Origin of the sequence: Bradyrhizobium sp. CB1717 (genome assembly GCF_029714325.1) — a bacterium.
Classification (GTDB): Bacteria; Pseudomonadota; Alphaproteobacteria; order Rhizobiales; family Xanthobacteraceae; genus Bradyrhizobium.
Genome location: NZ_CP121666.1, coordinates 4867577 through 4979325, shown reverse-complemented (window position 1 = coordinate 4979325; position 111749 = coordinate 4867577). Strand labels below are relative to the sequence as shown.

The 111749-nt window shown below is 65.1% G+C and carries 115 protein-coding genes and 1 tRNA gene (2 of these 116 running past the window's edge); 55 read left to right on the top strand and 61 right to left on the bottom strand.

The genetic code is table 11. The features are described 5' to 3' along the window. Both QA649_RS23765 and QA649_RS23760 read left to right on the top strand, forming a co-directional pair. Positions 1-113: the 3' portion of a TOMM precursor leader peptide-binding protein gene (locus tag QA649_RS23765; RefSeq protein ID WP_283019318.1), read on the top strand. The gene continues 2134 nt to the left of window position 1, outside the view; the window shows 113 of its 2247 coding nt (coding positions 2135-2247); its start codon lies off the left edge, out of view; its stop codon occupies positions 111-113. 94 nt (positions 114-207) lie between these two features. Then, positions 208-1578, top strand: a complete 1371-nt coding sequence (locus QA649_RS23760) for a SagB family peptide dehydrogenase (RefSeq protein ID WP_283026080.1) — start codon at positions 208-210, stop codon at positions 1576-1578. A 25-nt stretch (positions 1579-1603) separates the two neighbouring features. Here the strand turns inward: QA649_RS23760 and QA649_RS23755 are convergent, their stop codons facing one another. From QA649_RS23755 to pncA, 10 genes are all read right to left on the bottom strand, one after another. Further along, positions 1604-2464: an ABC transporter permease gene (locus QA649_RS23755; RefSeq protein WP_283019317.1), complete on the bottom strand. Its 861-nt coding sequence runs from the start codon at positions 2462-2464 to the stop codon at positions 1604-1606. Beyond that, positions 2461-3390 carry an ABC transporter permease gene (locus tag QA649_RS23750; protein ID WP_018642013.1) on the bottom strand — a complete coding sequence of 310 codons (930 nt, stop codon included), beginning with the start codon at positions 3388-3390 and terminating at the stop codon, positions 2461-2463. Before QA649_RS23750 ends, QA649_RS23755 begins: the two co-directional genes overlap by 4 nt. Beyond that, complete coding sequence (locus tag QA649_RS23745) at positions 3390-4376, bottom strand: ABC transporter ATP-binding protein (protein WP_283019316.1); 987 nt, start codon at positions 4374-4376, stop codon at positions 3390-3392. Before QA649_RS23745 ends, QA649_RS23750 begins: the two co-directional genes overlap by 1 nt. Next, positions 4373-5356 (bottom strand): ABC transporter ATP-binding protein, encoded by a 984-nt coding sequence (locus QA649_RS23740; protein WP_283019315.1) that lies wholly within the window; start codon positions 5354-5356, stop codon positions 4373-4375. Before QA649_RS23740 ends, QA649_RS23745 begins: the two co-directional genes overlap by 4 nt. A gap of 2 nt (positions 5357-5358) precedes the next feature. Beyond that, positions 5359-6996, bottom strand: a complete 1638-nt coding sequence (locus QA649_RS23735) for an ABC transporter substrate-binding protein (protein WP_283019314.1) — start codon at positions 6994-6996, stop codon at positions 5359-5361. 30 nt (positions 6997-7026) lie between these two features. After that, positions 7027-7842 carry a sugar phosphate isomerase/epimerase family protein gene (locus tag QA649_RS23730; RefSeq protein WP_283019313.1) on the bottom strand — a complete coding sequence of 272 codons (816 nt, stop codon included), beginning with the start codon at positions 7840-7842 and terminating at the stop codon, positions 7027-7029. A gap of 459 nt (positions 7843-8301) precedes the next feature. Then, complete coding sequence (locus QA649_RS23725; protein WP_283019312.1) at positions 8302-8685, bottom strand: GrlR family regulatory protein; 384 nt, start codon at positions 8683-8685, stop codon at positions 8302-8304. A gap of 36 nt (positions 8686-8721) precedes the next feature. Next, positions 8722-10755, bottom strand: a complete 2034-nt coding sequence (locus QA649_RS23720) for an NAD(+) synthase (RefSeq protein ID WP_283019311.1) — start codon at positions 10753-10755, stop codon at positions 8722-8724. Between the two features lie 140 nt (positions 10756-10895). Beyond that, a complete protein-coding gene (locus tag QA649_RS23715) occupies positions 10896-12011 on the bottom strand; it encodes an alpha/beta fold hydrolase (RefSeq protein ID WP_283019310.1) in 1116 nt (371 codons plus the stop codon). Positions 12012-12027: 16 nt separating this feature from the next. After that, the gene (pncA, locus tag QA649_RS23710; RefSeq protein WP_283019309.1) at positions 12028-12654 is read right to left on the bottom strand and encodes a bifunctional nicotinamidase/pyrazinamidase; all 627 of its coding nucleotides are present in this window, start codon (positions 12652-12654) and stop codon (positions 12028-12030) included. A gap of 268 nt (positions 12655-12922) precedes the next feature. Between pncA and glk the strand changes: the two genes are divergently transcribed. From glk to QA649_RS23695, 3 genes are all read left to right on the top strand, one after another. Continuing rightward, on the top strand, positions 12923-13900 hold the full coding sequence (glk, locus tag QA649_RS23705; protein WP_283019308.1) for a glucokinase: 978 nt from the start codon (positions 12923-12925) through the stop codon (positions 13898-13900). 149 nt (positions 13901-14049) lie between these two features. Further along, the gene (locus tag QA649_RS23700) at positions 14050-14253 is read left to right on the top strand and encodes a hypothetical protein (RefSeq protein ID WP_260424061.1); all 204 of its coding nucleotides are present in this window, start codon (positions 14050-14052) and stop codon (positions 14251-14253) included. A 144-nt stretch (positions 14254-14397) separates the two neighbouring features. Then, the gene (locus QA649_RS23695) at positions 14398-14553 is read left to right on the top strand and encodes a hypothetical protein (RefSeq protein WP_283019307.1); all 156 of its coding nucleotides are present in this window, start codon (positions 14398-14400) and stop codon (positions 14551-14553) included. Between the two features lie 133 nt (positions 14554-14686). Here QA649_RS23695 and QA649_RS23690 read toward each other — a convergent pair whose 3' ends face one another. Further along, the gene (locus QA649_RS23690) at positions 14687-15058 is read right to left on the bottom strand and encodes a response regulator (RefSeq protein ID WP_283019306.1); all 372 of its coding nucleotides are present in this window, start codon (positions 15056-15058) and stop codon (positions 14687-14689) included. Between the two features lie 112 nt (positions 15059-15170). Next, complete coding sequence (locus tag QA649_RS23685) at positions 15171-15986, bottom strand: Spy/CpxP family protein refolding chaperone (RefSeq protein WP_283019305.1); 816 nt, start codon at positions 15984-15986, stop codon at positions 15171-15173. Between the two features lie 505 nt (positions 15987-16491). Between QA649_RS23685 and QA649_RS23680 the strand changes: the two genes are divergently transcribed. From QA649_RS23680 to QA649_RS23655, 6 genes are all read left to right on the top strand, one after another. Then, positions 16492-17832 carry an extracellular solute-binding protein gene (locus QA649_RS23680; protein ID WP_260424065.1) on the top strand — a complete coding sequence of 447 codons (1341 nt, stop codon included), beginning with the start codon at positions 16492-16494 and terminating at the stop codon, positions 17830-17832. A gap of 142 nt (positions 17833-17974) precedes the next feature. Further along, on the top strand, positions 17975-18913 hold the full coding sequence (locus QA649_RS23675) for a sugar ABC transporter permease (protein WP_283019304.1): 939 nt from the start codon (positions 17975-17977) through the stop codon (positions 18911-18913). After that, complete coding sequence (locus QA649_RS23670) at positions 18913-19824, top strand: carbohydrate ABC transporter permease (RefSeq protein ID WP_283019303.1); 912 nt, start codon at positions 18913-18915, stop codon at positions 19822-19824. Before QA649_RS23675 ends, QA649_RS23670 begins: the two co-directional genes overlap by 1 nt. A gap of 6 nt (positions 19825-19830) precedes the next feature. After that, complete coding sequence (ugpC, locus tag QA649_RS23665) at positions 19831-20931, top strand: sn-glycerol-3-phosphate ABC transporter ATP-binding protein UgpC (protein WP_283019302.1); 1101 nt, start codon at positions 19831-19833, stop codon at positions 20929-20931. 35 nt (positions 20932-20966) lie between these two features. Next, complete coding sequence (locus QA649_RS23660) at positions 20967-21956, top strand: hydroxyacid dehydrogenase (RefSeq protein ID WP_283019301.1); 990 nt, start codon at positions 20967-20969, stop codon at positions 21954-21956. 169 nt (positions 21957-22125) lie between these two features. After that, the gene (locus tag QA649_RS23655; RefSeq protein WP_283019300.1) at positions 22126-22617 is read left to right on the top strand and encodes a hypothetical protein; all 492 of its coding nucleotides are present in this window, start codon (positions 22126-22128) and stop codon (positions 22615-22617) included. Positions 22618-22674: 57 nt separating this feature from the next. Here the strand turns inward: QA649_RS23655 and QA649_RS23650 are convergent, their stop codons facing one another. After that, on the bottom strand, positions 22675-23172 hold the full coding sequence (locus tag QA649_RS23650; protein WP_283026079.1) for a DUF1993 domain-containing protein: 498 nt from the start codon (positions 23170-23172) through the stop codon (positions 22675-22677). Between the two features lie 114 nt (positions 23173-23286). Between QA649_RS23650 and QA649_RS23645 the strand changes: the two genes are divergently transcribed. The 4 genes from QA649_RS23645 to QA649_RS23630 all read left to right on the top strand — a co-directional run bounded on the left by QA649_RS23645 (position 23287) and on the right by QA649_RS23630 (position 26227). Next, a complete protein-coding gene (locus QA649_RS23645) occupies positions 23287-24081 on the top strand; it encodes a transporter substrate-binding domain-containing protein (protein ID WP_283019299.1) in 795 nt (264 codons plus the stop codon). 1 nt (position 24082) lies between these two features. After that, positions 24083-24583, top strand: a complete 501-nt coding sequence (locus tag QA649_RS23640; protein WP_283019298.1) for a hypothetical protein — start codon at positions 24083-24085, stop codon at positions 24581-24583. Between the two features lie 200 nt (positions 24584-24783). Beyond that, on the top strand, positions 24784-25692 hold the full coding sequence (locus QA649_RS23635; protein WP_283019297.1) for a DUF2147 domain-containing protein: 909 nt from the start codon (positions 24784-24786) through the stop codon (positions 25690-25692). 178 nt (positions 25693-25870) lie between these two features. Beyond that, the gene (locus QA649_RS23630) at positions 25871-26227 is read left to right on the top strand and encodes a hypothetical protein (protein ID WP_283019296.1); all 357 of its coding nucleotides are present in this window, start codon (positions 25871-25873) and stop codon (positions 26225-26227) included. A gap of 144 nt (positions 26228-26371) precedes the next feature. Here QA649_RS23630 and QA649_RS23625 read toward each other — a convergent pair whose 3' ends face one another. Both QA649_RS23625 and QA649_RS23620 read right to left on the bottom strand, forming a co-directional pair. Beyond that, complete coding sequence (locus tag QA649_RS23625; RefSeq protein ID WP_027573427.1) at positions 26372-26776, bottom strand: cupin domain-containing protein; 405 nt, start codon at positions 26774-26776, stop codon at positions 26372-26374. Positions 26777-26793: 17 nt separating this feature from the next. After that, entirely contained in the window at positions 26794-27492 is a 699-nt protein-coding gene (locus QA649_RS23620) for a ribonuclease activity regulator RraA (RefSeq protein WP_247557931.1), read from the bottom strand. A 259-nt stretch (positions 27493-27751) separates the two neighbouring features. Here QA649_RS23620 and pxpB point away from each other — a divergent pair, with 259 nt between their 5' ends. The 3 genes from pxpB to QA649_RS23605 are packed head-to-tail and all read left to right on the top strand — an operon-like array spanning position 27752 to position 30318. Further along, entirely contained in the window at positions 27752-28483 is a 732-nt protein-coding gene (pxpB, locus tag QA649_RS23615; RefSeq protein WP_283019295.1) for a 5-oxoprolinase subunit PxpB, read from the top strand. Further along, positions 28480-29517, top strand: a complete 1038-nt coding sequence (locus QA649_RS23610; RefSeq protein WP_283019294.1) for a biotin-dependent carboxyltransferase family protein — start codon at positions 28480-28482, stop codon at positions 29515-29517. The genes pxpB and QA649_RS23610 overlap by 4 nt, the downstream gene beginning before the upstream one ends. A 30-nt stretch (positions 29518-29547) precedes the next feature. Beyond that, positions 29548-30318, top strand: a complete 771-nt coding sequence (locus QA649_RS23605) for a 5-oxoprolinase subunit PxpA (protein WP_283019293.1) — start codon at positions 29548-29550, stop codon at positions 30316-30318. Positions 30319-30470: 152 nt separating this feature from the next. Here QA649_RS23605 and QA649_RS23600 read toward each other — a convergent pair whose 3' ends face one another. The 6 genes from QA649_RS23600 to QA649_RS23575 all read right to left on the bottom strand — a co-directional run bounded on the left by QA649_RS23600 (position 30471) and on the right by QA649_RS23575 (position 37264). After that, the gene (locus tag QA649_RS23600; protein WP_035666020.1) at positions 30471-30623 is read right to left on the bottom strand and encodes a hypothetical protein; all 153 of its coding nucleotides are present in this window, start codon (positions 30621-30623) and stop codon (positions 30471-30473) included. A 369-nt stretch (positions 30624-30992) separates the two neighbouring features. Next, positions 30993-32600 (bottom strand): sulfite reductase subunit alpha, encoded by a 1608-nt coding sequence (locus QA649_RS23595; RefSeq protein ID WP_283019292.1) that lies wholly within the window; start codon positions 32598-32600, stop codon positions 30993-30995. Next, entirely contained in the window at positions 32597-34378 is a 1782-nt protein-coding gene (locus QA649_RS23590) for a NirA family protein (RefSeq protein ID WP_283019291.1), read from the bottom strand. The genes QA649_RS23595 and QA649_RS23590 overlap by 4 nt, the downstream gene beginning before the upstream one ends. Positions 34379-34716: 338 nt before the next feature. Then, on the bottom strand, positions 34717-35880 hold the full coding sequence (locus QA649_RS23585) for a CmpA/NrtA family ABC transporter substrate-binding protein (protein ID WP_283019290.1): 1164 nt from the start codon (positions 35878-35880) through the stop codon (positions 34717-34719). Beyond that, positions 35877-36467, bottom strand: a complete 591-nt coding sequence (locus QA649_RS23580; RefSeq protein WP_008564898.1) for an ANTAR domain-containing protein — start codon at positions 36465-36467, stop codon at positions 35877-35879. The genes QA649_RS23585 and QA649_RS23580 overlap by 4 nt, the downstream gene beginning before the upstream one ends. Positions 36468-36700: 233 nt before the next feature. After that, positions 36701-37264 (bottom strand): hypothetical protein, encoded by a 564-nt coding sequence (locus QA649_RS23575; RefSeq protein ID WP_283019289.1) that lies wholly within the window; start codon positions 37262-37264, stop codon positions 36701-36703. A gap of 191 nt (positions 37265-37455) precedes the next feature. Between QA649_RS23575 and rimO the strand changes: the two genes are divergently transcribed. Further along, a complete protein-coding gene (gene rimO, locus QA649_RS23570) occupies positions 37456-38775 on the top strand; it encodes a 30S ribosomal protein S12 methylthiotransferase RimO (protein WP_283019288.1) in 1320 nt (439 codons plus the stop codon). Between the two features lie 129 nt (positions 38776-38904). Here the strand turns inward: rimO and QA649_RS23565 are convergent, their stop codons facing one another. From QA649_RS23565 to QA649_RS23555, 3 genes are all read right to left on the bottom strand, one after another. After that, complete coding sequence (locus tag QA649_RS23565; protein WP_283026078.1) at positions 38905-39324, bottom strand: carboxymuconolactone decarboxylase family protein; 420 nt, start codon at positions 39322-39324, stop codon at positions 38905-38907. Then, positions 39257-39688 (bottom strand): MerR family transcriptional regulator, encoded by a 432-nt coding sequence (locus tag QA649_RS23560; RefSeq protein ID WP_212336369.1) that lies wholly within the window; start codon positions 39686-39688, stop codon positions 39257-39259. The genes QA649_RS23565 and QA649_RS23560 overlap by 68 nt, the downstream gene beginning before the upstream one ends. Before the next feature lie 157 nt (positions 39689-39845). Beyond that, positions 39846-40793: a hypothetical protein gene (locus QA649_RS23555; RefSeq protein WP_283019287.1), complete on the bottom strand. Its 948-nt coding sequence runs from the start codon at positions 40791-40793 to the stop codon at positions 39846-39848. A 124-nt stretch (positions 40794-40917) separates the two neighbouring features. Between QA649_RS23555 and QA649_RS23550 the strand changes: the two genes are divergently transcribed. Together QA649_RS23550 and QA649_RS23545 are read left to right on the top strand one after the other, a co-directional pair. Further along, positions 40918-42066, top strand: coding sequence for a tetratricopeptide repeat protein (locus QA649_RS23550; RefSeq protein WP_283019286.1), 1149 nt, complete (start codon positions 40918-40920; stop codon positions 42064-42066). 282 nt (positions 42067-42348) lie between these two features. Beyond that, positions 42349-43545 carry an acetylornithine transaminase gene (locus tag QA649_RS23545; protein WP_283019285.1) on the top strand — a complete coding sequence of 399 codons (1197 nt, stop codon included), beginning with the start codon at positions 42349-42351 and terminating at the stop codon, positions 43543-43545. Between the two features lie 106 nt (positions 43546-43651). Here the strand turns inward: QA649_RS23545 and QA649_RS23540 are convergent, their stop codons facing one another. The 3 genes from QA649_RS23540 to pcsA all read right to left on the bottom strand — a co-directional run bounded on the left by QA649_RS23540 (position 43652) and on the right by pcsA (position 46201). Continuing rightward, entirely contained in the window at positions 43652-44626 is a 975-nt protein-coding gene (locus QA649_RS23540) for a quinone oxidoreductase (protein WP_283019284.1), read from the bottom strand. 76 nt (positions 44627-44702) lie between these two features. Next, positions 44703-45437, bottom strand: coding sequence for a TerC family protein (locus QA649_RS23535; RefSeq protein WP_283019283.1), 735 nt, complete (start codon positions 45435-45437; stop codon positions 44703-44705). Further along, positions 45434-46201 carry a phosphatidylcholine synthase gene (gene pcsA, locus QA649_RS23530; RefSeq protein WP_283019282.1) on the bottom strand — a complete coding sequence of 256 codons (768 nt, stop codon included), beginning with the start codon at positions 46199-46201 and terminating at the stop codon, positions 45434-45436. Before pcsA ends, QA649_RS23535 begins: the two co-directional genes overlap by 4 nt. Positions 46202-46288: 87 nt before the next feature. Here pcsA and QA649_RS23525 point away from each other — a divergent pair, with 87 nt between their 5' ends. Continuing rightward, positions 46289-47473 carry a UbiH/UbiF family hydroxylase gene (locus tag QA649_RS23525; RefSeq protein ID WP_283019281.1) on the top strand — a complete coding sequence of 395 codons (1185 nt, stop codon included), beginning with the start codon at positions 46289-46291 and terminating at the stop codon, positions 47471-47473. Between the two features lie 142 nt (positions 47474-47615). Here the strand turns inward: QA649_RS23525 and QA649_RS23520 are convergent, their stop codons facing one another. Continuing rightward, the gene (locus tag QA649_RS23520; RefSeq protein WP_260424089.1) at positions 47616-48569 is read right to left on the bottom strand and encodes an AEC family transporter; all 954 of its coding nucleotides are present in this window, start codon (positions 48567-48569) and stop codon (positions 47616-47618) included. 106 nt (positions 48570-48675) lie between these two features. On the opposite strand from QA649_RS23520, the gene hspQ reads away from it, so the two are divergent. Next, positions 48676-49008, top strand: coding sequence for a heat shock protein HspQ (gene hspQ / locus QA649_RS23515; RefSeq protein ID WP_018642057.1), 333 nt, complete (start codon positions 48676-48678; stop codon positions 49006-49008). Between the two features lie 77 nt (positions 49009-49085). Here hspQ and QA649_RS23510 read toward each other — a convergent pair whose 3' ends face one another. Continuing rightward, entirely contained in the window at positions 49086-49910 is an 825-nt protein-coding gene (locus QA649_RS23510; RefSeq protein WP_283019280.1) for an invasion associated locus B family protein, read from the bottom strand. Positions 49911-50170: 260 nt separating this feature from the next. Between QA649_RS23510 and QA649_RS23505 the strand changes: the two genes are divergently transcribed. From QA649_RS23505 to QA649_RS23495, 3 genes are all read left to right on the top strand, one after another. Further along, positions 50171-52027 carry an extracellular solute-binding protein gene (locus tag QA649_RS23505; RefSeq protein WP_283026077.1) on the top strand — a complete coding sequence of 619 codons (1857 nt, stop codon included), beginning with the start codon at positions 50171-50173 and terminating at the stop codon, positions 52025-52027. Positions 52028-52031: 4 nt separating this feature from the next. Further along, entirely contained in the window at positions 52032-53534 is a 1503-nt protein-coding gene (locus tag QA649_RS23500) for a class I adenylate-forming enzyme family protein (RefSeq protein ID WP_283019279.1), read from the top strand. Between the two features lie 85 nt (positions 53535-53619). Further along, a complete protein-coding gene (locus QA649_RS23495) occupies positions 53620-54843 on the top strand; it encodes a GGDEF domain-containing protein (RefSeq protein WP_283019278.1) in 1224 nt (407 codons plus the stop codon). A 131-nt stretch (positions 54844-54974) separates the two neighbouring features. Here QA649_RS23495 and mfd read toward each other — a convergent pair whose 3' ends face one another. Continuing rightward, on the bottom strand, positions 54975-58493 hold the full coding sequence (gene mfd / locus QA649_RS23490; protein WP_283019277.1) for a transcription-repair coupling factor: 3519 nt from the start codon (positions 58491-58493) through the stop codon (positions 54975-54977). After that, complete coding sequence (locus QA649_RS23485; RefSeq protein WP_283019276.1) at positions 58490-58780, bottom strand: succinate dehydrogenase assembly factor 2; 291 nt, start codon at positions 58778-58780, stop codon at positions 58490-58492. The genes mfd and QA649_RS23485 overlap by 4 nt, the downstream gene beginning before the upstream one ends. Positions 58781-58977: 197 nt before the next feature. Between QA649_RS23485 and recG the strand changes: the two genes are divergently transcribed. Then, on the top strand, positions 58978-61086 hold the full coding sequence (gene recG / locus QA649_RS23480) for an ATP-dependent DNA helicase RecG (protein WP_283019275.1): 2109 nt from the start codon (positions 58978-58980) through the stop codon (positions 61084-61086). Here recG and panE read toward each other — a convergent pair. The 3 genes from panE to QA649_RS23465 form a co-directional block, all read right to left on the bottom strand. After that, positions 61083-62012 carry a 2-dehydropantoate 2-reductase gene (gene panE, locus QA649_RS23475; RefSeq protein ID WP_283019274.1) on the bottom strand — a complete coding sequence of 310 codons (930 nt, stop codon included), beginning with the start codon at positions 62010-62012 and terminating at the stop codon, positions 61083-61085. The genes recG and panE overlap by 4 nt on opposite strands. A gap of 197 nt (positions 62013-62209) precedes the next feature. Then, positions 62210-63040, bottom strand: coding sequence for a helix-turn-helix transcriptional regulator (locus QA649_RS23470; protein WP_283019273.1), 831 nt, complete (start codon positions 63038-63040; stop codon positions 62210-62212). Positions 63041-63137: 97 nt separating this feature from the next. Further along, positions 63138-63527: a nuclear transport factor 2 family protein gene (locus QA649_RS23465; RefSeq protein WP_283019272.1), complete on the bottom strand. Its 390-nt coding sequence runs from the start codon at positions 63525-63527 to the stop codon at positions 63138-63140. A gap of 135 nt (positions 63528-63662) precedes the next feature. Here QA649_RS23465 and QA649_RS23460 point away from each other — a divergent pair, with 135 nt between their 5' ends. After that, positions 63663-63965 (top strand): hypothetical protein, encoded by a 303-nt coding sequence (locus QA649_RS23460; protein WP_283019271.1) that lies wholly within the window; start codon positions 63663-63665, stop codon positions 63963-63965. A 72-nt stretch (positions 63966-64037) separates the two neighbouring features. Here QA649_RS23460 and QA649_RS23455 read toward each other — a convergent pair whose 3' ends face one another. The 3 genes from QA649_RS23455 to glmS form a co-directional block, all read right to left on the bottom strand. After that, the gene (locus tag QA649_RS23455; protein ID WP_283019270.1) at positions 64038-64895 is read right to left on the bottom strand and encodes an NAD(P)-dependent oxidoreductase; all 858 of its coding nucleotides are present in this window, start codon (positions 64893-64895) and stop codon (positions 64038-64040) included. A gap of 104 nt (positions 64896-64999) precedes the next feature. After that, positions 65000-65770, bottom strand: coding sequence for a DUF502 domain-containing protein (locus tag QA649_RS23450; protein WP_018642068.1), 771 nt, complete (start codon positions 65768-65770; stop codon positions 65000-65002). A 79-nt stretch (positions 65771-65849) separates the two neighbouring features. After that, positions 65850-67676, bottom strand: a complete 1827-nt coding sequence (glmS, locus tag QA649_RS23445) for a glutamine--fructose-6-phosphate transaminase (isomerizing) (protein ID WP_283019269.1) — start codon at positions 67674-67676, stop codon at positions 65850-65852. A gap of 219 nt (positions 67677-67895) precedes the next feature. Here glmS and QA649_RS23440 point away from each other — a divergent pair, with 219 nt between their 5' ends. Then, positions 67896-68114 carry a hypothetical protein gene (locus QA649_RS23440; protein ID WP_260424098.1) on the top strand — a complete coding sequence of 73 codons (219 nt, stop codon included), beginning with the start codon at positions 67896-67898 and terminating at the stop codon, positions 68112-68114. 6 nt (positions 68115-68120) lie between these two features. Here the strand turns inward: QA649_RS23440 and glmU are convergent, their stop codons facing one another. Next, positions 68121-69488: a bifunctional UDP-N-acetylglucosamine diphosphorylase/glucosamine-1-phosphate N-acetyltransferase GlmU gene (gene glmU, locus QA649_RS23435; protein ID WP_283019268.1), complete on the bottom strand. Its 1368-nt coding sequence runs from the start codon at positions 69486-69488 to the stop codon at positions 68121-68123. Between the two features lie 169 nt (positions 69489-69657). Here glmU and QA649_RS23430 point away from each other — a divergent pair, with 169 nt between their 5' ends. Together QA649_RS23430 and QA649_RS23425 are read left to right on the top strand one after the other, a co-directional pair. Further along, a complete protein-coding gene (locus QA649_RS23430; protein WP_283019267.1) occupies positions 69658-71013 on the top strand; it encodes a hypothetical protein in 1356 nt (451 codons plus the stop codon). A 154-nt stretch (positions 71014-71167) separates the two neighbouring features. Then, positions 71168-71548, top strand: coding sequence for a hypothetical protein (locus tag QA649_RS23425; RefSeq protein ID WP_283019266.1), 381 nt, complete (start codon positions 71168-71170; stop codon positions 71546-71548). Here QA649_RS23425 and QA649_RS23420 read toward each other — a convergent pair. Beyond that, positions 71508-73163 (bottom strand): beta-(1-6) glucans synthase, encoded by a 1656-nt coding sequence (locus QA649_RS23420; protein WP_283019265.1) that lies wholly within the window; start codon positions 73161-73163, stop codon positions 71508-71510. The genes QA649_RS23425 and QA649_RS23420 overlap by 41 nt on opposite strands. A gap of 230 nt (positions 73164-73393) precedes the next feature. Here QA649_RS23420 and QA649_RS23415 point away from each other — a divergent pair, with 230 nt between their 5' ends. The 3 genes from QA649_RS23415 (at position 73394) to QA649_RS23405 (ending at position 77275) form a co-directional block, all read left to right on the top strand. Then, the gene (locus tag QA649_RS23415; RefSeq protein WP_260424105.1) at positions 73394-73987 is read left to right on the top strand and encodes a beta-1-3, beta-1-6-glucan biosynthesis protein; all 594 of its coding nucleotides are present in this window, start codon (positions 73394-73396) and stop codon (positions 73985-73987) included. 216 nt (positions 73988-74203) lie between these two features. Continuing rightward, on the top strand, positions 74204-76873 hold the full coding sequence (locus QA649_RS23410) for a glycosyltransferase (RefSeq protein ID WP_283019264.1): 2670 nt from the start codon (positions 74204-74206) through the stop codon (positions 76871-76873). A gap of 326 nt (positions 76874-77199) precedes the next feature. Next, a tRNA-Lys gene (locus tag QA649_RS23405) sits at positions 77200-77275 on the top strand. Between the two features lie 7 nt (positions 77276-77282). Here QA649_RS23405 and QA649_RS23400 read toward each other — a convergent pair. Next, positions 77283-77504: a hypothetical protein gene (locus QA649_RS23400; RefSeq protein WP_283019263.1), complete on the bottom strand. Its 222-nt coding sequence runs from the start codon at positions 77502-77504 to the stop codon at positions 77283-77285. 25 nt (positions 77505-77529) lie between these two features. After that, positions 77530-78402 (bottom strand): KilA-N domain-containing protein, encoded by an 873-nt coding sequence (locus tag QA649_RS23395; protein ID WP_283019262.1) that lies wholly within the window; start codon positions 78400-78402, stop codon positions 77530-77532. 455 nt (positions 78403-78857) lie between these two features. Between QA649_RS23395 and QA649_RS23390 the strand changes: the two genes are divergently transcribed. Further along, positions 78858-79145 carry a hypothetical protein gene (locus QA649_RS23390; RefSeq protein ID WP_283019261.1) on the top strand — a complete coding sequence of 96 codons (288 nt, stop codon included), beginning with the start codon at positions 78858-78860 and terminating at the stop codon, positions 79143-79145. Between the two features lie 627 nt (positions 79146-79772). On the opposite strand, the gene QA649_RS23385 is transcribed toward QA649_RS23390, so the two are convergent. Together QA649_RS23385 and QA649_RS23380 are read right to left on the bottom strand one after the other, a co-directional pair. After that, positions 79773-80003, bottom strand: coding sequence for a hypothetical protein (locus tag QA649_RS23385; RefSeq protein ID WP_283019260.1), 231 nt, complete (start codon positions 80001-80003; stop codon positions 79773-79775). 85 nt (positions 80004-80088) lie between these two features. Then, on the bottom strand, positions 80089-80229 hold the full coding sequence (locus QA649_RS23380; protein ID WP_283019259.1) for a hypothetical protein: 141 nt from the start codon (positions 80227-80229) through the stop codon (positions 80089-80091). Positions 80230-81080: 851 nt separating this feature from the next. Here QA649_RS23380 and QA649_RS23375 point away from each other — a divergent pair. Together QA649_RS23375 and QA649_RS23370 are read left to right on the top strand one after the other, a co-directional pair. Continuing rightward, on the top strand, positions 81081-81239 hold the full coding sequence (locus QA649_RS23375; protein WP_018642108.1) for a hypothetical protein: 159 nt from the start codon (positions 81081-81083) through the stop codon (positions 81237-81239). Positions 81240-81336: 97 nt separating this feature from the next. Next, positions 81337-81495: a hypothetical protein gene (locus QA649_RS23370; RefSeq protein WP_158646941.1), complete on the top strand. Its 159-nt coding sequence runs from the start codon at positions 81337-81339 to the stop codon at positions 81493-81495. 44 nt (positions 81496-81539) lie between these two features. Here the strand turns inward: QA649_RS23370 and QA649_RS23365 are convergent, their stop codons facing one another. After that, positions 81540-81725: a hypothetical protein gene (locus QA649_RS23365; RefSeq protein ID WP_283019258.1), complete on the bottom strand. Its 186-nt coding sequence runs from the start codon at positions 81723-81725 to the stop codon at positions 81540-81542. A gap of 145 nt (positions 81726-81870) precedes the next feature. Here QA649_RS23365 and QA649_RS23360 point away from each other — a divergent pair, with 145 nt between their 5' ends. Next, positions 81871-82041: a hypothetical protein gene (locus QA649_RS23360; RefSeq protein WP_200493921.1), complete on the top strand. Its 171-nt coding sequence runs from the start codon at positions 81871-81873 to the stop codon at positions 82039-82041. A gap of 519 nt (positions 82042-82560) precedes the next feature. Continuing rightward, complete coding sequence (locus QA649_RS23355; protein WP_283019257.1) at positions 82561-82803, top strand: hypothetical protein; 243 nt, start codon at positions 82561-82563, stop codon at positions 82801-82803. A 44-nt stretch (positions 82804-82847) separates the two neighbouring features. Here QA649_RS23355 and QA649_RS23350 read toward each other — a convergent pair whose 3' ends face one another. Continuing rightward, positions 82848-83516 (bottom strand): hypothetical protein, encoded by a 669-nt coding sequence (locus tag QA649_RS23350; protein ID WP_283019256.1) that lies wholly within the window; start codon positions 83514-83516, stop codon positions 82848-82850. Between the two features lie 467 nt (positions 83517-83983). Continuing rightward, complete coding sequence (locus QA649_RS23345; protein WP_283026076.1) at positions 83984-87088, bottom strand: DEAD/DEAH box helicase; 3105 nt, start codon at positions 87086-87088, stop codon at positions 83984-83986. Between the two features lie 645 nt (positions 87089-87733). On the opposite strand from QA649_RS23345, the gene QA649_RS23340 reads away from it, so the two are divergent. Both QA649_RS23340 and QA649_RS23335 read left to right on the top strand, forming a co-directional pair. Then, entirely contained in the window at positions 87734-87973 is a 240-nt protein-coding gene (locus tag QA649_RS23340) for a hypothetical protein (RefSeq protein WP_283019255.1), read from the top strand. A gap of 184 nt (positions 87974-88157) precedes the next feature. After that, positions 88158-88433, top strand: a complete 276-nt coding sequence (locus tag QA649_RS23335) for a hypothetical protein (protein WP_283019254.1) — start codon at positions 88158-88160, stop codon at positions 88431-88433. Between the two features lies 1 nt (position 88434). Here QA649_RS23335 and QA649_RS23330 read toward each other — a convergent pair whose 3' ends face one another. Both QA649_RS23330 and QA649_RS23325 read right to left on the bottom strand, forming a co-directional pair. After that, on the bottom strand, positions 88435-88827 hold the full coding sequence (locus QA649_RS23330) for an NUDIX hydrolase (protein WP_283019253.1): 393 nt from the start codon (positions 88825-88827) through the stop codon (positions 88435-88437). 92 nt (positions 88828-88919) lie between these two features. After that, positions 88920-90017, bottom strand: a complete 1098-nt coding sequence (locus tag QA649_RS23325) for an AI-2E family transporter (protein WP_283019252.1) — start codon at positions 90015-90017, stop codon at positions 88920-88922. Positions 90018-90319: 302 nt separating this feature from the next. Here QA649_RS23325 and QA649_RS23320 point away from each other — a divergent pair, with 302 nt between their 5' ends. Both QA649_RS23320 and QA649_RS23315 read left to right on the top strand, forming a co-directional pair. Then, a complete protein-coding gene (locus QA649_RS23320) occupies positions 90320-90547 on the top strand; it encodes a hypothetical protein (RefSeq protein ID WP_283019251.1) in 228 nt (75 codons plus the stop codon). A 95-nt stretch (positions 90548-90642) separates the two neighbouring features. Continuing rightward, positions 90643-92691 carry an acetoacetate--CoA ligase gene (locus QA649_RS23315; RefSeq protein ID WP_283019250.1) on the top strand — a complete coding sequence of 683 codons (2049 nt, stop codon included), beginning with the start codon at positions 90643-90645 and terminating at the stop codon, positions 92689-92691. A gap of 6 nt (positions 92692-92697) precedes the next feature. Here the strand turns inward: QA649_RS23315 and QA649_RS23310 are convergent, their stop codons facing one another. Next, positions 92698-92910 (bottom strand): hypothetical protein, encoded by a 213-nt coding sequence (locus QA649_RS23310; protein ID WP_283019249.1) that lies wholly within the window; start codon positions 92908-92910, stop codon positions 92698-92700. A gap of 199 nt (positions 92911-93109) precedes the next feature. Between QA649_RS23310 and QA649_RS23305 the strand changes: the two genes are divergently transcribed. Beyond that, positions 93110-93409: a hypothetical protein gene (locus QA649_RS23305; RefSeq protein ID WP_018642123.1), complete on the top strand. Its 300-nt coding sequence runs from the start codon at positions 93110-93112 to the stop codon at positions 93407-93409. Here the strand turns inward: QA649_RS23305 and QA649_RS23300 are convergent. From QA649_RS23300 to QA649_RS23290, 3 genes are all read right to left on the bottom strand, one after another. Further along, positions 93406-93813 (bottom strand): hypothetical protein, encoded by a 408-nt coding sequence (locus tag QA649_RS23300; protein ID WP_283019248.1) that lies wholly within the window; start codon positions 93811-93813, stop codon positions 93406-93408. The two genes, QA649_RS23305 and QA649_RS23300, sit on opposite strands and share 4 nt — an antisense overlap. A 163-nt stretch (positions 93814-93976) precedes the next feature. Next, entirely contained in the window at positions 93977-94195 is a 219-nt protein-coding gene (locus QA649_RS23295) for a hypothetical protein (protein WP_211411191.1), read from the bottom strand. Between the two features lie 335 nt (positions 94196-94530). After that, entirely contained in the window at positions 94531-94815 is a 285-nt protein-coding gene (locus QA649_RS23290) for a hypothetical protein (protein WP_283019247.1), read from the bottom strand. A gap of 190 nt (positions 94816-95005) precedes the next feature. Here QA649_RS23290 and QA649_RS23285 point away from each other — a divergent pair, with 190 nt between their 5' ends. From QA649_RS23285 to QA649_RS23275, 3 genes are all read left to right on the top strand, one after another. Next, positions 95006-95593, top strand: coding sequence for a formyltransferase family protein (locus QA649_RS23285; protein WP_283019246.1), 588 nt, complete (start codon positions 95006-95008; stop codon positions 95591-95593). A 183-nt stretch (positions 95594-95776) separates the two neighbouring features. Continuing rightward, positions 95777-96127, top strand: a complete 351-nt coding sequence (locus tag QA649_RS23280) for a hypothetical protein (RefSeq protein ID WP_232957180.1) — start codon at positions 95777-95779, stop codon at positions 96125-96127. Continuing rightward, positions 96072-96617, top strand: coding sequence for a hypothetical protein (locus QA649_RS23275; protein WP_283019245.1), 546 nt, complete (start codon positions 96072-96074; stop codon positions 96615-96617). The genes QA649_RS23280 and QA649_RS23275 overlap by 56 nt, the downstream gene beginning before the upstream one ends. A gap of 50 nt (positions 96618-96667) precedes the next feature. On the opposite strand, the gene QA649_RS23270 is transcribed toward QA649_RS23275, so the two are convergent. Next, the gene (locus tag QA649_RS23270) at positions 96668-97066 is read right to left on the bottom strand and encodes a RidA family protein (protein WP_283019244.1); all 399 of its coding nucleotides are present in this window, start codon (positions 97064-97066) and stop codon (positions 96668-96670) included. A 150-nt stretch (positions 97067-97216) separates the two neighbouring features. Between QA649_RS23270 and QA649_RS23265 the strand changes: the two genes are divergently transcribed. Both QA649_RS23265 and QA649_RS23260 read left to right on the top strand, forming a co-directional pair. Continuing rightward, a complete protein-coding gene (locus tag QA649_RS23265) occupies positions 97217-98089 on the top strand; it encodes a DMT family transporter (RefSeq protein ID WP_283019243.1) in 873 nt (290 codons plus the stop codon). Between the two features lie 201 nt (positions 98090-98290). Beyond that, a complete protein-coding gene (locus QA649_RS23260) occupies positions 98291-99730 on the top strand; it encodes a caspase family protein (RefSeq protein WP_283019242.1) in 1440 nt (479 codons plus the stop codon). A 223-nt stretch (positions 99731-99953) separates the two neighbouring features. Here QA649_RS23260 and QA649_RS23255 read toward each other — a convergent pair whose 3' ends face one another. Together QA649_RS23255 and cysK are read right to left on the bottom strand one after the other, a co-directional pair. Further along, positions 99954-100193: a BrnA antitoxin family protein gene (locus QA649_RS23255; RefSeq protein ID WP_283019241.1), complete on the bottom strand. Its 240-nt coding sequence runs from the start codon at positions 100191-100193 to the stop codon at positions 99954-99956. A 3-nt stretch (positions 100194-100196) separates the two neighbouring features. Continuing rightward, the gene (cysK, locus tag QA649_RS23250; RefSeq protein ID WP_283019240.1) at positions 100197-101174 is read right to left on the bottom strand and encodes a cysteine synthase A; all 978 of its coding nucleotides are present in this window, start codon (positions 101172-101174) and stop codon (positions 100197-100199) included. 283 nt (positions 101175-101457) lie between these two features. On the opposite strand from cysK, the gene QA649_RS23245 reads away from it, so the two are divergent. Together QA649_RS23245 and QA649_RS23240 are read left to right on the top strand one after the other, a co-directional pair. Beyond that, a complete protein-coding gene (locus QA649_RS23245; RefSeq protein WP_283019239.1) occupies positions 101458-102564 on the top strand; it encodes an acyltransferase in 1107 nt (368 codons plus the stop codon). Between the two features lie 191 nt (positions 102565-102755). Continuing rightward, positions 102756-102974, top strand: coding sequence for a hypothetical protein (locus QA649_RS23240; protein ID WP_018642135.1), 219 nt, complete (start codon positions 102756-102758; stop codon positions 102972-102974). A gap of 6 nt (positions 102975-102980) precedes the next feature. On the opposite strand, the gene tgt is transcribed toward QA649_RS23240, so the two are convergent. After that, positions 102981-104129 (bottom strand): tRNA guanosine(34) transglycosylase Tgt, encoded by a 1149-nt coding sequence (gene tgt / locus QA649_RS23235; protein WP_283019238.1) that lies wholly within the window; start codon positions 104127-104129, stop codon positions 102981-102983. Between the two features lie 231 nt (positions 104130-104360). On the opposite strand from tgt, the gene QA649_RS23230 reads away from it, so the two are divergent. The 4 genes from QA649_RS23230 to QA649_RS23215 all read left to right on the top strand — a co-directional run bounded on the left by QA649_RS23230 (position 104361) and on the right by QA649_RS23215 (position 108514). Then, positions 104361-105518: a patatin-like phospholipase family protein gene (locus QA649_RS23230; protein WP_283019237.1), complete on the top strand. Its 1158-nt coding sequence runs from the start codon at positions 104361-104363 to the stop codon at positions 105516-105518. A 130-nt stretch (positions 105519-105648) separates the two neighbouring features. Continuing rightward, positions 105649-106395, top strand: a complete 747-nt coding sequence (locus QA649_RS23225; RefSeq protein ID WP_283019236.1) for a TetR/AcrR family transcriptional regulator — start codon at positions 105649-105651, stop codon at positions 106393-106395. A 253-nt stretch (positions 106396-106648) separates the two neighbouring features. Beyond that, complete coding sequence (locus QA649_RS23220) at positions 106649-107251, top strand: PepSY domain-containing protein (protein WP_283019235.1); 603 nt, start codon at positions 106649-106651, stop codon at positions 107249-107251. A gap of 225 nt (positions 107252-107476) precedes the next feature. Next, complete coding sequence (locus tag QA649_RS23215; RefSeq protein WP_283019234.1) at positions 107477-108514, top strand: aspartate-semialdehyde dehydrogenase; 1038 nt, start codon at positions 107477-107479, stop codon at positions 108512-108514. 67 nt (positions 108515-108581) lie between these two features. Here QA649_RS23215 and queA read toward each other — a convergent pair whose 3' ends face one another. From queA to coaD, 5 genes are all read right to left on the bottom strand, one after another. Then, positions 108582-109655 carry a tRNA preQ1(34) S-adenosylmethionine ribosyltransferase-isomerase QueA gene (gene queA / locus QA649_RS23210; protein WP_283019233.1) on the bottom strand — a complete coding sequence of 358 codons (1074 nt, stop codon included), beginning with the start codon at positions 109653-109655 and terminating at the stop codon, positions 108582-108584. 115 nt (positions 109656-109770) lie between these two features. Continuing rightward, entirely contained in the window at positions 109771-110235 is a 465-nt protein-coding gene (locus QA649_RS23205) for a peptidylprolyl isomerase (protein WP_018642141.1), read from the bottom strand. Then, positions 110232-110642, bottom strand: a complete 411-nt coding sequence (locus tag QA649_RS23200; RefSeq protein ID WP_283019232.1) for a hypothetical protein — start codon at positions 110640-110642, stop codon at positions 110232-110234. Before QA649_RS23200 ends, QA649_RS23205 begins: the two co-directional genes overlap by 4 nt. An 8-nt stretch (positions 110643-110650) precedes the next feature. Next, on the bottom strand, positions 110651-111226 hold the full coding sequence (locus tag QA649_RS23195) for a peptidylprolyl isomerase (RefSeq protein WP_283019231.1): 576 nt from the start codon (positions 111224-111226) through the stop codon (positions 110651-110653). Between the two features lie 37 nt (positions 111227-111263). Continuing rightward, positions 111264-111749: the 3' portion of a pantetheine-phosphate adenylyltransferase gene (gene coaD, locus QA649_RS23190; RefSeq protein WP_283019230.1), read on the bottom strand. The gene runs 12 nt beyond the window's last position; the window shows 486 of its 498 coding nt (coding positions 13-498); its start codon lies off the right edge, out of view; it ends in the stop codon at positions 111264-111266.

Sequence of the window (111749 nt, the reverse complement as noted above, 5' to 3'; positions counted from 1 at the left end):
ATTTTTATCGCCGCTTCGCACCGGGCCGCCTATACGACGTGCCGGTGAGGCTCGGATTGTTGGACCGGCCGCGGCTGGAAAGCGATCTGACTTCATTCCTTCCACACACCTGAAGGCCTGCTCGTCGTGCGTGCTCCCCGGAAAAAGCCGACCAGGAAGATCGCGCCGGAGATTGCCGCCCGATTGAGCCATCGCTTTTCCCTCCAGATGCAGCCGGACGGAAACATCGCCGCCTCTCTCGGCGACTATTCCGTCAACCTCGGACAATTCAGCGCGGCCGCGATGGACTGCGCACGACATCTGAGCACCGGTCTTCCGCTCGCTTCGTTTGCAGGCAAGAGCATCCTCGCCAGGGAAATCGACGCACTGGTGCATCGCCTGGCCCGGCAAGGGCTTCTGGAATACCGCCTCTCCTCTTCGCGTAGCACGCAGGACTTCGTGGTCGTCGAGCCCCAGGTCCCCGACTACTGGCCGCGGCGCGCGAAGCTGGGCAGTCGTGACACCGTTGTGCTATCGCGCTTTGCCTTTCTGCGCCGGCGCGGCAACGAGTTGGTGCTGGAATCGCCACGCGCCGCCGCGCTGTTCCGGATTGGCGATCCCGCCATCGCCGCCACCCTTGCTGCGCTGTCGCAGCCTCAGAAGATCGGCAAGCTCGACCCGAAGTCACTCAACCTCCTTTTGCTCGAGCTGCTGCTGGACAGCCAGATCCTGCTCAAGCTCGATGCGAAAGGCGGCGACGGCCTGCGAGTGAATGAAGGCGACGGCAATCTCGTTCTCTGGGATTTCCATGATCTGGTGTTTCACACGCGAAGCACGGAGGGTCGGCAAGCCAACCCGGTCGGCGCCGCCTTCACCTATGCCGGCGTCGTTCCGCCGTCGCCGGCGGTACGTCCGCCCTGGGCCGGCAGCAAGATTGACCTGCGCAAATTCTCCTCCGCGGAGCCAAACTCCCACTTCCCGAAGCTGTTGCGCGAACGCCATTCAACACGGGATTTCGACGACAAGCATCCGGTCACGCTCGGCGAACTCGCACAGTTTCTCGACACCACCGCGCGCGTCGTGTCCGAATGGAAGAGCGAGCCGTATTTCGAGGGCGGTCCCGACGTCAGCTACAGCACAAGGCCTTATCCGTCGGCGGGCAGCGCGTACGAGCTGGAATTGTACCTTACCGTCGCGAACTGCGACGGGCTTGCGCGCGGACTCTACCACTATGATGCAGGGAGCCACGCGCTAGTCGCGATCGGCGCCTCCCCCCAACAACTCCAGGCGCATTTGGCGGCTGCCCAGTTCGCCATGGACGCGCCGGGTCAACCACAAATCCTCATCACGATCGCGGCGCGTTTTGGGCGGGTCTCCTGGAAATACAGCTCAATCGCATATTCGTTGATCCTGAAGGATGTCGGCAGCCTGATTCAGACGCTTTACCTGGCGGCGACCGATATGGGCCTCGGCGGCTGCGCCATTGGCAGCACCAACATCGATCTGTTCGCGAAAATGACGGAGTTGGAATTCCATATCGAGGGCCCGGTCGGTCAATTCGCGCTCGGACGCGGCAGGAAGCCGGAGGTCCAAGGCTAGACCAAGGCCGGAAGCGGCAGTCGCGCTATTGCAGCGTCGGATCCAGCCGGTCGCGCAGCCAGTCGCCGATGACCGAGACCGCGAGCGTGGTCACGACGATGGTGGTCGCCGGTGCCAGCATGATCCAGGGTGCCCGGGTCAGGTACTCGCGGCCATAGCCGACCATGTTGCCGAGGCTGGTCATCGGCGGCTGTACGCCGAGGCCGAGGAAGGACAGGCCCGACTCCATCAGGATCACCTCGGGGAAGACCAGCGTGGTCGAGACGATCAGCGTCGAGGCGATGTTGGGCAGGATATGCCGCAGGTAAATCCGCGACGGCGTTGCGCCTAACTGGCGGACCGCGGCGGCGTAGCCCTGCGCATTGGCGGAGATGGCAAGGCCGCGCGCGATGCGGGCATAGCGCTCCCAGCCGAACAGGCCCATCAACCCGACCAGCAGCGGCAGCGAATTGCCGAAGAAGGCGAGCACGGCGAGTGCCATGATCAGGAAGGGCATGCTGGCCTGGAAGTCGGTCAGCATCAGCACGAGCTGCTCGACAGCCCCCCGGAAATGCGCGGCCAGGAAGCCGAGCGTGGTGCCGACGATGGCCGAGATTGCGGTGGCGCCGAAGGCGATCAGCAGCGAGATGCGGATCGACACGAGCAGCCGCGACAGCACATCGCGGCCGAGCTCGTCCGTGCCGAGCCAGTGCGCGACATTGCCGGGTGCCGCGAGGCGGTTGCGCAAATCGAGCTGGGTGAAACCGTAAGGGGCGATCTTCTCGGCGAAGGCTGCGATCACCAGCATCGCGACGATCCAGCCGATCGCCAGCGCCACCGAGACCGGGATCGCCGGCAGGCTGATGCGACGGCGGACGCCCGTATCCTTCAACGTGGCGTCGGTCATGCATGGGCTCCTTTCGCGCGCAGCCGCGGATCGAGGAAGCCGTACAGGAAGTCGACGACCAAATTGGACGTGACCATGGTCATCGCGACCAGCAGCAGGATGCATTGCACGACCGCGAGATCGCGATTGGCAACCGCAACGACAAGAAGCCGCCCTACTCCCGGCCAGGCAAACACGCTCTCGACCACGACCGCGCCGGCGATCAGCGTGCCCACCATGAAGCCGAGAATGGTCACGGTCGGGATCGCCGCGTTCGGCAGCGCATGCGATGTCACCACCTTGCGCCACGGCACGCCCTTGGCGGAGGCCGTGCGGATATAGGGCTGGCCGAGCACCTCCAGCATCGCGCTGCGGGTGAAGCGCGCCAGCACCGCGGCGCCGCCGAGGCTGAGCGTTGTGATCGGCAGAATGGCGTGGCGCCAGCTGTCCTGTCCGCCCGACGGCAGCCAGCCGAGCTGCACGGCGAAGACGAGTACGAGCAGCAGCGCCAGCACGAAGCTCGGCACGGTGAAGCCGGCGACCGCCGTCATCATCACCGCGCGATCGATTCCCGAGCCCCGATGCAGCGCCGCGTAGATGCCGGCGGGAACGCCGAGCGCGACCTTGAAGAAGAAGGCCGGTAGCGTCAGCGCCAGCGTCGCCGGGATCCGCTCCAGCACCAGCTCGATCGCGGGCCGCCCGTCGCGCATGGAGCGGCCGAGCTCGCCTTTGGCGATGGCGCTGAAGTAATCGAGGTACTGGAACCAGATGGGATCATCGAGGCCCCAGGCTTTTCGGAAGGCGGCGATCACCTCGGGCGGTGCTTCCGGTCCCAAAATCATCAGGGCAGGATCGCCCGACAGCCGCAGCACGACGAAGGCAAAGGTGACGACGAGCACGATCGTCAGAGCTGCGCGCCCGATGCGAATGGCGAAATAGCGTCCCATCACGCCGCGTCCCGCGTTTGAGCGCCGGTGACGAGATGGCAGGCGACCTGTCTGTCACTGCCGACGGCCGAGAGCGCCGGCACCTCGCTCGCACAGCGCGCGACGGCGTGTGGGCAGCGCGGATGGAAGGCGCAGCCTTGCGGACGCGCCGCCGGGTTCGGCGGATCGCCCGACAGCACGATGCGGCCGGCGCTGCGGCGGCCGGGCGCAGGCGACGCCGAGACCAGCGCCTGTGTGTAGGGATGCTCCGGTCGCGCGAACAGGTCGTCGGCGCTACCGACCTCGACGATGCGGCCGAGATACATCACCGCGACAACGTTACTGATCTGCCGGACAACGCGCAGATCGTGGCTGATGAACAGCAAAGTCAGCGACAACTGCGCCTGGAGATCGCAAAGCAGGTTCACCACCTGCGCCTGGATCGAGACGTCGAGCGCGCTGACCGGCTCGTCGCAGACCAGGAAATCCGGCTTCGTCGCCAGCGCCCGTGCCAGCACGATGCGCTGGCGCTGTCCGCCCGAGAGCGCGCCCGGATAGCGGGTGCCGTGCGCCGGCATCAGCTCGACTGCGCGCAGCAATTCGCGCACACGCTCCTCGCGCTCGGCGGGCGTGCCGAGGCCGTGGATGTCGAGCGGCTCGCGGATCTGTGTGGCGACCGGAAGGCGCCGGTCCAGCGCCCCCAGCGGATCCTGGAAGATCATCTGCATCCGTGCCCGCTGCGCGCGCCACACAGCCGTTCCCGGCGCGGCCATCGGCTTGCCGCCGAACCGCACCTCGCCGCGATCCGGGGGCTCGAGGCCGAGCACGATGCGGCCGGTGGTGGATTTGCCCGAACCGGACTCGCCGACGAGGCCCAGCGTCTCACCTTTGGGAATCGTGAGCGACACGCCGTCGACGGCATGCACGGCCGTGGCTCGGCCGAACATTCCGGAGCGCATGCTGTAGCTGCGGGAGATCGCGCGGACCTCGACGAGCGGCGCGCTCATTCGGCGGCGATCCCGAGCAGTGCGCGGCGCGAGGCCTCGGCGCGGATGCAGGCGACGGTGCGGTCATTGGCAATGGGTGCGAGGGTTGGTGCCGCAAGACCGCACGGATGGGTCGCCAGCGTACAGCGCGGCGCAAAGGCACAACCGGTCGGCATGTGCGCGGGATCGGGCACGGTGCCGGGAATGGCGGTGAGACGGCGGCGCGGTCCGTCGAGCGGCGGCAGCGCGCCGATCAGGCCCTGCGCGTAAGGGTGGACGGGATCGGCGAAGAGCTGGTTGCTGGGCGCCTGCTCGACGATGCGGCCGGCATACATCACCGCGACGCGGTCGCAATTCTCGGCGACGACGCCGAGATCGTGGCTGATCAGCACCATCGCCATGCTCATCTCGCGGCGGATGCTGGAGAGCAGCTCCAAGATCTGCGCCTGGATGGTGGCATCGAGCGCGGTGGTCGGCTCGTCCGCGATCAGGAGGTCCGGATTTCCCGCAAGCGCCATCGCGATCATGATGCGCTGGACCTGGCCGCCGGAGAATTCGTGCGGATAGGCCGACAGCCGCCGCGCCGCATCGGGGATGCCGACGAGATCGAGCAGCCGCTTCGCTTCGGCCTTCACGGTCCCGCCCTGGAGATCGCGATGCAGTGCCAGCGCCTCGCAGAGCTGCTTGCGGATGGTCAGCACCGGGTTGAGCGCGCTCGCCGGATCCTGGAAGATCATGGCAACCCGCCCGCCCCTGACGCGGTCGAGCTCGGCGGCCGGCGCGCCCAGCAGTTCACGTCCGTCGAGCTGCACTGAGCCCGAAATCTTCGCGTGCCGCGGCAGCAGGCCGAGTGCGGCGAGCCAGGTCACCGACTTGCCGGAGCCGGACTCGCCGACGAGGCCGAGGGCCTCGCCCTTGCCGAGAGCGAGATCGACGCCGCGCAGCACCGGCACGCCGTTGAAAGCGACGTTCAAGCCTGCGATGCTGACCAGCGGCGACACCTTCAGGCCTCGAAATTGCCGGCGCGGAAATCCATCGCGAAGGCGGGCGAGGCTTTCCACTTGATCGATTTCGGCTTGGCCGTGAAGGTCGCGTTCTGGTGCAGCACCGTATAGGCGGGATCCTCGCGCTCGGCGATCTCCAGCATGCGGCGGAACGCCTTCTTGCGCGCGGCGCGATCGGTCGACGTCTCCAGGAATTCCGAGAGCGTGTTCAGCTCGGCATTGGTCCACTCGCCGATCTGCTGCTGCTGGCCGTTCGGCCCGTGCTGGGCGACCAGCGAGGAGACCGGATCGTTGAAGGCGGCCGAGTTCGACCAGTCGCGGACCGCACGGGTCGGCGCCCGCTCCATGATCTGCGACCAGTTCTCCTTGGTCTCGATCTGCACGTTGAGGCCGACCGACTTCCACATCTCGACCAGGATTTGCGCGGTTGCGACCTGGTTGGTGTAGTAGTTGTTGAGCAGCCGGTACGGGATCGGATCGCCCTTGTAATTGGCCTGCTTGAGCAGATCCTGCGCGAGCTTCGGATCGTAAGCCGGCACGCTCCAGTCGGCGTTGAACATGTCGCCGTAGAACTCCCACTGCAGGCCCTTCGGCACGCGGGTGCGGCCGGCCCACAGGCTGTCGACGATCGCCTGGCGGTCGATCGCATGGGTGAAGGCGCGGCGCACCAGCGGATTGGCGAGCACGGCGTGGTTCTTGTCGAACACGGTCAGGCGGTGATTGAGGATGGTGCCGCCCTGCACTTCGAACGCGGCATTCTTCTCGATGCCGGCGATCTGGTCCGGCGGGATGTCGCAGGCGAACTGGTATTCGCCCGAGAGCAGCCCGTTGATGCGGCTCGCGACTTCAGGGACTTCGAGGAAGCGGATGCGCTTGAGCGGCGGGCGGCCGCCCCAATATTCGTCGTGTGCTTCCAGCGTCAGCGACACGTCGGGCTTGAGCTCGACCACCTTGTAGGGTCCGGTCGTGATCGGCTTGCGCGCCCAGTCGAGATAGCTCGCAGACTCTTCCCAGGCCCGGCGGTTTGCAATGTCGGAGCCGTAGCGCGACAGCCGGCCTTCGATGGTGACATCAGGCGTCGCGTTGTAGAAGCGCACCGTGTACTTGTCGACCGCATCGACGCGCACGAGGTCCGGCCAGATGCGGCGCGCGACGGCCGGCACGTCCGGCGGCAACTCCTTGCCCGGCCGTGGCGTCGGGATCTTCTCGAAGGCCTGGATGGTGGAGCGGCTCTTGGCCTCGGTCTCGCCGAACATGCGCTGGCGGCTGAAGGTGAAGACGACGTCTTCCGCCGTCAGCTCGTCGCCGTTGTGGAACTTGACGCCCTGGCGCAGCTTCACCTCGACGGTCTGGTCGTCGATGCGGCGCCACTCGGTGGCGAGGCCCGGCACGGCCTCTAGGCTGCCGCGCCAGTTCTTGGAGATCAGGCCCTCCCAGATCGAGGAGAAGAACACGCGCTCGCCGACATTGGACTGCTCGCGCAGCACGTCGAGCACGTTCGAATTGGTCACCTTCTGCACGGCGATCGTCACCGACGGACGGTTGTCGGCCTGACCGATCGCAAAGCGCGGCAGGAGAAGCGTGCTCGCGGCAGCGCCGCCGGACTTCAGGATGGTGCGACGGGTGAACTTGCTCATGAGGATAACCCCTGCCCTCTGTGATGTCGGTTATTCGGCGAGACCGAGCGCGGCGAGATGCGCAGCGCCCTTGCGGACGTCGTCGTGGTTGCGGAGCTCGAGAATCAGCCGCGGGTTGGAGGTCAGCCGGCCCAGCGCGCGGAACACGGCGACCCACGGAATATTGCCTTCGCCCGGCGCCCAGTGCCGGTCGGCAAAGCCGTCGGTATCCTGGAGATGCACATGCGCCAGCATGTCGCCGGCGGTCTCGACGTAATAGTCGACCGGCGGCGCGCCGGTGGAGATGTGGGCATAGTTGGCGTGACCGGTATCGAGCGAGACGCGGACCTTGTTGCTTTCGAGCGCCTTGGCGAGGCGCACGCGGTCGCGCGGGTCCTTGTCCTCGATGTTCTCGATCACGATCTCACAGCCGATCGTCTCGGCGCGCGCGATCACTTCGGCGAGCGTCGCCTTGACGCGTTCGACGATATTGGCGCGGTTATCCGGATAGAGATCGAGATTGTTGTGGTCCCAGGTCGTGAACGGCGAATGGATCACCATCTGCGTCGCGCCGAGGAACTCGGCGGCTTCCAGCCCCTGCAGCAGGCGCTTGGTCACGGCCTGGCGGATCATCGGGTCGTGGCTGTCGATCTTGAAGCCCCAGAACGGCCCGTGAATGCCGAGCCGGCCGGTGTGACCGGCAAGCATCTGCTTGATCTCGCCGGCCGAGCTACGCCAGTCGCCGTCGAGCAGATCGGCGCGGAAAAAATCCTGGATCTCGAGATCGCGCTGCCGCTCGAGGAGCCAGTCGCGATGCGCGGGGATCGATCTGATGGACAATGCGGCGCCCAACACCGGCTTCGACATGGCTTGCTCCTTCGGTCGTCAGCGATGACGGGGAGCAGCGCTAGACCAGTTCAATGACAGGCCCGTGAAACCGAGATTCGGCCGCGTCGAGCAGATGTGGACATCCTGCGCATCGCCAGCATCGATCTCGTGCAGCCGTGCTGCCGTCGATGCAGGCACGTGCAGTTTGCCGCAGAAGCAAGCTCAATCGTGTCCGTAGTGATCCGGAATGGAATCCTATTTCGATCTCGCGTACATCGCGCGACATCGATCGGCGGCCAGTTCCAAGGGCATCACCCTCTGATCGCGCACCAAGGGGTTGGGGGACCACATGGGGCGGGGGATCGAAGGCTGGGGCAAGGTTGCGAGGTCCGGACTCCTAGGCACTCCGGACCTCGCGCTTTCCATCAGCGCGAGCGCGCCAGCATATCCCTGAATCCACATATGCTTGCCGCGACGAAGCTCGCGGTGAGCGTCAGCTCACATCGCATCCTTCAGCGTCAGCCGCGCCGTGAACGTCACGCTGGTCTTGCCGACCAGCGCCATTCCCTCGACTTCGGCGCCGCCGGGGAAATAGTCGCCGGAAAAGCCGCAGGTGACCTCCCGGCCTCCGAAGGCGAGCGTCCGGCCGACCGCCTCGGTGTGCTGATTGACGATCATGTCACCGCGCCACTTGCCGTTCCGGAAGGTGTAGCTGCCGGTGTAATAGAAATAGCTGTCGCCGCCCATGATGCGGCCGTCGCAGAGCACGACCACGCCTCTCGCCTGCCCGCGCTTGCCGTCGCGCATTTCGATGTCGAAGACGTAGAGGCCGTTGACGACGCTGGCCCCTTCACCCGCTTCCGAGCCTTCACCGGCCGACATCAGATCGCTCCCAGCAATATCGATCCGCCGCGCCAATCAGTTCGGCACGTTGCGCTCGAGATCCTCGAGCCAGGCCGCGGCGCTCGAATCGGACGGCGCGCGCCAGTCGCCGCGCGGCGACAATGAGCCGCCGGCCGACACTTTCGGGCCGTTCGGCATGGCCGAGCGCTTGAACTGGCTGAAGGCGAAGAAGCGGCGCAGGAATACCTCGAGCCAGCGCCGGATCTCGGGAAGATCGTAGGCCCTGCGCTTGTCGTTCGGGAACGCCGGTGGCCATTCGCCCTTGCCGACATCCCTCCACGCCTGGAGCGCCATGAAGGCGATCTTGGACGGCCGCATGCCGAAGCGGAGCGTGTAGAACAGGTTGAAATCCTGCAGCTCGTAGGGGCCGACGGAGGCTTCCGTGCTTTGCGGCTTCTCGCCGGGCTGCACGGGCACCAGCTCTGGCGAGATTTCCGCGGCAAGGATCGAGCCCAATGTCCGGTTCACGTCGCCGCTGAACTGCTTCGAGGCGATCACCCAGCGGATCAGATGCTGGATCAGCGTCTTCGGCACGCCGGCATTGACGTTGTAATGCGCCATCTGGTCGCCGACCCCATAGGTGCACCAGCCGAGCGCGAGCTCGGAGAGATCGCCGGTTCCGATGACGATGCCGCCGTGATGGTTGGCGAGGCGGAACAGATAATCCGTACGTAGGCCCGCCTGCACGTTCTCGAAGGTGACGTCATAGACCTTCTCGCCCTTGCCGAAGGGATGGCCGATGTCCTTCAGCATCTGCGTCGCCGTGGTGCGGATGTCGAGCTCCTGACCCGTCGTCTGCAACGCCTTCATCAGCGCCAGCGCATTGGTCTTGCTCTCGCTGCCGGTGGCAAAGCCGGGCATGGTGTAGGCGAGAATGTTTTCACGCGGCAGGCCGAGCAGGTCGACCGCCTTGGCAGCGACGATCAGCGCATGCGTGGAGTCGAGGCCGCCGGAGACGCCGATCACGACGCGCTTGGTGCCGGTCGCGCGCATGCGCTGCACGAGGCCGGCGACCTGGATGTTGTAGGCCTCGTAGCAATCCTGCTCGAGCAGGCTCTCGTCGCTCGGCACGAACGGAAAACGCTCGACCTTGCGCAGGAATCCGATATCGGCGGCCGGCGGCTTCAGGGCGAAGGTGACCTTGCGGAAGAACGCCTCGCGCTGTCGGCGGTTGTCGTCGAACGTGCCCATCAGCGCGCGCTCCTGCCGGAGCAGATCGAGGTCGACATCGGCATAGGTGATCTGGCCGCCCTGGCGGAATCGCTCGCCTTCGGCCAGCAGCACGCCGTTCTCGTAGATCGAGGTCTGGCCGTCCCAGGCGAGATCCGTGGTCGATTCCCCCGCCCCCGCGGCGGAATAGACATAGGCCGCGAGACAGCGCGCCGAAGTCGATTGGCACAGCAGCGCGCGCGAACGGGCCCGGCCGATCGTGATCGGGCTACCCGAGAGATTGATCAGCACGCTGGCGCCCGCCAGCGCGAGCTCCGAGGCCGGCGTCACCGGGATCCACATGTCCTCGCAGATCTCGACGCCGATGGTCAGGCCGGGGACGTCCTCGGCCGCGAACAGCAGGTCGACGCCGAATGGCGCGTGCAGACCGCCAAAGGCAATGGCCTCGCCGGCGATGCCGGCGCCGGAGGCGAAATGGCGCCCCTCGTAGAACTCGCGGTAGGTCGGCAGGTAAGATTTCGGCACGACGCCAAGGACGTTGCCGCGATGGATGACGACGGCGCAATTGTAGATGCGGTGACCAAAGCGCAGCGGCGCACCGACAATCAGCACGGTCATCAGAGCGGCGGAGGCCTCGACGATGGTGGCAAGCCCGCGCTCGACCGCATCGAGCAGCGGGTCCTGCTTCACGAGGTCCTCGATCGCATAGCCGGACAAGCAAAGCTCGGGAAACACGGCCACTGCCACCGACTGCTCGTGGCAGGCATGAGCGGCGGTCAGGACGGCCTTCGCGTTGGCCGCGGGATCGGCGACATGGGAGGTGGTCACGCAGGCTGCCACGCGCGCAAATCCATGAGCGTAGATCGAGTGGAAAGTCATCGAGTACCCTTAATCTCTTCCCGGCCGGCCGCAGCCGTCAGCTCCGGATCCATATGTAACCCATGGACCCCGCCCCGTGCAGGCCATCGGCCATCATGCATAACGGAATTGCGCGTCGGTCTGCCCGGCGCCTGGCGAGGTCAGGCGCTGCGGGCGAGCACGCCGGACAGATCGTTCCGCAGCCACTCCGCGATCCGGGGCCAGGCATGCGCGTGGGTCCGCGCACCCATGAACAGGCCGAGATGGTTGCTCGGCTCGGACGCCGCCGCGATGAAGGCGGGCGGCGTACCGACAAGCTGGGCCGTGGCGAGCGCCTGCGTCGCCGGCACCACCTCGTCGTCGAGCCCGGCCAGCAGGAAGATCGGCGCCTTGACGTCCTTGAGACGAACCTTTCGGCCAAGCGCGACGAAGTCGCCGCCGGCGATGCGGTTCTCCCGGAAGATCCAGTTGACGATCTCCAGATAATAAGTACCGGGCAGATCGAGAGGCTCCACATTCCATTGGTCGAAGCGCGCGAGCAGTGCCGCGCCTTCCTCGTCCGAGAGCTCCCTCTGCAAAGCGGTTGCGATATCCTCGCGACTTGGCGTTTTCGACCAGAAGCGCAGCATCTCCTCGCCGCTGACATTGCCACCGCCACGCGCGACGAGCTGGTCGTAGACCATACCGGGCGCGTTGCGGGCGAGCCGCGACATTGCCGAGTCGATCGACAGGTCGACCGGGGCGCCCGCCAGGACCAGCCGCCGCACCTTGGCGGGAAAGCGCGCCGCATAGAGCAGCGACAGCCAGCCACCCTGGCACAGCCCGACGAGATCGACCGGCGCACCGATCTCGTCGATGGCGACGTTGAGATCCGAAAGATAGCTGTCGATCGAGAGATAGCGCATATCTGACGTCGCCGACCGCCAGTCGGTGAGATAGACCCGATCGATGCCGCCATTTTGCAGCGACTGCACCACGCTGTGCCCGGGCGCGAAGTCCGCAATCAGGGCGCGATGCAAGGCATAGGGCGCGCAGACCAGCGCCGACTGGCCGGACCGGTCCGTCGTGCAATCGCGCAGGCGCATGGTCGCAAGCTCCAGCGCGACCCTGCTCGGCGTCGTCCACGGCAGGCTGGTGTCGGCCGGCTCGGCCGGCCCGCGCTCCATCCACCAGAAGCAGGCATCCATAGCGAGCCGCGCCGCTGCAAACGGCCACAGCAGCGGGTCGTCGGGGATGTGATCCGGTCCTCCCGGCTGTTTGCCTGTCTTCTGCGCCACGTCTATCTCGCACTCCTCACAGGAACGCCTCGAAGCTGATGACGGAAATGCCGAGCTCGCCAAAACTCCGATGGGCCGCCGCCACGGAGCCGTCGAGGTCGATGCCGCGGCAGGCATCCTCGATCACCGCGACCTCGAACCCGGCCTTGCGGGCATCCTCCGCCGAAAAACGGACACAGAAATCCAGGGCTAAACCCGCAACGAAAACGGTCTTCAGCTCGCGCTCGCGCAAATAGCCGAGCAGGCCCGTCGGCGTCCTGTGGTCGTTCTCGAACAGCGCCGAATAGGAATCGATACTGCGGCGAAAGCCCTTGCGCACCACCAGGCTCGCTCTGGTGACATCCAGCTCGCGGTGGAATTCGGCGCCGGCGGTGCCCTGCACGCAATGCGACGGCCAGAGCACCTGGGTGCCATAGTCCAGCTCGATGGTCTGGAACGGCTGCCTGCCCGCGTGGTTTGGCGCGAAGGAGACGTGATCAGCCGGATGCCAGTCCTGGGTCAGCACCACATTGGTGAATTTTTGGGCGATGCGATTGACGGCGGGCACGACTTTCTCGCCGCCGGGCACGGCCAGCGCCCCGCCGGTGCAGAAGTCGTTCTGCACGTCGATCACCAGCAGCACGTCGCGGTCAGAAATCTTCATCGCGAGGTCCCATTCCACCCACCCGTCGCCGAGCGCCGAATGCTGCGTCCAATGTCGACCTTCCGGCGCAACTTCGCAACCACCGACCGCGTGGGCGATAGCGCGCTGACGACCAGGGGGCATGCCAGGATGCAACGCTTTAGCCTTGTCCGTGTTGACTAGGCACAACCAAGCGAGGATTCTCGGGCCGTCCGCGCAGTTGCGGATCGGATCAGGAACGGAGGCAGGGGTTCCCGAGGGCCGGCAAGGCCGCGGCAGCCACAGAGCCATGGGCATCGGCAAGACAGGACAAATTCTTCTCGCCGATATCGGCGGCACCAATGCGCGCTTTGCGCTGAGCCAGCGCGATGGCGACGAGAGCGGGCCGATCGACTATGTGAAGGTCGCCGACTTCCCGACCGTCCGGGAAGCCATCGTCGATGTGCTGGCACGCAAGTCTGGCGGCGAGCCGCCGCGACGGGCCGTGCTGGCCGTGGCGGGCCCGGTCACCAACAACCGCTGCGTCATGACCAACAGCCCCTGGGTCATCGACGGCAACGAGCTCCAGCCGGCGCTCGGCTTCGACAGCGTCCACGTGCTCAACGATTTCGAGGTTGTGGCCTGGTCCCTGCCCGCCCTGCAGCCGGCCGATCTGATCCCGCTCGGCGGACAGGACGGCTTGCCTGGAGAGCCGCTGCTGGTGGTCGGGCCAGGAACCGGATTTGGCGTCTCCTGCCTGGTCGAACGCCATGGAGCGCGCCTGGCCGTCGTCACCGAAGCCGGACATGCGACGCTGCCGGCAGAGAACGAGCGCGAGGAACGCGTGATCGCGTGCTTGCGTCGGCGCCTCGGCCATGTCTCGATCGAGCGCGGCGCGCTGTCCGGCTCGGGCTTGCAAAGCCTTTACGAAGCTCTCGCGGAGGTCGACGGCGCCCAGGTGCCGCAGCGCGATGCCGCTGCCATCACCAAGGCGGCCCTGGACGGCAGTTGTGCACACAGCCGCGCGACGCTGGAGATGTTTTGCGCCACCCTCGGCTCGGTCGCCGGCAATCTCGCGGTGACCTTCGGCGCCCGCGGCGGCGTCTATATCGCCGGCGGGATCGCCCCGCGCTTTCCCGAGTTCCTAGCCGCCTCGGCGTTCCGTGCGCGTTTCGAGGCCAAGGGACGCTTCCAGGATTACTTGCGCAACATTCCGACCCGGCTGGTCACCAGACCCGATGCGAGCTTCCTCGGCCTGAAGATGTTCGCCGACCACAATCCGGATTGAAGCGCAGCCGGCAGAGACCGTCCGGTGCGTTAACTAATTCACAGCTGATTGCATCCAAAGCCAGGTTCCACGCAGGATCGTGCTTGCCCGATTGTTTCCCATGGGAAACAATCCGCCGAGTGTGTGGCGTTGGTTGCGGGGGGCGTGACATGCGTAAGCAGGACGTTGGATTCGACTATCACCGCTATCACCGCCTGCTGACCGAGGCGGACGACGAGGACAAGCGGCTCGCCCTGATCGAGCTCCTGATCGAGGAGAAGGCGCGAGACCGGCTCGCCGCCCAGCGCGCCTCGGATCGCGCCGCCATGACCGCCCAGACCATCGCTACCGTCCTGAGGAACGGCCGCAGCTGAGACTTGCGATCCGGGGACGGCACGCGCGCTGATGCGTGCCGGTTGCGATTCCGTTAAGGATCCCTCGCAAGCTCACGTCAAACTTTTTGCTCTAAGAGTCCCCTCACCTGATGCAATTCAGGATCAACAAAGGGGGGAATGAACATGAGCATGATTTCGCTCGCCGCGATGCCGGCCGTCGCCGAAACGCGTTTCGCCAGTTCGTCGTTCAAGACCATCTTGCTGTTCTGCTGCGTGGGCCTTCTCGCCTCGTTCGGCCTGATGGCGCGCGGCATCGATCTCAGTGCCGGCCTGATCTGAGCCGCGACGGATTTCTATCGTGAAATGGCCGCCCCACGGGCGGTCATTTTCGTTGGCGATCCCGGCGCGGCGTCTTCGCCGTCGCCCGGGGCGGCGCCTTCGCCGTCGTTCGGCGCGGCGCCTCCGTCGTTGTTCAGGCCGGTGTTGTGGCTTCCGGAAACAACGAATCGATCATCGCCTTGAGCTGATCGATGGAAATCGGCTTGCGCAGGATCGGCCTGCGCCGGAGCAAGGACGGCAGCAATTCGGGCCCGTAGCCGGTGGCGAACAGGAACGGCTTGCCGCGGCGCTCGATCAGGTCGGCGACGGGATCGACGTAAAGACCTTTGAGATTGATGTCGAGGATGGCGAAATCGTATTGCGCGGTCATCGCAAAGGCGCTCGCGTCGCGGACATTGTCCGCTTCCGCGACGACGTGGTGGCCGAGCTCAACCACCATGTCCGCCATCATCATCCGGATCAACGCCTCGTCTTCGACCAGGAAAACGGAGAGTCCGTCCGCCATATCAACCCCGCAGTCCGCCTCGCGAAGCTAATCATACCCGAATTGCGGAGAGGATTCACGAATTCGTGGCGGGCGCCGTTAATTCAGGCGCCCGCAATCCGATCCAACTTGATCAATCCAGTCCGCGCTCGTGGCTGAGGCGCACCATCTCCTGGATGAAAACCTGCTTCTGCTTGTCATCGAGGCTCGAATAGAGCGGCTCGGCGGCGTCGGCGACGTTGCGTTGATCGGCGGCCCGGTCGATCAGGAATTGCGCCTCGTTGCGCATCTGCTCGATGATGTCGTCGGGCGGATCGCGCTTGGCGCGCGCAACCCGCAGGTTGAGCCGCTCTGCACCATTATGCCCCAAGTAGTGCATTGCGCTCGAGAAGCCGTACCAGTGCTTCTCCTGGTCAGGCGTGAGGTTCAGCTCGGTCTTGATCCGCTCGATATAGGAATCGCTGTTGGCCACGATCTGCTCGGCGGTCTGTTGCGGCGCGCCGGGCTGGGTGAGGACGGTGACGTCCTTATTGTCCTTGTCCTGCGGCGCGCTCGGCGCGTTCTTGGCTTCCTTGCTGGCCTTGGCGCCCTTGCCCGCCTTGGCGTTCTCCTTGGCGCTCTTGGCATCCTTGTCCTTGCCGGCGCCCTGCTGCTTGGCGTCCTTGCCCGCATCCTTGCTGGCATCTTTGGCGGCCGGCGCCGGACTGGCATTGTTGTTGCCGACGCCGAGCACGCCGGTGAACACGCCGACCACGCCGCCGATCGCACCGCCGAGCACGCCACCGACCGGGCCCGCCGCCTTGTTCCCGGCCGCGGCCCCCTCCTGCACGCCTTTGACCAATCCTTGAGCGTTCGCGACTGCGGCGGCACCGAGCAGCAGCGCGAGCACTGACCCCAGCGCGAGCGATCGTCGCAAGTAATGTCGCGCTGGCGGCGCCGGGTGGATCATTCTCGTCTCCATCGTCGAACTGACTGGCTTGTCGGGGTGGGAGCTACCCCGCTGGTTGCAACTCTATCGTTTTCGCCGCTTAAAGGTCCAGACGCACCCGATTGCTGTCCACGCCCGAAAAGTGTTTCGCGCGAAGCGGTTATGGAGGCTTATGCGGAACTGCGGCGTAATTGCGCACGGATCGTTCCCGAGCGGCTCACGCGATGTGTGCGTCGCAAAAAACGAGGGAGCGCGATTCACCTCCGGCGCGCGATGCAAGCGGCACTGCCGCGCATTCGGGCACAACGTTAGTTCTAGACCAAGCGCCTTCGGCTTTCTCGACAGACGCGGTCAATCATGATCTGATCGCGCTACCAATTTGCTGCGCGGCGCGCGATCCAGATCGACGCCGACGGTACTCGCAAGCAACGACCAACAAGAAACGCCAACAAGAAAATCAAAAGCAAAACTCGGAAGAGTTCAGAGGAAACACCAGAACAATAAAACACCCAAGCGAGGAAACGAGATGTCACGAAAGACACTGACGCGACGTCAATTTGTGGCTGCCACTGCAATGTCCTCCGCGGCGCTGATCACGGCGCCCTATGTCCGGGGCGCCTACGCTGCCGGCAAACTCTCGATCGGCTTCTGGGACCACTGGGTGCCCGGCGCCAACAAGGCCTCGACCGATCTCGTCAATGAATGGGCTGCGAAAGAGAAGGTCGAAGTCTCCATCGACTACATCACCAGCAACAACAAGAAGATCGAGCTGACCGCCGCCGCCGAGGCCCAGGCCAAGTCCGGCCATGACATTCTGCAGATGCCGAGCTGGTGGCCGCAGGCCTATGCCGAGAATCTCGAGCCGCTCAACGACATCATGGAGCCGCTGCTCAAGCAGAACGGCGAGGTGAACGGCACCGTCAAATATCTCGGACAGTCGGGCGGCAAATGGCTCGCGACGCCCGCGACACCCGGCAGCCAGATCAAGGGCCCCTGCTCCCGTATCGATCTGATGAAGAAGCATGCCGGCATCGACGTGCAGGAGATGTATCCGGCCGGCGGCCCGCCCAAGGTCGAGAACTGGACCATGGAGACCTTCCTGAAGGCGGCCGAGGCTTGCCACAAGGCGGGCTTCGCGTTCGGCATCGGTCTCGGCGAGACCACCGACAGCGTGGACACCGCCGGCGCGATCTTCCAGTCGTTCGGCGCCGAGCTCGTCAACGCCAAGGGCGACATCACGGTGAAGACCGACCAGGTTCGCCAGGCCATGGAGTTCTACAAGAAGCTGATCGCCTTCCTGCCGCCGGATGCACCGTCCTGGGACGACGCCTCCAACAACAAATGGCTGATCTCCGGCCGCGGCGCGATGATCCTCAATCCGCCGAGCGCCTGGGCCGTTGCCAAGCGCGACGCGCCGCAGGTCGCCGAGCAGTGCTGGACGCACGGCTTCCCGTCCGGTCCGAAGGGACGGTTCGCACCGTACCTGCCCTACTTCTGGGGCGTCTGGAGCTTCGGCAAGAACAAGGAGGCGGCCAAGAGCCTGCTGGTTCACCTGTCCTCGCCATCGTCGATCGAGAAGTTCGTTGCGGTGAGCGGCGGCTATGACCTGCCGGCCTACGCGAACATGTCCAAGTTCCCGACCTGGGCGGAAGAAGGGCCGCCGAAGGGAACGCTCTTCCACTATCCGGACCCCTACAAGCACCAGACGCTGTCGATCGCGGCGTCGCCCGCGCCGCCCAAGATCGCGCAGCAGATCTACTTCCAGGCGACGCTGACCAAGATGGCGCTGCGTTTCGCGCGCGGCGAGACGATGGAGCAGGCGCTCGCCTGGGCGGAAGGCGAGTGCGAAGGCTTCATGCGGAGCTAGACCAGGATGTGCCAGGGCGGTTCACGCTGTGTGCGTGGGCCGCCCGCATCCCCGTCATTCGATCCGCATGATCGCGAAGCCGACCCACCGGCCGGCCTCGCGGTCAGAATGTCTGCAAGAATGCTGACTTGAGGAAGCTGACATGGCTGATGTCGTCGTTGAGCGAGGTCGCGTCGCCCGTGCGACGGGCGCGCGCAAGGGAAAGAGCCTGCGCAACGCGCTCGGGCGAAAATCGACGGTTGCGTTCTTCCTGACGCTGCCGCTGATCCTCCTGATCGCGCTGCTGGTGCTCTATCCCGCCTTCTATTCGCTCTATCTGGCGACGCTGAACAAGGCGATGACGAAATTCGTCGGCCTCAGCAACTTCACCTTCCTGTTCAAGCGCGAAACGTTCTGGATGGTGGTGCAGCAGTCCTGCATCTTTGCGATCACCGCCGTGATCTTCAAGGCGCTGATCGGCTTCATCGTCGCGCATTTCGTCCACAACATTCCCGGCAAGAAGCAGCGCAAATGGCGCGGCATGCTGCTGGTGCCCTGGGTGATTCCGCCGGCGATGAGCACGCTGGCCTGGCTGTGGCTGTTCGATCCGTCCTACAGCGCCTTCAACTACACGCTCTCCTTCTTCGGTGTCGGTCCGATTCCATGGCTGGGCGACACCTTCTGGGCGCGCTTCTCCGTCATCCTCGTCAACGTCTGGTACGGCGCGCCGTTCTTCCTGATCATGTATCTCGCCGCGCTGAAGTCGGTCCCCGATCAGCTCTATGAGGCCGCCGCGATCGACGGCGCCAATTGGTGGCAGAAGATCTGGCATATCACCTTGCCGATGATGCGCAATATCATCGCGATCACCACCTTGTTCTCGCTGATCGTCACCTTCGCCAATTTCGACATCGTGCGCATCCTGACCTCGGGCGGTCCGCTGGATACCACGCATCTGTTCGCCACCTGGGCGTTCCAGGTCGGCATCCAGAGCAGCGACATTCCGCTCGGCGCCTGCGTGTCGCTGTTCATGGTGCCCATCCTCGCCGTCGCAGCGATCTTCATCCTGCGCGACGTCAACAAACGCGGGAACGAAGCCTGATGAGTACGCTCACAATCGACAAGGCCGGCCCCTCCCGCAAGGTCAAGTACGGCAGCATGAGCCGGGACCGCACCTGGGCGCTGCGCTGGTCCTATTTCTTCCTGGTGCTGTTCGCGATCTTCTTCCTGACGCCGCCGATCTACATGCTGATCACCTCGCTCAAGAGCAGCGCGGAGATATCGGCCGCGACCAATCCCTGGTGGGTGTTCCACCCGACGCTGGCGAACTATGTCGAGCTCCTCACCTCGAACCAGTTCCTGCGGTTCTTCTGGAATTCGTCGATGATCTCGATCATCGTCGTGATCGTGACCATGCTGATCAGCATCCCCGCGGCGTTCGCGCTGGCTCGGATGAAGTTCTGGGGCTCGGCGACCTTGGCCACCGGCGTCTTCCTGACCTACCTGATCCCGGACAGCCTTCTGTTCATCCCGCTGTTCAAGATGCTCGGCGTGGTCCAGGATTACACCGGCATCACGCTGCTGAACCGATGGTACGTGCTGCTGTTCATCTATCCGACGCTGACCGTGCCGTTCTGCACCTGGATCATGATCGGCTATTTCGCCTCGATCCCGAAAGAGCTCGATGAGGCCGCCCTCATCGACGGCGCCTCCTGGCTGCAGACCTTGACGCGGATCTTCATCCCGGTCGCACTGCCCGGGCTGATCGCCGCGACCATCTTCGCGTTCACGGTGTCCTGGGCGCAGTTCCTTTATCCCCTGGTGTTCACGACGTCGGTGGATCAGCTCGTGCTGCCGGTCGGCATCACCACCACGCTGATCAAGGGCGACGTGTTCAACTGGGGGCAGATCATGACCGGCGCGCTGCTCGGCGCCGCGCCGCCTCTGATCATCTACGCGTTCCTGATGGACTACTACATTGCCGGCCTGACCGCCGGTGCGACAAAGGGTTGATGACTCATGGCTGACGTTGCTTTGCGGAAGGTAGTCAAGCGTTACGATGACGTCGAAGCCGTGCGCGGCATCGACCTCGACATTGCCGATCATGAGTTCATCGTGCTGGTCGGCCCCTCCGGCTGCGGCAAGTCGACGACGCTGCGCATGATCGCCGGGCTCGAGGACATCAGCGACGGCGACATCATGATCGGCGGCGACGTCGTCAACGACGTGCCGCCGAAGGACCGTGACATCGCGATGGTGTTCCAGAACTACGCGCTCTACCCGCACATGACGGTCGCCGAGAACATGTCGTTCGGGCTGCGCCTGAAGCATTATCCCAAGGCCGAGATCAAGGCGCGCGTCACGGAAGCCGCCCGGCTCCTGGACATCACCGACCTGATCGATCGCAAGCCGAAGCAGCTCTCCGGCGGCCAGCGCCAGCGTGTCGCGATGGGACGTGCCATCGTGCGCAATCCCAAGGTATTCTTGTTCGACGAGCCGCTGTCCAATCTCGACGCCAAGCTGCGCGTCCAGATGCGGATCGAGATCAAGAAGGTGCACCAGAAGGTGCGCACCACCACGGTCTACGTCACCCACGACCAGGTCGAGGCGATGACGCTGGCCGATCGCGTCGTGGTGATGAACAAGGGCCGCATCGAGCAGATCGGCACGCCGAACGAGCTCTACCACAAGCCGGCGACGCGCTTCGTGGCGGGCTTCATCGGCTCGCCCGCGATGAACTTCATCCCGTGCCGGCTCGAGGATGTCGGCGGCACGCTTCAGCTTCGCCTCACCGATCGTATCGCTTTCCCGCTGCCGCCGGCCCGCGCCGCGCGCTACAACGCGCTGCCGCGCACCGACAAGCTGCTGCTCGGCATCCGGCCCGAGCATCTCACCGAGTCGCATGCGCATCTTGCGCCGGGGGTCGAGACCTTCGACACCGTGCTCGACGTCACCGAGCCGATGGGCATGGAGACCCTGGTCTATTTCGGGCTTGACGGCACGCCGGTCTGCGGCCGTGTCGATCCCAATGCCGGCGCTACGGACGGGGCTCCCATGCGTTTGGCGATGGACCTCAACAACATGCACCTGCTAAACGAAGAAACCGGCGTCGTGTTGTGACGCCGGCTTAAGAAACGCGAGCAGGCAGGGGAGCGATGGCGACCAACAAGAAGAAGATTTTCGTTACACAAACTTTGTCGCAAGGGGCACGCGCCCTCCTCACCCAGCGGGACGATATCGAGCTCGTCGAGTTTTCCAACCTGATCTCCGCCAAGGATTTCGAGGCGCTGCTGAAGAGCCATGCGCCGGTCCATGGCGTGGCGCTGGGCGCCACCGCCTTCGGCGAGACCGAGCTCGAGGCATCAAGAGACATGAAGGTGGTGACCCGCATCGGCGTCGGCTATGACGCCGTCGACGTGCCTGCCCTCTCCCGCCGCAAGGTGCCGCTGATGGTGGCGGGCAGCGCCAACTCGCCCTCGGTCGCGGAAGCGGCGCTGTTCATGATGCTGACGCTGGCCAAGCGCGCGCAGGAGCTGCATTCCTGCGTCAAGGAAGGCACATGGGCCGACCGGCTCGGCATTCTGCCGTTCGACCTCTACGGCAAGACCGCGCTGGTCATCGGCTTCGGCCGCATCGGCAGCCGTACCGCCAAGCGCTGCCTGGCGTTCGAGATGAAGGTCCAGGTCTACGATCCCTACAAGTCCGCTGCCGACATCAGGGCGGCCGGCTGCGAGCCGGTCAATGACCTCGACGCCGCGCTGCCTCACGCCGACTTCGTCACCATCCACTGCCCGAAGACGCCGGAGACCGTCGGCCTGTTCGACGCAGCCCGGATCGGCCGCATGAAGCCGAGATCCTATCTCATCAACACTGCGCGCGGCGGTATCGTGAAGGAAGCGGCGCTGTATGACGCGCTGGTATCCGGAAAGCTCGCCGGCGCCGGCATCGACGTCTTCGAGGTGGAGCCGCCGCCGGTGGGCAACGCGCTGTTCGCGCTGCCCAACGTCATCATGGCCCCGCACGTCGCCGGCGTCACGGTCGAGGCGGTCCAGCGCATGAGCGAGCAGACCGCGCGCAACATCCTGAGCGTCCTGGACGGCGATCCCATCCGCCAGAACATCATTAATCAGGACGTGCTGGGCTGAGTCCAACCGAAGGCGGGCCACCCATCCGCCCGCCTTCGGGACGCCAGAAAGCGTCCCATTTTGGTGCAGATCGGGCCCCAACTCAGCCTTAATCAAACGCGCCTAATGTTCCCGGCCGCGGCGGCAGTGGGACAGACTTGCCGGCCGCGTCGAGCTGGAGGATGGACCCTTGTCAGAGATCGACCCGACCGACCATGCGCTGGCGACCATCGCCAGCATCCTGGAGCACCCCGAACCGGCCCTCGTCGTCCGCGAAACCGAGATCATCCGCGAGACCGAATTCGTCGTCGTCGGTGAGCAGCCGGCCGCCGAAGAACACGCCGAGGAACATCATGCGGTTGATGACCATCCGGTGGTCGACGAGCAGCCCTTGGTGCCTGATCACACCGACGCCGACGGCTACAGCAAGGTCGGTCCCGGACCGATGGTGGCGATCCGCCTCAAATGGACGGTGCATCGCGGCGATGACGGCCAGTACTACGTCCACGAGACCATCGGCGAGCAGTCGGCGCCCGTGGTCAGCGGCCCCATGACGAGCGAGGCCGCCGTGCGTTTCGTCGATATGCATGAGGAAGAGGCGAACAAGCGCTTCGAGCTGCTCCGCAGCGAGATCGCCGGCCGCAGCTCGCTCGCCGATTACGAGCGCAAGGGCGAAGCCTGAAGCCTGCTCCGGATATCGTTGACCTCTCCCCGCTGGCGAGAGGTCAACGCGAAGCCCCTACTTCCTTCCGAGATAATCCTTCTTCACGAGCTCGACGCCGGCGTGCCGCAACAGGTCGTAGGCGGTGGTGACGTGAAAGAAGAACTGCGGGACGCTGAACGTCAGCAGCAGCGTCCGCCCGGTGAACGGCAGCTCGGTGCCGTTCTTCAGCCTGAAGAAGACGTTCTGCTCCGTCGCGGCATCGATCGCCGCGCGCGGCAGGCTCTCGATGAACTCGATGGACGTCGCGATACGGGCCTGCAGCCCGGCCATGTCGTGCTCCAGCACCGGCAGCACCACCGGATCGCGCTGCGCCAGCAGGGCCGGCGCAACCGTGGCGTGGCGGCAGGCCTCGCCGACCTGCTGCGCCAGATCGTACATGTTCGGCGCGAGGCGCATGCCGAGCAAAACTGCCGGATTGAACTTGCGGGCCTCGGCATAGGCCACGCCCTTGTCGAGCAGGACGGACAGGTTGCGCAGATTAGGTACGAAGAGGCCAACCGAGGCCTCGTACATCGAAATCGTCACCCCAAGCTTCCTTTCAATTCTGCCTCGCCAGCGACGGGCATCTGGTCTAAATCCAGGTCGGAGGAGCTGTACAATGACAGCTCGGGCATGGGTGGAAAAGAGATGACCGTTCGAATATCCGTTCGAGTTTTGGCGGCTTTGGCCGTGGCGCTGCTGATGAACCTTTCGGCCCACGCCCAGCAGGCGGCGCCCTCGCGCCTCGACGAGATCATGAAGCGCGGCACATTGCGCGTCGGCATGACCGGCGACTACAAGCCCTTCACTTATCTCGACAAGACCACGCAGCAGTTCTCTGGCTTCGACGTCGACATGGCGGAGGCGCTCGGCAAGGCGCTCGGCGTCAAGGTCGAGTACGTAGCCACGGCCTGGCCGAAGCTGATGAAGGATTTCGAGGCCGATCAGTTCGACATCGCCATGGGCGGCGTGTCGGTGACGCTCGACCGGCAGAAGAAAGGCTTCTTCTCGACGCCGATCATGCGCGAGGGCAAGACGCCGATCACGCGCTGCGCCGACGTCGGCAAGTACCAGACGCTCCCCGACATCGACAAGAAGGGCACCCGCGTCATCGTCAATCCCGGCGGCACCAACGAGCGCTTCGCGCGCGCCAACATCAAGGACGCCGAGATCACGGTCTTCCCCGACAACACCGTGATCTTCGACGAGATCGCCAAGGGCAACGCCGATCTGATGATGACCGACGCCTCCGAGACACGCTACCAGCAAAAGCAACATCAAGGCGTGCTCTGCGCGGTGCATCCCGAGAAACCGTTCGACTTCTCCGAGAAGGCCTATTGGCTCCAGCGCGACATGGCGCTGAAGCACTTCGTCGACCAGTGGCTGCACATTTCCATGGAAGACGGCAGCTACAAGAAGATCTACGCCGCCTGGTTCGACTGACATGCTGAGGGAACTAGCGGTCGCAATTGTGCTCGGGATCAGCGGGGTCCACGGTGCGCTGGCGCAGACGAAGTTCACACCCGCGACCGGGTCGGCATGCAAGGACGAGTCGACAGACGAGCTCGGTCTGTGGACGTGCCCGGGTCCGGCCGGTTACGTGGTGCGCTTTGCCGACGAGGGCAACATCGTATCGGTCACGATTGCGCCTCGGCGCGGAATTGAGAAGGTGTCCGGGCCGACCGCGCAATGGCGCGGCGCCGGCAAGTCGTTCGGCGAAAAGGTGCAGTGGATCATGCGTGCCGGCGTACCAAGAGCCGCGGTGATCCGCACCTGGCGACGGGTCGATGAGGACGAGAAGGAGCTCCAGGAGCTCTCCGTGTTCGCGATCAGTGGCGCAAATGCCTGCCTCGTTGGTTCGGTCGATGTCCATGCCGATAAGGCCAACGACGCAGCGCTTGCCCGCGCCCAACAGGCGGCCAATGCGGGGTGTCCGCAGAAGTAGACGCGGCGCGCTGATCATTCGCCGGTCAGGCGCGCCATTGGGCCCGGCGCCGCCCCGCCCCATTCCGGGGCGGAGTTCCGCACCATTGAACCAAGATCGGTGAGAGGACGACTCATAGCTTGAAAGTGATCTAGATCACGCTACGCGACGGGGCCGGAGCGTAAGCGTCGACGCGGGGACCACCTGCTCAGGAGACGGACATGAAGAAGCTGTTGGCCGCGGCCGCATTCCTTTTGGCGAGCACCGCTGCGCAAGCGCAGTACACCTTCGAATATGGCGGGCGCACCATCCGCATCGATCCGGACCGCGGCACGGTGCAGATTCCCGGCGTGTACGACAACACCGGGCAAGGCAAGGCCAAGAAGGCGAAGAAGAACGAGACGAGCCCGGGCCAGCAGGCGCCTCAGGAGGCCAAGACCGATCCGCAGTCGCCGGCCGCACCGGCGCCTCCACCTGCGGCCGCAGCAGCGCCTCCCGCAGCTACCCAGGCTCCCGCGCCCGTCGTGGCCGCACCGCCTCCCGCGCCAGCTGCTCCGCCGCCGGCGACGGCCACTGCTGCGCCGGCCGCTACGGCTGTCGCGCCTCCTCCCGCACCGCCTCCGGCTCCGGCTCCCGTGGAGCAGCAGGCAGCTCCCGCGGCACCACCGCCGGCTGCTGTGGCTGTTGCGCCTCCCGCGCCCCCGGCGCCACCGCCAGCCCCGGCCGCGGCTGCGGCACCTCCGGCGCCGCCACCGCCACCTGCGGCCGCGCCGGTCCAGTCCGCCGCCGTCGCTCCCCCGGCTCCGGCAGCCGCGGCCACGCGCGATCTCAATTCGCCGCTCGGCATCTGGCTCACCGAGGAGAAGGAAGGCAAGGTCCGCATCGAGCAGTGCGGCACCAATCTCTGCGGCTATTCGGTCGACAGCAAGTCGAACCAGAATGGCGAGCAGGTTCTGATCAACATGAAGCCCGGCAAGGACCAGAAATGGTCAGGCCGCATTCTCGATCCCAACTCCGGCTCGACCTACGATTCGACGATCGCGATGAAAGGCACCGACCGGCTGCGCGTGCAGGGCTGCGCCTTCGGCGGCATGTTCTGCGGCGGCCAGACCTGGACGCGAGTGAACTGAGTTCGGCTTCGACGCTCTGACCATCACGAGGGGCCCGTGATCCGGGCCCCTTTGCTTTATCCGCGCTGTCAGGATGTGCCCCACGTCACAGAGCCTGCCGCCGGCGTGACGCCTCTCACATCGCCGGTTCCGCGCACCGTGCCACGTTCCTCTGCATGGTCAACCACAGAGGCGTGCCATGAACGGCATTCGCAAAGGACTCTTCGCTGCCCTCGTCGCCATCATCTTCCCGCTGACGCAGGCCGGTGCTGCGACAAGCACTTTCGACGGCACATGGAATGTCCGCATCTCGTCATCGAGCGAGACCTGCGGCAACGGCGCAACCGTCGCGATCGGCATCAACAACGGTCAGATCGCATCAAGCAGCGCCACGGTGAACGCCTCCGGTCGCGTGGCGGATGCCGGCAACATCAACGTCACCTTGAGTACCGGCATCAAGCGCGCGGTCGGCTTCGGTCACCTCAGCGGCACCTCGGGCTCCGGCACCTGGCGCGGTGCCATGTGCACGGGCACGTGGACCGCGGAGAGGATGTGATGCTGCCGTGCCCCGGACGCGGCGCGGCATGAAATGACGCGATGCTGAGCCGGGACCCAGGCGGTGGTAATCGCTCGGAAGATTCTGGGCCCCGGATCGGCGACGCATCGCTAAAGGCGATGCGTCTTGTCCGGGGCACACGCATCAGCCAACCGCGGCGCCGTACTCCGCGTCAGTCACCGGCTCCAGCCAGGTCGAATAGACTCCGTCGAGCGCTTCCTGCATGGCGATGTGGCACATGCCGTTGGTCGGCGAAGCGCCGTGCCAGTGCAATTCACCCGGCGGAATCCACACGGTGTCGCCAGGACGGATCTCGCGGATCGGTCCGCCCTTGGACTGGACGCGGCCGACGCCAGAGATGACGTAGAGCGTCTGCCCGAGCGGATGGTGATGCCAGTTGGTGCGCGCACCGGGCTCGAACGCGACGCGCGAGCAGTTCAGCCGTGCCGGCGCGGGCGCCATGATGACGGGGTCCTGCCACACGGTGCCGGTGAAGTTTTCCTTGGGCGCGCGGCGGGTCGGCCGCGTGCCTGCGACGGTGATCTCCATGGGGGTCCTCGCTTCCGTTACTTCTTGCTGGCGGCGTAGCGCGCCTTGGTCTCGGCGTTCATGGGATAGAGGCCCGGCAGCACCGCGCCGTTGTTCACCTCGTTGACGATCCAGGCTTCCATGCGCTCCTGCTCGACGCCCTCATGGAGCACGTGGTCGAGCATCGCCTGCGGGATCAGCACGCAGCCGTCCTGGTCGGCGACCACGATGTCGTTCGGGAAAACGGCAACGCCGCCGCAGCCGATCGGCTCGCCCCAGCCGACGAAGGTCAGGCCCGCGACCGACGGCGGCGCGGCGTAGCCGTCGCACCACACCGGCAGGTTGGTGCCGAGCACACCCTCGACGTCACGCACCACGCCGTCGGTGACGAGCGCAGTGACGCCGCGCTTCATCATGCGGGCGCAGAGGATATCGCCGAAGATGCCGGCGTCGGTGATGCCCATGGCATCGACCACGGCGATGCAGCCCTCCGGCATCGCCTCGATCGCGGTGCGGGTCGAGATCGGCGACGACCAGGATTCCGGCGTCGCCAGATCCTCGCGCGCCGGCACGAAGCGCAGCGTGAAGGCAGGTCCCACCAGGCGCGGCAGGCCCGGGCGCAGCGGACGCGCGCCGCGCATCCACACGTTGCGCAGGCCCTTTTTCAGCAGGACCGTGGTGATGGTGGCAGTGGTGATGCCGGCGAGGGTCTTGCGGGCTTCGGGGGACAGCGACATGGACGAGAACGAGCTCCGGATAGGCGGGAAAACAACGCGCGCATCTTGCGAGCGGAGCGGTTTCCGTCAAGGGCCAAAAGACCCCCAAGAATGCAGGGCCGCAAGGCCGTTATGCGACGCGATAACAAGGGTTTATCGTTTGCCCCTGCATTAATTTATTGGACTTGCGGGCGCATTTACGCGAAGCAGGGACGCGCGGAACTCAACGCTGAGCCCGCGTTTCCTGAGAAGCCCGATTTCGACAGCTCTTCGACAGCTCATGGCCGCGACGCTTCCCCCGCCCCGCCTCCTGCCCAGTGGCGACAGTGCCGTCACGGTCGAGTTCAGCCGCACCATCGATGACGACGCCAACCAGCGCGTACTGGCGCTCGACAAGGCGCTCGCTGCGAGCCCCATCGACGGCATCACCGAGACCGTGCCGACCTATCGCTCGCTGCTGGTGCATTACGACCCCGGCAGGATCGACTTCGACGCGCTCGGCGAAAAGATCCTCCCGATCGCGACCCGGCCGCTGCCGCCGGCCACCAAGGCACGCCGCTGGCGCATTCCCGTGGCCTATGGCGGCGAGCACGGCATCGACCTCGAGGACGTCGCCAAGGCGCTGAACACGACGCCCGATGACATCATCGCCCGGCACGCGGGCGGTGACTACAAGGTCGCCATGATCGGCTTCACGCCGGGCTGGTCCTATCTCAGCGGCCTCGACAAATCCCTGCACATGTCGCGGCGGCAGTCGCCGCGGCTGCTGACGCCGGCCGGCACGATCTCGATCGGCGGCATCCAGGCCGGCATCCAGTGCCTGGCCGCCCCGAGCGGCTGGCACCTCCTCGGCCGCACGCCCGTCAGAACCTATCAGCTCCACCGCAATCCGACCTTCCTCACCGAACCCGGTGACCGCGTGACGTTTTTCGCCATCGACCACAAGACGTTCGAGGACATGGACCGCGCCGCCGAGGCCGGCGAGATCGTCGCCGAGCAGGTGACAGCATGAGCCGGCTCGTCGTCGCCAGCATCGGCCCTGCGAGCTCCGTCCAGGACGGGGGCCGCCACGGGGCGCAGCGCTACGGCCTGACGGTCAGCGGCGCGATGGACCGGCTGTCGCTGGCGGCGGCGAACACGCTGGTCGGCAATGAGCCGCTCGCGGCGACCGTCGAGATCGGCCCGTTCGGCGCGACCTTCACAGCCCGTGATGGCGTCGTGCGCGTCGCCATTGCCGGCGCACCGCGCAACGCCGACGTCGCCGGGCGGCCGGTCGCGATGGACACATCGGTGACGCTGAAGGACGGCGAGACCCTGACGCTCGGCTTTGCCCGCGGCGGCGCATTCACTTATCTGGCGATCGAAGGCGGCATCAAAGGCGAGCTCGTGTTCGGCAGCCTCGCGGTGAACGCCCGCGCCGGTCTCGGCAGCCCCTACCCGCGCCCGCTCCAGGCCGGCGACGAATTCACTGTCGATGCTGCAAGCGGCGCGCCGGAGCTGCGGATCGAACTGCCGAAGCCTGCGACAGGTCCGATCCGCGTGCTGCTGGGGCCGCAGGACGACGAGTTCGACGACGCCAACAAGGCGCTGTTCTTAGGTAGCGAGTGGAAGATATCGGCGACGTCGGACCGCATGGGCTACCGGCTCGAAGGTCCCGCGATCAAGCACCTTCACGGCCACAACATCGTCTCCGACGGCACCGTCAACGGCAGCATCCAGGTGCCCGGCAACGGCTCGCCGATCGCGCTGATGATGGACCGCGGCACCTCCGGCGGCTATCCCAAGATCGCAACCGTGATCACGGCCGATGTCGGCCGCCTCGCGCAGACCTCGGCGGGAACCGCGTTCCGCTTCAAGCAGGTCAGCATGGCGGAGGCGCAAGACGAGGCCCGCAAGTTCGCGCAACTGATCCGCAGCCTGCCCGACCGGCTGCGCTCCTCCGACACCGTCGAGCTCAACATCGAGGCCCTCAGCGATGCTAACGTTGCCGGCTACGCGGTGAGCGCGGTCGACGCCGGAACCTGGCAGGTGACGGCGGAACCGTAAGCGGCACAAGACCAGAGGCGGAGAGCACCCATGAAGACGATCGACCTCAATTGCGACCTCGGCGAAGGGTTTGGCGCGTGGGAGATGGGCAACGACGCCGCGATGATCGAGCTGGCGAGCTCGGTCAACGTCGCCTGCGGCTTCCACGCCGGCGATCCCGACATCATGCGCCGGACGGTCGAACTGGCGAAAGCGCGCGGCGTCTCGGTCGGCGCGCATCCCGGATACCGCGACCTGCACGGCTTCGGCCGGCATCCGATCGCAGGCCTGAAAGCGTCCGAGATCGAGAACCTCGTCGCCTACCAGATCGGCGCGCTGCAGGCGATCGCGACCGCGGCCGGCCACAAGGTCACGCATGTGAAGGCGCACGGCGCGCTCTCCAACGTCGCCTGCGAGGACGACATGACGGCGAAGGCTATCGCCGCCGGCATCAGGGCCGTCGATCCCAGCCTGATCTTCGTCGTGCTCGCCAATTCGAAGCTGGTGAAGGCCGGCGAAGCGGCCAATCTGCCGATGGTGCACGAGGTGTTCGCCGACCGCGCCTATGAGGACGACGGCAACCTCGTCTCGCGCAAGAAGCCCGGCGCGGTGCTGCATGATGCCAAGATGATCGCCGACCGCGTGGTGCGCATGGTGCAGGACGGCGCGGTGGTGTCGGTCACCGGCAAGGTCATCAAGATGCGCACGGATACGGTCTGCATTCACGGCGACACGCACGGAGCGGTCGAGATCGCGCGCACTTTGCGTCAGGCGCTGAAGGGAGCCGGGATCGAGGTGGCGCCGTTCAAGCGCGGGGCGTGAGGCACATCAGGTGCCGTAGGGTGGGCAAAGCGACTTGTCCGCCGTAGCTCGAAGAGCGAAGGCGGAAGCGTGCCCACCACGTCGATCTTAGACGTTGAGAGATGGTGGGCACGGCGCGCGAAGAGCGCGCCTTTGCCCACCCTACGAGAGCTTCAAAATGGGTGCACCGACAGCGTGCCGAACACGATCGCCGCGATCACGGCGAACGCGCTGTAGAGCGCCAGATGATGGGCGCTCGCCCCGGTCCGACGCGAGAGCGAGCGCGCGTAGAAATGCAGTCTGGCTTCCGCCGATAGTTCGCGCATGGTCGATCTCCAACGCCCCATTTGCGGGAGTATGAATGATCAACCCTGGCGGGAGGCAAGACGGTGGCGGAAATAGCGATGAGAGTTCTCTGAAAGGGCCTCGTGGCAGGCGCAAATTCTTTCCAGGCGCGGGTTCCGAGAATCTTATTCGTTAAGATTCAAACGAGCTGGAACCGGAACGATGACGGCTGGAAGACAGCTCTCGTAGGGTGGGCAAAGGCGCGCCTTTCGCGCGCCGTGCCCACGAGATCGACGTGGTGGGCACGCTTCCGCCTTCGCTCTTCGAGCTACGGCGGACAAGTCGCTTTGCCCACCCTACGGCACCGAGCAAAGAGGCAACCGCTTTGCTGACCCTGGCCCCGCTGAAGCCTAGTAGACGTCAGCCTGGAAGCGGCCGGTCTTCTTGAGCTCGGCGACGAAACTGACGGCCTCATCGGTCGAACGCGCGCCGAACTGGGCGACGATGTCGACCAGCGCGCGCTCGACGTCCTTGGCCATGCGCTTGGCATCGCCGCAGATGTAGAGATGGGCGCCCTCGGCAAGCCAGGTCCACAATTCGCGGCCGACCTCGCGCATGCGGTCCTGCACATAAAACTTCTTCTCGCCGTCGCGTGACCAGGCCAGCGACAACCGGGTCAACTGGCCCGAGGTCTTCATCGCATTGAGCTCTTCCTGGTAGAAGAAATCGCAATCGCTGCGCTGATGGCCGAAGAACAGCCAGTTCTTGCCGGCCGCGCCGGTCGCCTTGCGATCGAGCAGGAAGGCGCGGAACGGCGCGATGCCGGTGCCGGGGCCGATCATGATGATGGGCGTCTTCGGATCCTGCGGCAGACCGAAATTGTGCGCCTTCTGCACGTAGACCTTGAGCTTCTCGCCATCGGCGATGCGCTCGCCGAGGAAGGTCGAGGCGACGCCGACGCGCTTGCGCTTGCCGATCACGTAGCGCACGGAATCGACCGTCAGCGACAGTTTTCCCGGCGTCGCATTGTGCGAGGACGAGATCGAATAGAGCCGCGGCTGCAGCGGCTCCAGCGCCTCGACGAAGGCTTCCGGATGCGGACGCGTGCCGGAAAACTTCTGCAGCGCGGCCATCACGTCAAGGGTCGCGGCATCGCCATCGGGATCCTCGCCCTGCGCCAGCGCCCGCGCCTTCTCGCGCTGCGCGCCGCCGGTGATGAAGGAGATCAGCTCGAACAGCGAATCCGGCGCCGGCGACAGCGAGACGTCGTCGATCAGCACCTCGCGCAGCGTCTTGCCGTTGACCTTGGTGGTGTGGGAGGCACCGAGCAGCGCGATGATCTGGTCGACGAGGCCCACGTCGTTGCGCGCGAACACGCCGAAGGAGTCACCCACCACGTAGTCGAGCTTGCTCGCGGAGAGATCGAACTCGACGTGATAGGTCTCCTTCTCCGACTTGCCCTTGTTGAGGAGACGGCGCGACAGGAAGGTCGCTTCGGTCGGATTGTCGCGCGAACGGCCCGGCTCGGCGATGGTCACGGTCACGGCGGGCGCGGCCACCGCGTCCGTCTTCTCAGGCGCTTTCGCCGCGGGCGCCTTGTCGAGCTCCTCGTAGAGCGACTTCAGCATCCGCGCGGTTTCCTTGCCGCCGGGAACGCACAGATTGAGCCGCGCCTCGCTGCGGCCCGCGATCGCCTCCGAATAATCGTGGCAATTGTAGCCGCACTGGCCGCAATCCTGCTGCGCCATCGCCGCCATCATCTTGCGGCGCAGGGGACGGCCCTCGGCGAGCTTCATCCGGTCGGCGATCGGCATGGTCTGGTCGTGCCATGGCGCTTCGCCGTCGTCGCCGTCGCCGTCCTGCATGACGGCGGCGCCCTGCTCCGCCGACAAGGGCGTTGCGACGTCAGGCGACAAAAGCCCGGCAAAGAAGCCGTTCAGCCAGGACCGCTGCGCGTCGGAGAACGGCGCGCTGGCGGGAATGATGTCGAGCTTCGGCGGAGGGGTGATCTGGTTCATGCGGACACCTGTGCATCGGCAAGCTTGCGCAGCGTTTCGCCGTCGTGGCGGCGCGCAAAGGAGAGGAAGGTTTCATCGGGCGATGAGCGATGGGCGAGATAGGCCTTGAGCAGCGCCTCGACCGTTTTCGGCGCATCCTCGGCCTTGAGGTCGTGATAGACCTCCTGCCCGACATCGGCCTCGGGACCGAACCCGCCGCCGGTGAAGAGGTGATAGCCCTCGACCGTGTCCTCCTCGTTCACGGGCACGCGCGCGCCGATCAAGCCGATGTCGCTGATGTAGTGCTGCGCGCAGGAATGGTGGCAGCCGGTCAGATGGATGTTGACCGGCTTGTCCATGGCGACGCGCGGCTCGCACCAATCGCCGATCTCGGCGGCATTGCGCTTGGTGTTGGAGGCCGCGAAACGGCAGCCGGCATTGCCGGTGCAGGCGATCAGGCCGGCGCGAATGTGCGAGGCCTCGACCGCGAGCCCGATCTGCTTGATCGCGGCAATCGCGAGCTCGACGTTTTCGTCGCGCAGGCCCGAGATCAACAGGTTCTGCCAGACCGTCAGGCGGATCTCGCCGTCGCCGAGGTCACGCGAAACCTTGGCAAGGCCGCGCATCTGATCGCAGCTGAGCTTGCCGAGCGTCAGTGACACGCCGATCCAGTTGAGACCGTCCTGCTTCTGCTTGTGCACACCGATATGGGCCATGCGATCCGCGGCGGGCCGCGGGAGAAACGCCTCTTCCGGCACGCGCGTGAACGGCGTCTTCAGCCGTTCCTCGACCAGCTTGAGGAAGCCGTCATGGCCCATCGCATCGAGCACGTATTTCAGCCGCGCCTTGTTGCGGTTGGTGCGATCACCGTGCTCGATGAAGACGCGCACGATGGCGTCGGCGACAGCGGTCGCCTGCTCCGGCTTGACGATGATGCCGGAATATTTCGCAAAATCCTTGTGGCCGGTGATGCCGCCGAGACCGAGCCGGAACCAGACGCCGGGCTCGACCCCGAAACCGTCCTTCACTTCATACGCCGTGAAGGCGATGTCGTTGGTCTCTTCCAGCACCGCAATCTTGCCGGCGCCGTCGAAGGCGACGTTGAACTTGCGCGGCAGGCCGTAGAGCGAGCGGTCGTTGAGGATGTGGTAGTGCCACTCGCGCGCATAGGGCCGCGTGTCGATGATTTCCTGCGGATCGATGCCGGCGGTCGGCGTACCCGTGACGTTGCGGATGTTGTCGGCGCCGGAGCCGCGCGAGCACAGGCCGAGATCCTGGATGCCCTCGATCATTCTGATCGCGTGCTTCGGCGGGATCTCGCGCAGCTGGAGATTGGCGCGGGTCGTGACATGGCTATAGGGACCGCAGAGCTCGTCGGCGAGATCGGCAAGGCCCGACAGCTGCCAGTGCTTCATGATGCCGTTCGGGATGCGCAGGCGGCACATGTAGGAGTCCTGCGTCGGCGCGACGTAGAAGATGCCGTAATAGCGCCAGCGGAAATTGTCCGCCGGGATCGGCGGGGTGTTGTCGAGCGCCTGCTGGCGAAGGCGCGGATAGGCATCGAAGGGATGCTCGTCGCGCTTGAACTTCTCCTGGTCGGCGAGCTTCTTGCCTGCCGCGATGACCTTGTCCTGCGCCTTGAGGTGCACGGCATCAGGGCCGGTCGGCTCGGCGTTCGCCTTGCCGCCACCGCCACCAAGGCCGCGACCGACGCGGCTGATCTGCAGGCCGGTCGTGAAGCCTTCGAGATAGCGTTTCTGCTCGTCGGTAAAGTCGACTGAGACCGTATCGATTTTCATGGTCGGTAACGAAGCTCCTGCGGCCACCTCGGTGGTATCGACGGACAATTGCGCGACCCGCGGGGAACTCGGCTGGCGGCTTGAGCCAGCTTCGCAACCCGACGGTCCAATCAGCTTCGTTGCTGTGGGACTTGGCTCAGCAGGCACCAATGACAAGCTGGCCGCAGTGCAACATACAAGTTGCGTGCCAGCTTTCTTGAAAGAGAAACTGTCGATATTTCAATGTGATACGGGCGACCCCGGAAAATGCCGGTCCTGGAACTCACACGAAATTCGAGCACTCGGCCTAAAATTTAGCCGCCGCCACCCGATGCTCAAAAACGATGCAGAGGAACGAATCAGGCCTTCCAGCGGCCGACCTCGAAGGCCTCGAGGTGGCCCCGGATGTTGTCGGGATCGAAGGCGGGTCCGGCGAACGCGCCGAAGGCCGCGGGCGCCTCAGCGGGCGCCTGGCGGCCAACGGCGGCGTCGTAGAGATCCGGCCTGAACACGGCCATGGCCGTCTTGACGCCGTCAGGCGTCAGTGCCGTCTGCCCCCAGCGCACCATCTGGGCGTAGAGCCAGGCGGCCTGGACCGGCTCGGGGCGCCCTGCCCCTTCGCGTCCGACCAGCAGGTAGCGGCCGCTTTCGCGGAATGTGCCGTCCGGCGAGATCTTCAGGCGTCCCGTGAGGGTGCGCTGGATGACCTCCGCATCGACACCGATCCGCTCCGGCTGCGCCAGGATCTGCGCCGCCTCAGCGAGGTTCGCCGGCTGCTCGATGAACTCGGCGCCCTTCACGGCCGCACGCACCAGGGCTGCGACCACATCCGGATTCTTGTCGGCCCAGACCTGACGGACCGCAAGCACCTTCTCGGCGGCGCGCACGAGGATGTCGGAGACGAAATGCAGGATATGACCGATGCCGAGATCGACCGCGACCGAGTTCCAGGGCGCACCGACACAGAAGGCATCGACGTGACCACTCTTGAGGCTCTCGACCATATAGGGCGGCGGCAGCACGACGAGGCGCACGTCCTCGTCCGGATCGACGCCGGCCGCCGCCATCCAGAACCGCAGCTGGTAATTGTGGGTCGAGAACGGGAAGGTCATGCCGAAGGTCAGCGGATCGGCACCTAGCTTGCGCCGCGTGGCGACCACCTTCGCCAGCGCCTTCGCGGTGACAAGCGGATCGAAGCGGTCGCCGTCGATCTCCTCCATCAGCGCCGCATGCAGCGTCGGCGACACCGTGATCGCATTGCCGTTGATGCCGAGATTGAAGGGCGCGGCGATCGGTACCTTGACATGACCGAGCCCGAGCGAGGACGCGATCGCGACGGGCGCGAGCAGATGCGCGGCATCGAACAGGCCGATATTGAGCTTGTCGCGCACGTTGGACCAGGACACCTCGCGCACCAGCTCGACATCGAGCCCTTCAGCGGCGGCAAAACCCTTGTCGACGGCGACGATCAGGGCTGCAGCATCGACCAGCGGGATGAACCCGATGCGGAGCGGTCCAGTCATTTCAGCATCTCCGATGCGGTGATGATCGACTGGGCGATCTCGCCGATTTTCTTCTTCTCGCGCATCGCAGTCGAGCGCAGCAGCACATAGGCCTCGTCCTCGGTGAGGCCCTTCACCTTCATCAGGATGCCCTTGGCGCGCTCGATGATCTTGCGGTCCTCGAGCTGCGACTTGGTGCGCTCGAGCTCCTCTTGGAGTTTCGCGAAGGCGTTGAAACGGGACACGCAGAGGTCGAGGATCGGCTTGATGCGCTCCTTCTTCAGCCCGTCGACGATGTAGGCCGACACCCCCGCCTCGACCGAGGCCTGAATCGAGGCTGAATCGCTCTGGTCGACGAACATCGCGATCGGCCGCTTCACGGCGCGGCTGACCTGGAACATCGCCTCCAGCACGTCGCGGCTGGGGTTTTCCAGATCGATCAGGATGATGTCGGGATCCACCGCATAGATGCGGGCGAGCAGGCTCTGCATCTCGCGGATATGGACGACCTGGGTGAATCCGGCCTCCCGCAACCCCTCCTCCAGGATCGCAGCCCGGATCGGGCTCTCGTCGACAATCACGATTTTGGGCGACTGTTCGGCGCTCATGGCTCACTCACGGCAGGTGATTCATCCATAGCACGCCGGAGGGCGATGCAAAGGGTTGTAATTATGGGCAATTGGGACTAGCTCAGGCCGGTCAATCAGGCAGATCAGATATGGATCAGACGGCTGCGCCCAAGGTCAGCTTCGTGTCGCTCGGGTGACCCTGAGACAACGAATGTAAACTTTCAAAGCCGCCCACTCCCGCACGACCGCGGCTGCCATCTCGGCTTACGCTCTTACGGACTCTTCGCACCAGCTATCATCCTGTCGAGAAGTGGCACGGCGGCCAGCACCGCCCTCTCGTTCTTGCCGGAGACCGCCAGGCGCACGACGTAGGAATTGCCGTCTTTGTCGACATCAACGTAATGCGCGATCACTTCGAACGGCTGATCCTTCAGGGACGGATTGTCGTACCGGTTGATGATGACACCGGGGCTGGCCGAGGGAAGCGAGGTGATCTTGGCATTCTTGCCGGACGTCGCCGCCCAATCCTGATCGCTGGTTGCGACCCATTGAACCAGTTCGGTCCGATCCTTGTTGTAGCGGCCGTCGGCATAGATGATCACTTCGGCTTTGCCGAAACTCTTCCCGTTAGGCACGAACATGGAGGCGCCGTATTTGAGGCTTGCGGCCTCGTCTCTCGTCCACCCGTCGGGCGCCTTCACGCGCGGCCTGAATTCCGGGCAGAGGCCTTTTTGCCCGTCGCAAACACGTAATATCTTGTCGACTTCAGCCCGCGCTGGAAACATCGCGCTCCAGGAAATGACAGCGAAAACCATGCTGAAGATGAAGCGGCGCATCGCAGTTTAGCTCCGTGGAAATACGCAAGAACAGAACAACAACGAAAACGTGCACGCTGGAGCAATCCATCTCGGCTCCTCCGCTCACACGATCGGAACCGGCCCATAGGTTAGTTATTGAATTTCGCCATCGGTTCAATTACTTGGATCGCTAAATCCGGACAATTCAGATCTAGGCTCCAGGCGATACGATGGACAGAGCGCCCCGCATTTCATTCACGTCACTCGGGTGTCCCAAGGCATTGGTGGATTCCGAGCGCATCATCACGCGCCTGCGCGCGGAGGGCTACGAGCTCGCCCGCAGGCATGATGGCGCCGACATCGTCATCGTCAATACCTGCGGCTTTCTCGACAGCGCCAAGCAGGAGTCGCTGTCGGCGATCGGCGACGCCATGGCCGAGAACGGCAAGGTGATCGTGACAGGCTGCATGGGCGCGGAACCCGAGCAGATCGAGCAGGCCTATCCGGGCGTGCTCTCCATCACCGGCCCGCAGCAATATGAGAGCGTGCTCGACGCCGTGCACCGCGCGCTGCCGCCGGCGCACAATCCGCATCTCGACCTGGTGCCGCCGCAGGGCATCAAGCTGACGCCGCGCCACTACGCCTATTTGAAGATCTCCGAGGGCTGCAACAACCGCTGCACCTTCTGCATCATCCCCAAGCTTCGCGGCGACCTGGTCTCGCGTCCGGCCGATGACGTGCTGCGCGAGGCCGAGCGCCTCGTCGGCGCCGGCGTCAAGGAGCTGCTGGTGATCTCGCAGGACACCTCGGCTTACGGCGTCGACCTCAAATACGCCGAGAGCCCGTGGAAGGACCGTCAGGTCCGCGCCAAATTCCTCGACCTCGCGCGCGAGCTCGGCGAACTCGGCGCCTGGGTCCGCCTGCAATATGTCTACCCCTACCCGCATGTCGACGAGGTCATCGCGCTGATGAATGAGGGCAAGGTGCTGCCCTATCTCGACATCCCGTTCCAGCACGCGAGCCCCGAGGTGCTGAAGGCGATGAAGCGTCCGGCGGCGCAGGACAAGACGCTGGCGCGCATCAAGCGCTGGCGCGAAGAGTGCCCCGATCTCGCTTTGCGCTCCACCTTCATCGTCGGCTTCCCCGGCGAGACCGATGCCGATTTCGCCTATCTGCTCGACTGGCTGGACGAAGCCGAGATCGACCGCGTCGGCTGCTTCAAGTACGAGCCGGTCGCCGGCGCGACGTCGAACGCGATTGAGAACCCGGTGCCGGAAGAGGTCAAGCAGGAGCGCTACAACGCGCTGATGGCCCGCCAGCAGAAGATCTCCGCGCGCCGGCTGAAGCGCAAGGTCGGCACGCGCCAGCAGATCATCATCGACGAGGTCGGGCCGACCGTCGCCAAGGGCCGCTCCAAGGCCGATGCGCCGGAGATCGACGGCGCGGTTTACCTGTCGAGCCGCCGCCCCCTGCGTGTCGGCGAGATCGTCACCGCAAAGATCGAGCGCGCCGACCAGTACGACCTGCACGGCAGCGTCGCGGGGTTCTGAGGTTCACGACGCCGCCCGCCACCACGCCAGCCCCGTTGTTGATTGCAAGGAGTGCATCGGGGCCGTCTGCTACGATGCCTAAGCCGGGCCGATTGAAGCTCTCGCCAAGCTCTTGCGTCTTGCCATCCATCATGTCGCTTCTTCCGGCGCCTGCCGTCCGTCATGCGCGGAAAACACCTCCTTGGCTGCGAACAGCCCGTTCACCGCCGCCGGGAAGCCCGCATAGACGGCCATCTGCATGATGATCTCCACGATCTCGTCGCGAGACAGCCCGACGTTCAGACCCGCCTCGATATGCACTTTGAGCTGAGGCGCAGCATTTCCGAGCGCCGTCAGCGCGGCGATCGTCGCAATCTCTCGATCGCGCAGGCCGAGGTCCGGGCGGCTGTAAATGTCGCCGAAAGGAAACTCGATCACGTATCGCGCGAAATCCGGAGCGATGTCGGCGAGTGAGGCGACGACCTTTTCGCCAGCTCTGCCGTCAATGCGTGACAGGGCCCGCTGGCCGCGATCGAAGCGGCTTTCGGCTTGTGTTTGGGCGTGCGTCATTTTCCTTCGTCCTCTGTTCGTCGCCCGCATAGCCGGCGATCTTGGTATCAAGGACGAGCAGGCATTCCTGAAGTTCGGCAATCTGCGTGCGAACCTGTTCCCGGTGGATTTCCAGCATCTGCCGCCGGGCTGGCCCGGTGGCTTCGCCTTCATCACGAAGCGCCGCATAACGCAACATGTCCCGGATCGGCATTCCCGTGGTCTTGAGCCGACCGATGAATGTGATCCATGTGAGGATCGATGCGTCAAAGTCACGCTGGCCGGAACGATCCCGGTCTGCGTATGGCAGCAGCCCGATGCGCTCGTAATAACGCAACGTGTGAGTCGACAAGCCGGTTCGTTTTGCGAGGTCGCCGATCTTCATGGGTGCCTGTTCTCGTACTGACGCACGTACAGATACCCCTTCGAGCGCGCTCTAAGTCAAGGGGGATCGAAGGTGCCGTTCCCGCGAGGTCAAGTCGGCACGACAGCAGAAGATTTCGGCGCGCCGGGCGGGCGGCAGCATCACGGGATTCCGAGCTTCAGGATGCCGCCAGCCATTTCGGCACCCAGCGCTCCGGGCGTGGGGCGCGGGCGAGATCGGCTTTCGCCTCAGACAGCTTCGCCGGTTCGCCGTCGATGGTCGGGCGCAAATCGTATTCGAAGCTCGGCATGATGCGGCCATCGGCATAGAGCCCGAAATTCATCACGTACCACAGGCCGAGCTCGGGCTGCGCGCGGCGCATCCCCTCGCGCAGATCGCGCAGCAGGGATTCGATCGAGCCTGCTTCTTCGAACGGCTGCGGTCCCCGCGTCAGCACGCGCGCCTGATATTGGCTACCTACGATCGCGATCTCGAAACGCGTCTTGTCCCAGGGATTCTTGCCCTTGGGCAGATGGGCGGCAAGCCGCCAGCCAAGCTCGGCCATCAGCCGGTGGTTGGCCCAATAGTCCTCGCGATCCCGGCTCCATTTTTCCACGAAGCCGCGGAAGTCGGGCAGCTCAGAGGCGCCGTCGTCCGGAGCAGCCGGCTCGCCGGCCGGCCGTCCGGCGAGCCATCGCGCGAGCTCGACCGTCTGGCACTCGACCTCCTCATGCGGTTTGAGATCGCTCCAGGCCCTGTCGAAGGCTTGCGACGTCAGTTTGGCGAGCAGCCCATCGAGGCTCGGTGCGAGCAGCTCGTAATCGCCCTCCGACCCCAGTCCGACGATCGGCGGGTTGTCGCGATCGAGACCGGCGCCATACCAGCCGCCGACAGCCGAGCCGTCGGGCAAGCGCATGAAAAGCGAGAACCTGTCGCGCAATGGACTGCCATCGACGATCGGTGCGGAATCGGAGAACTGGCCCTGCAGGGAGAAGCAGCCGACGCTGCCCCAGGGGCGCCCCTTGAGCCAGGTGGCAAAGTCGACCAGCAGCGTCGGCGCTTCGATTCCCGGCGGGAACGCGCCGCGAATGCTGTCGAGGTCAATCGGGTAAGTGGTATCGGACAAGGCTGAAAACTGTCTGGTTGGTCCCGTCTCCCTTGGTCTGAACCGAGTCACGTTCGGTTCGAACCAATTGGCGTCCGTTGATCACAAACGCGCTAGAGGCTCAATGGTTTCTATGCGGTGATCGATGAAATACAATCACAAGGTTGGTATCCGGAGCGGGCTGTACGCGATTGGCACAGCGTTGATCCTGCTCGCGCTTCCCGCCGCTGCCCAGTCCCCGTCACCCACCCAGGCGCGGCAATGGTGCTTTGCCACCGACAAGATCAGCGACGAGCAGCGCCTCGCCGGCTGCTCGGCGGTGCTGAGAGCCAACCCATCCCATGCGCGCGCGCTTGCCAACCGCGGCGAAATCTTCCGGCGCAAGGGGGACAGGGAGCGCGCCCTGGCCGACCTCAACCGCGCCATCGATCTCGATCCCAAGGACGCCATCACCTGGTATAATCGCGGCATTGTCTATGACGAACTCGGCGATCGCGACCATGCCATCGCGGACTATACGAGCGCGATCCGGCTCGAGCCCGGTGATCCCCTCTATTACAACAACCGCGGCAATTCCTACATCGGCAAGGACGACTACGAGCGCGCGATGGCCGATTACAGCCAGGCGATCAAGCTCGATCCGAAATTCGCGCTCGCCTATTACAACCGCGGCACCGCCTATCGCGAGCGTACCGACGCCGATCGCGCGCTGGACGACTTCGACATGTCGATCAAGCTCGATCCCGATTACGGGCCGGCCTACGGCAATCGCGCGCGGATCTATCGCGACAAGGGCGACCGGGCGCGGGCGCTGGCCGATTTCGGCAAGTCGATCGCACTCAATCCGAACAACGACACCGATCTCAGCGGCCGCGCGGACATGTATTTCGACCAGCACGATTATGCGCTGGCGCTGGAGGATTACGATCGCGCGATCAAGGCCAATCCGCGCTATGCCGGCGTGTTCAATTCGCGCTGCATGACGCGCGCGATCCTCGGGCGCTTCCAGGAGGCGCTGGCCGATTGCGAGCAGTCGCTGCGGATGCAGCCCAACGACCCCGATACGCTCGACAGCCGCGCCTTCACTTATCTCAAGCTCGGCAATCTCGACGCGGCGATTGCCGACTATGACGCAGCGCTGGGCACCAGGCCGAAGTTCGACAGCTCACTTTACGGCCGCGGGCTTGCGAAGCGGAAGAAGGGCGACAACGAGGGCGCCGAGCGCGACATCGCAGCGGCGAAAGCGATCAACGCCGGCATCGCCGAAGTGTTCGCCCGATACGGCGTAGAGTGAAGAACTCGTCATCGCCGATGCACGGCCGGCAGGAATCTTGCAAAACGCCCCGCTTGACAAGTCCTGGCATTCGGCTGTACGGACGCGCCCCATGATCAACTCTCGGACCCACCGCCGCGCAGCTTTCCGTCGTCGCACCCGCGACGATGATGGGTTGCGCCATGTCCGACGACGCCGCTGAAGCACTCAAATTCAGCATAGTTTTCGAGAAGGCCGCACCCGCAAAGTGCGGCCTTCTTGCTTTTTGCGCCCCGATTCCACCCGCCTCCAGAGGAGTTCGACATGACCACCGCCACCCATCCGTATGACGCGCTGATGGACATCACCGCACGGCCCAAGGCCGTGTTCGTCCGCGGCGCCGGCTCCTACCTCTGGGACGACGGCCGCAAGCGCTATCTCGATTTCGTGCAGGGCTGGGCCGTCAACTGCCTCGGTCACTCCCCGCCGGCGATCGCGGACGCGCTCGCAGCTCAAGCCAAGCGGCTGCTGACGCCGAGTCCGGCGTTCTACAACGAGCCGAGCCTGAAGCTGGCGCAGGCGCTGGTCGAGAACAGCGCGTTCGACCAGGTGTTCTTCGCCAATTCGGGGGCGGAAGCCAATGAGGGCGCGATCAAGCTCGCGCGCAAATACGGCAGCCTGCACAAAGGCGGCGCGTTCGAGATCATCAGCTTCGAGGGCGGCTTCCACGGAAGGACACTGGCGACGATGTCGGCCTCGGGCAAGAAGGCGTTCGAGCCGCTGTTCGAGCCGAAAGTATCAGGCTTCAAGAAGGCGAAGCTGAACGACATCGCCTCGGTCGAACAGCTGATCAACGCCAACACGGTGGCTGTGATGCTCGAGCCGATCCAGGGTGAATCCGGCGTGTGGCCGGCGACCGATGCCTTCCTGAGGGAGCTGCGCGCGCTGACCGAGGCGCACGGCCTGCTGCTCATTTTCGACGAGATCCAGACCGGCATGGGCCGGACCGGAAAGCTCTTCCACTATGAGCACGCCGGGATTTCGCCCGACATCATGACGCTCGGCAAGGGCATCGGCGGCGGCGTGCCGCTCGCAGCCCTGCTTGCGACCGAAAGCGCCTCCTGCTTCGAGCACGGCGACCAGGGCGGCACGTTCAACGGCAACCCGATCATGTGCGCCGCGGGCCTTGCGGTGCTGGAGGAGGTCAAAAGGCCCGACTTCCTGAAGTCGGTCGCCGAGACCGGCCTCTTGCTCGAAAGCGAGTTGCAGAAGGTCTCGGCCCGGCACGGCCTCGGCGGCGTCCGCGGACGCGGCCTGCTGCTGGCGCTCGACCTCAAGCTGCCGATCGCGCCTGGCATCGTCGCCCAGGCGTTCGAGGCCGGCGTGCTGCTCAACGCGCCGCAGGTCGACACCCTGCGCTTCATGCCGGCGCTCAACGTCACCAAGGGAGAGATCGCCGAGATGGTCGATTGTCTCGACGGGATCTTGACGAAAGCTGGGGCCGCGCGGCGCGTCGCGTAGGGTGGGCAAAGCGAAGCGTGCCCACCATTTCTCACCGCAATGAAGAATGGTGGGCACGGCGCTCCGCGCCTTTGCCCACACTACGAAACCGTCGATGCCGAAAGAGCTACGGCTTCAAGATCGACGCGCCGGTCGTCTTGCGGCTTTCGAGGTCGACATGCGCCTTCGCGGCGTCCTTCAGCGCGTAGGCATGGTTGATCGGCACGTGCAGCTTGCCGTTGATGACGGCGGCGAACAGCGTGTCGGCGCCTTCCAGCAGCTCCTTGCGGGTGCCGATATAGTCGTTGAGCTTCGGCCGCGTCGCGAACAGCGAGCCGTGATTGTTGAGCTCGGAGATCGAGAACGGCGGCACGGGGCCTGAGGCATTGCCGAAGGAGACGAACATGCCGCGCGGCTTCAGGCAGGACAGCGAGCCCGGGAAGGTCGCCTTGCCGACGCCGTCATAGACGACGTCGCAGCCCTCGTTGCGGCTGATCTGCTTCACGCGGGCGACGAAGTCCTCCTCGTTGTAGAGGATGACGTGGTCGCAGCCATTGGCTTCCGCGAGCTCGGCCTTCTCGCGCGAGCCGACCGTGCCGATGACATGGGCGCCGAGCGCGCTCGCCCACTGGCAGGCGAGCAGGCCGACACCGCCGGCGGCGGCGTGGATCAGCACGCGGTGGTGCGGCTCGACCTTGAAGGTCTTGTGCAGGAGATACCAGACCGTCAGCCCCTTCAGCATCAGCACGGCGCCCTGCTCGTGGGTGATGTGGTCGGGCAGCTTGACCAGCTTCTCCCAGGGGAGGTTGCGCTCGCCGGTATAGGCACCCAGGTTGTGGTAATAGGCGACGCGGTCGCCGGGATGGAAATGCGTGACGCCCGGCCCGACCGCAACCACCTCGCCCGAGGCCTCGTTGCCGGCGATGAAGGGCAGCCCCGGCGCCTTGTAGAGGCCGGTGCGGTAGTAGACGTCGATGAAGTTGAGGCCCACCGCGTGCTGGCGGATGCGCACCTCGCCGGGGCCGGGCGCCGGTACGTCGACGCTCTCATAGACCAGGGCTTCGGGGCCCCCGACCTTGTGCACCCGGACGGCTTTGGTCATCGTCTGACCTCCTCTTCTCCAAGGCTGAGCGAAAGGCATCGCGCCCGCCTTGTCAACTCAACGCCCACGGGAACGGCTAGACCGCCGGCTTGCTCGCCCTCTTGCGATTGCGCTTGGCCAGCACGTTGAAGAATTCGACCGCCGCCGAGAACGCAATTGCGAAATAGATGTAGCCACGCGGGATGTGGAATTTGAATCCGTCCGCGACCAGCGCGACGCCGATCAGCACCAGGAAGGCCAGCGCCAGCATCTTCGTGGTCGGATGCTCCGCGACGAATCGCGACACCGGCCCGGACGAAATGTACATGATCAGGCAGGCGATCACGACAGCCGCGATCATGATCTCGATGTCCTGTGCCATGCCGATCGCGGTGATGATCGAGTCCAGCGAGAACACGATGTCGATGACGATGATCTGGACGATCACCCAGAAGAAGGCGCTGCCGCCGGATTGCTCATCGCCTTCGTCGTCATCGGCCTCGACCTCGGCGTGAATCTCGTGCGTTGCCTTCGCGATCAGGAACAGGCCGCCGCCGATCAGGATCAGGTCGCGCCAGGAGAAGTCGTTAGCTGCAAACGAGAACACCGGCGCGGTCAGGCCGATCAGCCAGACCAGCACGCTGAGCAGGATGATGCGGAAGATCAGCGCCAGCGCGAGCCCGATCTGGCGGGCGCGGTTCGCCTGCTGCTCGGGGATGCGCGAGACGATCACCGACAGGAAGATGACGTTGTCGATGCCGAGCACGATCTCGAGCGAGGTCAGTGTGAGCAGCGCGGCCCACGCCTCGGGGCTGGTGATCAGATGCATCATGCGAAGGATCTTGCGAAGCGGATCAACGCGTCGCTGAAGCTGATCCAGAGCGCGATCGCGCACAGCGCGGCGGTCACCCCGATACCGACGTGAAAGTCCATCTCCAGCGCGTAGAGGGACAGCACCGCCCAGAGCCCGATCAGCGACATCGTCAGCCAGCGCAGCCGCACGACGCGGACCGGATGCAGCACGTGGAACGGCACGAAGGTCAGCACCACCAGGGCCGTGACCAGCAGCGTGGACCACAGCGGCGACCAGTGCAGCAGGAACAGATAGAACGCTGCCGCATTCCACAGCGCCGGGAAACCGCGGAAGTGATTGTCGTCGGCCTTCATGCGCAGATCGGCGAAATACAATGCGCTGGTGACGATGATGGCGACGCCGAGCAAGGGCGCCGCCACCGGCAGCAACAGCCCGCTCGCCACGATCGCATAGGCCGGCACGAACACATAGGTGACGAAGTCGACCACGAGATCGAGCACGTCGCCCGACCAGTTCGGCTGCACGTTCTTGACGTCGAGCCGGCGCGCGATCGGACCGTCGATCGCGTCGATGATCAGCGCGACGCCGAGCCATTGAAACATCGCCGCCCAGTGCTCACGCACGGCCTCCAGCATCGCGAGCAGCGCGAGCGCCGCGCCGAAGGCGGTGAAGATGTGCACCGAGAACGCCGCGGCGCGGATCGCGGGTGTCGGCTTCAGGGAATCCTCTCGGCTGTCCATGGCTTCTGCTATCAGAATGAGACCGATTTGCACATAAGCCATTGCGGTGCCCGGTTGCACAATTCGCCATAAAACCTAGGAAAAATAGGTGGGCTTGAATTTGCCGCGGGGCGTGTCATTTGTCGTTCCATGACAGACGCATCGACACTTTTTGACGCAGCCGTGATCGGCGGCGGACCGGCCGGCCTTAGCGCGGCCATTGCGCTGGCGCAGGCCGGAGCACGGACCGCGCTGGTGGCACGGCGCCTGCCCTATGCCGACAATCGCACCACCGCGCTGCTGGGGGCCTCCGTCGATCTCCTGGAGAGCCTCGACGTCTGGCAGCGCTGCAGGGACAAGGCGGCCGCGCTCGAGGTCATGCGGCTCGTCGACGACACCGGCCGGCTGTTCCGCGCGCCGGAGGTCCGTTTCTCCTGTCACGAAATCGGGCTCGACGCCTTCGGCTACAACATCGACAATCGTTCGCTGATGCTGGCGCTGGAAGAGCGCGCGGCCGAGCTGCCCGGGATCGTCCGTTTCGACGACGAGGCCGAGAGCGTCGTCATCGAAGCCGATGATGTCGCAATCCGCACGGCCTCCGCGCAATTCCTCTCGGCCCGGCTCGTGGTCGGCGCCGACGGCCGGCATTCGCTCTGCCGGGAGGCTGCCGGCGTCGCCGTGACGCGGCGCGAGCTGACGCAGACCGCGCTGACCTTCAACGTCGGCCACACGCGGCCGCATCGCAACGTCTCGACCGAGTTCCACACGCCGCACGGTCCCTGCGTGTTCGTGCCCCTGCCCGGCGACCGCTCCAGCATCGTCTGGGTCTCGGCGCCCGCGGATGCCGAGCGGTTGCGCGGCCTGAGCGACGAGGAGCTGTCCGCCGCGATCGAGAAGCAGTCGCATTCGATCCTGGGACGCATGACGGTCGAGCCCGGGCGCAACCTGTTTCCGCTGGCGATCGAGCGTCCAAGATCCTTCGGCCGCGACCGCATCGCGCTGGTCGGGGAAGCCGCCCATGTGGTCCCGCCGATCGGCGCCCAAGGCCTCAATCTCGGCCTGCGCGATGCCGCCGACATTGCGCGGCTTGCGGGCGAAGCGCTCGCGGCGGGCCAGGATCCCGGCGCGGACGACGTGCTCAAGCGCTACGATCGCGCCCGGCGGCCCGACATCCTGAGCCGGACCTTTGCGATCGACATCGCCAACCGTTCCCTGCTCAACGATTTCCTGCCGCTCCAGCCGGTCCGCGCCATCGGCATGCACCTGCTCGGCGCCATCGGCCCGCTACGGCGTTTCGCCATGCGCGAGGGTCTGACGCCGACCTGGCGAAGGTAGCTCTACGAAGCCAAATTTTTGGATTGAGGGATTGGCCGCAGCGGAGACAACCCCTCCCCAGCCCTCCCCCGCAAGCGGGAGAGGGAGCGCACCTGCCGAGCGGCAAGCGACGAACCTCAATCCCATCGCGCTGCGAACGCCCTCACGGAAACGCCAGCCGTCCGGTCTGGATCGCCCACATCACGCTGGTCAGCGTGACCACCGACGCGAACGTCCCGAGCAGCACGGCGACGGAGGCGGATTCGATCCAGGCATCGTTCTGCCGTGCAATCACGAACACGTTCAGCGCGGGCGGCAGCGAGGCCATCAGCACGGCGGTCGCGGCCCATGGCTGCGCGAACGGGCCGAATGCCAGCATCAGGCCGAACGCTGCGAGCGGATGAATCAGGAGCTTCACCGCAATCACGCCGGGCACCTCCCACGGCACGCGGTCGAACGGACGGAGCGCCACGGTCACGCCGAGCACGAACAGCGCGGTCGGCGCGGCCGCGTTCTGGAGGAAGGTGATGGTGCGGTCGAGCGCCACCGGCAGCTCGATGTGGAGTGCGGCCACCGCCGCACCAAAGCAGGCCGACATGATCAGCGGGTTGAGCACGATCTGCTTCAGCACGACGCCGAAGGCATGCACGATGGAGGGATGGTCGCGGTCGGAGAGCTCGATGAGGAGCGGCACGATCGTGAACAGGAAGATGCTGTCGCAGCAGAAGATCAGCGCGGTCGGCGCCGCGGCCTTTGTCCCGAGCACCGCGAGCGCCAACCCCGGTCCCATGTAGCCAATGTTGCCGTAGCCGCCGGAGAGACCGGCGAGCGTCGCCTCGCGCAATGTCAGACGTCCCAGCACCTTGCCGACGACCAGCGCGAGCGTGAATGCGGCCACTGTCGACAGCGTGGTCGCGATCAGGAACGGCGGGTTGTTCAGCTCGGCAAACGGCGTCTTCGACATGATCGCGAACAGCAGCGCCGGCAGCGACACGTAGAGCAGGAAGAAGTTCATCCAGGCGAGGCCCGATTCCGGCAAGGCCTTGACCTTGCCGCAGGCGAAACCAACGAAGATCAGGCCGAAATAAGGTAGAGCCAGATTGAGGATATCGACCATTGATGAAGTGTTTTCTGAGGACTTGGGGGCTATCCGCCCCTTACGCGAAGGTTAATTCCCGCTAAGGCCACTAGCATCGGCCACAATCCTGGTCTATCGACGGGGAATGATTAAAGCGAGGACCGCCAAATTCCAGATCGGACAGGTCGTCCGCCACCGGATCTTCTCGTTCCGGGGCGTGATCTTCGACATCGATCCGGAATTCAACAACACCGAGGAGTGGTGGCTGTCGATTCCCGAGGAGGTGCGGCCCCACAAGGACCAGCCGTTCTACCACCTGCTCGCGGAGAACGCGGAGTCGGAATACGTCGCCTATGTCTCCGAGCAGAACCTGCTGCCGGACGATTCCGGCGAGCCGGTCCGGCATTCCCAGGTCGCCGAGATCTTCATCAAGGACAAGACCGGCGGCTATCGCCCGCGCAATCCGTCGCTGAACTGATCTTCGCCCGGACACGGCGGGTCAGCAAAAAAGGCGCTCGAATGAGCGCCTTTTTCATGTCCGGGATCTGGTCCCAATTACTTCTGGGCGGTCGGAGGAGCGCCGGGCGCGCCACCCTGCTGCTCGAGCTTCTTGCGCTGCTCGTCAGCCTTCTTCTGAAGCTCTTCCTGGAGCTTCTTCTGGGTTTCCTCGAACACCTTCGGATCGGTCGGCGGACCGTCATAGGCCTTCTGGAATTCGCCGGCGAGCGGCAGCGGCAGGGTCAGCGGCGCGCCGTTGGCGTTGATCGCCTGGACAACGAGATTCTGGCCCTTCTTCATGCTGTTGATGAGCTCGGGCGTGGCCTCGTAATCGGACATGCAGCCGTTCTGGAAGCAGATCACATAGGGCTGCTGCAGCGGTGCGTTGCTGTCCACGATGATCCGGGTGCCGTGGACCAGCTGCATGCCAAGCGGCAGCGTCACGCGCAGGATCTTCTTGGGCTCGCCTTCCGGCTCGATGATCACGGCGGCGATGACCGGCTGGCCCGATTCGATGCGGCCGTCCTTGCCGGTGAAGCAGACCTGCTTGGCGTTGGCGTCCTGGCCCTTGAGGCAGAACTTGGTCCAGGGGGCGTAGATCAGCTGGATCTGCTGGTCGGCGGGCTGGGCCGCGCCCTGCTGCGCCGGAGCGCCTGCGGGAGCCTGCGGGGCCGGCTGCGCCTGGGCGGGTGCCGGAGCCTTGGGGGCAGCCTTCGGAGCCGCCTTCGGGGCCGGAGCCGCCTTGGGTGCGGCGGGCGCACCGGGAGCCGGCGCCGGGGTCTGGGCTTCGGCGGCAAACGGGACGACCAATGCCGTCGCCGTCAACAAGGCGAGAAGTCGCCCGCGCGGCCGGACGGACGCGGCCAAATAACAGAAATTCATTGCAGAAAACCCTTTCTGAACGGGAAGTGCCCGAACCGCTCCGAAGCACCGAACCAAGCCGCCTTGGGCGCGGCTCTCTCCCCGTCAATTGAGGCGGATAAGTGACGGGCTCGGCGCTCTTACGCGATTGGGTGCCTTCTTAGCGTGGCCGACGAAAAGATCAATGCCGACAAGCGTCTTTGACCACATCCGCAGCTGCGCCCAGTGAAATTCCCTGTGATAGGATTCAGGCCCGCCGGTCCTCGAATCAACGTGTGCCGATGTTCATGTTCCAGCGCCTCTTCGAGGGCCCCGGTCTCCGCCTCTGCATGCTTGCCCTTGCGCTCGCTTGTGCGCTCACTTGGGGCCTGTCGGCGGGCGCCGTACGGGCCGAGGAGGCCCATGCCATCGCCATGCACGGCAAGCCGGCGATGCCCGCCGATTTCACCCATATGCCCTACGCCAATCCCGATGCCCGTAAGGGCGGTCGGCTGACTTGGGGCATTCTCGGAACCTTCGACAGTCTCAATCCCTTCATCGTGAAGGGATTGCCCGTGCATCAGATGCGCAGCTACGTCGTCGAGAGCCTGCTTGCGCGCGGCCAGGACGAGCCGTTCACGCTCTACGGCCTGCTCGCCAGGTCCGTCGAGACCGACGACGACCGGACCTTCGTGACGTTCCGCCTCGATCCCCGCGCCCGCTTCTCCGACGGCAAGCCGGTAACGGCCGAGGACGTGCTGTTCTCCTGGCAGATGCTGCGCGACCGCGGCCGCCCGAACCTGCGGCAATACTATGCCAAGGCCACCAAGGCTGAGGCAACCGATCCCCTCACCGTCCGCTTCGATCTCACCGGGGCCAATGACCGGGAGCTGCCGCTGATCCTCGGCCTGATGCCGATCCTGCCGAAGCATGCGGTCGATGTCGCGACCTTCGAGGAGACGACGCTAACGGGGCCGGTTGGCTCCGGCCCCTACCGCGTCACGGCGGTGAAACCCGGCGCCAGCGTGACGCTCACGCGCAATCCGGATTATTGGGGCCGCGACCTCGCCATCAATCGCGGGCTCTACAATTTCGACGAGATCAGGCTCGATTATTTCCGCGAGGCCAACGGACAGTTCGAGGCTTTCAAGCGCGGCCTCTACGATTTCCGCGTCGAGAACGAGCCGCTGCGCTGGCACGACGGCTACGACTTTCCGGCCGCCAGAAGCGGCGAGGTGATCCGCGACACCGTCAAGCCCGGCGTGCCGCAGCCTTCCGAATTCCTGGTCTTCAACAGCCGCCGTCCGATCTTTGCCGACATCCGCGTGCGCCGGGCCCTGACGCTGCTGTTCGATTTCGAGCTGGTCAACCGCAACTACTTCTTTGGCCTCTACTCGCGCGTCGCCGGCTATTTCGCCGGCTCGGAGCTCTCGGCCTATGGCAGGCCTGCGGATGCGCGCGAGCGCGAGCTGCTCAAGCCGTTCGCCGCGCAGATCCCGCCCGAGATCATGGACGGCAGCTACCGCCTGCCCGTGACCGATGGTTCGGGCCGCGACCGCACCACGCTGCGGGCCGCGCTGAAACTGTTGTCGGAAGCCGGCTACGATCTCGACGGCACCGTGCTGCGCAACCGCGCGACCAGGGCGCCCTTCACGTTCGAGATCATGGTCACGACCCGCGACCAGGAGCGCATCGCGCTCGCCTTCCAGCGCGACCTCAGGCGCGCCGGCATCGAGGCCGGCGTGCGCGCGGTCGATCCCGTGCAATTCGACCAGCGCCGGCTCGCTTACGAGTTCGACATGATCCAGAACCGCTGGGACCAGTCGCTGTCGCCCGGCAACGAGCAGTATTTCTATTGGGGCAGCGCTGCGGCCGACAATCCGGGGACCCGCAACTACATGGGCGCCAGGGATCCCGCCATCGACGCCATGATCGGCGCCCTGCTGGAGGCCCGTGAACATACGGAATTCGTCTCGGCGGTGCGCGCGCTCGACCGCGCCCTGATCGCGGGCTGCTACACAATCCCGCTGTTTAACGTATCCGAGCAATGGATCGCGCGCTGGAATCGGATAGAACGGCCAAGGGCTACCGCGCTGTCCGGCTACCTGCCGGAGACCTGGTGGTCCAAGGGTGAGCCTCAAGCGACGCAAACGAAGTGACGCCGTGAACCAGCCAGCCGTATCGCCGACGCTCGACACGTTGTTTCAGCGCACGCTGATGCGGCAGCCGCATGCGACCGCTCTGCTCGATCCTCTCAACAAGCCGCGCGTGACCGGGCACCAGCCGCGGCGGATGAGCTATGCCGAGGCCGACACCGCCATCGAGGCGCTGTCGGCCCATTTCGTCGAATCGGGCCTGCCGGCCAATTCCGTCATCGCGATCCAGTTGCCCAACACGGTCGAGTTCGTGCTGACCGTGCTTGCCGCCCATCGCGCCGGCCTCGTCGTCGCCGTGCTGCCGCTGCTGTGGCGGCACGCCGAGCTGACCGCGGCGCTCAACCGCACCGCGGCGCGCGCCATCGTCACCATGAGCACGGTCGACGGCGTCAGCTATGCCGACCTCTCGATGCACGCCGCCGCCGAGGCGTTCTCGATCCGTCATGTCTACGGCTTCGGACGCGACCTGCCCGAAGGCATGGCCTCGCTCGACGACGTCCTGGCCCGACCGCCCGGCACGACGCGCGCCGTGATCCAGGACGGCCGCAAGGCGGCGATAATCTCCTTCGACGTCACCGCAGAGGGCTTTCGCCCGGTGCCGCGGCCGCATTTCAGCCTGATCGCCGGCGGCCTTGCGATGTCGCTCGAAGCCGACGTCAAGCAGGGCGCAACGGTGATGGCGGCGTTCACGCCGATGTCGTTCGCGGGCCTCGCCTCTTCGCTGGCGGTGTGGCTGCTGTCGGGCGGCACGCTGGCGCTGCATCATCCGTTCGAGAACGACGTGCTGGAGCAGCAGATCAACGAGCACGAATGCGAGGTGCTGATCGCGCCGGCGCAGCTCGCGCTGCGGCTGGGCGATGCCGACCTCGCGGCGCGGACGCCGACGTTACGCAACGTCGTCGGCCTGTGGCGCGCGCCGGAGCAGGTGGCGGCGAGCGATGCCTGGATCGCGCCGCATGCGCCACTCACCGACGTCTATCTGTTCGGCGAGGCCGGACTGTTCGGCGCCCGCCGTGGCGAGGACGGCATGCCGGTGCCGGTGATGCCGGGACCGCACGGCGCGCCGCGCGAACAGGCCGGCTCCTCCATCGCCGGCGAGATCCTGCTGACGCCGAAGGGCACGCTCGGCCTGCGTGGGGCGATGGTGCCGATCGCGGCCTATGCCCCGCCGCAACCGGTCGGCGAGACGCTGATCGCGCAGCCGCCGCGCGATTATGTCGATACCGGCTACGCGGCGCGGCTCGACCGGGCGAGCGGCGCGATCTGTATCACTGCACCACCCTCCGGCATCATGGCTGTCGGCGGGTACCGTTTCCTCTCCAACGACCTGCAGGAATGGGCGCGCCGTCTCGGCCAGGGCGCCCTGCTCACCGCGCTGCCCGACCGCCTCTCCGGCCACCGGCTGGCAGGGCGGGCCCTGGACAATGCCCGCGCCCGCGAGGCGCTCAGCGAGCTCGGGCTTAACCCCCTGATGGTCGAGGCATTTCGTGACCGCTCCGGGCCGGGCTGAGCACAGTTTCGGTGCTTCCGTTGACGCCGCATTAAGGCGGCCAAACTAGATTGCGCGGCACCTGTTGCGTGATCAGAGCTTTTCGATGTCCCAGGCGGGCCCGATCCTGTTTGTGTCCAATGCCGAGCGCCCCGCCTTCGTTGCGGCGCTGGACGAGGCCCGGCTCTTCCCCGTGGTCGATACCGACTGGGCCAGCGCGACGCGCGCGGTCGAGCAGGTGCAGCCGGCCGCGGTGCTCGCCGCGATGCACAGCGGACATGAGCCGCATCTGGCGCTGCTCGCCAGGAAGATCGCCGACCAATCGCCCTACCTTCCCTTCGTGGCCCTCGATGCGGCGGGCACACTGCCGCACAACGCCCTGCCCTTTGCTTCGCGCGCCGGCCATCCCGATCGCCTGAGCGCGCGCTTACGCGCTGCGCTGCGCGTCCGCACGTTGCATTCGACCGTGCTGCGCCGGCTGCCCGAGGCAAGGGTTGCGCTGCCCGCGGGCGATCCGTCGCGCGATGCCACCGTGCTGCTGATCGGCCGCGGCGCGGCCTATCCCGCGCTCTCCGTCGCGCTCGGTGAGCGCGTCGGCGTGGTCGGCGCGCTCTCGATCGAGGCGGCGGCGAAACATCTCAACACCCGCGACATCGACGGCGTCGTGCTCGCCGAAGGATTTACCGCGCGCGTGACCGACGCCTTCCTCACCGTGCTCGCCGAGGACACCCGCTTCCGCACCCTGCCCGTGGTCGTCACCGCGCACCAGCTCGCGCAAAGCTACGACCTGCCCAATCTCGAACTGATCGCCGGCGAGCCGGCGAAGGTCGCCGCCAACGCGCTGCCGCTGATCCGCCAGCACGCGATGGAGGCGCAGCTGAGCCGCACGCTGCGCTCGATCGACGCCGGCGGCTGGCTCGACCCGCGCAGCGGCCTGCTCACGACGGAAGCCTTCGCCCGCGACTTTGCCAAGGCGGTCGAGCAGGCGCTGGCACGCGGCGGCGGCCTGTCGGTGGCGCGATTCGCCTTCGATCCCAACAATCCCCGCGCCCAGCTCGATGCCGCGCGCATCCTCAGCCGCCTGATGCGGCAGATGGATTTCGGTGCGGCCCAGAAGGACGGCTCGGTCATCGTCGTGTTCGCCGAGACCGACTTCCGCACGGCGCATATGATCGCGCGCCGCCTCTCGGCGGTGATGCGGCATACGTCCAACGGCAAGCACGAGATGCGCAGCGATCCCGTGGTCAGCGTGGACTCGCTGTCGCCGTCGGATACGGCAAGGTCGCTGCTGGCGCGGCTGTCGGCCGATGCGTCGCGGGCGGCGTCGTAGTTTTCTGGCGCGCTGCCGCGACAAACACGGTCATTGCGAGCGCAGCGAAGCAATCCAGACTATCTCCGCGGAAAGATTCTGGATTGCTTCGTCGCAAGGGCTCCTCGCAATGACGTGGTGAGGCTGGTGCCCTACGCCGCCTTCTTGCTCGCGGCGAGCTGGGCCAGCTGGCGCATGATCTCCGTCGTGCCGGCGAGACGGTCTTCCGGCGTCTCCCAGTCCTGCAGGAACACCACCTTCATGTCGGGCCGCACCTTGGCGGCCTGGCCGTAGCTGCGGATGAAGGTCACGAGGCGATCGGGATAGGCGAAGGAATTGTCACGGAAGACGATGACGGCGCCCTTCGGGCCGGCATCGATCTTCTCGACATTAGCCCTGCGGCAGAACGCCTTGATCGCGGCGACCTTGAACAGATAGCGCACCTCGTCCGGCAGCACGCCGAAGCGGTCGCGCATCTCGGCGCCAAAGTTCTCGATCTCTTCCTCGGTGTCGAGATCGGCGAGGCGCCGGTACAGCGACAGCCGCACCGAGAGGTCGCTGACGTAATCCTCCGGGATCAGCACCGGCATGCCGATGGTGATCGACGGCGACCAGCGGTCGGCGGCGGGCTCGGAGACGCCGGCCTTGAGGTTGACGATCGCCTCCTCCAGCATCGATTGGTAGAGCTCGAAGCCGACCTCCTTGATGTGGCCGGACTGCTCTTCGCCGAGCAAATTGCCGGCGCCGCGGATGTCGAGGTCGTGGGACGCGAGCTGGAAGCCCGCACCCAGCGTCTCCAGCGATTGCAGCACGGTGAGCCGGCGCTCGGCCTGCGCCGTGATCTTCTGCTGCGCCGGCAGCGTGAACAGCGCGTACGCCCGCAGCTTGGAGCGGCCGACGCGGCCGCGGAGCTGGTAGAGCTGGGCGAGGCCGAACATGTCGGCGCGGTGCACGATCAGCGTGTTGGCGTTGGGGATGTCGAGGCCGGACTCAACGATGGTGGTCGACAAGAGAATGTCGAACTTGCCGTCGTAGAACGCGGTCATGATGTCCTCGATCACGGCGGGCGGCATCTGGCCGTGCGCGACCGCGACCTTCATCTCCGGCACGTTCTTGTCGAGGAAGTCCTTGACCTCGGCGAGGTCGTCGATGCGCGGTACCACGTAGAACGCCTGGCCGCCGCGATAGCGCTCGCGCAAGAGCGCCTCGCGGATCATCAGCGGATCATGCGGGGCGACAAAGGTGCGGACCGCGAGGCGATCGACTGGCGGCGAGGCAATGATCGAGAGCTCGCGGACGCCGGTCAGCGCAAGCTGAAGTGTGCGCGGGATCGGCGTCGCCGATAGGGTCAGCACGTGCACCTCGGAGCGAAGCGCCTTCAGCCGCTCCTTGTGGGTGACGCCGAAGTGCTGCTCCTCGTCGACGATGACAAGACCGAGATCGCGGAATTTGATGGCCTTGCCGAGCAGCGCGTGGGTGCCGACGACGATGTCGACGGAGCCGTCGGCGATGCCCTTCTTGACCTGGTTCAGCTCCTTGGTCGCGACCAGGCGCGAGGCCTGCGCCACGTTCACCGGAAAGCCCTTGAAGCGCTCGGTGAAGGTTTTGGCGTGCTGACGTGCCAGCAGCGTGGTCGGCACCACGACGGCGACCTGCTTGCCTTCGAGCGCAACGGCAAACGCCGCGCGAAGCGCAACCTCGGTCTTGCCGAAGCCGACGTCGCCGCAGATCAGCCGGTCCATCGGACGGCCGAGCTCGAGGTCCTTCAGGGTGGATTCGATGGCGCCTAACTGGTCATCGGTCTCGTCATAGGGGAAGCGCGCGCAGAACTCGTCATAGAGGCCCTGCTGCACCGGCAGCCTGGGCGCCTCGTGCAGATGACGCGCGGCGGCGATCTTGATCAGCTCGCCCGCGATCTCGCGGATACGGTTCTTGAGTTTTGCCTTGCGTGTCTGCCAGCCGGAGCCGCCGAGACGATCGAGCTCGACCGTCGTCTGGTCGGAGCCGTAGCGCGACAAGAGCTCGATGTTCTCGACGGGCAGAAACAGCTTGGTCTCCGCCGCATAATGCAGCTCGAGGCAGTCATGCGGCGCGCCGGCAACATCCAGGGTCTGCAGGCCGATGAAGCGGCCGATGCCATGCTCGACATGGACGACGATGTCGCCGGCGGCAAGGCTCGTCACCTCCGAGATGAAATTGTCGAGCTTGCGGCTGGCCTTGCGCGGCCGCACCAGGCGGTCGCCAAGAATGTCCTGCTCGCTGATGATGGCGATCTCGTCGGTCTCGAAACCGCTTTCGAGGCCAAGCACGGCGAGCATGGTCTCGTTGCGCGGGGTCGCCTGCACCGTGCGCCAGGCGTTGACGCTGGTGGTATGGGCGAGCTTGTGGTCGCGCAGCATCGAGGTCATGCGATCGCGGGAGCCTTCGGTCCAGAGCGCGATCACGACCTTCTTGCGCTCCGCCTGCAGCGCCATGACGTGGCTGACGACGGACTCGAACACGTTGACGGTGGTGTCGTTGCGCTCCGGCGCGAAATCGCGGCCCTTGCGCGCGCCGGCATCGACGACACTGGTGCCGTCGGTCGGGACCGAAAATGCCGTCAGCCGCGCCAGCGGGATCTCGCCAAGGCGCTTGGCCCATTCCTCGTCGGTCAGATAGAGCCGGTCGGGTGGCAGCGGCTTGTAGATGGCGCCGCCGCCGGGATGCTCCATCGCATCGCGGCGGGCTTCGTAATAGTCCTGGATTTGCTTGAAGCGCTCGCGAACGGCGTCCTCGGCCTGCGGCTCGATCGCAACGGTCGCGCCCTGCAGATAGTCGAACAGCGTGTCCATCCGGTCCTGGAACAGCGGCAGCCAGTGCTCCATGCCGGGATGGCGGCGGCCTTCGCTGACGGCTTCGTACAGCGCATCGTCGCGCTCGGGCGCGCCGAACTCGGCGACGTAGCCCATGCGGAAACGGCGGATGGTGTCGGTGACGAGCTGGAATTCGGAGACCGGCACGAGATCGAGCGAGCGCATGTCGAGCAGCGTGCGCTGGGTCTCGGCATCGAAGGAGCGGATCGATTCCAGGCTGTCGCCGAAGAAGTCGAAACGAACCGGCTGTTCGAGGCCGGCCGGAAACAGGTCCAGGATGCCGCCGCGCACGGCATATTCGCCGGGCTCGCGCACGGTCGAGGAGCGGTTGTAGCCGTTGTGCTCGAGCCAGGCGACGACGGTGTCCATCGGCACGACATTGCCGGGCGCGACCGACAGCGCCTGCGCCGCGACGAGCTCGCGCGCGGGCACGCGCTGCACCACGGCGTTCACCGTGGTCAGCACGATCAGCGGCTTGTCGCTGCCGGTGAGCGAGGCCAGCCGCGCCAGCGTGGTCAGGCGCTGGGCGAGAATGCCGCCATGCGGCGACACGCGGTCATAGGGCTGGCAGTCCCATGCCGGGAAGGTCAGCACCGGCAGGTCGGGCGCAAAGAACCGCAGCGCGCGTTCGAGCTGCTGCATGCGCCCGCCGTCGCGGCAGACCACGGCAAGGCTGACCGCCGGCTTCTTCGGCCGCGCCGCGATCGCGCGGGCGAGATCGGAGACGACGAGCCCTTCCGCGCCCTCCGCGACATTGGCGAGCGTCAGCGCGCGGCCGGGCGTGAGCAGCTCGGCCGGCGATTTCATCCCCTGCTTCATGCGTTGCCGTCCGCGATCGGGAACGCCTTGATCCGGGCAAACAGCGCGCCGGTGACGTCGGCCGGCAGCACCTTGTCGCCGGTGACGGCGGCATAGAGATCGGGATCGTTGACCTCGAGCAGGGCCTCGAGCTGATCAAGCTCGGCGTCGGACAGGTTGGCGATCTCGGCATCGGCGAAGCGGCCGAGGATCAGGTCCATCTCGCGCGTGCCGCGGTGCCAGCAGCGGAACAGAAGCCGCTTGCGGCGCTCGTCCAGCCCGCTGCTCGATCGTGTCGTTCCCGTCATGTCTCAAATCCAGTCAAACGCAGAAAGCCCGGACGTGCCGGGCGGGGGTGATATAGCCACTCGGACCGCCGGTGTCAGCCCTCGATTTGGCCCCTGATTTGTTTTGGCCCGCCGCCCGCTTCGGGACACGAAAAAAGCCGTGGATGCCCGGCATAAAGCCGGGCATGACGGGCCGAAACGATCCTAGATTCGCATCCATGCGCCCCAGCCTGCTCAATCCGCTGTTTGCTCCCGTGACCAGCCTGCCCGGCGTCGGTCCGAAGCAGGACAAGCTGCTGCAGTATCTGCTCGGCCGCAACGAGACGCCGCGGCTGGTCGACCTGCTGCTGCATCTGCCGAGCCAGGTCATCGACCGCCGGGCGCGGCCAAAAATCCGGGACGCCGCCGTTGGAACCATGGTGACGCTGGAGGTCACCGTCGACCGGCACCGCCCGCCCCCGCCGCGCAATTCGCGCGCGCCGTATCAGGTCTATGCCAGCGACGACACCGGCGATGTCGTGCTGACCTTCTTCCGCGCCAAGCCCGGCTATGTCGAGAAGCTGCTGCCAATGGGCGAGAAGCGCTACGTCTCCGGCACGCTGCAGATGTATGACGGCACCCCGCAGATCGTGCATCCCGACCGTGTGCTCGACGAGGAGGCGATTTCAAAACTCTCGGGGATAGATCCGGTCTATCCGTTGACTGAGGGCCTCGCGCTCGGCTCGCTCCGCCGCGCGATCGCGCAGGCACTGCAGAAGCTCCCCGCCCTGCCCGAATGGATCAGCCCCGAGGTGCTGCGCCGCTGCCACTTCCCGCCAATCGCGGAAGCGCTCACGCGGGTGCACCAGCCGGTCGAGCTCACGGACATCCTGCCCGACCAGCCGTTCTGGTCGCGCCTCGCCTTCGATGAGCTCCTGGCCGGCCAGCTCGCCCTCGCACTGATCCGCGCACAGCTGCGCCGCCCCGCCGGCGTGCGCAATGCCGGCGACGGGCACCTGCGCAACAAGATCATCGACGCCCTTCCTTACGCGCTCACACCCTCCCAGCGCAGCGCCGCCGCCGCGATCGCCGAGGACCTGAAGCAGCCGGTGCGCATGCTGCGCCTGCTCCAGGGCGACGTCGGCTCGGGCAAAACAGTCGTGGCGCTGCTGGCGGCCGCGGCCGTTGCCGAGGTCGGCAAGCAGGCCGCGCTGATGGCGCCGACGGAAATCCTGGCGCGCCAACACATCAAGACCATTGCCCCGCTCGCCGAGCGGGCGGGGATGCGCGTCGCGATCCTCACCGGCCGCGAAAAGGGCAAGGAGCGGCGCGAGATCATCGCCCAGCTCGCCGAGGGCGAGATCGACCTGCTCGTCGGCACCCATGCGCTGATCCAGGACGACGTGCTCTTCAAGGACCTCGCGCTCGCCATCGTCGACGAGCAGCACCGCTTTGGCGTGCGCGAGCGCCTTGCGCTGACCTCCAAGGGCGAAGCCGTGGATGTGCTGGTGCTGAGCGCGACGCCGATTCCGCGCACGTTGGTGCTGACCTATTTCGGCGACATGGACATCTCCGAGCTGCGTGAAAAGCCCGCCGGCCGCCAGCCGATCGACACCCGCGCGGTGCCGATGAGCCGGATCAGCGAGGTCATGGAGGGCGTCGGCCGCGCGCTCGAGTCCGGCAAGCTGGTCTACTGGATCTGCCCGCTGGTCGAGGAATCCGAGGCCGAGGGCACCGAGCACCTCACCAACGCGACCAAGCGTTTCGAGAGCCTGCAGAAGCGGTTCGGCGAGCGTGTCGGCCTCGTCCACGGTCAGATGAAGGGCACCGAGAAGGACCGGGTGATGGCCCAGTTCGCGGCCCACGAGATCGGGCTGCTGGTAGCGACCACCGTGGTCGAGGTCGGTGTCGACGTGCCCGCCGCCACCATCATGGTGATCGAGAATGCCGAACGCTTCGGCCTTGCCCAGCTGCACCAATTGCGCGGCCGCATCGGCCGCGGCTCGGAAGCCTCGACCTGCATCTTGCTCTATGGCGAGCCGCTCGGCGAGATGTCGAAGGCACGGCTGAAAGTGATCCGCGAGACCACCGACGGCTTCCGCATTGCCGAGGAGGATCTGAAGCTGCGCGGCGAAGGCGACGTGCTAGGGGTGCGCCAGAGCGGCCTGCCCGGCTACCGCATCGCGCGCTCGGAGGTCCACGGCCAGCTCATCACCCAGGCTAGAGACGAAGCGCTGCGCATCCTCAAGGACGATCCGAAGCTCAAGGGCGAGCGCGGCGAGGCGCTGCGGTGCCTGCTGTATCTGTACGAGCGCGACGAGGCGATCCCGCTGATCGGCGCGGGCTAGCTCCCTGCCCTTCGCCGCCCGATCTCGTAGGCCGCCACATGCGCGCGGGCGAGGTCCAGCAGCGGGGTGTCGATGCCGAGCGTATGGGCCCGATTGGCCATATCGCCCAAAATATGTTCCGCTTCGGTGATCGAGCCGCGCTCGATGTCGCGCAGCATCGAGGCCTTCAGCGGCGAATCCAGCGTGGTGAACAGTTTTCGGTCGAACTCGATGAACGGCGCGCGCGGCTCGAAACCTGAAGCCGTCGCAACAGTGCAGCATTCCGCAAACAGGCGGAAGATGGACTGCTCACCGTTGGGCACGGCAAGGATGTCACCGATGCTTGCGCGCATCAGGCAGGTGATGCCGGCGAGCGTCGAGAGCTGGACGAACTTCTCCCACATGTCCTGCATGATCGCTTCGCTGGCGCGCACGTCGATGCCGGGGACCTGGAGCAGCTTTTCCAGGGCAAGCGCACGTTCGCTCAACGCGCCTTCGATCTCGCCGAAGACAATGGTCTGATTGGCCATGAACTGGACGACACGACCATCCGCATCGAGCCCGGCGCTGACGTTCGCGAGCCCGCCGAGGACGCGTGCGGCGCCGAATCGCGCGGTCAGGGCGTCGAGATGTTTCAACCCGTTGAGGATCGGCAAAATCGTCGTGCTGGGGCCGATGGCGGGCGCGAACTGGCTCATGGCGTCGTCGAGCGAGTAGGCCTTCACGCCGACGAGCACGACGTCGAACGGCTCCTTAATATCGCCAGCCGCAAGAAGCTTCGGCTGCACGGCGAAGTCGCCATGCGGGCTCGCGACCTGCAGCCCGTTCCGCCGCAATTGCTCGGCACGCGCAGATCGCACCAGAAAGGTCACGTCGCCGCCCGCTCGGACCAGGCAGGCTCCGTAATAGCCGCCAAGCGCGCCCGCGCCGATGACAAGCACTCTCATTCGAACTCCTGCATGTGTCAGCTATCAGCAAGATAGTAGCAGATGGAGTTTGCGACGTCTCCTCCTCGTCATTGCGAGCGCAGCGAAGCAATCCAGAATCTCTCCGCGGAAAGACTCTGGATTGCTTCGCTGCGCTCGCAAAGACGCTGCGGGTGGAGCTCGGCACACGTTGAACGGGCCGGCGCGCGGCGCGTCCCCTACCCGGCATGTGCGCGCAAGAACCTGCCGTGCTCGGCTTCGGTCGCATCGTTGGCGGGGAACATGCACTCGAGCCGCAGCTCTTCGGCCGTCACGGTCTGCGGCGTTCCGACGGTCGTGATCAGGGAGAAATAGTCGAGCGTCACGCCGTCCTTGACAAAGCCGAGCGGAAGCATCGGCATCGCATCGGAGGCCGAGGGCGCGCGCCATTCCGGCTTCACACCCGGGTATCGCGACAGTTCCTCCAGCAGCGCCCTGGTCCTGACGTCGACGACATGCCCGACCGCCTCGCGATGCACGCGGGCCAGCAGGCCGCGCGCGGTCTGCGCCCAGTTTGCGATGAAGGGGCGCATGCCGTCGGGATCGAACATGAGATGCAGCAGGTTCCGCGGGGCCGGGCGTGCCGACAGGTCGATGAAGCAGTTGAACAGACGCGGCGCGGCCTCGTTGGTCATCAGCACGTTCCAGTACCGGTCCATGACGATGGCCGGAAACGGCTCGTGCTGACGCAGCATGCGGCCCAGCGCGCGGTTGATGCTGGTCATGGCGGGCGCCTCGAGCGCGGGATCGCGATAGGATGGCGCGTAGCCTGCGGCCAGCAGCAGCTCGTTCCTCTCCCGCAGCGGGACGTCGAGGGCCTGGGCGAGATCGAGCAGCATCTGCCGGCTCGGGACGCTGCGGCCGCTCTCGACGAAGCTGATATGCTTCTGCGAGACGCCGGCATCGAAAGACAGGTCAAGCTGCGTCTTGCCGCGAATGTCCCGCCATTGACGCAGCAGCGCGCCCGCGGATGTCGCGCGGGCCTTGAGGGCGGCCGCAGTCGCTTTCATTATCAATAGATCCTTTCGGTGGTGCCGGATCGCCAACGCGCGAGCCATGGCGCCCCGGATCACCCGAGGCACCATGTGGGTCGCCGATGGCGGACAATCAACCGAACGCGACGGGCCCCACGGCACCCACCCAGTGGCGCACCTTGGTCTCGTCCCGCTCGTCCATGTAGAAGAAGTGCGTCATCGTCGGATGCACCGCCTTCATCGAGCGATCGTCGGGTGTCATGTCCACGACACCGCGAAACACCTTCAGCGAGCCGGCGTCCCAATATTCGGTGACGTGATGCAGCGCCGTGAAGCCGGTGTCGATGAAGGCCCTCAAATTGGCGCGGATCGCTTCGCGACCCCTCCAGTCGGCGACGCCGAGATTGCAGACAGCATCGTCCGCGAAGCAGTCGAAACCTCGTCCAAACGTCTTGTCGTCGATCTCCTTCCACATGTCGAGCAACCATTGCGGCGGCTCCTTCTTCGTGAACACGACTTGCATGTCTCTCTCCTCATGCGATGACGATGGTCGAAAGACTAGTCGGGCCGCGAACTGGCTCAATTACATGCGAGGTAATAAACTGGGCCTGGCCGGCGCCGTCTTTTCCCAAAGCCGATTTCGTGAAACCCTGCCTGAATGCGTGGGATCATCGTCGTTGGCTCACAGGGAAGCGGAAAGACGAGCCTCGCCCTGAAGCTCGGGCGAAAGCTTGGGCTGCCCGTGGTGCATCTCGATGTGCTCTACTGGCGGCCGGGCTGGAAGACGTCCGACGCGGCAAGCTTTCGAACGCGCGTCGCGGAAGCGATCGCGGGCGATGCGTGGGTCGTCGACGGCAGCTTCTCGGGGCTGGCCTTCGACCTCACGCTCGCGCGGAGCGCGTACCCGTCATCGAGGCCGAGCGGATGCAGTATGGCCCCGATGTCCCAGTCGTGCGCTTGAGGCGCGACCGCGACATCGCGAATTTTCTGGATTCCGTACGGCTGCGCGAAGCCTGATTGCTGAGCAGATGCCCTAGGACTTCTTCCGCGCGATGCTCGCGGCAAATGTCTTCATCAGCTCGGCATCCGCCGCCTCGCCATTCGCATCCTCAGCGAGGTGCTCGAACCAGCGCGCAAAACCCTCGTAGATCTGTCTGGCGGGATGATCGGCGCCTAGGAAGCCGGAAATCTCCCGCATCTCCGCAACCCAGCGATAGGCTTTCGGGATCATGTCCGGCAGCGCCACTTCGAGCCGGGCCAGGATCGCGGGCTGGCTCAGCGCGAGCTCGTCGCGCAGCGCATCGGCCGCTCCAGCTTTCGTTGCCGCAACCACCATGGCCGAGCCGATGCCGGCGAGGCCCTTGACGATGCCGGCATAGGACATTTTCAGCGCGGAGGCCGCGCCGACCGGGCCTTCGACGATCCGCACGTCGAGGCCGAGATCCTTCAGCACCGCGACGTCCTTCGCGTGCTCGCCGGACATGTAGAAGGCCGGGCTCTTGCCACCTCGCTGCGGCGGGAAGCCGATGATGCCACCGTCGACAAACGGCGCCTGCGCCGAGCCGATGATCTCCTCGATCCGTTGCACGGTGTCCACGTTGACCGCGTTGCAGTCGACCACGACCGGCTTCTTCGTGCGCCGGACGATCAGCGCGGCCAGGCGTTCGGCGAGTGCAACGGCCTCGCCCGGCGGCACGATCGAGAGGATGATGTCGGCGTCTGCGATCGCGTCGTCCTCGGCGCCGATCATGCCGGCATCCGCTGCCCGCTTCAGCGTCGCCTCGCTGCGGCCTTTCAAGGAGGTCAGCACGCGCGCGCCGTTTTCGCTGAGGCGGCGGGCCACGGCGCTGCCCATGGCGCCGGGTGCGAGGATCGCAATCGTTTTGGACATCGTGCACTCCAGGTCGAATTCCGAGCGATGCGCTCGGACCGACCGGAGACTAGCAGAGGATGCGAGTCCTTGCGTGAATGCGGCCATCCCGCAGCGGAATGGCCCTACTCCACCTTCGCAGGCTGGGGCTGGAGCGTCGAAGCGTTGGCGATGCGCGCGGCATTGGCCATGCCCGCGAGCGCGGCCGCCTTCTTCGGGTCGGGCGCCGAGCCCGGCTGCACCACACCGGCCGACATGATCAGCGTCGCGGCGTCTTCGGCGCTGAGGTCGACCTCGATGATCTTGCTCTTGGGCACGTAGAAGAAGAAGCCGGTGGTCGGGTTCGGCGAACACGGCAGGAACACCGAGACGTGCTCCTCCTGCCCCGGCAGGCTGCGGGCGATATCCTCGCTCGGCGATTGCGAGATCAGCACGATCGACCACATGCCGGGTGAGGGAAACTCGACCAGGCCCACTTTGCGGAAGCTCGAGCCCTTGCCCGAGAACAGCGTCTCGAACACCTGCTTCAGCCCGCGATAGATCGCACGCACCGCCGGGATGCGACCGAGGAAGGTCTCGCCGACGTCGACCAGCGTCCGGCCGATCAGGTTCGCGGCGAGGAAGCCGACCAGTGTCAGCGTGAAGAATGCGACAATCAGTCCCCAGCCGGGAACGCCGTAGGGCAGATAGGTCTCGGGCCGATAGGCCAGCGGCACGAACGGCCGAACCACGCCATCGACCCAGGTGACGAACCACCAGACGAGATAAAGAGTGATTGCGATCGGCCCCGTCACCACGAGGCCGGTCAGGAAGTAATTGCGGAAGCGGCCCATCAGGCCGGTATGCGGTTCCGGAGCGGGATCAAGCGGCGCGGGGACGTCGTCGCGGGTGGTCATTCGGGTTCCAGGTCAGTCGCTGCACTCAAGCTAGGGTCTTCTAGCAGGTTTTGGAAGAGTGCAGCCCGGTCCCTTCTGCCTATTCCACGGTCACCGATTTCGCGAGATTGCGCGGCTGGTCGACGTCGGTGCCCATGATGACAGCCGTATGATAGGCGAGCAGCTGCACCGGGACGGCATAGACCATCGGCGTGAACGCCGCCGCCATGTCGGGCATGACGATGGTGACGAGCGAGTCGACAGTCGCCTCCTCCGCGCCCTTGGCGTCGGTCATCAGGATGATCTTGCCGCCGCGGGCGGCGACCTCCTGCATGTTCGAGACGGTCTTCTCGAACACCCGGTCATAGGGCGCGATGACGACGACCGGCATGGTCTCGTCGATCAGCGCGATCGGGCCGTGCTTGAGCTCGCCGGCGGCATAGCCCTCGGCGTGGATGTAGGAGATCTCCTTCAGCTTCAGCGCGCCTTCGAGCGCGAGCGGGAAGCTGGTGCCGCGGCCCAGGTAAAGCACGTCGCGCGATTTCGCGATCTCGCGCGAGAGCTTCTCGATCTGCAGCTCGGTGGTGAGCGCATCCGACATCAGTCGCGGGACCTCGACGAGGCCATGGACCAGCTTGGTCTCGTCCTCGTCGGACAATTCGCCTCTGGCCTTGCCGGCCGCGATCGCAAGATTGGCGAGCACCATGAGCTGGCAGGTGAAGGCCTTGGTCGAGGCGACGCCGATCTCGGGTCCGGCCAGCGTCGGCAGCACGGTCTCGCTTTCGCGCGCGATGGTCGAGGTCGGCACGTTGACGACCGCGATCGTGTGCACACCCTCGGCCTTGGCGTAGCGCAGCGCCGCCAGCGTGTCGGCGGTCTCGCCCGACTGCGAGATGAAGATGGCCAGATCGCCCTTGCGCAAGGGCGCCTCGCGGTAGCGGAATTCGGAGGCAACGTCGACCTCGACCGGCACGCGCGCAAAGCGCTCGAACCAGTATTTTGCGACGAAGCCGGCATAGCTCGCGGTGCCGCAGGCGGTGATGTTGATGCGCTGGATATTCTTGAAGTCGAACGGCAGCTTGACCGGCAGCGCGACCCGCTCGGTCGCCATGTCGACATAGCGCGCCAGGGTGTGGCCGACCACCTCCGGCTGCTCGTGGATCTCCTTGGCCATGAAGTGGCGGTAATTGGCCTTGTCGACCAGCGAGGTCGAGGCCGCATGCCTGATCTTCTCGCGCTGGACGGCGTGGCCATCCTTGTCGAAGATGGTGGCGCTCTTGCGGGTCAGCACGACCCAGTCGCCGTCCTCGAGATAGCTGATCGTGTCGGTGAACGGGCCGAGCGCGATGGCGTCGGAGCCGAGATACATCTCGCCGTCGCCGTAACCGATCGCAAGCGGCGGGCCGTTGCGGGCGCCGATCATGAGGTCGTCGTCGCCGGCGAAGATGAAGCCGAGCGCGAAGGCGCCGCGCAAGCGCCCCAGCGCCAGCTTGACCGCTTCCACGGGCTTGTTGCCGCGCGTGAGCAGATCATCGACGAGATGCAGCACGATCTCGGTGTCGGTCTCGGTGTGGAATACCGTGCCGTTCTTTTCGAGCTCCTCGCGCAGCTCGCGGAAATTCTCGATGATGCCGTTGTGGACCACGGCGACGCGCTCGGTCGCATGCGGGTGCGCATTGTTGACGGTCGGCTTGCCGTGAGTGGCCCAGCGGGTGTGGCCGATGCCGGTCGTTCCCTTGAGCGGCTCGGCTTCCAGCCGCTTCTCCAGGTTCTTCAGCTTGCCCTCGGCGCGGCGGCGCTCGAGATGCTTGCCTTCGAGCGTGGCGACGCCCGCGGAGTCGTAGCCGCGATATTCAAGACGTTTGAGCGAATCCACCAATTGCTCTGCAACCGGTTCACGCCCGAGAATGCCGACAATCCCGCACATGCGGATCAATATCCCCCAAATCGTCGAAAAATCGCCAAAATGACGCGCTCAGTTTTTAGCGAAATTCCGAGGGAACCATATACTCAATAATTATTGCTGATTGAGACAGCATTCGCCGGCACCATTGCCGGCCTGCGTCGATGTGGCCGGCCTTTAACCCCGCGCGTTAACTTGTTGTCAACAAGTTTGACCAACGATTCCGGTCAGGAGAACAAGGCCATGAAAGGCTCATCCGACCGTAAAGGTCTGTCGTCATTGTATCTGCGTGCCAGCGAGACCTCGGGCACGCACCTCGCCCATTGGCCGCCGCCCCAGCGCGGCAAGGAAAGCAAGCCGGTCTTCATCAAGCATAAGCAAGGTGAACCCGCCAAGCGCGCCAAGCCGCGCGGCTGGCGCCTGACCCGCGCGATCTTCTCGGAATTCGCCGACGACGAATAGCGGCGCTCACTTCTCCGGCTTCTTTTCCAGTTTCTTGCCGCCCGTCTTCATCTCGCGATAGCGAGCCGCACCGCCTTCCCGGATGGTCTGCTGGTTGCGCTCCAGCGCCATGGCATCATCGGGCACGTCGCGCGTGATCACCGAGCCGGAGCCGATATAGGCGCCGTTGCCGATCTTGACCGGCGCGACCAGCGAGGAGTTGGTGCCGACGAAGGCGCCCTGCCCGATGATGGTCTTGTGCTTCTTGAAGCCGTCGTAGTTGCAGGTGATGGTGCCGGCGCCGATGTTGGAATTGGCGCCGACCGTGGCATCGCCGATGTAGGAGAGATGGTTGACCTTGACGCCGGCCTCCAGCGTCGCCGCCTTGGTCTCCACGAAATTGCCGATGCGCGCGCCGTCGCCGAGCGTGGTGCCGGGACGAAGCCGCGCATAGGGGCCGATCGAGACCTTCTTGCCGAGCGTGGTCTCGACGATGTGCGAGAAGGAATGGATCACGGCGCCATCGGCGATCGACACGCCCGGCCCGATCACCACGAACGGCTCGATGGTGACGTCCTTGCCGAACACGGTGTCGGCGGACAGATACACGGTCTCGGGAGCGATCAGCGTGACGCCGGCCTCCATCGCCGCTTTCCGCAAGCGCGCCTGCATCACGGCTTCGGCCTCGGCGAGCTGCGCCTTGGTGTTGATGCCGCGCACCTCGTCCTCGCTGGTTTCGATCACCACGGACTCCCATCCCTGCTTGCGGACGATTTCGACCGCATCCGTCAGATAATATTCGCCCTTGGAATTGGCATTGCCGATCGTCTCGAGGATGTCGAGCGCACGGCGTCCGTCGATCGCCATGACGCCGGCATTGCACAGATCGATCTTGCGCTCTTCCGCGCTCGCATCGGCCTGCTCGCGGATCGCGACCAGGCGGTCGCCCTCGACGATGAAACGGCCATAGCCGGTCGGGTCGGCGGCGCGGAAGCCGAGCGCGGCAATCGCCGCGCCCCTGGCGAGCGGCGCGCGCAGCCGCGCAAAGGTCTCGGCCGAGATCAGCGGCGTGTCGCCGAACGCGATCAGGAGATCGTCGGCGCCTCGCGCGATGGCCTCGCGCGCCGCCAGCACCGCATGCGCGGTGCCGAGGCGTTCGCTCTGCACGAAGGTGAGCGCGTCGGGGCGGATGCGCTTCGCCTCATCCGCCACCGCCTGATGATCCGGTCCGATCACGACAGCGAGCGAGGTGCCGGTTCCCTTCGGTGCGGCGGCGAGCACATGGGCGAGCAGGCTCTGGTGAGCGACGGGATGCAGCACCTTCGGCAGGTTCGATCGCATCCGCGTGCCTTCACCGGCGGCGAGCACGATCGTGAGGCTGGAACGGGCGGTCATCGCAATCCTGTCAGATACGGCCGAATCAATTGGCGCGGCAGGCGCCGCCCTCGTGAGCTGCCGCCTTGCTACCCCCGCAAACGCCCGGAATTCAAGTGCGACCGAGTTTTCCTGTTAATGTTCCCTGATTGATTCGGGGAAGCCGGACAGGGCTGGGCATTTAACGTTCATGGCAAAGGATTCCGACCCACTGGCGGACGCCTTCGGCACGAAGGAGACCGGCGGGCTGTTCTCCGGACTTTTGGCCGAGGAAAGCACCTTCGACCGCCGCATGATGTGGCGGCTGGGCTCGTGGGGCGTGGCCGCCGTCGGCGCCGTCGTCATTGCCGTGATGGCCAACCAGGCCCAGCTCGGCTGGCGCCGTGACCAGATGGCGTCTGCCGATCTCGCGCGCCAGGCCGACCGGCTGCAGCTGCTGACCAAGGACAGCCAGAACGAGGCGCGCCGCCTCGCCGCCGCCATCGAGACGCTGAACACCGATCGCGACCGGCTCTATTCGCGCGTCACGGTGCTGGAGCAAGGGCTCGATTCCGTCACCGGCGCGATCGCCAGGCAGAGCGCAAAGCCGCAGGACACGCCGGCCCCTGACGCACAGCCCGCCGCGGCTGCGCCCAGCGTCGGGCCGGTGGCCTCGGTGCCGGCGGCCCCTAGCGACAAGCCGCGCGCAACTGCCAAAGACCAGGCGAAGGAGCCCGCAAAGGACGCAGCGAAGGAGCCGGCAAATCCGTCGCCGCAGACCGCGGCTGCCGCCTCCCTGGTCTCACAGGCGCCGGCAACGACCTCGGCGCTGCCGATGCTCCCGCTGGTGCCGTCCAAGTCGATCATGGCGCCGCCCGATCCCGCCGCGTCCAAATTGGTTCAGCCCGAGACGGAGAAGAAGCCGGAGCCAGCGCCCGCTCCGACCGAAGTCGCCGCGGCCGCACCGGCCAAGGCGCCGGAGACGGCCGAGAGCGAGGCGCCGGCGATCGCGGTCCAGCAGACACGCTTTGCGATCGACCTCGGCGGCGCCAACTCGATCGACGGCCTGCGCGCGCTGTGGCGCGGCGTGACCAAATCCAATCCGGAAGTCGCAGCGCTGCGTCCGATCATCATGATCAAGGAAGGTGGCAACGGCATGCAGCTGCGCTTGGGGGCCGGCCCGCTGATCAATGCCGCCGCCGCCGCAAAGCTCTGCGCCGGACTATCCGAGAGCAGCCGCCACTGCGAGACCACCGTGTTCGACGGCCAGCGGCTGTCGATGCGTGGCGGTTCGGAGAAGGGGCAAGACAAGGGGCAAGAGAAGTCTCAGGACCGGGTTCAGGAGAACAACGCCGAGAAGACGCAGGACGCAGCACCGCAAGCCGAGACTGCACCCGCGCCCGCGCCAAACGCAAAACCGGACAAGCGTCGCCGGAGCTACTCTTCCAAGCGCTCATCGAAGCGCGAGGAGCCCGCGCCTGCCCCGGCACCGCAGCAGCCCGCGCCGCAGGCAAAGCCGGAGGCGGCGTCGGCGGGCTCGACGCTGACGTCGTTCTTCAGGCGGTAGTGGGCTTCCATCTCAGGGAGCAGAAAATCGAAGCGCTGACGATCGGCAACGCATCTGCGCTGTGAATCGCGTTCCAGATTTTCTCACGCAGACTTGCCGAAAAACCTCCACCTGCCCTGTTGCCCCCTTCCCCCATCCCGACCATATTGCGGCCATGAGAAAAAAGCCCTTCCGCCTCACGCCCTACCAGGTGCAGTTCCTGCTCGTCGTCGGCTTCACAACCGTCGGCTATGCGCTTTACCTGCGCTATCTCGGCATCGAGCTCTCGACCGTCGGCCTTGCCTGCGACGCCGGCCTGCAGACGCTGATCTGCAAGGCGCGCGCGGTCTCGACCGTGCTGTTCAAGAATTCGGTGTTCGGTATCGTCGCACTGGTGGTGGCGACGCTCAACCTGATGCGGCCGTCGATCGTGCTGCTGACCGTCGGCATCATCGCCGCCGGCCTCGGCATCGTGCTCTACAATGTCGTGCTGTCGGGCCTTGCGATCGGCCTGCTCATTCTTGGATTTGCTCGGCCCGCGCCCGCCACAGCGTGAGCGCGAACAACAGAAACATCGCGCAGGTCCACAGCGACTGCCAGTTGTCGCGCCCCTCGTTGATGAGCACGTAGATCGCCGACAGTGCGAGCACGCCGGCGAACACCGCTTCCGCGATCGGACGCTGGCCGATCTGCGGACGGTTCAGCATCAAGAGCGCGAACGGCACCACCGCCATCGTCAGCGAGGCGTAGGGGAAGTCGTGGTAGCGCGGGTCGAACACGAAGCCGAGCGCGGTCTCGGCCGCGATCACCGCGGTCACCGCCAGCGTCAGGCCGAGCACGGCGGTGAGCTTCGACCATTTCCGGCCCTCGCGCGGACCGAGCAGATCGAGGAAGGTCGGCAGACTGCGGCCGATCACCATCGCCTGCGCGCAGAAGATCGGCGACAGGATGCCGGCGAGCAGCAGCGCGCCCCAATGCACCCAGCCGCCGAGGCCGAGGCTCTCATAGTACATCTTGTCCGCGCCGATCCCGAGCAGGCTCCCCGCCGTCGTTGCCGAGATCGCGACACCGAGCCAGGCCGAGAAGCGCGGCGTCCACGGCCGCCGGCGCAGCGTGATCAGCGCCACCGCGAACACCAGCACGCACAGGCCCATGCCGGCGCCCATGTACCATTTCCAGTACGGGAAATTGCTGATCGGCTGACCCGGCGGATATTTCAGGTTCCGGCGCACGGAGTCATAGAGTCCCCAATAGCCGCCAACGGTCCCTTCCAGCTTGCGCTTCCACGGCTGGTCGTAGGACTCGATCAGGTTGACGCGAAACTTGTTCGCCTTTGCCAGGCTGAGGATTTCCGAAACGACGCGCGCCTGGTTGGTGCGTGACGGCAGCGCGCCCTCGCGCATGCGCCCCGCGCTCGGCCAGCCGGTTTCGCCGATCAGGATCTCCTTGCCGGGGAACGCCACCGCCATGCGCTCGCGGATCGCCTCGACATGCGAGGCGGCGAATTTCGCCTTGACCGGAAAGTCCTCCCAATAGGGCAGGATGTGGATGGTGACGAAATCGACGGCGTCGTAGACCTCGCGGTTCTTCAGCCAGAACTCCCAGACATCGGCATAGGTGACGGGCACGCTGACCTGCGCCTTCACCGAGCGGATGATGGAGACGAGGTCGGCGGTCGTCATCTCGCCGCGCAGCAGCACCTCGTTGCCGACGATGACCGCGGTGATGACGTTGGGGAAGTCCTTGGTGAGACGGACGGCGAGCGCGGCCTGCTCGAAATTCTTGGTGCGGTTGCTGGAGAGCCAGATGCCCTGCAGCACCTTCATCCCACCGACCTTGGCGGCGATCGCCGGAACCTGGTCGAGCCCATTCTCCATGGAATAGGTGCGGACGCAGTCGGTGATCTCCTTGAGCTGGCGCAGGTCCTGCTCGATCTGCTCGGCCTCGATATGGGTCCAGGCGTTCAGCGGCGACTGCTCGCCGCGGAACGGCGCATAGGAGACGCATTGAACCTTCTCGGCGGGATCGATCGGGGCGCGCGCGAGCGTGATCGGCGTGGCCAGCCACCACCACACGGCAGCAATCACCCCCAGTGAAACGAGCAGAAGCGCCAGTGGCGTACGAAGAGAAATCGGTTCCGTCCTCCGCGAAGGGCCGTCGATTACCTGCATCCACGCCGTCTGCCAAGGGGGCACTCCGGATGGATCCCTCGCGCCCCCAATGAATTTACCTGCGGCCGTTCGACAGAGCCCTAGGATTGTGACTTTGCTGGACAAAATTCGAAATACAGGTCATGGGACTCGGCGGGAATTTTCCGCCGCATTGGAGACCCATTTGGACGCCATCACGGCGCGTCCGCGGGATCCTGACGCGGGCGGTCAGTGGAGAAGTTGGGGAATTCATGCGGCAACGGGTGCGTCAGTCACGAAATGCGGTCCTGCGGCAGTTCGCCGCCACCTTGGCCGTATCCGCCCTTCTTGGTCTGGCGGGCCTTAATGGCGCCTCCGCCCAGAGCGGCACGCCGGCGCCCGACCAGGGCAAGGCCGCCGCCCAGCCCGCCGACGCCGCCAAGGACGCCGCCCAGAACCAGCGCCGCACCGACGAATTCGCCGAAGCCGCCCAGGTCATCAACGGCCCGGCCGGCAACCCCGAATGCGTCTGGCTCGGCCGGCGCGTGGTGCGGCTGATGTGGCGGGATGACCTCGATACCGCGTTCCGCCATCTCGACCTCTACGACCGCTTCGGTTGCCCCGGCGGCCATATCCAGGCGGCGTTCCGCTGCCTGACCCGCTTCGGCGGCCAGATCGATCCCAAGGTCGCCGAGACCCTGGACAGCCGCGTGCACGCTTGCTGGATCAACCCGGCCTCCCAGCCGCAGCAGGCGGCAGCTAGCGCGTCCCAGCCGGCAGCGCCGACCGCCGGCAATGCGCCTGCCCCGCAGCCGGCCGCGAGCCCCTCGCCTGCGGCAAGCCCGACACCGGCGCCCCAGAAATAGTCGCGATCGTTTCAGCTCTCGTTCAGGAACGATCGGCCATAGACGCGGTTGGCACTGCCACGCGTCGTTCGAAAAGCCCATGCCCTCATAAGGACATGAGCCCATGACAGTTGTGAAACCGCGCGGCAGAGGTATGCTCCATTTGCCGCGGACTTGGTCGGATCTCGGGGTCGGGTCCGCTTCCCTGCCACCTCAGCCCCTTTTGGTTTAGCCGCGATGCGCGTTGTCGCCGCCGTTCTGTTGCTCGTGTCCGTGCTTCACGCTGGGCTGTGGGGAGTCTTGCGCGACAAGGAACCCGCTCCCGATTTCAGGGGCCTGTTGCCCAGCGTCTCCTACGCGCCGTTCGAAGGCTCGGCCCACCCCGACATCGACAACATCCCGAGCGTGGAGAAAATCCGCGCCGACCTGAAGACGCTGTCGACGATGACGCGCGCGATCCGCCTCTATTCGTCCACGGGCGGCGTGGAGCTGGTGCCGCCGGTCGCGGCCGAGTTCGGCCTCAAGGTCACCGTCGGCGCCTGGATCGACAAGGACAAGGATCGCAACGAGCGCGAGATCAAGGCCGCCATCGAGCTCGCCCGCAAGAACAGCAACGTCGTCGGCGTCGTGGTCGGCAACGAGGTGATCTACCGCGGCGAGCAGAAGGTCGAAGACCTCATCGACATGATCAAGAAGGTGAAGGGCTCGGTGCGCGTGCCCGTCACGACCGGCGAGATCTGGAACATCTGGCGGGACAATCCCGACCTTGCCTCCAACGTCGATTTCATTGCCGCCCACGTGCTGCCTTATTGGGAAAACTTCCGCTCGGACCAGGCGGTCGACCAGGCCGTCGACCGCTACAACCTGCTGCGCAATTTGTTCCCCGGCAAGCGCATCGTGATCGCCGAGTTCGGCTGGCCGAGCCAGGGCTACAATTTGCGCAACGCCGACCCCGGTCCGTTCCAGCAGGCGCTGACCCTGCGCAACTTCGTCAGCCGCGCCGAAGCCATCGGCATGGAATACAACATCGTCGAGGCCATCGATCAGCCCTGGAAATTCTTCGAAGGCGGCGTCGGTCCGTACTGGGGCATCCTCAACGCCAGCCGCGAGCCGAAATTCGCCTGGACCGGCCCGGTGGAGAACCCCGACTATTGGAAGCTGATGGGAATCGCGCTCCTGGTCGGAGTTCTCCTGTCGCTTCCGATCCTGCGGCTTGAAAAGCCGACCGCGAAGCAGGCCTTCCTGCTCTCGGCGACCGCCAACGGCGTCGGCGCCTGGACCGCGACCGTGTTCGCGTTCTGGAACAGCCACTATTTCATCTTCGGCTCGGCCTTCGCGCTGACGCTCGGCATGATCCTGCTTGTTCCGCTGGTGCTGATCGCGATGGCGCGCATCGACGAGATCGCGGCGGTCGCCTTCGGCCGCCCGCCGCAGCGGCTGCTCGCCAAGGGCAAGCCGGTCGAGAACGTGCCGGAGAATTACTATCCGAAGGTGTCGATCCACATCCCCGCCTATTTCGAGCCGGTCGACATGCTCAAGCAGACGCTCGATGCGCTGTCGCGGCTGAACTATCCGAACTACGAATGCGTCGTCATCATCAACAACACGCCCGATCCCGCGTTCTGGCAGCCGATCCAGGATCATTGCCGCGCGCTCGGTGAACGCTTCAAGTTCATCAACGCCGAGAAGGTGCAGGGCTTCAAGGCCGGCGCACTGCGCATCGCGATGGACCGCACCGCCGTCGATGCCGAGATCATCGGCATCCTCGATGCCGACTATGTGGTCGAGCCCGACTGGCTCAAGGACCTCGTGCCGGCGTTCGCCGACCCGCGCGTCGGCCTCGTGCAGGCGCCGCAGGAGCATCGCGACGGCGACCTGTCGATCATGCACTACATCATGAACGGCGAATATGCCGGCTTCTTCGACATCGGCATGGTCCAGCGCAACGAGCTCAATGCCGTCATCGTGCACGGCACGATGTGCCTGATCCGCCGCGCCGCGATGGATATGGCCGGCGGCTGGTCAAGCGACACGATCTGCGAGGATTCCGATCTCGGCCTTGCGATCCAGGAGCTCGGCTGGGTCACGCACTACACCAATCACCGCTACGGCCAGGGCCTGCTGCCCGACACCTACGAGGCGTTCAAGAAGCAGCGCCATCGCTGGGCCTATGGCGGCCTGCAGATCGTGAAGAAGCACTGGCGCCGCTTCTTGCCGGGCGCGAGCCGGCTGACGGCGGACCAGAAGCGCGAATACGGCCTCGGCTGGCTGAACTGGCTGGGCGCCGAAAGCCTCGGCGTGGTCGTGGCCCTGCTCAACCTTGTCTGGGTGCCGATCGTCGCCTTTGCCGACATCGCCATTCCCGACAAGATCCTGACGCTGCCGATCATCGGCGCCTTCATCGTCTCGCTGGCGCACTTCCTGTCGATGTACCGCGCGCGCGTCGCGATCAAACCCGGCCAGATGCTTGGCGCCATGATCGCCGCTATGAGCGTGCAATGGACGGTGTCGCGCGCGGTCGCGCAGGGCCTGATCACCGAGCACATCGCCTTCGCCCGCACCTCCAAGGGCGGCCTCAGCAGGATGTCGATCGAGTTCCAGGCGTTCTGGGAGGCCGTGATCGGCATCCTGCTCCTGGTCGGCGCCGGCGTGCTGGTGGCCTCGAACAGCTTCCGGCAGATCACCGAGATCTACATCTTCGCCGGCGTCCTGGTGCTGCAAAGCCTGCCGTTCCTCGCGGCGGTCGCGATTGCCATCCTCGAGCTCAGCCGCATCAACTCGTTCCAGTTCTGGCGCGACAGCGCGATCCGCACCGCGGAGCTGATCGGCCTGCGCCCGGTCGCCCTGCCGACCCCGGCCGGAACGCCGCAGCCGGTACCGAACGAGGTGCGGCGGGAGGCGAACTGACGAACCCAAGACGTCGCGGCGCGGGCGAGCCCCCGCGCCGGCGGCCCATACGGCAGTTCGGCGTGGATGACGCCCCGCCAATCGGGTTGAAAATTCCGCCTTAAGCTGTGGGCACCGCGAACAAATCCGCGCTGCTGCCGCGAGTTTCGGCAGCCACCCCCGCTATTGACCTCCGCAGCCACTCCCCCTACACAGCGCGGGCCGAAAGCATGATCCGGAAACGGCCGGTTTTCCCCGCAACGCGAGTTCAGCGTGGCGGCAAGACATGCTTCTCGAATGTCCGAAGACGATGGCGATCTCTTTATCTTAGCCATCAGCGGCCATGGGAGCGCGTAGCTCAGCCGGTAGAGCACGTGACTTTTAATCACGGGGTCCTGGGTTCGAGCCCCAGCGCGCTCACCAACCAAAATCAAAGACTTAGCTCCGATCCAGAGCCGACCGAAAAGCCTCGTGTGGGCACCGTGTTGGCAAATCGATTGGCAATCTGTGCATCGAGGATCGCGGCGCGATAGTTGCCGGCCATGATAACGAGCCCTGCTCTCTCTTCGGGCGTCACCGCGCCGGCTGCCAGATCCCAGCAGATGCGCTCCATGCGCGCGAGTTCGTCGATGTCGTGCTGATGCTGCCCCACGGCCGCGGATCGGACTCGCCAGCGGTCAAGTGCCGCCAGAGTGCCGAAGCTCAGGGTCGATTGCCGGCCCGCTGCGAGCGACGAGGGGCTGTCTATTCTGCCGGTCGGCTTCGATCGCGCCGCGGATCGCGGAAGCGCTTGTGGCGCTTGCCTCAATGCAGTCGTCGTTACCAATCCGGATCTCCTGCTCAATGCGCTCAGCTGCGAGCGCCTCGGCCGCCATGACGAACGACAACTCTGCAACGCTGAGATTGTCGCGGATATTTGCCATCGGATCGAGCCCGCGCGCCTGGCGGAGCTGATGCGATCGTCCGCCGAGCAGCTTCAGATAAACCGCCTCCGTGCAGAGCATGTAGCCCTTGCCGGTGACGTGATGCTGCTTAAGCGTATCCGTGTAGGCGACTCGTTGTGAGCGAGAAACTGCTCGCGCGCCGGCCCACCTGTTTTCTTCAGCCGTGGCGCGCTGCAATATTTCATCTGCAAGCGAGGCATCGCCTGACCGATATCGCAGCCAAATTTCGCGGACCTCGAGCTCCAGCTTGGAGCTGAGATAGCCTGCGTATGCAGCGGCCAATATGGGATGTGCGAAGGTGCCCGTGCTTCCCCTTCCCCGCTTTGCATAAATAGCTGGCGTTACAGCCTTATTTTCCTTCAAAGAGGAATTTATGATCTTTTTTTCCACCTCAGCAATGAGCGCTTTCGCCATGCGAGTATTGCGCCATTTCGACGGCGATCTTCCTGCGCCCTTTTTAGCGGCTCGCCAAAGATCATCGAGGCAGACGTTTCCGTGACTGTCCTCATAAACGCGATGGCCCCGCAGGACCAGAATAGTCGACTCATTCAAGGCCGCATCTCCTGTGCGATACGACCACTCAGTGCTTGTGGATTTCTCCAGCAACAGTACAATTTCCTTGTTCAGGGGCTGTACTGCGCACGTCGTGGTCCAGATTTGAATTAAGAAAGGCGGTTACCCGGTGGTGCGGGGCCGCCTTTCGGCTTTTATGAGCTCAAATTGACCTTGGCGGAGTTACCGCATCGGTCCTTGACGCCGCTTCGAATCAGCGTGAGCACATGGGTGTCATTGGACACCCGGGTGCCGACTCGACGCAACGCGCAACACAGGCACCCGGGTGAGTTACGAACAGGCGCCTGCCTGTTAGTTGTGCGAATCTCGGTAGATTTTCGGTCATTTCGGGAGGATGTCACTTGGTCGCGATATCCGGGCGATGCCGGGGGTTTCGATCGAACGCGATGCAGCATTGTCCCCAGCACGACGCGCAGTAGCTCGCGCGCGTTCCCGGGCCCAAGGGATTGATAATTTGACTCTCGCCGGAGCGGCGCTTCGATAGTGGCATGCCCCGTGCTGCCCGCCGCCACACGCCTACGCACGCCGACGGCCGGCCGATGAAGATCACCTTCGGCGAGATGCGCGCCATGGGCGTGCGGGGCGTCCTGGTCTACTGCCACTGCGGCCATCACGTCGCTCTCGACGCTGACCGCTGGGATGACAGTGTCAGGCTCTCGGATCTCGAGCCGCGGTTCATCTGCCAAGGCTGCGGGAGCCGCGACGCCGACGTCAGGCCTAACTTCGATCGCGGCAACCCGCAGCTGGCGATCATCGGCTATCAAAACGCGGGATAGCCGCACGAAAAAACGACCCCAGCTTTTTGGCGGCTGGGGCCGTTGTAACGCTCCGGCCGGCAGGGGGGCTAGCGGCCGGAGCACAGCACCAATCCAGTCGCTTGCCACTAGTTCCTATGAAGAGGCCGCGGCGGCCTCGCGAGAACCGACCCATCGCCAAACGCGCGTTCGAACGATGGGCCGTCCCGGGTGGATGTCGCGAAGCTGGAGTGGTCCAGGTATCGCGCCACAGACCGAAATGTTAAGGCTCGCCGCTGGAGAGTCGTTCCTTACCCAGATAGCTCCCCACGGTACGGAGATCGCGTCACCAGACGCCGGCGCGGTTGGAACGTAAGCAAGTCGTGTGCATAGTTCGTCATGGCAAGTGCAACGAAGGTCCACCTGGTTCGGGTCATTACCGACAACCGAGAGCATAAGCTCTGGGCGGTCGCCGCCCCTAGAAGCGAAGCGGTTGATGCAGTGTTGAATGTAGTTCCGGAAGGCTGGAGCGCGGCCCTGCTCGATAACGAGTTGAGCGATCAGGAGGCGAAAGCCTTGAACCTCCAGGCGGGGGATGTTCGCGAGATCACGTCGCGAGCGAGTTAGAGTCTTAGGACAGTTGAGGCAAAGGCCGCCAACTGAGCGGCCTTACTTTCTTTTTCTGGAGCTAATCTCGATACGGTAAAGCATCCGCTTCTGCTCGTCGGTGACTTCAACGGCCCATTCCTGGCCAGGTCGAAATCTGCCGTCCATGTCCTTCAAAACCTCGCCAGCAAAGCCGGTGGCTTGCTTCCAAGCTGCTTCATTGTCGGGAAGCTCCTCTCCAAACTCATCGGTGCTGGGCTCTAAGTCACGAACGTTGAAGTAGTATTTCGGCATGGCCTATCAACACAGGCTAGTCGGCGCAGTTCCTGTCTACTCCGCTGCGTCTAAGCAGATCGGCCAAGTCAGATTCGAAAATCTGCTAAGGGTGCTCGAACAGATCAAGAAGCTCGATTGAGGCCGCAGTTCTCAGGCGACCTACGGTGATCCGCTGGCGCTCAATGATGAGCCTGCCGGTATCGACGTGGCGCCGTGCCTGGGCGATCTTTTCATCCAGCGTCATTGCCCGGGTTCCTACCAGGAACGAGCAAGCGCCCCTAAACCAAAACAGGCCAGTTACAATTCAAAATAGGCCACCGCGCTCGGAAATAGGCCAGCGCCACCAGGGCGATGCTGTCCTAATTAGGACACCCATGAGAGCAGATTAGGACAGCCCGAAGTGGGTGCCTCTTTCGGGCAATCGTTATTCTGGATGGCGGTCGTAAAATCGGTACGCCTCCGGACTACGCCCTCCAACCGAGTCCGGAGCGCAGGCGGCCTCGCCACGCACGCACGTGCCAGCCTTGGCGGGGTCGCTGCTCGTGTGGGCGCCCGCAGAGGGGAATTGGGTCGCTAGCCCTTGTCTTTATGGAGCGCTTTATTTTGTTGAATTTTTTCGCGCCGTCCGCGAGCAAATCAGCGATTGTCTGGCGAACTTCTCTGGCTTTCGCCGCGATGGCCTGATCTGTTGGGTCGGACTTTGCACGTTCGTCTAGCTGTTTGAGGAAATACTTGGCGCGGATGTATTTGCCATAGCGCAGCACTTCATCTGCAACAGCCGGTCCCGCCCAGCTAACGCCGCCCACAGCAACCCACGTAGCAGCCGTGGCAGCCAACAAGCGTTGATCTTCGGTGAAGTGCAGCCTGTCGGGGTTTGGACGCCCAAAGGTCCGCCGAGGGGTAAGCTCGGTGCAATAGGCCACTCTGCCACGCTTCCGCACGCAACCTGATCGCCGGCGCCGGCCCGTGCTCAAGCATGTTGGCCCATCGCCCCTCCGGCTCCATCCATCGCGCTCGCCGCGCCGCATAGGAACGTTTCCAAGCGCCGGGAATCTTACAGTCGCAATCGGTCCTGTGTTGCTCGTGGATCGAACGATGGACAAAGCCGTTGCCTATGCCATCTCAGTGCTCCTCGTGGGCTTCGGTGCCTGGATACTGATCGCTGGCCTTTCCTCTGGTTCGCCGGTCCTATGGACCGTCGTGGCGCTGGTCCCGATCACGATTGGACTCGTGAGCGCTTTTGGTCCGGCGTGAGTGATGGGGAAAATCGGCGTTGGGTCAGTGCGCCTGCATTTTCCGAATCGACGTTCCATGGTCGCTCCGCTCATGCGTCGCGTTCAGGGGTGTGGGTGTGAGCCAGTTTCTATCGATGCTGCTGCTAGTGACCGCCGTCGTTCTGACCGTCTGCTTCGGCGTGGCGGCCTGGCGCCTCTCTGACGAGAAGGATCTCGACGTCACCGGCCAAATCGCGCGTCAGTCCTATGGATGGAAGGCGCCTCCAACCCGGTAACCCCTTGCGCTCGCCTCGGCCATCGCTCGGCTGCCGAAGGGGCCCTACGATCCAGCGCCTTTGTGTCGCTCCAGCATCGCCAATTCGACCTGTTCCGCGAGCACGGTCAGATGATTGGCCAACCGATCAAATAGCTCGCGCTTGGCTTTGTCGGTCGCAAGATCGCGGATCAGTGCGCACTCGGCCGCGTCCGTGCGCAACTTCTCCAGCTGAGCCTGGTAGTCTTTCATCGTTCGCTGCCTGACTGCTACTTTTTCCCGAATAGTTCGATAGGGAAGCTGCAGAGTCAATCCAGCTTGCGGAGGAGGCCTCCCCCAAAACGCCGCGAGACAACACGCAAGAAAGGTGTAGGATTCGAGAAACAGGAGGAGCGGCATGTTTGAAATCAGCGGTTTCGACACAGCAGGCGTCGTCAGCCTCAAGCGGCTGTCGCTTGCGGCCGCCCTCAAGAAGGCCAGGGAACTGGTCGAGGACGGGTGCTGGGACGTTCAGGTCGTCGATCCCACGGGCCGGGTCTACACCTCCTTTGAGGAGCAGGCCGCCTAGCCACCCCGCCTTCGCTCTTCGGAAATCAGCCCCCATCAGATCGCTGGCGCGGCCTGACAATGCAGGGATCGCGGTGGCTATCCGCCTCGGCCGACATTGGAGGAGGCGCTGTTCAGCCAGCGCTGCGTTGCTTCATCGCTCCAGCCAGGGACGGCGAAGCGTGCCCGAGGATTTTCGTCCGCGGCGGAACGATCGACCGCGGGATGGCGCGGATGATGTGTGCGGGAGCGATGCGCCGTCGCAGCGTTTGCAGCAGTGCACAGGACAATCAACAGACCCAAGGCCAGAACAGAGCGCATCGTACCAGTTCCAATCGAACGCTGCCCGGGTTGATGTGATGCGTCAACGATCCCGCCGCAATCCAACGCGGCATCACAGCTCAGCGATGGACACGTGACGGCAACACTGTTGCAGCGGCACGGACCAGCCTTCAACTGCCGCGCGCCATGCCGTTGCCAATCAACTCGTTTAGGAGCACGCTCTCTCCAGGCGCTCAAGACGCCGCGCAGGGAGAAGCACATGAAGGAACATGGCCTGGATGGCCGCCACCGCGACAAGGATGGCGGGATCAGCAAGAAGCATGGCAACACGCTGCTCGGCACGTTGCGCAAGATCTACGGAAAGGGTTTTGCGGCCGGCTATCCCGACACGACCCAACTCAGCGAGGTGCTGCTTCAGTTGAACGAGACATCGCTGAGCCAGCTGCGTCGCGATCACGACACCGGGCATTTGCAGCACAAGATCGACCACGCCTCGAAGTGACGGGCTGCAGTCGGCCAACCTTTTCAGTCAGGGAGTTACCGCCTTCAGCTCTCCGGTGCCGAGGATGCGGCCGGCGCGGTCAGTGGAGCTCCTCCAACCGAAACGGGTCCGACGGGTTTTGATTCCCGAACCAGCAGCCGTTTGCGCATCGCTGCCGACAGTCCATAGCGGGCATTCGCTCGTCGAATGGAGGACGTGACGTCCGACATCATCGTACTCTGCAGCGCGTCGACCTTCGCGATCAGCGTGGAGAGCTGTGAAGATATCTTCCTCACATCGACCCGATCGTCGGTGATGCTCTGCCGCAGGGACAAGAGCACCAATGTATCCTGCTGCTGCAGAACTGCATTTTGCTGCACCAGGGCGTTGTTCTCCTGCAGCGAAGCCGTGTGCTGCTGCTGGGCCGACTGGATATCCTTCAAGGCGGCGACGACCGGATCCGGTTTTGGCGCGGACGATTCCGGGCGCGGAAACAGTTCGGCGAACTTGCCGACATTCAGCGACGGAAGCTCGGACGGCCAGGTGTAGATGGCCGCCGAACCGTTGATGGCGAGGGCGCACACCGAGAGCGCCAGGACCGATTTCCGGCTGGACCGCCTGGCCGCCACGGGAGCTTCCGGCGCTTCGGGTTCGGGTGCTGCGGCGGCTGCAAGGGCTGCGGGGTCGAGTTGTTCGACGAGGCCTTGCGCTTCGGATGTCGTGGTCATCTGCATTGACCTCATGAGCGAGCAAAAGGAAGCCGTCGCCGGAACGTCGTCGCGACGCCTCCTTTACGCAGCACCCATACACAACTGCCTAAAATTGTGAGCTTTTTGGATTAATTCCAAGTTAGCGGGCGGGCCCGGTCAGTCCCGCCGAATACGGAGTCTTGCGACGGGATGACTCAAATAGCCGGGGGCTAAGCTGACAATGGGCGCCGCTGCGGCCCACCGAGCACCCGGCTTCGCACGAAGCAGCCTTCTCCGCGGCGGATTTTCCGAAGGTGACAGAATGCCACTGTTTTGCCCGACGGGTCAAACCGGCTGCGAGCCGGAAGCATGGCGTCGAACGATGCCGACGTGACGGAGGGCAGTTGAACCCGATCATGGGCCCGCGCCGGCGTTTGCGCCGGCTGCAGAACCCATTGTGCCAGCAGCACTTGGCTACTGTGCATGGGGTTGTTTTCACATTTTAGAGCGCCCTACCCCTCGTCCAGCGCCTCGAACAACTCCTCCACCCGCTCGAACGGCGCATCGCGCATCGGGCTGTGATAGACGACGCGGTCGCCGTCGCGCTGGAGGGACTTTCCTCTCGACTTCCGCAACCGCCCCGGCAGGAACGTCGCGGCCACCGCGCCGGGGCCGACGTCGAGGCGGATGATGCCGCGGCGCTTGCACTCGATCCTGAGTTTCGCCGCGGCGAAGAAGTCGCGGGCGATCTTCGGCAAAGGTCCGAAGCGGCGGGAGGTTTCCTCCTCGAGGTCCTCGAGATCGTCCTCGTTGCTGCATCTTGCGGCGCGCGCATAGAGCTCGAGCCGCACCGGCTCGGACTGCACATAGGTCTCGGGGAGCATGTCCCCGACCGGCAGGTTGAGGTCGGGCACCCACACCGCGGCGCGCTCCTCGTCGACCTTCTCCGAGGCCATTTTCAGGAGGTGGCTGTAGAGCACGGGCCCGAACACCTGGACATGGCCGGACTGCTGCTCCGAGAACAGATCGCCCGCGCCTCGCAGATCCAGGTCGCGCTCGCTGATGGCAAAGCCGGCGCCCGGCCGGCTGAACTCCTCGAGCACGGCCAGCCGCTTCTCGGACTGCCCGGACTCCGTCTCGGTCAAGAGATGGGCGAAGGCGCGGATGCCGCCGCGCCCGACCCGTCCGCGCAGCTGGTGCAGCTGGGCGAGGCCGAACTTTTCGGGCCAGCACACCACGATGGTGTTGGCACGGGGAATGTCGAGGCCGCTCTCGACGATGTTGGTCGCGAGCAGGACGTCGGCCCTGCCCTCGACGAAGCTCATCATGCGGTCGTCGATCTCGTCCGCCGCCAGCCTGCCGTGCAGGCAGACGATGCGTAGGTCGCCCGCCACCGCCTGCACCCGCGCCAGCATTGGATCGAGATCCTGGATACGCGGACAGATCAGGAAGCTCTGGCCGTGGCGGCGCTGCTCGCGCAGCAGCGCGGAGGCGATGGCGGCATCCGACAGCGGCGCGATCCTGGTCGCGACCGGAAGCCGGTGCACCGGCGGCGAGGCGATCACGCTGAGATCGCGGAATCCGGCTAGACCCGCGGCGAGCGTCCGCGGGATCGGCGTCGCGCTCATCATCAGCACATGGACATTTTTGGCGAGGCCGGCGAGCTTTGCCTTCTCGGCTGCGCCAAAATGCTGCTCCTCGTCGATGATGACGAGGCCGAGATCGTCGAACTTCACGTCCTTGGCGGTGAGCGCTTGCGTGCCGACCACGACCTTGATCCGGCCACTGCGCAGCCCCTCTCTGGTCTCGCGCAGCTCCGCACCGGACGTGGCCCGCGACAAATTCCCGACCTCGATGCCGAACGGCGCAAACCGTTTCTGGAAGGTTGCGACATGCTGCCGGGCCAGCACCGTCGTCGGCACCGCGATCGCCACCTGCTTGCCGGACAGCACCACAGCGGCCGCCGCGCGCAGCGCCACCTCGGTCTTGCCAAATCCGACATCGCCGCAGACCACGCGGTCCATCGGGTGACCGGACGCAAGATCATCCAGCACGTCGTGGATCGCCTTGGCCTGGTCGGTCGTCGTGAAATAGGGAAACCGCGCGACGAACTTCTCGTAGGCCGATCCCGGCGGCACCAGCTTGTCCGCGCGCCGCCGGCGGCGCTGGCTGATGTGCTTGGCCAGCACCTTGCCGGCGATCTGGATCTCGCGCTCGGCCTCGCTGCGCCGTGCCCACCATGTGCTGCCGTCCGCCTTGTCGAGCGCCAGCTTGCCGAGCTCGGCGGCGTAAGGCCACATCAGCGCCAGATCGGTCGGCGGCACCAGAACCGCATTGTCGCCCGCGAACTTCAGGCGGATCATCTCCCGCATCGCGCCGCCGCCGGTGTTGACGGTCTGCAAGCCGTCGAGCACGGCAAGGCCGCGCTGGAGGTGAACGACCACCGTGCCCTGCTCGGGCACATCGGCATGGTCGAAGGCCGCGGTCCAGGCGCGCGCCATCGGCTGCGCATGATGCGCCCGGCTGCCGAGCACGTCGGACGCCGTCACGACGACGAGCGGCTTTCGCCCCGGCACGATGAAGCCCGCATCGAGATCGGCCAGAAGCGCCGCCTCGCCGCTTCCCCCGCGCGTCGCCTCGTCCCAATCCTCGCTGCGCTGTGCCTTGACGCCGCTCATCCGCTCCATCACGCGCAGATCGTCCTCCTGCGCGGCGACGAGGATCAATCGCGAACCGGCCCGCCGCGTTTCCTCGACGAAGGCGCGCAGCGCTTTCCTTGCGGAGGTCAGCTTCGAGAATTCGGGCACGGCCTGGAACGATGCGGTCCGCGGCAGCACTTTCATGCCCCTGGAGAGCTGCTTCCAGTCGCGGCGTCCGAGATATTCGCGCTCCCGCTCCGCGCGCGGCGCAGCCTCCTCGATCGTATCAAGCCAGCCATCTGCATGCGCAGGGACCCCTGCATCGGCGATCCATTTGGCGCGTCCGCAATAGTCGAACAGGCTCGCGCGCTTGCCGCCCTTGCCGGCAAAGCCAAGCCGCTCCGACATCGGATCGACCACGAGCTCCTTCGTCTCGAAGATGATGTCGTGCTCTTTCGGATCGAACGCCACGATCCGGTCGATCGCGCGATCGGAATGCTCGATCCGGAACGGACCGAGCGCGCCTGCGGGAAATATCTCGAAGGTCTGTCCATGAAACAGTGCCCCGCCCGGATAGTCCGGCTCGTCGTCGAGATCGTATCCGAGGGATTCGAGGCGGCTCTCGAGCTCCCGCTCGGAAAACGCGCCGCCCACCTTCAAGCTGACGCTGAGGCGCAACAGGCTCGCCGGCGGCGGCAGGCGCTCCATCACGGCTTCCGCGGTCGAGACGAGAAACAGCGGCTTCCTGGATCTTGCGAGGCGACGCAGCACGGAGGCCCTGCGCCCTGCAAGCTCGTGCGAAGGCTCGAGCTGATCGAACGGCAAGGTGTTCAGCCGCGGAAACACCAGCACCTCGCAGGACGGATCGAGCGCGTGAATGACGCTGCCGAGCCGCTCCGCCCTGCTCTCGTTCTCGGCGAGAAACACGATGCCGCTTGGTCCGGACTGCTTCCATTGCGCAAGCAGATGAAGCGCCATCGAACCGAGCGGCGACGACGACGAGATCGCGGCGCGCTGCGCTCCCTCGCTCTTCCTTGGCGACGCCTTGGTCTTGAGCGATGCCTTGGTCTTCAGCGATGTCTTGGCTTTGAGCGATGTCCTGGTCTTGGGCGATATCCTGGTCTTTGGCGATGCCTTCTTCAGCGATGCCTTGGCCGCCCGCGCCTTCTTTGCAAGCCTCACGTGAATCCGTTTCTGGTCGTAAACCGCCGCCAACTGAACGCGCGCCGCCCGCGTTTCGATTCGGCGACGCGCCGCCATGCATATGGGATTTGCCCGGCGAACGCACGCCTCGCAGCAACGTTCCGTGCATCCCCCGAGGGGAACCGGGGCCCCGTCCGAACCTTACAACGCGGCATGGGATCGTGCCCCATCTGAGGCGTAGGCTGATGCGATCGGAGACTGCATCGCCAGCACGAAAAACCCCGGCGCTTGGACGCCGGGGCGTTTCGTTCAAAAAATGATTTGGTCAAGCAATATGCCTTCATAGCAGCGAACTGGTCGAGCGCGTGTGAACTGGTTCACACGCACAGTCAGCGCAGTTGCGGCGGAACGGGGTACCGCGGGACTCCGATTTGAGCGTTGGCACGCCGCGCGCTAGGATGCTTTTTTTCGGAGGCTCATTTGAAACCATTCATTTTCATCGCCGCCATCGTGCTCCTTGCAACCACACCCGCCCGTTCACAGGCGCTGGTCGATCCCAACAAGGTCGCTCCCGAATTCCGCGAGGCCGCCGAAAAGCGCCGTGCCGAGCAGATCCGGCAGCGCGAATGCGCGCTGAAAGCGGATCTCGAGAAGGTGCTGCCGAGAGATCGCACCGCCTTTCTCAATCATTGCCTGGAGACGATGGCAGCCAAGCAATAGCCTGCAATAAAGCTTGAGCCTGGAATAGCTTCGCCGCGCGCGTGACGCGAGCATCGCCGGCATGCTCGCGCCCGCTGCATCGGCTTGCAGCGAGTGGGCGGTGAATTCGCCAAAGGGTTTCAGGCTTTCTTCAGACATTTGCGATCAGCTGACGATCATTTCCATCAGTCATTGTCGATCGCGCATGGGCTCCGTCCAGATTCAGTGCACGCGCTGCAAGAACGTGTTCCGCGATCGCGCCGCGCGGTTGCAGGACGGTTATTCCAGGCAATGTCCGAGTTGCGAGGTGGTGCTGTTCTTCGCCGAGGATTCCCAGCACCCCTTCGTCAAGCGCGCGATGCGCAATGCGCGCAAGGTCCGCAAGGAGCTGCGCGAGGCCGAGGCGGTGAGGCGCGCCGCGCCGGAGCCGCGCTCGAGGTCGTTCGCCGGGCGAACGCAATCGGCGGAGCGAGAGGATTAGCTCACCCGCGCTGCCGCTTCCTCGGAAACAGGCGGTCGCGGATGTAGCGCGAGGTCGGCGTCAGGCGGATGCCGCGCGGCTTCTGCCAGGCGGCGCGGTCGATCTCCTTCTTGTCGCCGATCGCCAGCCTGCCCTTGGCACCCTTGGCGATGAAGATCGCATCGCTCATCTTGCGGCCGGAGCGCTTGTTCCTGGCCTTCACTTCCTTCCAGAGGCTGACCCTGCCGAGCTTCAGCTTGGGCAGCTCCTCCTTGATCTCCCGCCGCAGGCAATCCTTGTCGGACTCTCGCGCGCGCTTGCGGCCGCCCGGGAACATCCACAGGCCGTCCGACCGGCGTCTGACCAACAATACCTTGCCGCGCTTTGCGGCAACCAACTTGGAAGACTTTGCCATTGCTGTCGCAATCGAGAATAGAATCGTCCCGATCGTAACTTGTCTAGTTGGATAGACAAGTTCGGGCCGCGTCTTGATCACAGGCTGCGATATCAGCCTTCGCTGGCGCCCGCCCCTGCCTCCGCCCGGTCCTCCGTCCTGATCCAGGCCATCATCATCTCCCAGGCCACCGACAGGATGATCGGCCCGATGAACAGGCCGACGATGCCATGGGCGAGCGTGCCGCCGATCACGCCGACAAAGATCACGATGGTCGGCGTGCTCAGGCCGCGCCCCATCACCAGCGGCTTCAGCATGGTGTCGATGAAGCCGACCAGGACCAGAAAGACCGTCAGCACCAGCGCCGTGGTGACGTCCTTGGCGGTCCAGATCCAGATGATGACAGGCAGCAGCACGAGGAAGGCGCCGATCTGCACGATCGAGAGCAGCAGCACGATGAAGGCGAGCAGGCCCGCGCTCGGCACGGCAGCGAGCTTGAAGCCGATGCCGGCCAGCAGCGCCTGCACGATCGCAACGCCGATCACGCCTTGCGCCACCGCGCGGATGGTCGCACCTGCGAGCCCCAGGAAATGCTCGCTCTGCTCTGGCACGATGCGGAACAGGAAGCTGCGGCCGGCCGCGACCAGCCGCGGCCCATGCGGGAACAGGAATCCGGCCACGAACACCGAGACCAGAAACTGGAGCGTCCCGACGCCGGCATCGCCCGCTAGCGACAGCAGCGGCCCCGCCAGCGGCTGAAGATACGGCGCCACTTCGCGCAGCACTGCGCGGATGTTGGTGTAGGCTTGGTCCCAGAGCTCATAGAGCCAGGGGCCGACGAGCGGCCACGATTTGAGCTGCTCCGGCGCCGATTGCAGCGCGAGGTCGCCGGTGCCGAGCTGGTGCGCCAGCTCGCGCACGCCGTCCACCGCGCTGATGCCGAGCCAGGTCGCCGGGCCGATGACGATACCGAGCGTGATGAGGGTGAGGATCGCCGCCGCAGTCTTGGGACGTCCGCCGAGGATCTTGGCGACCCAGCTGAAGGCCGGATAGAACGCAACCGCAAGCACGCCGCTCCAGGCCAGGATCGGCACGAACGGACGGATGATCAAGAAGGTCCAGATGATCAGCAGGGCGAGCAGGCCAAGCCGGATCACGAGCTGGATGATGTCCTCTCCCGTGAGGAGCTGACGGAGGCTTTTCACGGGCACGACCTTCCTTGCGGCATCGACGCGGGTTCCGGCACTTGCACGGGCCGTTATTGCCAGCCCCGGGGCGGGCGTCAAGACGACCGCTCGTTCGCTTCCGACCCGCCGGCCGTCAAATTAGGAACGCATCGGCCGAAAAAGCATTCCGAGACAATGTCGCACCGCCCCCGAGAGCCCGATCAGCTCCTGCCCTGACGCCGGCCGGCTTGGCTAACGGCGATTAACCGGATTTCCCCTGACAGGTTTACGCCGATGCAAACGCCCGCTTCTACCCTGCATCGAGGTCCCAAGAAACGGCGCGTGCAATGGCCAACAGCATCTGGACGATCGAAGAATTCACCTGCACCGGTTGCAGCATGAACTACACCGCGACAAGGGAGGAGCATGCCGAGGAGCATGTCGGCCACTTCAGGTGCAACATCTGCAGCAGTGTGGTGCACAGCTGGTCCGGCAAGCATCACTTCTTCGGCTGGCAGGCGGTGAAGACGAAGCCGCCGGTGTTCGGACGCCGCTGGGCGGACGTGGAGTGGTAGGCTGAAGGCAGCCATTGCGGTCTGCACGAACGATGGCTTCTGCTCGTCTGCGGTGCGAGCTACACTTCCCTCCCCGCAATCGAAGCCGACACGCGATGACCGCTCCTTTCATTCCGCAGATCGCCCTCTACCGCAACTGGCTCGCCGAACAGCGCGGCCTGTCCTTCGCGAGCTACGAGGACATGCGGCAATGGTCGGTGCGCGACCTCGACGGCTTCTGGCGCAGCATCTGGGATTACTACGATCTGCAATCTCCGACGCCGTTTGCGGCCGTCATCACCGAGCGCAAGATGCCGGGCGCGGTCTGGTTTCCGGGTGCGCAGGTCAACTATGCCCGGCAGGTGTTCCGGCATGTCGAGGCGGCCGATGCCGCCGGCCTGCCCGCGATCGTCAGCAGCGGCGAGGACGGCAAGCTCAGGGAAACCAGCTGGCCGGAGCTGCGGCGGAAGGCTGCGGCGCTCGCGCTGCATCTGAAGGAGAAAGGCGTCAAGCCAGGCGACCGCGTTGCGGCCTATCTGCCCAACATCCCCGAGACCATCATCGGCTTTCTCGCCAGCGCCAGCATCGGCGCGGTCTGGAGCGTCTGCGCGCCCGACATGGCCGCGCCCGCCGTGATCGACCGTTTCAAGCAGATCGAGCCGAAAGTGCTGATCGCCTCCGACGCCGTCACCTATGCCGGCCGGCGGCACGATCGGCATGATGTGCTGGCCGAGCTCCGAGAATCGCTTCCCACCGTCGAGCACGTCATCCTGCACAGCGAGGCCCACGCGCCCACCGCGCCGGACGCTCTGCTCGCCGATATCCTGGCAAGGACGGGCGCCGCGATCGACGCGTTCGAGCCGATGTGGCTGCCGTTCGATCACCCGCTCTGGATCGTCTATTCCAGCGGCACCACCGGCCTGCCGAAACCGATCGTGCACGGCCATGGCGGCATCGTCATCGTGGTGCTGGCGCTGCTCGGCCTGCACAATGACATCGGCTGCTCCTATCACCCAAACTCGTTCGGCGAGCGCTACCACTGGTACTCTTCGACCGGCTGGATCATGTGGAATTCGCAAGTCGGCGGCCTGCTCAGCGGCACCACCTGCTGCATCTTCGACGGCAGCCCCGGCGGCACCCGGGACAAACCGGACTGGACCACGCTGTGGCGCTTCGTGGCGCAGTCGAAAGCGAGCTTCTTCGGCGCCGGCGCGGCGTTCTTCGCCAACTGCGCCAAGGCCGAGATCGAGCTTGCCGCCGCTGGCGATCTGTCACGGCTGCGCTGCCTCGGCTCGACCGGCTCGCCGCTCAGCGCCGACACGCAAGCCTGGTTCAACGCGCGCTTCGCAGCATTGTCGAAGACCAACGGCAGCAAGGCGCAGGCCGACATCTGGTGGGCGAACATCTCCGGCGGCACCGATTTCGCCGGCGCCTTCATTGGCGGCAACCGCGAGCTGCCGCAGACGCCGGGCGCGATGCAGTGTCGCCTGCTCGGCGCGGCCGTTGAAGCCTTCAGCGAACAGGGCCGCGCTGTGATCGACGAGGTCGGCGAACTCGTCTGCACCGAACCGATGCCCTCGATGCCGCTCTATTTCTGGAACGACAAGGACGGCGCGCGCTATCGCGCCAGCTATTTCGAGACCTATCCTGACAATTTCGACGGCAGCGGCCGCGGGCCGGTGTGGCGGCACGGCGACTGGCTCAAGGTCAATCGAGACGGCTCCTGCATCATCTATGGCCGCAGCGACGCCACCATCAACCGCCACGGCCTGCGCATGGGCACGAGCGAGCTCTATTCCGCGATCGAGGCGCTGCCGGAGGTGCTCGATTCCCTCGTCGTCGACCTCGAATATCTCGGCCGCGACAGCTACATGCCGCTGTTCGTGGTGCTGCGCGAAGGTGTCGCACTCGACAGCGCAATGCAGGCCAAGATCAACAAAGCGATCGAGGCCGGTCTGTCACGCCGCTTCCTGCCGAATGAAACCTTCGCAGTCGCCGAGATCCCGCGCACGCTGTCCGGCAAGAAGCAGGAGCTGCCGATCAAGAAGCTGTTGCTCGGCCAGCCGGTCGAGAAGGTCATCAACAAGGAGGCGATGGCCAACCCCGCGTGCCTCGACTGGTACCTCGCCTTCGCCCGCGACTATCTGGCGCGGACCGCGGCGTAGGGTCGATCAACCTCCGCCGAAATTGGAGGGATCGAGATTCCTGTTCTCCGACGGCGGGATCGGCGGCCACCCGGGAAATTTGTACCAGCCGGGCGGCACCGGCGCGTCCTCGGACGGACGGACGACAACGGGGTGGTGCGGACGGGCGCGGTGCGCCGGCGCGGCGGCGGCAGCCGTGCATGCCGACATCAAGAGGATCACAATCGGGATAAACCGCATCGCATGGGCTCCAAACGTCCACCCAGGCTGACATGTGGTGCGGGAACCATGCTGGGCCCACGCATACGCGCCGTCACGACCGGTCACAACGACGGCACCGCGACAGGCGGACGATCCGCCCAATTGCGCCGATGCCGTTTGGACTCCGTTCACCGATCGCCGCTAGATCGGGAAGGATCCTCTGCGCCGAACACCTGACATGGCCGACCTCAACGCCATCCTTGCCCGTCTCAACGACCGCCTGCTCCGCCTCGAGGGCGAGCTGTTCGTACTGCGCTCGCTGGCGCGCGCGACGCTGACCGCAGGCGACGATCATGCCGAGCGCATGCGCAAGCTGGTCGAAGCCGCCAAGGTCGCGCTCGACGACGAGGCGCAGCGGCCCCTGGACAAGCCGACGCGGAAATATGTCGAGGCCGCGAGTGCCATGGTCGAGGAGCTGCTGGTCGAGCCGACCAAGGCCCGACCGCTGTTCACGGTGATCGACGGTGGAAAGTCCTAACGCGCGTACAAGCCGGGGGCGTGTGCGCGGTTCGGATAGCAATTGCCGCTGGAATAATTGTAGTCGTAGCCCTCGGGGCAAAGTCCGCCGCGGCGCCCATACTCGGGTTGCCCGTACATGCCGGGTGCCCGCGCACGGTTCGGATAGCAATTGCCGTTCGAATAATTGTAGTCGTACCCTTGCGGGCAGAGTTCGCGTCGGTACGTCGGCTGGGGAGCCGTGTAGTAGCCGGGCGCATGATAGTTGTTCGGATAGCAACGGCCGTTCGAGTGGTTGAAATCATACCCCTCCGGGCATTGCCCACCTGGACCACCGCGGAACTGAACCTGCTCCACAATGGGCGCCGGCGATGCCGCAGGCGCGCTTGCAAACGCAATCAGGCCAGCCAGCGCAAGCTCGATCATGACGTCTCCTCCAAATCACCGGGACAAAGCCTAGCAGGATTCGTGTCCCACGGAATGACCTGCCGATAGAGACATGGCCGGGCTGAACCGTGCATGAACCGCAAGCGACCAGCGACGATGCGCAGCACCTCAGTCCACGCAAGAGTTCACCCGCTAAGCCGCGCTACGCTGCCGTGGAATTCGCCGCCTTCAGCCGGCTGAGGCCCGCCTCGATGATCGCGATCTCCTCGTCGATCTGGCCGATCGGCAGGCTGAAATCATAGCCGGACCTGCTCTTCAGATCGACCGCGAGCCGCTGCCTGTGCATCATCAGCTGGTCGAGCCCGCGACGGTTCTTCAGACGCACATAGGCGTCCACGATCTGCTCAATCGCGCTCGGCATGAAATCGGTCCCGGCGAAAAGACCCGCGCGGCGCACCCACGCCGGCGGGACATTTTCGGTGTCGCGGTACGCAATACAAATCCGCGACGGATTCGTCGATACGACAAGCTGGTTGAGAACGTATTACCGTCAGATGATTTCGTGACGCACGGCATGAAAAAGCCGCTGGCATTTGCGCCAGCGGCTACAGCCGGGTTTGAAAATGGATCCGGATTGAAATGTCGCCAGCCCCGGTTGGATATGTTCTAGCGTCAGACGGGGATCGCTTCAGTTCGGAATGAAACACAGGAACCGCATGACACCATTTGCCGTCCGATCGTGGCCGCCAAGCAACGCTAGTCCGTGACGCAGAAATATGTCCGCGGCGGTTTGCGATAGGCGCTGTAGCGGTAGTACGGCCGATAGGCATAGCCGCGATAGATCGCCGGCGGCTCCTCGCCGTAATAGGCGCCGTGATAGAAATTGTAGGGCACCCCTTCAGCACAGCGATAGGCATCCCAGGTCGGGCCGATAAACGGCGCCACCCCGATCTCGGGCGGCACTGCCGGGTACGACCCGCCGGCGTGGGCTGGAGCGGCCGCAAGCAGTGTCGCGAGAAGAAAAAACCACGCGCTTCGCATGCACTCGCTCCTGATAGGCTGCAATACGCCTATGGAAGCACCGGAACGATCGACCGCGCAATCGCGGAAATCAGCATGTCCCGCGCCCGGTGCATTGTTGATAACCGCTGCAAACGGCCCGCAGGTGGTGACACGGCGCCCGGACGTGTTATCGGGGGTATGACGCAGTTGCGAAACGGATCGGACCCCCATGCGAATTACCCTCGTCGGCTCCCGCCATTTCGGTGTGACCACCCTGAACATGCTCCGGGAGCACAGCGTCTCGATCGCACGGGTCGTCGTGGCCGACGCCGAGGATCGCCTGGCCGCAACGGCCAAGGCCGCCGGCATCGAGGTCGTGGTCCAGGCCAATCCGAAGCTGGTGGTGGCCTCCGAGATCGCTCCCGACACCGATTTGATCATCACGGCACATAGCCATGCCCGGATCGGCAAGGACGCGCTCGCCGCCGCCAGGTTCGGCGGGATCGGCTACCACCCCTCGCTGCTGCCGCGCCACCGCGGCAAGGCCGCCGTGGAATGGACCATCAAGGAAGGCGATCCAATCGCCGGCGGCACCATCTATCAACTCGCCGACCGCATGGATGCCGGCGCCATCGCCGCCCAGGACTGGTGCTTCGTCAAGAAGGGCGAGACCGCCCGCGAGCTCTGGGAGCGTGCGCTCGCCCCGCTCGGGCTCAAATTGCTTGCCGACGTGATCGATTACATCAAGGTTCACAAGGCACTGCCGTCCAAGGTCCAGGACGAACAGTTCGCGACGTCCGCGCCGAGTCTTTCCTGAGTCTCTGCTGACGTTTACCCTTAACGTGAGGGGGCCTTGATTCTGCTTCGAAAATTGGAGTCGAGAACGCAAATAAACCATTGTTTCCACAGGAACAATTTTCGATTTGGCAGCGCAACAAATTTCCGTCACATTTTGTCCGAATAAGCGACAGCATATCAGACATACTCAAGGACGGAATTCATGCGTTTTGCTCGCATCGCGGCGTTCTGTGCCGCTTCAGTTTTCGCCGGCACCCTCGCCGCTCCCGCCTTCGCCCAGAGCCCCTATGACGGCAACTGGCAGGTCACCATCGTCACCAAGAGCGGCACCTGCGAGCCGACCGCGAGCTCGATGCTGACGGTTGCCGACGGCAAGATCACCGCACCCGGCGCTAACGTTTCCGGCACTATCGGTAGCGGGGGACTTGTGAAAGTTTCGATCAATGGTGCATATGCCAACGGTCAACTCAACGGCAACGCCGGATCGGGGAAGTGGAATGGAGCATCTGCAGGCATACCGTGCAGCGGGCGGTGGGAAGCATCGCGCCAATAAACCAATCGAGGCTCGCGCCCGGAACCGGCGGCTGCTGATTGCGGCCGCCGTTTTGTTTGCGGCGGGGCTTGCCGGCTCTGAAAGCAAGGCCCAGTCCAGCCCGTTCGCCCCGATGGCGGGCAGCTGGAGCGGCGGCGGCACCGTCACGCTGGATGACGGCTCGACCGAACGGATCCGCTGCCGGGCCAAATACGCTCCGATCGGACCCACCATGGAGCTGTCGCTGACCTGCGCCAGTGACGCCTACAAGTTCAATCTCGGGGCGAACGTCAGGGCCGAGGGCAGCGCCATCACCGGCAGCTGGTCCGAGGCCAGCCGCAACATCTCCGGCGCGCTCCAGGGGCGCGGCGGCGGCGGAAACTTCGAGGTGGTCGCCTCCACCGCCGGCTTCAACGCCAACATCGCGCTCAGGACCAGCGGCAACAAGCAGACCGTCACGATCCGCGCGGACAGCCAGTTCCGCGGCGCCAACATCGCGCTGTCGAAGTAAAACACCCACTGACACGACAATCGATCCGGCGACCTCGCCGGGTCGATTTTTTATGTGCCCGGCACGAACGCCGTGACCTCGATCTCGACCTTGGCCCGCTCGTCCACGAGGCCGCCGATATAGAGCAGCGTCGAAGGCGGGAAATTGCGCCCGAGCGTCTCCTTCCAGGCCGCACCGATGCCCGCACCTGCGGCCTCGTATTCGCTGCGGCTGGTCAGGTACCAGGTCAGGCGGACGATGTGCTCGGGACCCGCGCCGGCCTCGCCCAGCAGCTTGATGATCCGCTGCAGCGCTACGCCGACCTGCGCCGCCATGTCAGGCACGTAATTGCCCAGCTCGTCGCCGCCGGTCTGGCCGGCGAGCACCACCCACCGGCCCGGCCCGTCGACCACGACGCCATGGGAAAAGCCGCGCGGTTTTTTCCATTCGGCCGGCTGCAAGATGCGCATGAGCGAGATCTCCCGATTTTCTCGTTGTTCGCTGATGCCTTAACACGCCGGCCTGCATCGCTGCATCCGCAGATTTGGCCGTTGCAAACGGCGGCGAGGTCGCCGATACCGGCCGTCCCTTCGGATTCCACCCCTTCCGCGTCCGCCGCAATGAGCACGACACCGTCCAAAACGATGGCCGCACTGTGGATGGCCGGCTGGCTGTCGCTGATGCTGATCATGGCGGTGGCCGGGCGCGAGACCACACGCGAGCTCAACGTTTTCGAGATCATGGAGATCCGGTCGCTGGCGGGCTTCGTCCTGCTGGCGCCGATCATCTATCGTGCCGGCGGCTTCAAGGTGCTCAGGACATCGCGCCTGCAATACCACGTCGCGCGCAACCTCGTGCACTATGTCGCCCAGCTCGGCTGGTTCTTTGCGCTGACGCTGATCCCGATCGGCCAGGTCGTCGCGATCGAGTTCACCATGCCGATCTGGACCGCGATCCTGGCGGCGAGCTTTCTCTCCGAGCGCATGACGCCGTGGAAGATCGCCGCCATCGTGCTCGGCCTCGTCGGTGTGATCGTGATCGTGCGGCCGGCCACCGGCGAGATCAATCCGGGCCAGCTCATCGCGCTCGGGGCCGCCATGGGATTTGGCGTGTCGATGGCGCTGGTGAAATCGCTGACCCGCACCGAAAGCGCGCTGTCGATCCTGTTCTGGATGCTGGTGGTGCAGTCGGTCGCGGGCTTCGTGCCGACGCTGCTGGTCTGGACCTGGCCGTCGGGCTACGCCTGGGCCTGGGTCGGCGTGATCGCCGTCTGCGGCACGTTCTCGCACTATTGCCTCGCCAGCGCGATGCGCTTTGCCGATGCGACGATCGTGGTTCCCATGGACTTCCTCCGGGTTCCCCTGACCGCAACCGCAGGTTGGTTGCTGTATTCGGAGCGGCTCGACGCCTGGACCGTCCTCGGCGCGGCGCTGATCCTGTGCGGCAATCTCCTGAATTTGAAGCCGGCGCCGGTTCTCGCTCGCGCGCAGTGAACCTCGCGCCGCCTCACGCGACAAAACAAAGTGGCCGTGTGATTTGGATCACGTTGGAGAGCCCCTCCATCGTGCACATTCGGCCACACAGCAGCGGGTTGAACGCGACGTACCGCCGTTTTGGTGGCGCGAAGTCGGGCACTTCGTGTAGGTTCGCCGCCAATTTGTTGCTGCCTGCAATTCGATTCTGGGGATTTCAGAATGCGCTATCTCACCCTGCTCGCCTCGCTGATGTGCGTGGCACTGTCGGTCAGTGCCGCGAAGGCGGACCGTCGTGTCGCCTTCGTCGTCGGCAACGGCTCCTACAAGAACGTCGCACAATTGCCGAACCCGCCGATCGACGCCAAGACGATGGCGGCGACGCTGCGCAATGTCGGCTTCGAGGTGATCGAGGGCTCCAATCTCTCCCGCGACCAGATGACGGAGAAGCTGCTCGACTTCGGTCGCAAGGCGCAGGGCTCCGATATCGCTCTGTTCTATTATGCCGGCCACGGCATCGCCGTCGGCGGCACCAACTACCTGCTGCCGGTCGATGCCGACATCAAGACGGAGATGGACGTCAAGCTGGGCGCCGCCATCAACATCGACCTGACGCTCGAGCAGACCATGGGCGATGCCAAGGTCAAGCTCGTCTTCCTCGATGCCTGCCGCGACAATCCGTTCGCCGCCAAGATCAAGTCGAACTCGGCGACCCGCAGCGTCAACGTGCAGAGCGGTCTTGCCGAGATGAAGTCCGGCGAAGGCACGCTGATCGCGTTCGCGACCGGCCCGGGCCAGACCGCGCTCGACGGCCAGGAGGGCAATAACAGCCCGTTCACCCGCGCGCTGATCGACAACATCACCAAGCCCGGCGTCGAGATCCAGCAGGCGATGACGTCGGTCCGTGCCCAGGTCAATGAAGAAACCCACAAGGGCCAGCTGCCCTGGGGCCACACCAACCTGATCGGCGCCGTATATCTCAACCAGGCTCCGACCACGCAGGTTGCCAACGCGGCGCCGACCGCTTCTGGCATCTTGCCGGCGGCGAATGGAAGCTCGGACGGTGTCGAGCTCGAATACTGGCGCTCGGTGAAGGAGAGCAACAAGCCGGAAGAGCTCAACGCCTACCTTTCCGCCTATCCGAACGGTCAGTTCAAGGCGCTGGCTCTGGCACGTCTCGCGGCGATCAAGAGCGGCCCCTCGACCGCGACCCGCACGCTCAACTCCGGCGTCGATCCAGCAGCCTTTACCGATGAGGCCTCTCAGCTCACCGAGGACCAGATCGGCCTCGACAAGAACCAGCGCCGCGACGTGCAGCGTCGCCTCACCGGGCTCGGCTTCGACACCAAGCAGACCGGCGTCTTCAGCGACGAGACCCGCGTGGTGCTCAAGCGCTGGCAGGCTGCGCGCGGCTATCCTTCGTCAGGCTACCTCAACAAGCCCCAGCACAAGGCCCTGCTCTCCGAGGTCGTGGCCGCACCGCCGACCGCAAGCGATAGCAGCCAGAAGGCGGCCCGACGTGCCAGCGCCCCCGCAGCCAGCAGCGCGCCGGCGCCGGCACCGGCGCCTCAACAGCGCAGCAGCAGCCCCGGCGATGCCGCCGGTGCGGCCTTCGTCGGCGGTGTCGTCGGCGGCATGATGGGCGGCATGTTCCGCCGCTGAGGCAGGACGCAGGTTCAAAAACAAAAGCCCGGCTCGCGCCGGGCTTTTTCTTTCTATTGTCGTACGGAAAGACAAAAGGAAGGAGGGTTCTGCCGCACACTCCGTCATTGCGAGCGCAGCGAAGCAATCCAGAATCTCTCCGCGGCGGCAGCCTGGATTGCTTCGCTTCGCTCGCAATGACACGGAAGCGAGCAAAGGGACGTCCGGCCTGCGGACCGATCCCTTACTTCCCCGCCGCCTTTCGCAGCGCTTCGTTGATGCGGTCCTGCCAGCCGGGGCCGCCCGCCTGGAAGAACTCCAGCACGTCCTGGTCGATGCGCAGCGTGACCTGCTCCTTGATGCCGGGAACGGCGTTCTGCTTCGGCGGCGCCGCCGCGACCTTGGCCGTCACCTTCTTGAACGCCGCCTCAGCCTCGGTCCTGGCATCGCCAAGCGTGCGTGGCCGTCTCGGTTGATCCGCCATATCCTAGATTCCCTCGAACAGAGCTGTCGAAAGATACCGCTCCGAGAACGACGGCACGATGGCCAGAATGGTCTTTCCCGCAGCTTCCGGCCGCTTGCCGATCTGGAGCGCGGCGGCGATCGCCGCGCCCGAGGAGATGCCGCCCGGAATACCCTCATGCCGCGCCAGCGCGCGCGAGGTCTCGATCGCCGTGGTCGAGTTGATCTTCACGATCTCGTCGATCACCGAGCGGTCGAGGATGTCAGGCACGAAGCCTGCGCCGATGCCCTGGATCTTGTGCGGCGTATGCTGGCCGCCTGACAACACCGGACTCTCCTCCGGCTCGACCGCGATCACCCGCAGCGACGGCTTGCGCGGCTTCAGCACCTGGCCGACGCCGGTGATGGTGCCGCCGGTGCCGACGCCTGCGACGAAGAAGTCGATGTTGCCGGCCGTATCGTTCCAGACCTCCTCGGCCGTGGTGCGGCGGTGGACTTCGGGATTGGCCAGATTCTTGAACTGCTGCGGCATCACCGAGTTCGGCGTCGTCTTCAGAAGCTCCTCGGCGGCGGCGATCGCGCCCTTCATGCCTTGCGCGGCCGGGGTCAGCACCAGCTCGGCGCCGAGAAAGGCGAGCATCTTGCGCCGCTCGATCGACATGGATTCCGGCATCACCAGCTTGAGCCGATAGCCGCGCGAAGCCGCCACGAAGGCGAGCGCAATGCCGGTGTTGCCGGAGGTCGGCTCGATCAGCACGGTGTCGGGCTTGATGATGCCGGCCTTCTCCATCGCAATGATCATGGCCGCACCGATGCGGTCCTTCACGCTCGCGGCGGGATTGAAATATTCAAGTTTTGCCAAAATCGTCGCGTTCACCCCGTGCTGGCCCGGCAGGCGTTGCAAGCGCACGATCGGCGTGTCGCCAAAAGCCTCGACGATTGAATCGTAGATCCGGCCGCGGCCGGGTTGGTGCGCTGCACTCGTTTTGGACGATGCGTCCATCATGAACTCCCTTTGGCGACAAATTGAACCGCTGTCGCAGCTGTTCCGCAGTTACAGACAGCTTGTGGCGACACGCAAGCGGCAATCCCGTGACCCGGCCGGCCGCCATTTGCAGGAGGCCCGACTTTACCGCCCTGCCCGTTGCCGTTGTCAATCTGTTCACAATTGCCATGCTGAACTGCCGGACCAGCGTCCAGCCTTCCGATCATCGCTTGTGCCTTAGCCAAATACCCTCCCGACAGGCGACGTCCGTTGCGGGCGGCGGGAGCGCAGAGAACGCCTGATGCATCAACGGCTCGCCTTCATCGATACCCTGCGCGGCATCGCCGTCTTGTCGGTGGTCGTTCAGCACGCGCTCGAGGTGATCGTGCGGGAACACCCGACCGGCGCGTACCATTCGATGTTCCACGACGCGATCGGCTATTACATGAATTTCGGCCGGTTCGGTGTCGCGCTGTTCTTCTTCGTCAGCGGCTTCGTCATTCCCTTGAGCTTTCCCGCCAGCGCGTCTCCCGTGAACGACTTCGCGGTCAGTCGCTTCTTCCGCCTCTATCCGGCCTACTGGACCTCGATCGCGATCGGGCTCGTCACGATGCAGGCGGTGGAGTTGAGGAGCTATCCCCTGTCGCAGATCGTCGCCAACCTCACGATGCTCCAGAGTTTCCTGGAGGTCCGTCACCTCTGGGACTTCTACTGGACGCTGACGATCGAGCTGCTGTTCTACGTCGCCTGCACCATCCTCTTCGCGACAGGACTGCTGACCCGGCGCCTCACCGCCGTCGCGATCGTCGTTGCGACCGCGCTGGCCGGGACGGCCGTCGCTGTCCTGGTCGAGGAACGGGCAGCCTGGGTGATGATGGAGATCGGGCTGAACCTCTCGGCGATGTTCCTCGGCAAGATCATTCGCGACACTATCGTCGGCGGAACGCTGCGATGGCGGCATGTCGCCGTCTGCACGGCGCTCTACGCCGTCTTTGCGATCACGCTGGCCGGCAGGCGCTATGGCGGCGCGTATGAGGACAATTTCTTCTACAGCTATTCAATCGGGGCGGCTTATGTCAGCGCCGCCGTCGTTTTCATCGTGTTTGCCGCGTTCGGCGAGCGGATGGCCTGGCGTCCGCTCGCGTTCGTCGGCCTCATCAGCTACTCGGTCTACCTGATGTCGCCGTTCACAATGGTCTGGGTTCATCACTTCGCCTGGCCTGGCGACGCGCCGCTGGCATGGCTCGTCTTCGTCGCCGAGGTCGTGACGTCATCGATCCTTGTCAGCTGGATGACATATTCCCTCGTCGAGAAGCCCTGGATTTCGTTCGCGCGCAGACTCCGCTCGGGCCACCGCAAGCCGGTCGCGCTCAAGCCTGCTCTCGGACGGCAGGGTGCGACGCAGTAATCGAGCGTCGTGAAGCGTGAAGAATTATCGCAATGCACACGGATTGTTTGCGCTGCGATACCGATAACAAGTCAGCAGTCACGTCGTGGTGACGGCAATTTTATAAAAGCCAGCGCGTTTGTGTTGCGACCTCGTCAAGTACTTCTGCTTATGTTAGACTTACGTCTTAATAAAGCAGGGAGGTCACCACGATGTCAGCAGTTGCTGAAGTGATGTCGACCGTCGCGCTGAACCGCGATCCGCGTTGCAGCGAGTTGCCCACCTGTCCCGTCTGTGCCGACTCCATGGTCGCCGCCGAAGCATCCGCTTACGTCTCGGACCACATGATCAGCTATCTCTGGACCTGCGACAATTGCGGCTACGGTTTCGTGACCAAGCATGCCGTCAAGCAGCGGATCGTCTGCAATTGACGTTGCTCAGCGCGGGGCGATATCGCCCCTCGCCCAATCCTCACGCGTACGCTGATAGAACTCATCGAACGTTCCGTGTGCGATCGCGTCCCTGATGCCCTGCATCAGGGACTGGTAGTAAGCGATATTGATCTCGGACAGCAGCATTGCCCCCAGCGTCTCGCCCGCCTTGACGAGATGGTGGAGATAGGCGCGCGCATAGTTGCGCGTCGACGGCCATGAGCTCTCTTCATCGAGCGGACGCGGATCGTCGGCGTGGCGCGCGTTGCGCAAATTGACTTGACCGAAGCGCGTGAAGGCGACGCCATGCCGGCCATTGCGCGTCGGCATCACGCAGTCGAACATGTCGATGCCGCGCTTCACCGCTTCGAGAATGTCGTCGGGAGTGCCGACGCCCATGAGATAGCGCGGCCGCTCCTTCGGCAGCATCGGCGCGGTCTCGTCGATCATGGCCAGCATCACCTCCTGCGGCTCGCCGACGGCAAGACCGCCGATCGCATAGCCGTGGAATCCGATCTCGACGAGGCCTTGGGCGCTGGCGTGACGAAGCTGCGGGATGTCACCGCCCTGCACGATGCCGAACAGCATGTAGCCGTCGGGCGCGCTCTCGAAGGCACGCTTGGAGCGCTCGGCCCAGCGCAGCGACAGCCGCATCGCGCGGTCGATATCGTCGCGCTCGGCGGGCAGCCGCACGCATTCGTCCATCTGCATCGCAATGTCCGAGCCGAGGAAGCGCTGCACCTCGATCGAGCGCTCCGGCGACAGCTCGACCTTGGCGCCGTCGATATGCGAGCGGAAGGTGACGGCGTGCTCGCTGACCTTGCGCAAGTCCGCCAGCGACATCACCTGGAAGCCGCCGGAATCCGTCAGCATCGGCCCGTTCCAGCCGGTGAACCGCTGCAGGCCGCCGAGGGCTGCGATCCGCTCCGCGCCGGGGCGCAGCATCAGATGATAGGTGTTGCCGAGCACGATGTCGGCGCCGGCCTCGCGGACCTCGCGCCAGTGCATGCCCTTCATGGCGCCGGCGGTCCCGACCGGCATGAAGGCCGGCGTCCGCACCACGCCGTGCGGCGTCGTCAGGCGGCCGGTGCGCGCGGCACAATCGGTGGCGAGCAGCTCGAAATGATTGGGAAGATTGGTGTCGGGGAGATTCATGGCGTGCTTATTGCGTGCCGGGCGAGGCCGATCAACCCGCCCGAACCACAGGATGCGTCAGACTGGGACAGATTTGATGCGGACTTCATGTTCCGCCCGGCTTGCCAAATAAAACGATACAGTGTAGTTTTACTGTGGGGCCTGGACGAGATGCCGCGGTAAATCTGCCGGCGGCCGTATTCATGTGATCGCCAGCCGCCGACAATGCCCCCCGCTTCATGTTCGACCGAAATGTCCGGCCCTTCGCATGACCGGATATGGCAGACCGCCGCCCGCCTGACCGGACTTCTGGTCCTGGCCTTAAGTCTGGCCCTGGCCGGCTGCACCTCCCTGCCCCGCACGCCCTATACCGCCGCCGAGGCCAGCGCATCGCGCGTGCTCGATATCGACGGCCTCCGCCGCTACGCCGACGAGCCGGTCACGAAGTTCAGCTTCGAGAAGGACACCAGCACGGCGACGAAGACCTATCTGGCGCTGTCCGGCGGCGGCGCCGACGGCGCCTACGGCGTCGGCGTGCTCAACGGCTGGACCGCAGCCAGAACTCGCCCCACCTTCTCGGTCGTCTCGGGCGTCAGCACCGGCGGCCTGATCGCGCCGTTTGCATTTCTCGGCTCCCAATATGACGACACGCTGAGGGAGGTCTACACCAGCGGAATCGCGGAGAGCCTCCTGAACGATCCCAGCATCATGCGCGTGCTGTTCGGCTCCGGCCTGTTCGGCAATACGCGGCTGCGCGAGCTGGTTGCCCGCTATGTCGGGCCGGAGATCATGGCGCAGGTCGCGCGCGAGAACGCCAGGGGCCGCAGGCTGCTGATCGTGACGACCGATCTCGACACCCAGCGGACCGCCATCTGGGACATGGGCAAGATCGCGGCCGTCGGCACGCCCGAGGCACTCAAGCTGTTTCGCGACGTGATGGCGGCCTCCGCCAGCATTCCCCTGGTGTTTCCGCCCATCATGATCGACGCTGAGGGCGAAGGCCGCCGGTTTCAGGAGATGCATGTCGACGGCGGCGTGACGGCACCGGTTCTGACGCTTCCGGAAGCATTGCTGTTCCAGGGCAGCCGCCTGCCGGGCACCGCGAAGATGGACATCTACATCCTCGTCAACAAGAAGATCGAGCGCAACTTCGAGCTGGTCTCCAACAGCACGATCGACGTCGCCTCGCGCAGCCTGTCGGCCATCACGCAGTCGCAGACCCGCTCGATCATCTTCTCCACCTACGATTTCGCCAAACGCAACCGCCTGGGCTTCCATCTCTCCTACATCGCGCGCGACTATCCCGCCGCTCCCTCGGAAGGATTCGACACCGCCTATATGCGGGCGCTCTATCAGTACGGATATGAGAAGGCCGCCTCCGGCCAGGCCTGGACTTCGGCGCTCCCATGAGCCCGTCGTGACGGAACGAGGTCCTATCGAAACCGTTGAGGATACGGCCAATTCGGCCAGATTCGCGATGACGCCCCCGCTCCTGCGCGATATAGAGCGAATGACAGGCAACGTGCAGGAATCATTGGGCATGGGATTGACTGCGACCAAATCACGATCGGCATCGCCGCGGCGCGAGGTGCCGAAATCGCGCGGCGGGCGGCCGACCAAGACCGCCGCGATCGAGCGCGACCAGCGGCTGATCGAGGTCGCCACCCGCCTGTTCCTGGACCGCGGCTTTGACGCGACCTCGCTCGATGCGGTCGCGGAAGCAGCGCGGGTCAGCAAGCCGACCGTCTATTCCCGCTACGGCGACAAGCGCGGCCTGTTTGCGGCCGTGTTGAGGCGCGAGATCGAACGCTGGCTTGCGCCGCTGTCGGCTGCCGCGGAAACGCAGCTCTCCAGCGCCTCGGAAATTTCGGTCGAGCAGCGGCTGGTCGAGATCGGGCGCGAGATGCTGACCTTCACCTGCGGGCCCGATGCCGTCGCCTTCAGCCGCATGATGACGTCGCAGGCCATCAACTTCCCTGACGTCGCCAAGCTCGGCAAGGAGGAAGGATGGCTCAAGGCCGTCGCCACCACGGCGCGCTTCTTCGACCATCTCGTGGCGCAAGGCGCGCTGGACATCGAAGACACCACCATCGCAGCCGAGGTGTTTCTCGACGTCGTCGTCGGCCACACCCACCGCATGGCGACGTTCGGAACGGCGCTAGAGATGAAGTCCGCGGAAAAGCGGATGCGCACCGCGATCAAGCTGTTCCTGGCCGGTGCGCTGGGCCCCGCCGATCGCGTCAAGGACGCCGCCAAGGGCACGCCGCGGCGCCGTTCCTCCCGCTGACAATTCCGTGAGCTGGCGGTCTTTCCCCAAGGGGGCCGGCGCAACGGCATTGACCAAAATAAAACGATACGGTATGGTTTAGTTATAAGTCGGTACGGGCCGCTTTTTTCACCAGCCCCAAAAGAGGTCAGTACCGCTTCGATCGCCGCGGCGGGTACAGCCCGCCGCGGCGCTCCGCGGCCGGCCTTTGCCCAAGGTCGGCCGCGAATTGTTTACGATCATCCGGCACACTCGCTGGCCGAGGGTTTCGAGCATGACGACAGCCAAACGATGGACCTCGCAACTGCTTGCGGTCGCCTTGCCCGCGCTGCTCATCGCTGCGCCGGCACAGGCCATCGTGAGCGCGGGCACGCCGACCGCGCTTCACAGCGACACAGATGGTGATGCCGACGCAGATCGCCAGGCGGTGAGCCGCGAGATCGAACGATTCCGCAGCTCCTCGATCACGATCAGCCAGGCCATGGCGATTGCGGAAGCCCGCCATGCCGGCGCCACCACCGCCGATGTGAGTTTCGACGGCGGCTCGGGCGTGCCGGTCTACCGGGTGAAGACCCTGCACAACGACCGGATCTGGCGCCACACCATCAACGCCGCCACCGGCGAGCTCGTCGGCGGCGAAGCCGCCCTGCCCCTCGCCGAGCTCGACCACGACGATCGCAGCAACCTCGCAGCGCTCGGTGCGATCAGGCACCGCCTGTCCGATGCTGTGCGCGTCGCCGAGCGCGCAGCCTCGGGCAAGGCCATCAGCGGCGGCCTCGTGCGCGAGCGCGGCCGGCTCAGTTTCGCGATCGTCGTGATCAGCGGCGACGACCTCAAGGAGGTCATCCTGGAACCGCCGGGCGCGCGCGCCAAATAGCGGCAGGTCCGTCGCCCGGCCACATTCCTGCCGAAAGCCTTGACGGGCGCAAAACTCTCCCGCATAAGTCGCCGCCATGTTCACGACCACCAAACGCACGACCAAAACCACCACGGCCCCAGGGGCCCGGGGAGGCGTGCGCGCGTAGGTCGTCGACTTAAACGCATCAGCTCTACCGAAGCCCCGCCCTCGATGGTCCGGGGCTTTTTTGTTGTCTAAAACCCAATGGAGGACAAAGTGAGTAACGATCCCGTCGTCGCGATTGTCGGCGTCACCGGTGCGGTGGGCGCCGAATTCATCGCCACCATGGACAAGCGCGGCTTTCGCGTCGGCAAGCTCAAGGCGCTGGCGAGCGCCCGGTCGGCCGGCAAGACGGTGTCGTTCCGCGGCCAGAACGTCGTCATCGAGGAGTTGACCGAGCGCGCCTTCGAGGGCGTCGACATCGCCCTGTTCTCCGCCGGCGGCAGCATCTCGAAGAAGTTTGCACCGATCGCGGTCAAGTCGGGCGCCGTCGTGGTCGACAATTCCTCCGCCTTCCGCATGGATCCCAACGTGCCGCTGGTGATCCCCGAGATCAACGCGAACCGCATCCGCGACCACAAGGGCATCATCGCCAACCCGAACTGCGCCGCGATCACCGCGCTGGTGCCGCTCTGGCCGATCCACCAGAAGAACCGCATCAAGCGCGTGATCATCTCGACCTACCAGGCCGCCAGCGGCGCCGGCGCAGCTGCAATGGACGAGCTCGTCGAATCCACCCGCGCCAACCTCAACGGGCAGGTCTATACGCCCAAGGTGATGCCGCATCCCTACGCCTTCAATCTCTTCAACCACAACACAGCGGTCGATCCTGAGACCGGCTACAACGACGAAGAGACCAAGGTCATCAAGGAAACCCGCAAGATCTTCGAGGACGAGAGCATCGCGGTCGGCGTGACCTGCGTGCGCGTGCCGGTGCTGCGCGCCCATTGCGAGGCCATCACCTTCGAATGCGAGAAGCCCATCACCGAGGACCAGGTCCGCGCCATCATGGCGCAGGCCCCCGGCGTGAAGGTCGTCGACGACCGCATCAAGAACTACTTCCCGATGCCGATCGACGCCTCGGGCCAGGACGACGTCCTGGTCGGCCGCATCCGCAAGGACCTGAGCGATCCCTCGGGGCATTCGATCTCGATGTTCGTGGCGGCCGATCAGTTGCTCAAGGGCGCAGCGCTGAATGCGGTGCAGATCGCGGAGCTCTTGCCGCAGCGGGTGATGGCGTAACAGGTAGATGCGTAGGGTGGGTTACGCCAGCGGACTGCGCTTCGCGCAGCCGCGGGGCTACCCCACCCTACGGCTCTGCCCGAAACAGCAAACATGCATCCCCGTACGAATAGAACCGATAGCCGTTCGCGATCGCGTGCGCGTACGCCTGCTTCATCGTCTCGAGCCCCGAGAATGCCGACACCAGCATGAACAGCGTCGACTTCGGCAGGTGGAAATTGGTCATCAGGATATCGACCGCGCGGAAGCGATAACCGGGGGTGATGAAGATCGAGGTCTCGGCGGCGAACGGCTGGATCGTGCCGTCTTCACTCGCCGCGCTTTCGAGCAGACGCAATGACGTCGTGCCGACCGCAACAATGCGGCCACCGTTCTTCCGCGCGGCGTCGAGCCGCTCGGCCACCTCAGCCGAGATGGTGCCCCACTCGGCATGCATCTTGTGGCCTTCGGTGTCGTCGACCTTGACCGGCAGGAAGGTCCCTGCCCCGACATGTAACGTGACGCGGTTGATCCCGACGTCGCACGCGCGCAGCGCCTGCTCTAGCGCCGGCGTGAAATGCAGCCCCGCGGTCGGCGCTGCAACCGCGCCTTCGTTGGCCGCGAACATCGTCTGGTAGTCCGCAAGATCCTGATCGTCGGGCGTACGCTTTGAAGCGATGTAGGGCGGTAGCGGCGGGCTGCCGAGGTCGGCGATGGCCTGGTCGAGCGCCGGGCCGTGGAATGAGAACGACAGTGTCACCTCGCCCTCAACGCCCTTGGCCTCGACTTCGGCATCGAGATGGCCGAGCAGGCAGACCTTGCCCTCATTGCCGAATCGGATGCGGTCGCCGGCAACGAGCTTCTTGGCGGGTTTTACCAGCGCCTGCCAGCGCGAGCCGTCGAGCCGCTTGATCAGCGTCGCCTCGATCTTCGGCTCGGTCTCGCGGCCGATGCGGCGGCCCTTCAATTGTGCCGCGATCACCTTGGTGTCGTTGACGACGAGCTGGTCGCCAGGCCTCAGCCATCGCGGCAGGTCGGCAATGACTTGGTCGCGCAGCGCGCCGTTCTCGACGACCAGCATCTTCGCGGAGTCGCGCGGGCTCGCCGGGCGCAACGCGATGCGCTCGGCGGGCAGGTCGAAATCGAAGAGATCGGTGCGCATGTCTCACTAGCACCGTCATTCCGGACGCCGCGCCTCGAGCGCGGCGATCCGGAATCCCGAGATTGTGGTGCGAGATTCCGGGTTCGCGCTTCGCGCGCCCCGGAATGACGGGTGACTATTCCTTGTCCGCAGCCATCCGCGCCTTGACGATCTTGTCCGGGTTCTGCACCGGCTCGCCGCGCTTGATCTTGTCGACGTTCTCCATGCCCTCGGTGACCTTGCCCCACACCGTGTACTGGTTGTCGAGGAAGCGGGCGTCGTCGAAGCAGATGAAGAACTGGCTGTCGCCGGAATCGGGATTGGCGGCGCGCGCCATCGAGGCGGTGCCGCGCACATGCGGCTCCTTGTTGAACTCGGCCTTCAGCTTCTTGCCGGAGCCGCCGGTGCCGGTGCCGTGCGGGCAGCCGGTCTGGGCCATGAAGCCCTCGATCACGCGGTGGAACACGATACCGTCGTAAAAGCCCTCGCGGACCAGTTCCTTGATGCGCGCGACATGGCCGGGCGCAAGGTCGGGCCGCATCTCGATGGTGACGGGGCCCTGCGTGGTCTCGAGGATCAAGGTGTTTTCGGTGACGCTCATACTCGTCTCTCTTGCGTTGGGGGTGAAGTCTTGCGGTTACGGAACTGGATCGCGAATGGACGCCCCGCCGCGGCGCCGGCCATTGCATCGGTAAATGGCATCGGCGTGCAGCGTTGCAACGCCTCCATCACCGCGATCCGGTATTGCAGCCGGTCATTGTCGGAGGCCTCCGCGGATTCATAGGTAATCCGCGGATGGCCCAGAATGTTTCCGGCCCGGTTAAAGCTCACGACGACGGTGATGTCGAGTGGGCGGGCCCTGGCGGGCGGCGGCGGCTTCCAGCAGGTGTGCAGATGCCGGAAGACGTCCTGGATGGTGTTGACCTGTGCGTCCTCGGCCGTCGCGCCTGAGACACCGAGCAGCAGCACCGCGGCAGCGAGCAGAAGCCTGTTGCCGCAGCGCGCCATCGCGTTTCCTACTTGATGTCGGAAGCGACCTGCACCTTCACCATCTTGTCGGGATCGGTGACGGAGCCGCTGCTTGATCCGGGAGGCGCCTTCTTCAGCTTGTCGACGACGTCCATGCCCTGCACGACCTCGCCGATCACGGTGTACTGGCCATCGAGGCTGCCGCCATCCGCGAACATGATGAAGAACTGCGAATTGGCGGTGTCGACGCTGTCGCCGCGCCGGGCCATGCCGACAATGCCGCGGGCAAAATGCACCTTGGAGAATTCCTGCTTCAGGTTCGGATATTTCGAGCCGCCGGTGCCGTTGAATTTCTCGCCGTCGCCGGTCTGCGCCATGAAGCCGTCCATCACGCGGTGGAACGGCACGTTGTTGTAATAGCCCTCGCGCGCAAGCGTCTTGAGGCGCTCGGCATGCTGCGGCGCCAGATCGGTCCTGAGCTTGATGACGATGCGGCCCTTGGTGGTGTCGATGACCAGCGCGTTGGCCTTGTCGAGGTTTGCCGGCAGTTGCTGCGCCATCGCCGGGAGCGCACTGAAGAGCGCGGCAAAGATCGTGGCAAGAATTGCGAGACGACGGATCATGAAAACTCCGGATCTGATGAATTGAGGAAGCGCGCCGTTATCCGGCGAATTTGGCCTTGAGCAGGGTGTCAACGAGCGGCGGCACGAAGGTCGAGACATCTCCGCCCATCCCTGCGATCTGGCGCACCAAAGTGGCGGTGATCGGGCGGACCATGGGAGAGGCCGGCAGGAAGACCGTGTGCACCTCGGGCGCCATGGCTTCGTTCATGCCGGCAAGCTGCATCTCGTAGTCGAGGTCGGTGCCGTCGCGCAGGCCCCGAATCATGATGGTCGCGCCGTGCTTGCGCGCCGCGGTCACCGACAGATCGTCAAACGTCACGGCTTCGAGCACGCAGCCGGCCTGGGCCGCGATCGGACCGCAGACGTCCTCGAGCATCTTCAGGCGCTCCTCGGTCGAGAACAGCGGCTTCTTGCCGGGATGGACGCCGATCGCAACCACCAGGCGGTCGCACAAGGGAACGGCATGCCGGACCACGTCCAGATGGCCGTTGGTGATGGGGTCGAAGGAACCCGGATAGAAGGC

Coding starts and splice junctions, on each gene's coding strand:
- QA649_RS23390 (WP_283019261.1), top strand. CDS start 78,858: ATGCCCCGTGCTGCCCGCCGCCACACGCCTACGCACGCCGACGGCCGG.
- QA649_RS23540 (WP_283019284.1), bottom strand. CDS start 44,626: ATGACCAAAGCCGTCCGGGTGCACAAGGTCGGGGGCCCCGAAGCCCTG.
- QA649_RS23300 (WP_283019248.1), bottom strand. CDS start 93,813: ATGATCGAGCTTGCGCTGGCTGGCCTGATTGCGTTTGCAAGCGCGCCT.
- pcsA (WP_283019282.1), bottom strand. CDS start 46,201: ATGGCTTATGTGCAAATCGGTCTCATTCTGATAGCAGAAGCCATGGAC.
- QA649_RS23505 (WP_283026077.1), top strand. CDS start 50,171: ATGTTCATGTTCCAGCGCCTCTTCGAGGGCCCCGGTCTCCGCCTCTGC.
- glk (WP_283019308.1), top strand. CDS start 12,923: ATGGGCATCGGCAAGACAGGACAAATTCTTCTCGCCGATATCGGCGGC.
- QA649_RS23365 (WP_283019258.1), bottom strand. CDS start 81,725: ATGAAAGACTACCAGGCTCAGCTGGAGAAGTTGCGCACGGACGCGGCC.
- rimO (WP_283019288.1), top strand. CDS start 37,456: ATGGACAGAGCGCCCCGCATTTCATTCACGTCACTCGGGTGTCCCAAG.
- QA649_RS23215 (WP_283019234.1), top strand. CDS start 107,477: ATGGAGGACAAAGTGAGTAACGATCCCGTCGTCGCGATTGTCGGCGTC.
- QA649_RS23220 (WP_283019235.1), top strand. CDS start 106,649: ATGACGACAGCCAAACGATGGACCTCGCAACTGCTTGCGGTCGCCTTG.
- hspQ (WP_018642057.1), top strand. CDS start 48,676: ATGATTAAAGCGAGGACCGCCAAATTCCAGATCGGACAGGTCGTCCGC.
- QA649_RS23195 (WP_283019231.1), bottom strand. CDS start 111,226: ATGATCCGTCGTCTCGCAATTCTTGCCACGATCTTTGCCGCGCTCTTC.
- QA649_RS23645 (WP_283019299.1), top strand. CDS start 23,287: ATGACCGTTCGAATATCCGTTCGAGTTTTGGCGGCTTTGGCCGTGGCG.
- QA649_RS23230 (WP_283019237.1), top strand. CDS start 104,361: ATGTCCGGCCCTTCGCATGACCGGATATGGCAGACCGCCGCCCGCCTG.
- QA649_RS23755 (WP_283019317.1), bottom strand. CDS start 2,464: ATGACCGACGCCACGTTGAAGGATACGGGCGTCCGCCGTCGCATCAGC.
- QA649_RS23265 (WP_283019243.1), top strand. CDS start 97,217: ATGAGCACGACACCGTCCAAAACGATGGCCGCACTGTGGATGGCCGGC.
- pxpB (WP_283019295.1), top strand. CDS start 27,752: ATGGCCGCGACGCTTCCCCCGCCCCGCCTCCTGCCCAGTGGCGACAGT.
- mfd (WP_283019277.1), bottom strand. CDS start 58,493: ATGAAGCAGGGGATGAAATCGCCGGCCGAGCTGCTCACGCCCGGCCGC.
- QA649_RS23510 (WP_283019280.1), bottom strand. CDS start 49,910: ATGAATTTCTGTTATTTGGCCGCGTCCGTCCGGCCGCGCGGGCGACTT.
- QA649_RS23700 (WP_260424061.1), top strand. CDS start 14,050: ATGCGTAAGCAGGACGTTGGATTCGACTATCACCGCTATCACCGCCTG.
- QA649_RS23525 (WP_283019281.1), top strand. CDS start 46,289: ATGACAGACGCATCGACACTTTTTGACGCAGCCGTGATCGGCGGCGGA.
- ugpC (WP_283019302.1), top strand. CDS start 19,831: ATGGCTGACGTTGCTTTGCGGAAGGTAGTCAAGCGTTACGATGACGTC.
- QA649_RS23695 (WP_283019307.1), top strand. CDS start 14,398: ATGAGCATGATTTCGCTCGCCGCGATGCCGGCCGTCGCCGAAACGCGT.
- QA649_RS23550 (WP_283019286.1), top strand. CDS start 40,918: ATGAAATACAATCACAAGGTTGGTATCCGGAGCGGGCTGTACGCGATT.
- QA649_RS23245 (WP_283019239.1), top strand. CDS start 101,458: ATGCATCAACGGCTCGCCTTCATCGATACCCTGCGCGGCATCGCCGTC.
- glmU (WP_283019268.1), bottom strand. CDS start 69,488: ATGACCGCCCGTTCCAGCCTCACGATCGTGCTCGCCGCCGGTGAAGGC.
- QA649_RS23750 (WP_018642013.1), bottom strand. CDS start 3,390: ATGGGACGCTATTTCGCCATTCGCATCGGGCGCGCAGCTCTGACGATC.
- QA649_RS23375 (WP_018642108.1), top strand. CDS start 81,081: ATGGACAAAGCCGTTGCCTATGCCATCTCAGTGCTCCTCGTGGGCTTC.
- glmS (WP_283019269.1), bottom strand. CDS start 67,676: ATGTGCGGGATTGTCGGCATTCTCGGGCGTGAACCGGTTGCAGAGCAA.
- QA649_RS23575 (WP_283019289.1), bottom strand. CDS start 37,264: ATGCGCCGCTTCATCTTCAGCATGGTTTTCGCTGTCATTTCCTGGAGC.
- QA649_RS23630 (WP_283019296.1), top strand. CDS start 25,871: ATGAACGGCATTCGCAAAGGACTCTTCGCTGCCCTCGTCGCCATCATC.
- QA649_RS23380 (WP_283019259.1), bottom strand. CDS start 80,229: ATGACGCTGGATGAAAAGATCGCCCAGGCACGGCGCCACGTCGATACC.
- QA649_RS23345 (WP_283026076.1), bottom strand. CDS start 87,088: ATGGCGCTTCATCTGCTTGCGCAATGGAAGCAGTCCGGACCAAGCGGC.
- QA649_RS23420 (WP_283019265.1), bottom strand. CDS start 73,163: ATGCAGGTAATCGACGGCCCTTCGCGGAGGACGGAACCGATTTCTCTT.
- QA649_RS23760 (WP_283026080.1), top strand. CDS start 208: ATGCAGCCGGACGGAAACATCGCCGCCTCTCTCGGCGACTATTCCGTC.
- QA649_RS23605 (WP_283019293.1), top strand. CDS start 29,548: ATGAAGACGATCGACCTCAATTGCGACCTCGGCGAAGGGTTTGGCGCG.
- QA649_RS23225 (WP_283019236.1), top strand. CDS start 105,649: ATGGGATTGACTGCGACCAAATCACGATCGGCATCGCCGCGGCGCGAG.
- QA649_RS23610 (WP_283019294.1), top strand. CDS start 28,480: ATGAGCCGGCTCGTCGTCGCCAGCATCGGCCCTGCGAGCTCCGTCCAG.
- QA649_RS23335 (WP_283019254.1), top strand. CDS start 88,158: ATGGGCTCCGTCCAGATTCAGTGCACGCGCTGCAAGAACGTGTTCCGC.
- pncA (WP_283019309.1), bottom strand. CDS start 12,654: ATGAAGATTTCTGACCGCGACGTGCTGCTGGTGATCGACGTGCAGAAC.
- QA649_RS23295 (WP_211411191.1), bottom strand. CDS start 94,195: ATGCCGAGCGCGATTGAGCAGATCGTGGACGCCTATGTGCGTCTGAAG.
- QA649_RS23600 (WP_035666020.1), bottom strand. CDS start 30,623: ATGCGCGAACTATCGGCGGAAGCCAGACTGCATTTCTACGCGCGCTCG.
- QA649_RS23350 (WP_283019256.1), bottom strand. CDS start 83,516: ATGCAGATGACCACGACATCCGAAGCGCAAGGCCTCGTCGAACAACTC.
- QA649_RS23520 (WP_260424089.1), bottom strand. CDS start 48,569: ATGGTCGATATCCTCAATCTGGCTCTACCTTATTTCGGCCTGATCTTC.
- QA649_RS23275 (WP_283019245.1), top strand. CDS start 96,072: ATGGAGCATCTGCAGGCATACCGTGCAGCGGGCGGTGGGAAGCATCGC.
- QA649_RS23305 (WP_018642123.1), top strand. CDS start 93,110: ATGGCCGACCTCAACGCCATCCTTGCCCGTCTCAACGACCGCCTGCTC.
- QA649_RS23455 (WP_283019270.1), bottom strand. CDS start 64,895: ATGTCCAAAACGATTGCGATCCTCGCACCCGGCGCCATGGGCAGCGCC.
- QA649_RS23730 (WP_283019313.1), bottom strand. CDS start 7,842: ATGTCGAAGCCGGTGTTGGGCGCCGCATTGTCCATCAGATCGATCCCC.
- QA649_RS23660 (WP_283019301.1), top strand. CDS start 20,967: ATGGCGACCAACAAGAAGAAGATTTTCGTTACACAAACTTTGTCGCAA.
- QA649_RS23470 (WP_283019273.1), bottom strand. CDS start 63,040: ATGAAAGCGACTGCGGCCGCCCTCAAGGCCCGCGCGACATCCGCGGGC.
- QA649_RS23545 (WP_283019285.1), top strand. CDS start 42,349: ATGACCACCGCCACCCATCCGTATGACGCGCTGATGGACATCACCGCA.
- QA649_RS23280 (WP_232957180.1), top strand. CDS start 95,777: ATGCGTTTTGCTCGCATCGCGGCGTTCTGTGCCGCTTCAGTTTTCGCC.
- QA649_RS23735 (WP_283019314.1), bottom strand. CDS start 6,996: ATGAGCAAGTTCACCCGTCGCACCATCCTGAAGTCCGGCGGCGCTGCC.
- recG (WP_283019275.1), top strand. CDS start 58,978: ATGCGCCCCAGCCTGCTCAATCCGCTGTTTGCTCCCGTGACCAGCCTG.
- QA649_RS23285 (WP_283019246.1), top strand. CDS start 95,006: ATGCGAATTACCCTCGTCGGCTCCCGCCATTTCGGTGTGACCACCCTG.
- QA649_RS23415 (WP_260424105.1), top strand. CDS start 73,394: ATGCGGCAACGGGTGCGTCAGTCACGAAATGCGGTCCTGCGGCAGTTC.
- panE (WP_283019274.1), bottom strand. CDS start 62,012: ATGAGAGTGCTTGTCATCGGCGCGGGCGCGCTTGGCGGCTATTACGGA.
- QA649_RS23440 (WP_260424098.1), top strand. CDS start 67,896: ATGAAAGGCTCATCCGACCGTAAAGGTCTGTCGTCATTGTATCTGCGT.
- QA649_RS23595 (WP_283019292.1), bottom strand. CDS start 32,600: ATGAACCAGATCACCCCTCCGCCGAAGCTCGACATCATTCCCGCCAGC.
- cysK (WP_283019240.1), bottom strand. CDS start 101,174: ATGGACGCATCGTCCAAAACGAGTGCAGCGCACCAACCCGGCCGCGGC.
- QA649_RS23460 (WP_283019271.1), top strand. CDS start 63,663: ATGCGTGGGATCATCGTCGTTGGCTCACAGGGAAGCGGAAAGACGAGC.
- QA649_RS23320 (WP_283019251.1), top strand. CDS start 90,320: ATGGCCAACAGCATCTGGACGATCGAAGAATTCACCTGCACCGGTTGC.
- QA649_RS23465 (WP_283019272.1), bottom strand. CDS start 63,527: ATGCAAGTCGTGTTCACGAAGAAGGAGCCGCCGCAATGGTTGCTCGAC.
- QA649_RS23535 (WP_283019283.1), bottom strand. CDS start 45,437: ATGATGCATCTGATCACCAGCCCCGAGGCGTGGGCCGCGCTGCTCACA.
- QA649_RS23670 (WP_283019303.1), top strand. CDS start 18,913: ATGAGTACGCTCACAATCGACAAGGCCGGCCCCTCCCGCAAGGTCAAG.
- QA649_RS23690 (WP_283019306.1), bottom strand. CDS start 15,058: ATGGCGGACGGACTCTCCGTTTTCCTGGTCGAAGACGAGGCGTTGATC.
- QA649_RS23355 (WP_283019257.1), top strand. CDS start 82,561: ATGAAGGAACATGGCCTGGATGGCCGCCACCGCGACAAGGATGGCGGG.
- QA649_RS23685 (WP_283019305.1), bottom strand. CDS start 15,986: ATGATCCACCCGGCGCCGCCAGCGCGACATTACTTGCGACGATCGCTC.
- QA649_RS23675 (WP_283019304.1), top strand. CDS start 17,975: ATGGCTGATGTCGTCGTTGAGCGAGGTCGCGTCGCCCGTGCGACGGGC.
- QA649_RS23485 (WP_283019276.1), bottom strand. CDS start 58,780: ATGACGGGAACGACACGATCGAGCAGCGGGCTGGACGAGCGCCGCAAG.
- QA649_RS23580 (WP_008564898.1), bottom strand. CDS start 36,467: ATGAGCGCCGAACAGTCGCCCAAAATCGTGATTGTCGACGAGAGCCCG.
- queA (WP_283019233.1), bottom strand. CDS start 109,655: ATGCGCACCGATCTCTTCGATTTCGACCTGCCCGCCGAGCGCATCGCG.
- QA649_RS23240 (WP_018642135.1), top strand. CDS start 102,756: ATGTCAGCAGTTGCTGAAGTGATGTCGACCGTCGCGCTGAACCGCGAT.
- QA649_RS23410 (WP_283019264.1), top strand. CDS start 74,204: ATGCGCGTTGTCGCCGCCGTTCTGTTGCTCGTGTCCGTGCTTCACGCT.
- QA649_RS23315 (WP_283019250.1), top strand. CDS start 90,643: ATGACCGCTCCTTTCATTCCGCAGATCGCCCTCTACCGCAACTGGCTC.
- QA649_RS23560 (WP_212336369.1), bottom strand. CDS start 39,688: ATGAAGATCGGCGACCTCGCAAAACGAACCGGCTTGTCGACTCACACG.
- QA649_RS23385 (WP_283019260.1), bottom strand. CDS start 80,003: ATGCCGAAATACTACTTCAACGTTCGTGACTTAGAGCCCAGCACCGAT.
- QA649_RS23725 (WP_283019312.1), bottom strand. CDS start 8,685: ATGTCGGCCGGTGAAGGCTCGGAAGCGGGTGAAGGGGCCAGCGTCGTC.
- QA649_RS23495 (WP_283019278.1), top strand. CDS start 53,620: ATGTCCCAGGCGGGCCCGATCCTGTTTGTGTCCAATGCCGAGCGCCCC.
- QA649_RS23720 (WP_283019311.1), bottom strand. CDS start 10,755: ATGACTTTCCACTCGATCTACGCTCATGGATTTGCGCGCGTGGCAGCC.
- QA649_RS23450 (WP_018642068.1), bottom strand. CDS start 65,770: ATGACCACCCGCGACGACGTCCCCGCGCCGCTTGATCCCGCTCCGGAA.
- QA649_RS23585 (WP_283019290.1), bottom strand. CDS start 35,880: ATGACTGGACCGCTCCGCATCGGGTTCATCCCGCTGGTCGATGCTGCA.
- tgt (WP_283019238.1), bottom strand. CDS start 104,129: ATGAATCTCCCCGACACCAATCTTCCCAATCATTTCGAGCTGCTCGCC.
- QA649_RS23745 (WP_283019316.1), bottom strand. CDS start 4,376: ATGAGCGCGCCGCTCGTCGAGGTCCGCGCGATCTCCCGCAGCTACAGC.
- QA649_RS23260 (WP_283019242.1), top strand. CDS start 98,291: ATGCGCTATCTCACCCTGCTCGCCTCGCTGATGTGCGTGGCACTGTCG.
- QA649_RS23425 (WP_283019266.1), top strand. CDS start 71,168: ATGAGAAAAAAGCCCTTCCGCCTCACGCCCTACCAGGTGCAGTTCCTG.
- QA649_RS23360 (WP_200493921.1), top strand. CDS start 81,871: ATGTTTGAAATCAGCGGTTTCGACACAGCAGGCGTCGTCAGCCTCAAG.
- QA649_RS23620 (WP_247557931.1), bottom strand. CDS start 27,492: ATGTCGCTGTCCCCCGAAGCCCGCAAGACCCTCGCCGGCATCACCACT.
- QA649_RS23270 (WP_283019244.1), bottom strand. CDS start 97,066: ATGCGCATCTTGCAGCCGGCCGAATGGAAAAAACCGCGCGGCTTTTCC.
- QA649_RS23200 (WP_283019232.1), bottom strand. CDS start 110,642: ATGGCGCGCTGCGGCAACAGGCTTCTGCTCGCTGCCGCGGTGCTGCTG.
- QA649_RS23430 (WP_283019267.1), top strand. CDS start 69,658: ATGGCAAAGGATTCCGACCCACTGGCGGACGCCTTCGGCACGAAGGAG.
- QA649_RS23650 (WP_283026079.1), bottom strand. CDS start 23,172: ATGTACGAGGCCTCGGTTGGCCTCTTCGTACCTAATCTGCGCAACCTG.
- QA649_RS23290 (WP_283019247.1), bottom strand. CDS start 94,815: ATGCGAAGCGCGTGGTTTTTTCTTCTCGCGACACTGCTTGCGGCCGCT.
- QA649_RS23680 (WP_260424065.1), top strand. CDS start 16,492: ATGTCACGAAAGACACTGACGCGACGTCAATTTGTGGCTGCCACTGCA.
- QA649_RS23255 (WP_283019241.1), bottom strand. CDS start 100,193: ATGGCGGATCAACCGAGACGGCCACGCACGCTTGGCGATGCCAGGACC.
- QA649_RS23565 (WP_283026078.1), bottom strand. CDS start 39,324: ATGACGCACGCCCAAACACAAGCCGAAAGCCGCTTCGATCGCGGCCAG.
- QA649_RS23205 (WP_018642141.1), bottom strand. CDS start 110,235: ATGAGCGTCACCGAAAACACCTTGATCCTCGAGACCACGCAGGGCCCC.
- QA649_RS23635 (WP_283019297.1), top strand. CDS start 24,784: ATGAAGAAGCTGTTGGCCGCGGCCGCATTCCTTTTGGCGAGCACCGCT.
- QA649_RS23590 (WP_283019291.1), bottom strand. CDS start 34,378: ATGAAAATCGATACGGTCTCAGTCGACTTTACCGACGAGCAGAAACGC.
- QA649_RS23330 (WP_283019253.1), bottom strand. CDS start 88,827: ATGGCAAAGTCTTCCAAGTTGGTTGCCGCAAAGCGCGGCAAGGTATTG.
- QA649_RS23310 (WP_283019249.1), bottom strand. CDS start 92,910: ATGCGGTTTATCCCGATTGTGATCCTCTTGATGTCGGCATGCACGGCT.
- QA649_RS23640 (WP_283019298.1), top strand. CDS start 24,083: ATGCTGAGGGAACTAGCGGTCGCAATTGTGCTCGGGATCAGCGGGGTC.
- QA649_RS23625 (WP_027573427.1), bottom strand. CDS start 26,776: ATGGAGATCACCGTCGCAGGCACGCGGCCGACCCGCCGCGCGCCCAAG.